We start from the raw sequence: 114,734 nt of genomic DNA, 5'->3' as shown, positions 1-114,734 counted from the left end.
CACCGTCCGTATGCGGCGGACGAGAACCGCTACCAGCAGTTCGCCTACCGCCAGGTCGGCACGTCCGGCCTCTACCTGCCCCCGATCTCGCTCGGGCTGTGGTGGAACTTCGGCGACAACATCCCGCTCGACAACCAGCGCGCACTGCTGCGCCACGCGTTCGACCGCGGCATCACGCACTTCGATCTGGCGAACAACTACGGCCCGCCCTACGGCTCGGCCGAGAAGAACTTCGGGCGCATCTTCGCCGAAGACCTCCGCCCGTACCGCGACGAGCTGATCATCTCGTCGAAGGCCGGGTGGGACATGTGGCCCGGCCCCTACGGCGACTTCGCGAGCCGCAAGTACATCCTCGCCAGTGCAGAGCAGTCCTTGACCCGCATGGGTCTCGACTACGTCGACATCTTCTACTCGCACCGCGTCGACCCGGTCACCCCGATCGCCGAGACGGTCGGCGCGCTCGACACCCTGGTGCGGCAGGGCAAGGCCCTGTACGTCGGGATCTCGTCCTACAGCGCCGAGCGCACGGCCGAGGCCGTCGCGGTCGCGAAGGACCTCGGCACGCCGCTGGTCATCCATCAGCCCGCATACTCGATCCTCAACCGCTGGGTCGAGGACGGCCTGACCGACACCCTCGAGCAGTCGGGCCTGGGGGCGATCGCCTTCACGCCGCTGGCGCAGGGGCTGCTCACCGACAAGTACCTCGGCGACGGTACGGCCGAGCGCGCGCAGAAGCGCGGCTCGCTGCCGGAGGGGCGGCTCACCGACGACGCGGTGCAGACGCTGCGTTCACTCAACGAGGTCGCGCAGGGACGCGGCCAGTCGCTCGCGCAGCTCGCCCTGCAGTGGACGCTGCGCACCCCCGTCGTGGCCTCCGCACTGATCGGCGCTTCCCGTCCCGAACAGCTGGACGAGAACATCGCGGCGGTGAACGGACCCGCCTTCACGACGGAGGAGCTCGCCCGCATCGACGAGCTCGCCGGCGCCATCGACGTCAACCTGTGGGCGAAGTCCTCGGAGCTGTGACCCGATCATGAGCCATGCCGCGTTCACCGATTCCGTGCACGTGCGCGCCCCGGGGAAGATCAACGTCTTCCTCGGGGTCGGCGGGCGGCATGACGACGGCTACCACGCGCTGGCGACGGTGTTCCAGGCGGTCTCCCTCTACGAAGACGTGATCGCGCGCCCGGCCGACGACTTCTCGGTCACGGTCTCGGGTGTGGAAGACATCGGCTCGGTTCCTCTCGACGACCGCAACCTCGCGATGCGTGCGGCCAAGCTGCTCGCCGCGGCCGTGGATCATCGCGGCGGAGTCGCCCTGGAGATCCGCAAGAGTGTGCCCGTCGCGGGGGGCATGGGGGGAGGGTCTGCGGATGCTGCGGCCGCCCTGGTCGCCTGCGATGCGCTGTGGGGCACCGGGCTGTCGCAGACGCGCCTGCACGACCTCGCCGCGCGTCTCGGCGCGGATGTGCCCTTCGCGCTGCACGGCGGCACGGCGGTCGGCACCGGTCGCGGCGATCAGCTCAACCCGGCACTCGCGCGCGGACGCTTCGACTGGATCCTGGTGCCCAGCGAGCAGGGGCTCTCGACGCCCGTGGTCTACGAGCGCCTCGACCTGCTGCGCGAGGAGGAGGGGGCTCTCGCCGACGATCCGCCGCTGTCGCTCGACGTGCCGATCCCGGTGCTGCAGGCGCTCCGGTCGGGCGACCCGGTGAGGCTCGCCGAGACGCTGTTCAACGATCTGCAGGCTGCGGCCCTCTACGAGCGACCCGACCTCGCCGACACGATCCGTCAGGGGGTCGCTGCCGGCGCGTTGCAGGGCATCGTCTCCGGTTCCGGACCCACCGTGGCCCTGCTGTGCCCCGATCCCGAGACCGCACAGGACGTGCAGTCCTCGCTGCGGGAGGGAGGGCTCGACCCCCTGCATGTGCACGGTCCCGTTCCGGGCGCGCGCATCATCGGCTGACGGGCGAGACGCTCACTCCGCCTGCAGCAGTGCGCTCACCCGGTAGGGGATGACCTCGCGCAGGAACAGGCTCGTCGAGGTGCGGAGGATGCCGGGGCACAGCCGCACCACCTCGGCGACGCGGTAGAGGTCGTCCGGGTCCCGGGCGACGACGCGCAGCAGCAGGTCGGTGTCACCGGCCGGCGCGAAGCACTCCAGCACCTCGGGAACACGGCTGAGCGCCTCGATCGCGGCGGTGATCTTGTGCTGGTCGAGCTCGACGAGGATCGAGGCGGCGACGCCGCGGCCCAGTGCCTGCGGGAGGATGCGCGAGCTGTGCGCACGCAGATAGCCACCCGACTCGAGACGGTCGAGACGTGCGTGCACGGTGCCGCGTGCGAGGCCGAGGTCCTGGGCGATCAGGGCCACCGGGCGCCGTGGGTCGGTGTCGAGCACCGTGAGGATCCGTCGGTCGGTCTCGTCGAGGTTGGCCATTTCGATCACCGTCACGTTCTTCGGGTCGCGTGGATTGATCGGATCGATCAATCGAAACTCACTCTATGGTCTGAATGCCCTATACGTGTTGAAATGAGTGTCAGATACGCAGGATGTCGGCCACGAGCGGGCATCACGCGCACTCGACGGAGAGGCCACGAGCCGCCCCTGCCGGGTGTCGACGGCGACGGGCCACGAGCCTCTGCCGGCCCCGTCCCCGGGAGGGGCGGGGCAGGCGCTGTCCCTGAGGTGGCGCTGTCCGCTGATGCGGCCCTGTCCCTGAGGTGGCGCTGTCCCCTGATGGTGCGAGGGGTGCGTCAGTCGCGGGGAACGAGCAGACGCAGCTGCACCATGGCCGAGAACCGGGCTTCCGGATCGGTCAGATCGAGTCCGCTGATCTCCGACAGTCGGCGCAGCCGATACCGGAAGGTGTTCGGGTGCGTGTAGACCCGGGCCGCGGCCACCGCGACATCGCCGAAGGCATCGAGCCAGGCCCGCAGCGTCTCGACCAGGTGCGTGCCCTTCTCCCGATCCTGGGCGAGGAGCTGGGCGACGGGGCCGGTGGGCTGGTCACCCCGTGCACGCACGAGGTCGCCGAGCTCGACCAGCAGTGCCTCCATCTGCACAGCGGTGAAGCGTGCCACCGGTTCATGCGACGGGGCCTGTCGGACCACGCGGAGGGCGCGGTCGGCGTTCGCGCGGGATGAGGGGATGCCGGTGGTCTCGTCCGCCACCGTGCCGACGCCGATGCGGATCTCGCTGGTCGCTCCGAGCCGACCGAGGAAGTCGGTGGCCACACGCGCAGCGCGGTTGTCCGCGTCGCTGCGCTCGGCTCCGGATTCGGCATCGCCCTGCTCCGGGCGGGTGCCGACCACGGCGTACACGACATCGCCGATCACGGCGACGGCGGAACGGAGGTAGACCGCGCCCAGGTGCACGGCGAAGGCGTCGGCGATGTGCTGTCTCTCCGCGACACCCCGGGCGCCGGCCGATGGTTCGTCGTCGGCCTCTTCCGCCGCGGACAGCGCGAGGACCACGCATCGGTGGTCGTTCAGCCGCAGCCGCGCCGTGGCATCCGCCGCACCCGGACCCCCTTCGAGGATGGTGGCGAGCAGGTCGGCGCGCAGCCGGCGCTCGACATCGGCACCGGCCCGCAGGCGCAGCATATGCAGGGCCACCAAGCCGGCGGAGTCCTTCAGCGCACGCACACGGTCGGGGGAGAGCGGCTCCTGCACCGCGGCCCAGATCGATCCGAGGATCTCGTCGCCCGCGCGCACGGCCAGGGCCACGCGGGGGAAGGACGGAAGGCCCTCGGTGTTGAGCACCGGACCGACGTCGATCGGATCCTCGCTGCGATACAGCTCCTGGAAGACCCCGCGCTCTTCGAGCTGGCGTGCGAACCGCTCGGGGACCTGTCGTCCGAGAACCGTCTCGATGCGTGCCGGATCGGCTTCGTGCTGGCGCCCCGAGAACGCGACGACCCGGGAGTTGCGGTCCTCGATCGTGACCGGTGCGTTCAACAGGGTGGCGATCGCGTTGGCGAGGGCGAAGAGATCGCCGGAAGGCATCCCGCCGAGCGTGGTGGCTCCCTGATCGCCGACGTCGCCCTCGGCGATGAGCGAGCGCAGCATCGCGGCCAACTGTGCCCACGACGCCCCGCGGGTGAGGGCGAGGACAGGGATGCCGGTGGCCTCGGACGCATCGCGCACCGGCTGCTCGGCGCGCACCGGGGCGCGTAGCACGAGGGCGGAGGCGTGCTGGGCGGCGAGGGTCTGCAGCAGTGCGGCGATCTCCTCGGGGTCGCTCAGCCCGACGCCGAGGACGAGGGCACCGCGCATCGGCATGGCGTCGTCGAGGACGTCGTGGATGACGACCGTCTCGATCTCGGCGTCGTCGTCGGCCGCACCGCTCACGACCTCGAGCAGGGTGTTGCCGAGGTCTTCGATGACCCGGCCGAGGCTGGCGCGGGGCCTGGTCGTCACGGACATGAGCACAGGGCCCAGGGTAGGGGGAGACCGCCGGTCGCGGAGCTGTGGGGCACGACGAAATCGTATCGACTCTTGGTCGATCTCGACAGGATCGTCGTGCCCCGCTCGGGCGGTCATCCTGTGCTCAGACGGCGATCCACTCGGTGCGGACCGTCACGGCGTCCAGCGCAGCCTGGTCCGGGGTGACACCGATCCCCGGGCCCGTCGGAACCGTGAGCGTGCCGTCTTCGACGACGAACGGCTCGGTGATGTCGCGGGAGTAGTAGCGGCCCGAACCCGAGGTGTCGCCGGGGAGCGTGAAGCCCGGCAGCGCCGCGAGAGCGACGTTCGCCGCACGGCCGATCCCGGTCTCGAGCATCCCGCCGCACCACACCGGGATGTCGTTGGCCACGCACACGTCGTGGATGCGACGCGCTTCGAGGTATCCGCCGACGCGGCCGGGCTTGATGTTCACGATCGAGCACGCGCCGAGGGCGATCGCATCCGCCGCCGCGCGGGCCGACACGATCGACTCGTCGAGGCACACCGGAGTCGTGATGGCCCGGGCGAGCTGCGCGTGGCCGAGCAGATCCTCCTCGTCGAGGGGCTGTTCGATCAGGAGCAGGTCGAACGGGTCGAGCTTGGCAAGATGCCGGGCGTCGCCGCGGTGGTACGCGGTGTTCGCGTCGACCTGCAGCAGCACGTCGTCGCCGAAGCGCTCCCGCACCGCGCGCACGGGGTCGATGTCCCATCCCGGTTCGATCTTCAGCTTGATGCGCACGTACCCCTCGTCGAGGTATCCGCCGACGGCGTCGAGCAACTCGGGAATGGAGTCCATGATGCCGACCGAGACACCGCAGTCGACCCGGTCGCGCACGGCACCGAGCTCGCGGGAGAGCGGCACTCCGGCCGCGCGCAGCTGCGCATCGAGGATCGCCAGCTCGACCGCGGCCTTCGACATGCGGTGCCCCTTGAACTTCGCCAGCGCCGGCGCGACGCCACCCGCGTCCAGATCCTTCACCTGCGCGAGCGCCGGTAGCAGGAATCGCGTGATCACATCCACGCTCGCCTCCACGTACTCGGAGGAGTACAACGGGTCGTTCATCGCGACCCCCTCGCCCCAGCCCTCCGCCTCGTCGGTGACCGCGCGGACCAGCAGCGCCTCGCGCACGGTCTGCACCCCGAACGACGTCCGGAACGGCGATACCAGGGGCATCTCGATCACGCGCAGCTCGAATCCGGTGAGCTTCATCCCTGTTCTCCTCTGTCGATGGTGTAGGCGCCGGAGCGGTCGAACGCGAGCACGCGACCTCCACCCTCCAGCGATGATCCGAGCGTCTCCCGCAGCGCCAGACGCCACGCGGTCGCGCGGGCGGGTTCGGTCAGACGCAGGGTCTCGATGTCGCGCGGCAACGCCACGCGCACCAGGCGCGCGTCGGTGCGATGACGGAGCGGCCCGAGATCCTCGCCCACGCTGAGCAGGGGCTCGACGTGCGCGGATCCGTCGGCGGATCCGTCGGTCAATCCCTCGTCGGGTCGGTCGGCGGAGACGGCGGGATCGCCGTGGCAGGCGGCCACGACCCGGGGGTCGCGCACATACCAGGTCACCAGCATCCGATCGGTGTCGTCCGCGCCGTTGAGGGCGTCGGCCATGTGTCCGTAGAAGTTGCGGTGATACGACGTCGGGCTCGCCGCGAGCTTCACGAGGTTGAAATGCGCGTTCCGGCTGATGAGCGGATCGAACGTCCAGGAGATCTCGTCCAGCCCCTCGTCGAGCGCCCATGCCCGCTGATGCACCTTGAGGGCGAAGCCGACGCTGCGGCCCCGCATGCGCGAGGAGACACCGGCGATGTGGCTGTGCAGGGCGCGCTGGCCGGGGGCGGCGAAGAACCCGAAGCACGCTCCCACCAGCTCGTCGTGCTCGAAGGCGCCGCCCACGTAGCTGCCGGCCTTCGACAGCGCCCGCAGGGTCTCGACGTTGACGGGAGAGGCCTCGCCCTGCTTCGTCCAGATGCTCTGGAACAGCTCGGCGACCCGGGCGAAGTCGTCCACCTCCGAAAGCAGGCGGATATCCACTCCCGCTCTCCTGGCTGCGGCGCTCGCGGCATCGGCCGCCTCCTCCGGCGAAGCGCGGAACGCGGCGGCATCCGTCATGCTCATGCCCTTCCTCCGGCCCGTGCATCCCGATCGAGCGGTGTCTCCCGCGCGGCCAGGACGGTGGCGATCAGCTCCTGCAGCAGCAGGGTGCGTTCGGGGATCATCGCGATCACCACGTGCTCGTCATCGGCGTGCGCGCCACCGCCGACGGCACCGAGGCCGTCGAGCGTCGGCACGCCGAGCGCTGCGGTGAAGTTGCCGTCGGAGGCCCCGCCGACCGCGACGCCCTGGAACGGAGTGAGTCCGGTGCGCGCGGCGATCGCGACCGCCTGCGCGAACAGGTGCGCCGACGACTCCGGCTCCAACGGACGTCGGTTCGCACCGCCCTCGATACGGACGGACGCACCCGGAATCGTCGGAGGGAGGCCGCGGAGCGACGCATCCACCCTGTCCTGCTCCGCCACTGTGCGCACCCGTACGTCGACCGCGAACTCCGCCGCGGCCGGCACCGTGTTCGTGGTGCTGCCGGCGCGCACGAGCGTAGGGGTCACACTGGTCCCCGCCGCGCGGTCGCCCAGGTCGGCGATCGCGAGCAGCAGATGCGCGGCCTCGACGGCGGCGTTCACCCCGCGCTCCGGTTCCAGCCCGGCGTGAGCCGCCCGGCCGGTGACGTGCACCCGGTAGAGCGAGACGCCCTTGCGCGCGATCTTCACGGCGCCGCCCTCGGCCGCGGCCTCCAGCACGAGGGCCGCGGCACAGCCGAGCGCCTCCTGCTCGATCAGTGCGCGTGAGCTCGGCGAACCGAGTTCCTCGTCACCCGTGATCAGGATGCTGACGCCGGTGCGGTCGGGCAGCGCCGCCACGGCATGCAATGCCATCGCCACGCCGGTCTTCATGTCGAAGCATCCCGGCCCCCGCAGCACGCCGTCGTCGAGGCGGAACGGAAGTCTCCGCAGCGAGCCGAGCGGCCAGACCGTGTCGTGATGACCGAGGACCAGCACCACCGGTTCGCCGAACCGCCATCGCAGATGCGTGCGCCCTTCGATCACGATGCGCTCGGGGGCCACGCCCAGCAGCCGCTCGCCGAGGGATGCGACGACATCGGCGCTGCGGGAGACGGCGTCGAGGTCGTCGGAGGGGGACTCGCAGGAGACGAGGGTCTCGATGTCGGCCAGGACCCGGTCGAGGTCCACGTCCGCCTGCACGCTCATCACGACACCTTCGGCGCCGCGCGGACGCCGTGGTGCAGGTAGCGCTCGCCGGTGGGCAGGGAGTAGAAGACCACGGCATGCCACCCCTGCTCGCCCTCCGGCCGCATCACGAACTCGCCGTGACGCACCGGGACCAGCGGGTGCTCCTGCACCGGGTCGGGGAGCAGCGCGGCGAGGGGGCCGTTGAGCGTGGTGCGCATGCGGAGACCTTCGTCACCGCGGAAGATCTCGGTGCGGACCCCGGAGCGGTCGTAGATGCCCTCGAACTCGGAGAAGTCGTCGGCGAACGGCTCCTCCGGAGGGGTGAGGCCCGCCGGCACGTGCACATCCGCGAGCTCGGAGAAGATCTCGTCGAACAGCTCGGCATACAGGTCATGCGTGTTGCCGCCGTTGGTGAGCATCGTCACCGCGAGCTGCTCGTCCGGCAGGATGCGCAGGAACGCGGCTTGGCCGATGGTGTTCCCGTCGTGACCGTAGAGTCGGCGCCCGTCCCAGTCGAACAGGATCCACCCCACGCCCCAGGCGTCTCCGAGCGAGTACGGATCGGGCATGTCGACCTCCCGCTGCTGCATCCGTCGCACGCTCTCCTCCGACAGCACCCGCGTGCCGTCGGCGGCGAGTCCCCCCGTGAGGTGCATGCGGGCGAAGGCGAGCACGTCGGCGGTCGTGGAGTTCACCAGTCCCGCCGGACCCATCGCGCGCGGGAGCATCCAGGCGGGGGCGAGCACGGGACCGTCGTCGCCGGTCTCGGTGTGGCCGCTGGCCGCCCGGAACATGATGGCCTCCTCCGGGAGCGTGGAGGAATGGGAGAGGCCGAGCGGCGAGATGAGCAGGTCGCGCATGGCCTGGTCCCAGCTGGTGCCGGTGATCTTCTCGATCACGCGGCCCGCGAGCACGAACCCCGAATTGCAGTACGACATGGTCGCCCCCAGCGGGTGGTTCTGGGCGACCCCGTCCAGGAGCGAGACGTACTTCTCGAGCGTGTCGTCACCCCGCCCGGTGTCGGTGAAGACGTCGCCGTCGATCCCGCTGGTGTGGCTGAGCAGGTGGCGCATCGTGACACGACCGGTGATCTCGGGATCCGAGGAGGAGAACTCTGGCAGGTAGTCGACGATCGGGGCATCGAGGTCGAGCCTGCCCTCGTCGACGAGCCGCATCACGACGGAGGCGGTCCACACCTTCGTCATCGAGCCGATCTGGAAGACGGAGTCGTCGGTGGTCTCGATGCCGGTGCGCACATTGAGTATGCCGTGATGCGCATATACCGGCTCTTCGCCGACGCGGAGGATGCCGAGGGTCGCCCCAGGAACCTTGTGCGCTACGGCCAGGGCGCTCAGCCGCTGCTGCCAGTGCCGGGCGTCGAGCCGTGCGCGCACGGGCTTCCCCGCGGCAGGGGCGTACTGCTCGACCCAGTCGATCACGCGCTGTGAGAAGTCCGCCCGGTGCGAGGGTGCGCCGGAGAGGACGAACAGGTGAGAACCGCCGGGGTAGAGCACGAGACGCGTGGGGACACCGCGTTCGCGCAGGGCGGTGAACCACTGCTCCGCCTGACCGACGGGGCAGCGGTCGTCGGCCGCTCCGTGCAGGATGAGGGTGGGCGTGGTGACCCGATCGACCTGCGTGAACGGGGACTGCGCCGAGATGCGCTCCTCGTCGCGCCAGGGCAGTCCGCCGTTCTCCTTCGACGACAGGTAGTGGCCGAAGTCGGACGTGCCTCCCATCGAGAACAGGTCGGTGACCACACCTCCGGCGACGGCAGCGGCGAAGCGGTCGTCGCGCGAGGTGAGGAAGCAGGTCATGAAGCCGCCGTAGCTGTAGCCGGTGACGGCGAGGCGAGCCGGATCCGCGATGCCCTCGGCCACGAGCTGGTCGATCGGCTCGAGGAAGTCGTTCGCGTCGCTGACGCCCCACCCTCCGGAGACTGCGGAGAAGAAGGCGTCGCCGTAGCCGTCGCTGCCGCGCGGATTGAGGGTGAGGACGGCCCAGCCGCGTCGTGCGAGCACCTGGTGATACGGGTGGATGACGTCGGCCGCGCCGTTCCACGCGTTGTGCGGGCCGCCGTGGATGTCGAGCAGCAGCGGGAGAGGCCCTGCGGCGTCGGGGTCTCGACGCAGCCATCCGGTGACGACCGTGCCGTCCGAGATCGTGAAGCGGCGCTCCTCGGCGCGGACGAGGTCGAAGTCGGGGGTGCCGTATCCGGTGAGCACGCTCGTCGTCCCGTCGGCGAGGTCCAGGAGTGCGACGTCGCCGAACGACTCCGGTGTGGCGAGCACGATCGCCGCGGATGCTCCGGCGACCGACAGCCCGGACACGTTCGCGGTGCCGCCGACGAGCGTCACAGCGCCCGACCCGTCGGGGGCCACGCGGTACACGTGCGAGTAGCCGTTGTCACGCAGGCAGAACACGATGTCCCCGCCGTCGGTGAACCGCGGCATCCCACCGGGGTAGCCGGGGCCACCCGGCATCACGTTGCGGTCGAGGCTTCCCGTGATGTTCTGCGGCTCTCCGCCGTCGACCGGGAACAGCAGCAGATCCGCGTTGCCGACCTCGGTGTCGAGACGTCCGGCCGCCAGCACGTGGCGACCGTCCGGAGTCCAGCCGACCGCTGTGGCCTGCACGTCGGCGGCACTGATCTGCACGGCCTCGCTGTTCGGGTCGGTGGAGGAGCGCACGAACACGGGGATCCGCATCGTCAGGTCCGCATCGTCCTCGACACTCGACGAGTAGGCGATCCGCGTGCCGTCGGGCGACCAGAACGGCTCGGAGGCGTGGGAGGATCCGCGGGTGAGGACCGTGACGGCGCCCGAGTCGACGTCGAGCACGTGCACCTGCTGCACGAGGGTGCCGAGGTTCCCCGCGCCGTCCGCCTTGTAGCCGAGACGGTCGGTGGCCGTCGGTGCCGAACGCCGGGCGAGGATGGTCTCCGCGCCCTCGCCGGGGAGCGCGGCGCCGTCGACCGGCGCCGTGAAGGCGATGCGCTGTCCGTCGGGGCTCCAGGCGGGGGCGCCGGCGCCGAGGGGGAGAGTCGTGAGGTTGCGCGCCTCGCCACCGGCAGCCGGGAGGAGCCAGATCTGCGCGGGGCCGTCCTGCGCGCGCAGGAACGCCAGCTGCGAGCCGTCCGGGCTCCATACCGGCGTCGAGTCCGCCGTCGCGTAGGTCAGCGCGGAGGGGGTTCCGCCCGCGGCCGGAACCTGCCACAGCGCCCGTGCGTCGCGGTCGCCGTCGCGGTCGGTGGTCCGCAGCACGAAGGCGATGCGGGTGCCGTCCGGAGACAGCGCGGGCTGCTCGGGCGTGCGGACGGAGAGCAGGTCGTCGACGGTGACGCGGTTCATGAGAGCTCCAATCGATGGTCAGTCCACTGTGTCCGCTGAGAGCGGGGACCGTGTTGTGGTCGCGGCCGAAACCAGGGGGATGCTTTGGGAGGTGGGCACAGTCCCGAGCGCGGCGTCGGCAGGCGTCCCCGCGAAATGACAGGCAGCGCCCGCCGTGCCCGCGGGCAGCGGAGGCTCCGCGATGACGCAGATCTGACGGTCGGGTCGTGCGGCCGGGCCGATCGGACACCGCGGGTGGAAGCGGCATCCGCTGGGCGGCGCGTGCGGATCGGCCGGCTCGACATCGATCGGTGCGAGCGGATCGACCGCGAGCAGGTTCCCGTGCCGGGTGGGCGCCGCCTGCAGCAGATCCCGCGTGTACGGGTGCTGCGGGTCGGCGAGCACCTGCTCGGTGGGCCCGAACTCGACGATGCGCCCGAGGTACATCACCGCGATGTGGTCGCTCAGGTAGCGCACGACAGACAGATTGTGCGAGATGAACAGCATCGTGAGGTCGAGCTCGCCACGCAGCTCCCGCACGAGGTTGAGCACGGAGCCCTGCACCGACACGTCGAGTGCTGAGGTGATCTCGTCGGCGATCACGACCTCGGGCCGGGCGGCGAGCGCCCTGGCCAGGGCGATGCGCTGACGCTGTCCGCCCGAGAGCGCGGCCGGGAGCGACTGCGCGCGGTCGGCGTCGAGGCTCACGAGGTCGAGCAGACGGGCGACCTCGGTGCGCCGGGCGTTCGCACCGCGGATGTCACGCGGCAGCGCCTCGGCGATCGACTCGCCGATCGTCATGCGCGGATCGAGTGAGGAGAACGGATCCTGGAACACCATCTGGATCGGGCGACGACGACGGAAGGTCCGCACGTCCACGCCGTCGAGCGTGATGGTCCCCTCGCTGATCGGGGCCAGCCCGATCGCCGCGCGGGCCAGGGTCGACTTTCCGGATCCCGACTCGCCGACGAGTCCGACGACGGATCCGGATGGGACCACGAGCGAGACGTCGTCGACGGCGGTGAGGCCGGAACGATGCGTGCCGTAGCGCACGCTGACCTGATCGAAACGCAGCTCGCTCATCGCAGGACCGTCTCTTCCTCTTCTGCGGTCGTCTCGTCGGCGACCGTGGCGATCGCCACCGGGACCGGGGCCTCGCCCTCCACCGGGTGCCAGCACGCGACGCGGTGTCCATCGGCATCCGCCACCAGCTCGGGATCGCTCTCGCGGCAGAGATCGGTCGCGAGAGGACAGCGGGCGGCGAACGCGCAGCCGACCGGGAACGCCCCGGGAGCCGGGGGACGGCCGGGGATCATCTTGAGCGGCTCGCTGCGGTCGGCGTCGAGCTCGGGAACGACCTCGAGCAGGGCTCGCGTGTACGGGTGCCGGGCGTCTGTGTGCAGCGTGGCCGCAGGCAGGTCCTCGACGATGCGGCCCGCGTACATGACCAGCACGCGGTCGCAGGTCTGGGCGACCACGGCGATGTCGTGGCTGATCAGCAGGATGGCCGCATCGGTGTCGCGGCGCACGCCCGCCAACAGCTGGAGCACCTGCCGCTGCACGGTCACGTCGAGCGCCGTCGTCGGCTCATCCGCGATGATCAGACGCGGGTGGTTCATGAGTCCCATGGCGATCATGGCGCGCTGTCGCATGCCGCCGGAGAACTCGTGGGGGTACTGGTGGGCGCGTCGGGTGGCCGCGGGCACCCGGACCGACTGCAGGCGTTCGATCGCCCGATCCATGGCCTGCTTCCGGGTGATGTCCTGGTGCTCGGAGGCGGCCTCGGCGAGCTGCGATCCGATGCGCCTGGTCGGATTGAACGAGGTCATCGGGTCCTGGAACACCATCGAGAGCGAGGTGCCGAGCAGGCTCCGCACCGCGCGGTCCGATGTGGTCATCAACGGCGTGCCGCAGAAGTCGAGGCGGGCGGCGGCGACATGACCCGGGCGTTCGATGAGGCGGGCGGCCGCGAGCGCGGTGAGGCTCTTGCCCGAGCCGGATTCGCCGACGACACCGATCGCCTCACCGCGCGAGATCGTGAACGAGACGCCGCGCACCGGGGTGACCCAGCCGGCCGGCGTCGGGAAGGAGACGCGCAGGTCGTCGACGAGGAGCACCACTTCTTCACCGTCGACCTGCGCGGGCTGGGCGGCGCCGGGTGTGCTCGCGCCGGGGAGCGCGACGGCGGGGAGACGGTGCCGGCGCCTGGCGGATCGTCCGCCGAGGGCTGCGGCCGCGGTCTCGCCGAGGAGGTTGAACGCGAGTCCCGCGATGACGACCGCCACGGCGGGGCCGAGGGCGGCCGCCGGGTTCAAGTAGATGCGGTTCAGACCCTCGCCGAGCAGTCGGCCCCAGTCGTACTCGGGCACCTGCACGCCGAGGCCGAGGAACGACAGCCCGGCGAAGGCGAGCAGCGCCGAGCCGGCCGCCACTGTCGCGTTCACGATGAGCGGTTCGCCGATGTTCGGCAGGACGTGGCGGATCAGGATGCGGAAGCGCGAGACGCCGGCGACCTGGGCGGCGGAGATGAAGTCGCGGCCCGCGATCGCGGCCGACAGGGTCTGCGTGAGTCGGGCGAACTGCGGAGCCATCGCGAATCCGATCGCAAGCACGGCGCCCGTGGAGCCGACGCCGAAGATGACCGCGAAGAACAGGGCGAGCAGGAGCCCGGGAAAGGCGACCGCGATGTTGACGAACCCGACGATCGGGCGTCCGAGCCACCGGGGGAGCACCGACGGCGCCGTGCCGAGGAGGGTGCCCGCGACCACCCCGATGATCACGGCGATCACCGCGAGCACCACGGAGAGCCGGGTCGCGACCAGGACACGGGCGAGCACGTCGCGTCCGAGGGTGTCGGTGCCCAGCAGATGCTCGGCGCTGGGGCCCTGGGTGATGGCGGCCGGATTCACCTGCTCGGCCTGCGCACCCCAGATGATCGGGGCGAAGATCGCGCCGAGGGTGACGAGGAGCATCAGGCTGAGAGCCGTGATCCCGAGGGGTGAACGGACGATGCCCGACCAGGCGGTGCGTGCCGACATCATGCCTCCCTGATGGTGGAGCGAGGATCGAGGAGCGCGAGGATCACGTCGATCACGAGGTTCACGACGAGCACCCCGACCCCGTAGACGAGCACGATGCCCTGCACGACGGAGTAATCCTTGCTGAGGATCGACTGCACGATCATGGTGCCAAGGCCCGGCCAGGCGAAGACGTTCTCCACCAGCACGGTGCCGGCGACCATGCCGGTCAGGAGCAGGCCGGTGAGGGTGAGGGTCGCGGTCATGGAGTTCGGCAGCGCGTGGCGCGAGTAGATGCGGTGCGGGGCCAGACGTTTCGCCCGTGCGGTGCGGATGAAGTCTTGACCGAGCACCGAGAGCACCTCGACCCGGATGATGCGGGAGAACACGGCGATCGGTCCGACCGCGAGCGCCACCACGGGCAGCACGAGCGAGAACGGCGCGGTGTTGCCCGCCACCGGGAACCAGCCCAGCGACACCGCGAAGACGTAGACGAGACCGACGGCGAGCAGGAACTCGGGAATCGCGGCCAGGATGACCGATCCGGTCGCGAAGGCGAGTTCGAGGCCACGTCGCCGCCCGCCGCGGGTGGCGACGGCCATCGTCACCCCGAGGGGGACCGAGACCAGGAGCACGAGCACGACAGCGAGCACGGCGAGCTGCAGCGTGGCGGGGAGTCGGGTGGCGATGATCTCGGAGACCGGCTGACTGGTGATCATCGAGGAGCCCATGTCGCCCGTGAACAGGCCCCCGATGTAGCGGAAGTACTGCACGATGAGCGGCTGGTCGAGGCCGAGCGCCGCGCGTCGGGCCTCGACCAGCTCGGCCGGGGCGTTCAGCCCGAGGGCAGCGCGCACCGGGTCGCCCGGCACGAGGTGGATCATGAGGAAGGCAGCCGTGACCAGCACCCACACCGAGAGCACGAACTGCCCTCCGCGCCGGACCAGGAAGGACACCCACGGGTTGTCCGACCGTGCGGATCTGATCAGTATCGCCTGCGTGGCGGTGGTGCTGGCCATCGGCTGTCTCCGGTCTTCGGTCTACTCGTACATGCGGATCGACGTGGGGTCGATGCCGTCGCCCTCGGTGAACGTCGATTTGGTCGCGAAGGTCGAGCGGTTGATGTTCGCGTACGGCACGACGCTGGTCGTCGCGTACAGGGCCTGTTCCGCGGCGCCCCAGTCGTCGCATCCTTCGCTGCCGGCCTTGGCGGATGCCGCGGTGACGGCGTCGGTGTACTCCGGGTTGTCGATGGAGGCGAAGTTGGTGCCGTTGGGCGGTGTCGGACCGGAGTAGAACGGCACGAGCATGCTGGGCAGCGAGACCGTGAGCGGTGCGGCCGAGATGTCCCAGTCGCCGGTGGAGAACAGGGTCTCGCTCAGCGTCGGGGAGTCCACGGCGGCGACGGTGATGTCGACTCCGAGATCCTTCCACGCGGCCTGGGCGAGCTCCGCCGACGCGTTGCCGGCGTCGCCGAGCTGCGAGGAGTAGATCATGCGCAGCGTCAGCGTCTCGCCGTCCTTGGTGCGCACCCCGTCGCTGCCGGCCTTCCAGCCGGCGCTGTCGAGGGCGGCGGCGGCGGCCTTCGCATCGAACTCCGGCATGAAGCCCGTGAGCACGTCGGCGCGGCAGGGATTCGGCGACACGGTCACGAGACCCGTCGGAACGGTGCCGGCGCCGCTGCCGAGCACCTGGCGCATCTGGTCGAGGTCGAGGGCTTCGATCAGCGCTTCGCGCACGGCCTGATCAGCCGTGGGGCGTCCCTCCGCCTGATTGAAGATGAACTGCCCCGCCGGGGTCGGGATCTCGGTGTGGAACAGGCCCGCGTCCTTCAGGCGCTGGTTGTCGGGGCCGATCACGAGAGCGGCGTTGACCTCACCGGAGAGCAGCAAGTTGGTGGCGGTCGTCTCGTTCGGGACCACCCGGAACACCACCGCGTCGGGGAGACCCTTCTGCTTCGGGTCCCAGTCGTCGGGTCCCCAGGTGAAGTCGTCGCGGCGGGTCAGCGTGTACTGGCTGTTCGGCACGACCTCGGTCATGGTGAACATCCCGGTCGCGCCGGCGCCCTTCGCGAGCGCATCCGGGTCGTCGATCACCGAGCCGCAGACGATGGAGATGCTCCCGATGTTCTCGATCAGGAACGAGTCCGGTCGTCCGCTGGTGACCGTCACGGTGCCGGTGGCGTCGTCACCCACGGCACTGGTGCCCGGCTGCACCTGCAGCCCGACCAGAGGAGAGCCGTTGGCGGGGTCGCCGATGTGGGTGATGTTCGCCGCCACATCGGTCGCCGTCAGCGGGGTGCCGTCTTCACAGGTGATGCCGTCGCGCAGCGTGAAGGTCGCCGTGATCGTGTCCGCCTCCCAGGAGTCGGCGAGGCCTGAGGCGATGCTGCCGTCCTCCAGCACTTCCACGAGCCGTGCGTAGAGGAAACGGTCGATGGATCGCGCCACCGACATCACGGTGACGAACGGATCGAGACTGCCCGGATCGGTGGAGATCACCGAGGTGAAGGTCTTGCCGTCGGCGAGCACGCCGTCGGCGCCGTCGCCTCCGCTCGGTGGGGCGCCCGCGGCGCAGGATGTCAGGGCGAGCGCCGCAGCGCCGAGCAGCGCGATCAGCGGGGTACGAGAACGCATCAGAAGCCTCCAGCAGTGTTCGGGATGGTGCAGGTGGGTCGTGCAGGGGGAGTGCGGTGGTGCAGGGGGGAGTGCGGATCAGACGGTCTGTGTGCGCAGGGCCTCGACGGCGGCGAAGGCGGCACGGCCGATCGAGGCGTCGACGAGCGGCTGCCGGTCGGCGAGCGAGGCGGCCCGGGTGAACACGGCCACCGCGTACCGACGGCCGTCGGGATAGGTCACGACGCCGGCCTCGTTGCGCCAGGTGGGCAGCGTGCCGGTCTTCGCGGCGATGCGCACCTCGCCGGGGAATCCGGCGGTCAGCCGATGCGGCCAGATCTGCAGCGCCATGATGTCGCGCGCCTGACGGCAGGCCTCGGCCGGGGCTGCGGTGTCGGTCCACAGGGCGTTCAGCAGTGTGGTGACATCCCGCGGCGTGGAGTGCGAGGTCCGCAGCGGCTGCACGGCGTCGAGCGCGAGGATCTGCTCTGCGGTCGCGCCGGTGAACAGCTCGTCCAGGTGGCTGTCCGGGGTACCGCCGAGGTCGGCGATCACCGAGGCGAACAGGTCCTCGCAGCATCCGATGAGTCGGGTGTCCGCCAACCCCAGGTCGGCGATGACCCGGTCCACCGCCTCGGTTCCGAGGCGGTGGTAGATCACGTCGGTCGCCGCGTTGTCGCTCATCGACATCATGTTCAGCGCCAGGTCGCGCCAACTGGCCTCGACGTCGTCCGCGAAGCCGGCGGTGCCCACGCCGCCGATCCGGTAGCGCGCCGTCACGGTCGTGCGGGCCGTCGGGTCGAGCTCGCCCGCGGCGACCGCCCGCACGTAGGCGGTGAGCACCAGGATCTTGAAGACCGAGGCGAGCACCACCGGTTCGTCGGCGCCGACGGTCACCTCGGGACCGTCGGCCACGCCGATCTCCCGCGCGTGCAGGAAGCCCGTGGCTCCCGCGCCGGCGAAGATCTCGGCGATCTGCGCGGACGTCTCGGATGCCGGGGTCGTCGTGATGGTCACGCGTCCACCCGGCGATCGGCGCGTCCGGTGTGCAGGTACAGCGCGCGGCCGCTGCCGTCGTCGCCGACGAACGCATGCGGCATGTGCATGCCGTTCTGCGGTTCGCGCGGGAGCAGGGTGTCGCCGGCCCAGCCGACGAGCTCCACCGGTTCGGGAGCCGGACCCAGCTCGGCGAAGATGCCCTTCATGGTGCGCTCCAGCCAGATGCGACCCTGGTCGTCGACACGCACCGTCGAGTCGGAGACCGACGACGAGTAGGTGCCCAGCACCCGTTCGAGGTCGATCGGCACCGGTGACTCCGGAACCGAGGGGAGCGTGGGTACGGTGACCCCGGCGAGAGGCGCCAGCACCTTCGATGTGATCGCGTGATAGGCGTCGACCGTGCGCCCGCCGTTCGTGAGCACGGCCACCGCGACCCCCGCGCCAGGGACCATCCGCAGGAACGCGTTCTGTCCGATCGTGCCGCCGTCGTGCCCGATCACGGGTCCGCCGTCCCAGTCGAAGATCTCCCAGCCGAGGCCCCAGGCATCGCCCATCAGGCCGAGCTCCGGCAGATCGACCTGCCGCTCCTGCATCGCTCGCACGCTCTGCTCCGAGAGCACCCGCGTGCCGTCGGCGGAGACCCCGCCGTCGAGGTGCATGCGGGCGTAGGTCACGAGGTCGCGTGCCGTCATGGCGAGCATCGATCCGGCCGGGGCGTTCGAGCGCACCAGGCTCCACACCGGCGCGGGGACCGGCTCATCGCCGCTCTCGGCGGGGATGAGCCCGAGCGCTGCACGGAACATGATCGCCTCGGCGGCCGTCGTGGCCACGTGCGTGAGGCCCAGCGGGGCGGCGAGGTGCGTGCGCAGTGCCTGGTCGTACGACGTGCCGCGCAGCACCTCGACGATGCGGCCGAGCACCACGAATGCGGCGTTGTTGTACGAGAAGCGCTCGCCGGGGGCGAAGAGCTGCGGAGCGTCGGCGATCGTCGCGAGATACTTCTCGACCGCGTCATCGCCGACACCCGTGTCGTTGAAGAGGTCGCCCTCGAACCCGCTCACGTGGCTCAGCAGCTGGCGGGGGGTGATCGCGCTCGCCGCCGCGTCATCGCCGATCGCGAACGCGGGCACGGTGTCGCGCACCGGGGCATCGAGGTCGAGCAGACCCTCGTCGACGAGCTGCATGATGAGCGTCGCGGTCCACGTCTTCGTGATCGAGCCGATCTGGAAGACCGAGTCCTCGTCGGCTTCGACGCCGGTGTTGCGGTTGAGGATCCCGGAAGCGGTGGTGAAGATCTCGCCACCGGCCAGGATCGCGACGGATGCCGCGGGGATGTGCGCGTCGGCCAGCATCGTGGGAAGGTTCTCCCGCACCCAGCTGCCGATTTCGTTCAGGTCGGACACGTGCGCTCCTCTTCGTCGAGTGGGGCCGTCGTCTTCGGGCGACGGCGATGGGGCCGAGACTATTCGCGTGCTCCATCGCCTCGTTGGTGCCCGGCGACGAGACTTCTCCAGACCTTGGTGCGCCCGGACGAAGGATCGGCGGTCAGCGGCGTCGCACGGCGCGCATGCCCACGTGGAGCAGCTCGGGACCACCCTCAGCCGCGTCGAGCACGCGCCCGACGGGCTGATCGGCGTCGGTGATGAGGGCGCCGTCGGCGCGCACGCGTAGCCGCAGCGGCGGGCGGGCCGGGATACCGAGGGCGGCGATGTCCTCACGCAGCACCATCGCGAACTCGAGCGCATCGCCGACACGGGTGACGTCGTAGCGCCACTGCCCGGCGTCGTAGGTGCCGACCATCTCCTCGAGCAGCTCCACCGCGTGCAGCTCCGCCGTCTCGGGGGGCTTCTCGATGCCGCGAAGCCGTGCGAAGCACCAGTCGACGAGCTGCGCCCCGAGTGCCTTGCCGCTGCCGCTGTTGGTCAGCACGGTGACGGCCAGGTCTTCCTCCGGAGCCATCACGAACTCGCTCAGCTGCGTGTCGGAGATGTTCCCCCCATGCATCACGACGCGAGCCGAACCGTGTCGGCTGAGCAGCCAGGGCAGACCGATCGCGTCGATGGGCGGACCGGCGGCGAGGTGGGGCTGCTGCATCAGGAGCCGGGTCGCGTCGCCCACGGGTGGCGTGCCCTCGGACTCGCCGCGCATCTGGAAACGGGCGTAGGCGAGCTGATCGCGCACCGACGACACGATGCCGCCCTCGGCCGCGATGTCGCGAGTCAGGGGCCAGTGCGGGAAGGTCGCCATCGCTCCGTTCTCGCCGGGGACGTGCCCCACCGCATGGGGGCGAGCGATCACGTCCCACGGGAAGAAGAACGTCTCCGTCATGCCCAGCGGATCGAGGACGACGCGCTGCACCGCCTGCTCGAACGTCTCATCCGTGATCGTCTCGATCACGCGACCCAGCAGCCGGATGCCGGCGTTGCTGTACGAGGCGATGGTACCGGGCGCGAAGAACTGCGGAAGATCGGAGAAGGTGGCCACGTTGCGGGCGAGGGCGTCGTCATCCCACCCTGGCCGATCATCCGCGTCACCCAGGAACCCTCCGGAATGCGTGAGGAGGTGCCGGATGCGCAGCGCCGCGAGGGCCTCCCCGTCGGCGAGACGAAAGTCGGGGAGCACGTCGACCACGCGTGTGTCCAGGTCGAGCGCGCCGTTCTCGACCAGGTGCATCGCGACGGTTCCCGTGAAGGTCTTCGAGGTCGAGCCGACCTGGAACAGGGTGCTCTCCGTCACCGCGGCGCCGGTATCGACCGCGGCGACGCCGGTCGTCGCGATGAGCTCCCGATCCCCGTCGATCACACCGACCACCGCGCCGGGGACGCCCAGGTCTGCGGCGGTGGCGTCCAAGAACTCCTGCAGGTCGTCGTTCATGCGGCATCCCCTCGTACGGCGCGGCCCGGTAGGGCTGCGGTCACGATCTCTCCTTCGTGCACGACGCGAGTGCCGTGGACGTAGAGCTCCCGAACGCCCCGCGACGGTCGGATCGGGTCGGCGTAGCTCGCCCTGTCGGTCAACGTCGTCGGGTCGATCACCACGATGTCGGCATCCGCGCCGACCGCCAGATGTCCCTTGCCCCGCACGCCGGACGAGACCTCGTCCAGGACCCGCGCGGGGAGGAACGAGCAGCGGCGGAAGGCCTCGAGCCAGCTCCACGTGCCGCTCTCGAGAACCATGAGCCGCAACGACTTCGCGAAGGTGCCCGCGGTGCGCGGATGAGTGTGGCCGCCCGCGGGGAGCGGCCAGTCGCGCTGTTCGTACACGGTGCGTCCGCCGCTCGCGTTCCACGAGATCGGCATCGCATCGCTCGCCACGATCGAATCCGGGTAGGCCAGGGCGCGGTGCAGGTGTGCGCGGTCGAACGGGTCGCCCTCGTCGAGGAACGCGACGATGCAGGTGGCGCCGGGGTCCGTCGCGCGTACCTCGCGCAGGCGGGCCTCATCGGCGATGCGCTCGCCGGTGTCGACGAGCACGAGAGACCGTGGAGTGATGCCGAGGCCTGGGAGCTTCTCCGGCGCCAGGAAGAAGGCGCCGATCGCCGTGCTGCCGGCCCCGTAGGGGTACGCCTCGACGGTGACGCGGGATCCGGCGGCGCGGCTGCGGTCGAGCAGGCCCAGCACGCGGTCGACGTGGCGCAGCGAGGTGCTGTTCACATGGCAGTGGTGCATCGCGGCCCCGGTCTCGGCAGCGGCGCGCACGAGCTCTTCCGAGCCGTCGATCGGCGTGCGGGGGTCGGCTTCGATCAGCTCCCGCACGTGCGTGAAGGTCGGGGCGTGCGCTGCGGCGGCCAGACGTGCGAGGTCGAGATATTCGTCGGGATCGGACCGTGGTGCGTATCCCATGAGAACGCCGATGCCGAGAGCCCCCGCCCCCAGCTCGTCTTCGAGCAGACCGAGCCAGCGGCGGCGTTCCGCGGGGGAGGAGGAGCGCTGCCACTCGGGCGTGCCGAGCAGATCCATCGACGCGGTGAAGTCGGCGACGGGCACCCGGTCGAGGTGCGCGTATGCCCGTGCCTGCGACCAGGAGGCCGAGAACCCGTAGTTCAGGGGGCGCCCGTCGGCCGCGGCGCGCGCGAGAGCCTCGGCGATCGGCATGAGCCCTGCTTCGAGGTCGAGGGCGGTGGTGACACCGTCCATCGCCTGCAGCCGGTGCCCCGCGATCGAGTGCACGTGGCTGTGCAGGTCGACGAAACCCGGCCCGATGATGAGGCCGGCGGCATCGACGACCTCGCCATCGGGTGGCGCCGTGAGCCCGTCGCCGACCGCCGCCACCCGCCCGCCCGCGATCAGCAGATCGGTGATCCGGTCGGTCTCCGTCTTCGGGTCGATCACGCGCCCGCCGCGCAGCAGAGTGTCCACGTCGTCACCATGCCATGCGGGCCGGAGCGGATCCGGTGCCGCCCGACGAAACCGGGGGGTCGTTCCGGTGCCCGGGCACAAGCCGTTCGGCGACGGTCCCGCCGTCGAGAGGTGCACGCACCGGCGTCGACCGACATAATGTAGTGGGGATGTGACCGTGCACACGCAAGGAGGCAAGTGATGTCCACCGCCTCCGAGCGCGCCCGCCTGCCGAGCATCCGCGACGTCGCCCGCCTCGCCGGTGTCTCGCATCAGACCGTGTCCCGCGTGCTCAACGATCATCCGAGCATCCGGCCCGAGACGAAGGCCAAGGTGCTCGATGCCATCTCGGTCCTCGACTACCGGCCGAACCTCGCCGCGCGCGCCCTGGTCACCAGCAAGTCGAACATGCTGGGGATCCTGTCCGCGACGATCGGCGAGTTCGGACCCACCTCGTCCATCGCCGGCATCGAGGATGCGGCGCGGGAGGAGGGCTATTCGGTCTCGACCCTGAACCTCGCCGACACGACGCCGGAGGCCATCGGCCATGCGGTGCGGCAGCTGTCGCGTGAGCAGGCCGACGGCATCGTGGTGCTCGCCCCGCAGGTGCGGGTGTTCCATGTGCTGCGCGGCATGTCGGTCGACATGCCGTTCGTGACCCTGCAGACGGCTTCGGGTTCCGATGGCGTGAGCCTGTCCGCCGATCAGGTCGCGGGTGCCAAAGCGGCGACCGAGCACCTGATCTCGCTCGGTCACAGCGACATCCTGCACCTGGCCGGTCCCCAGGACTGGATCGAGGCGGAGTCGCGGATGCGCGGCTATCTCGACGGTCTGCGCGAGGCCGATCTGCCGACGTTCCCGCCGATCCGCGGCGACTGGACGGCCGACTTCGGTTACTTCGCCGGCAAGGAGCTGTCGCTCCGGCGTGACTTCACTGCGGTGTTCGCCGCGAACGATCTGATGGCGATCGGGCTGATGCACGGTTTCCGTGATTCCGGTGTGCGGGTGCCGCACGATGTGAGCGTCATCGGCTTCGACGACATCCCGGTCGCGGCGCACGTTGCTCCCACGCTCAGCACCGTGCACCAGGACTTCCCCGAGCTCGGTCGTCGAGCAGTGCGCATCCTGCTCGCGCAGATCCGGGGGGAGCAGCCGCCGACGTTCGGGCCGCTGCAGACGATCCTGCGCGCGCGCGAGTCCGCCGCGATCCGCTGACGCGTTCCGTGCAGCGCTGGCGCGCCGCTCGAATTCATCGAATCCTTTCGATCCGTGCCGTCGCGTGGTGGATCGAGATGGCGCCGGCAGCAACAGTGTCACGGTCCGGATTCGAATTGCCGGTGCCGACTTGACACCGGTCCCACGGAAGACGACGATATACCGATGTGAACGGTCACATCGAAGGTGACCGCACGTCGCGAGGAAGATCCGTGAGCACCACAGCAACGTTGCCTACCGTGTCGGGCCCCATCTTGGAGATGCGCAGCATCACCAAGGAGTTCCCGGGGGTCAAGGCGTTGGCCGACGTCTCCATCACCGTCCGCGCCGGCGAGATCCACGCGATCTGCGGGGAGAACGGCGCCGGGAAGTCGACCCTGATGAAGGTTCTGTCCGGGGTCTACCCCTACGGAACCTACGACGGCGAGATCCTGCTCTACGGTGAGGAGCAGCGGTTCAGGGACATCGCGGCCAGCGAGCAGGCGGGTATCGCGATCATCCACCAGGAGCTCGCGCTCATCCCCGAACTCTCGGTCACCGAGAACATCTTCCTCGGCAACGAGATCCAGCGCGGCGGACGCATCGACTGGACGGCTCAGAAGGAGCGGGCCATCGAGCTCCTCGCCCGCGTCGGGCTGAGCGAAGACCCCGACGTGCCGATCAAGACCCTCGGCGTCGGCAAGCAGCAGCTCATCGAGATCGCCAAGGCGCTGAACAAGGACGTCAAGCTGCTCATCCTCGACGAGCCGACCGCTGCCCTCAACGAGAACGACTCGCAGCACCTGCTCGACCTGATCCTGGGGCTGAAGGCCAAGGGCATCGCGTCGATCATGATCAGCCACAAGCTCAACGAGATCGAGCAGATCGCCGACGAGATCACGATCATCCGAGACGGCCGCACGGTCGAGACGCTCGACATCTCCCGCGGCGAGATCAACGAGGACCGCATCATCCGCGGCATGGTCGGCCGCTCGCTCGAGAGCCGGTACCCGGATCGCACGCCCGAGATCGGCGAGGTGTTCTTCGAGGTCAAGGACTGGTGGGTGCAGCACCCGACCGTGCCGGAGCGCATGGTCGTGAAGGGCTCGAACATCAACGTGCGCCGCGGCGAGGTCGTCGGCATCGCCGGTCTCATGGGTGCGGGGCGCACCGAGTTCGCGATGAGCATCTTCGGGCGCTCCTACGGCACCTTCCTCTCCGGCACCCTGATCAAGGACGGCCAGGAGGTCGCCCTGCACGACGTCGCCTCGGCGATCAAGCACGGGCTCGCGTACGTCAGCGAGGACCGCAAGGTGCTCGGACTCAACCTGCTCGACACGATCAAGCGGTCCATCGTCGCGGCGAAGCTCTCGAAGATCGCGCACAACGGCGTCGTCGACTCCCGTGAGGAGTTCTCGGTGGCTGAGCGCTATCGCAAGGCGCTTCGCATCAAGACGCCCTCCGTCGAAGAGGGTGTCGGCAAGCTGTCCGGTGGGAACCAGCAGAAGGTCGTGCTGGCGAAGTGGATGTTCACCGACCCCGACCTGCTCATCCTCGACGAGCCCACGCGTGGCATCGACGTCGGTGCGAAGTACGAGATCTACGCGATCATCAACGAACTCGCGGCTCAGGGCAAGGGCGTCATCGTCATCTCCAGCGAGCTCCCCGAACTCCTCGGCATCTCCGACCGCATCTACACCGTCTTCGAAGGTCGGGTCACCGACTGCATCCCGGCCGACCAGGCGACACCTGAGGACCTCATGCGCAGCATGACCTCCGCGACCCAGAAAGCATCCGCATGACCACCGACACCACCGCAACGAAGCGCGGCTTCCACTTCAAGGACATCACGAAGATGTTCGGGGGAGGGCAGTCGACCCTCCGTCAGTTCGGCATCCTCGGCAGCCTGGTCGTGATCCTGGTCGTCTTCCAGGTGCTGACGTGGATCTTCAAGGGCACCGGACTGACGCTGTCCTCCGGCAACCTGATCAACGTCGTCAACCAGTACTCGTACATCCTGATCCTGGCCATCGGCATGGTGATGGTCATCATCATGGGTCACATCGACCTCTCCGTCGGATCCGTCGCCGCGTTCACGGGCATCGTCGTGGCCAAGGCCATGCAGGACTGGAACCTCCCCTGGCCGTTGGGCATCCTCCTCGGTCTCGGTGTCGGCGTGCTGGTCGGTGCCTGGCAGGGATTCTGGGTCGCCTACGTCGGGGTGCCGGCGTTCATCGTGACGCTGGCCGGCATGCTGTTCTTCCGAGGGGCGAACCAGGCGGTGGGCGACTCGCTGTCGATTCCGGTGCCGCAGGGCTTCAAGGTCATCGGCGCGGGATACCTTCCCGAGCTGTCGTTCATCCCGGTGCCCTTCAACGTCTTCACCATGCTCCTCGCTCTCGCCGGCGTCGCGTGGATCGTGTTCTGGGAGATCCGCACCCGTCGCATCCAGCACAAGATGGGCGCCGACATGGCGCCGCTCTGGGTGAGCGTCACCAAGGTCGTGCTCATCTCGGTCGTGATCCTCGTCGCCGGTTGGCTGTTCGCCACCGGGCGCGAGGGCACCAGCTTCCCGATCTCGGGCATCATCCTGCTGGCCCTCGTCATCCTCTACTCGTTCATCACGAACAACACCGTCTTCGGTCGCCACATCTACGCGGTCGGCGGCAACCGGCAGGCCGCGCGACTGTCGGGTGTGAAGGACCGCTGGGTCGACTTCTTCGTGATGATGAACATGTCCGTGCTCGCCTCGTTGGCCGGCATGATCTACGTCGCCAGGGCGACGGCCTCCGGCCCGCAGGACGGCAACGGCTGGGAGCTGGATGCCATCGCCGCTGTCTTCATCGGTGGCGCAGCCGTCTCCGGTGGAATCGGAACCGTGATCGGGTCGATCATCGGTGGTCTCGTGATGGCGTTCCTCAACAACGGCCTCGCCCTCCTGGGCGCCGGAGCCGACGTCGTCTCCATGATCAAGGGCCTCGTGCTCCTGTTCGCCGTCGGGGTCGACGTCTGGAACAAGCAGCAGGGCCGCCCGTCGATCATCGGATTCCTCACGCGTCGCTTCGGCCGCAAGCAGGACCCGGCGACCGACACGTTCGATCCGACCAAGACGAACTACCCCACGAGCCAGAAGTACGAAGCCCCCGCCGTCGAAGAGACGCGCGGATAGTAGGGGCCCAGGCGCGTACCGCACGCGCACCTGGACCTTCACACACCAGAGAAAGAGATCACATGAAGAAGATTCTTCTGTCGGCGACAGCGCTTGTCGTCGCGGGCGCCTTCGCCCTCACCGGCTGCTCCTCGGAGCGCGGCGGTGACACCGGTTCCGGATCGGGAGACGAGGCCAAGGGCTTCGCCGCCGATGCCACGATCGGCGTCGCCCTTCCGGACAAGACCTCGGAGAACTGGGTCCTCGCCGGTCAGCTGTTCACGGACGGCCTGGAGAAGGCCGGGTTCAAGGCTGACGTGCAGTACGCGCCGGCCAGCAACACGGTCGCCGAGCAGCAGAACCAGATCCAGGCGATGGTCACCGGTGGCGCCAAGGTCATCATCATCGGTGCGAAGGACGGCAAGCAGCTCGCCACCCAGGTCGAGGCCGCCCGTGACGCCGGCGTCACCGTCATCGCCTACGACCGTCTGATCGAGAACACCGAAGCCGTCGACTACTACGTCGCGTTCGACAACTTCAAGGTCGGTCAGCTGCAGGGTCAGGCTCTGCTCGACGGGCTCGCCGAGCGCGCGGGTCATGAAGCTCCGTACAACATCGAGCTGTTCTCGGGCTCGCCCGATGACGCGAACTCGGCCGTGTTCTTCAACGGTGCGATGGACGTGCTCCAGCCGAAGATCGACGACGGCACGCTGAAGGTCGTGTCCGGTCAGACCGAGATCGCCCAGACGGCGACCGAGGGCTGGAAGGCGGAGAACGCTCAGCGCCGCATGGACTCGATCCTGACGTCGACGTACAGCTCCGAGACGCTGGACGGCGTCCTGTCCCCGAACGACACCCTCGCTCGCGCCATCATCACCTCGGTGCAGGGTGCGGGCAAGCCGGTCCCGGTGGTCACGGGTCAGGACTCCGAGGTCGAGTCGGTCAAGTCGATCATGGAGGGTGTGCAGTACTCCACGATCAACAAGGACACCACGCTCCTCGTCGAGCAGTCGATCAAGATGGTCGGCCAGCTGCAGAAGGGTGAGAAGGTCGACGTCAACGACACCGAGCAGTACGACAACGGCGTGAAGGTCGTTCCGGCCTACCTGCTCGACCCGATCATCGTCACGAAGGAGAACGCGGCAGAGGCCTACGCCAACGTCCCGAGCCTCCTCGAGATCGTGAAGTCGTACCAGTAAGACGCACCCTCTTCACGACGCTCACCGTCGTGGAACGGCGAGCCGTCCTGACCTTCGGGTCGGGGCGGCTCGCTCGCGTTCGGCACCGGCGTGGTCCGTCCGCCGCTTTCCTCAGCCGCGGAGGGCGCGGGTGGCCTGGCCCGTGCGCTGCAGAGCATCGACGGTCTCGGTGTATCGACGCTTCGCGACGCCGATGAACAGGCAGTCCACGAGCGTGAGCTGGGCGATGCGGCTCACCATGGCGCCGGCGCGGAAGGTCGATTCGCGCACCTCGGTGAAGAGCGGGTGATCGGCCGCACGCGCGAGGGCAGAATCCTTGGCCGAGGTGACAGCAATCGTGGCGGCACCGCTGGCGCGTGCGGTCTCCAGGAAGCGCACCGTCTCGAGCGTGGACCCCGAATGGGAGAAGCCGATCGCGACGGTCAGAGCGGTGGGCAGCACCGAGACGGCCACGGCTTCGTGCGGGTCTGCCGGCATGTGCGCGTTCCGACCGACGCGCAGGAGTTTGTGGGTGAGGTCTTCGGCCACGAACCGACTGGCGCCGAGCCCGTAGAGGAGGATGCGGTCGGCGCGGTCGAGCGCATCGACCGCGGCTTCGAGCACGGCGAAGTCGAGACGGGCGACGGTCTCCTCGATCGCCAGCAGTTCGAGAGCCGCGACCTTCGACACCGCCTCCTGCAGGGTGTCGTCGTCGGAGATCTCCGAGCCGTAGGCTCCGCGTGCCGAGAACTGCGCCGCCTCCTTGCCGAGCTCGGCGGCCAGGGCCATGCGCAGCGGCGCGTAGCCGCTGAAGCCGATGGCGCGGCAGAAGCGCACGACCGACGCGACCGAGGTCTCGCATTCCGCGGCCAGCTCGTTGATCGTGTTGTCGATCACGACCGAGGGGTTCTCCCGGACGACCAGCGCGATGCGGGCGAGCGACGGCGTGAGCGTGGAAGCCGCGGCTTCGATCGTCGACTGGATGCTCATCGGTCCTCCATCGTGCGGTGCCGCCGGTGCGGTGAAAATTCTTTTTGCAGAGTCTACTTCGCATGTAGTCTCTTTTCATAGCCTTTTTCCGCCGATCCGAGGAGAGCCGATGAGCGTGCAGAAGAGCGCCTCCGTCGATCTCGGCAAGTCGCGGTGTCGTGTCCTGGTCTCCGACGCCGAGGGCCGGATCGAACGTGACGGTGTCGGCGCTCCCGGCCTGGCCGCAGCAGGCGGGGTGGCCAGCGCGTTCGACGCCATCCTCCCGCTCCTGGCGGGGGAGCGACTCGACCGGATCGGCGTCGGTGCCGCGGGAGCCTGGATGGCACCGGATGCGGCGCAGGGGCTGTCCTCTCGGCTCGCCGCCGCGACCGGTGCCGCAGTCGCTGTCGCCTCCGACGTGGTCACCGCCCACGCAGGTGCGCTCGACGGGGCCGGGGGAGTGCTCCTCATCGCGGGCACCGGAGCGGTGGCGCTCGGCATCGACGCCGATGACGCACGGCTCGTCGACGGCTGGGGGCCGGAACTCGGCGACTTCGGCAGCGGTTCGTGGCTCGGGCGCGAAGCGCTGCGTGCGGTGCTGCGCGCCGATGACGGGTTGGTGCCGGACACAGTGCTCACCGAGGCCATCGCCGAGCCCGTCGGCGCGGTCACCGACATCCAGTCCTGGCTCGCGGTCGGCGGTCCGCTCCCTCGGCGCCTCGCGACGCTCGCCCCGCTCGTCCTCGACGCCGCGCAGTCGGGCGACGTCGTCGCCGGCGCGATCGTCACCGAGGGGATCCGACTGCTCACGGCGACGGCGTCCGCCGCGTCCGCGCTCACGGCCGACGTCGTGCTCCATGGCGGACTCACCGCGCATTCGTGGTTCCGCGAGCGCCTCACCTCCTCCCTGCAGGCTGCCGGGCGTCGGGTCGTCCCCGCGCGCGGTGACGCCCTCGACGGTGCGCTGCTGCTCGCACGCCGCACCGACCTCCCCCACGAAAGGTTCGTCCACCGTGCCGAATGACGATTCCCGCCTCGCCGCCCTCCTCTCCGTGCTCGACCGCCTCGACACCGAGGCCTCGACGACCGAGCGCGGCGACCTCGACCTGCTCGGCACCGCTGAGCTCGTCCGGCGCATGAACGCCGAGGACCGGCGGGTGCCCGAGGCCGTCGCCGAGCACGCCGAGGAGATCGCGGCCGCCGTCGACGGCATCACCGCGCGGTTCCGGCGCGGGGGGCGCCTCATCTACATCGGCGCCGGCACGGCAGGCCGTATCGGCGTGCTCGACGCGAGCGAGTGCCCGCCGACCTTCGGCACCGATCCCTCGATGGTGGTCGGTCTGATCGCCGGCGGAGAGACCGCGATCCGCTCGGCCGTGGAGAACGCCGAAGACGACGACACCGCCGCGGAGGCTTCGCTGCGGAGGCTCGCACTCTCGGAGAGCGACACGGTGGTCGGCATCTCGGCATCCGGCCGCACCCCCTATGTCGTGGGAGGGCTGACCTACGCGCGCAGCGTCGGCGCCTTCACTGTCGCGATCGCCTCGAACGCCGACTCCGAGATCGGTGCGGCCGCCGAGATCGCGATCGAGGTCGTCACCGGTCCCGAGTTCATCTCCGGATCCACCCGGCTCAAGTCGGGCACCGCGCAGAAGCTCGTCGTCAACATGCTCACCACGCTGTCGATGATCAACCTCGGCAAGACATATCGAGGGGTGATGGTCGACCTGCTGGCCACGAACGAGAAGCTCCACGCCCGCTCCATCCGCACGGTGTCGCAGCTCGCCGGCGTCGACACCGATCAGGCGGCCGGGGCGCTGCAGGCGGCGGACGGCTCGGTCAAGCTCGCACTCCTCATGCTCGCCGCCGACGCGACGCCCGAGGATGCGGCATCCGCCCTCGACGAGGCCGACGGCATCCTTCGCGACGCGATCGCGGCACTCGCCTGAACGTGGCGCGCCCCTGAGGTCGGTGCGCACCTGGTTCTCGGACGCCGGGCGCGGTGCTGATTCCGGACGTCGGACGTGGCCCTGGGGCGCTCCTGCGTCAATAGGATTCGGGTGTGAATGATCTCGTTCCGGCGGCGCCCTGGTTGCTCGTCGGTGCGGCCGTCGTCGCGGCGGTGGCCTCGCTGATCGCGGGGCGCGCCGTGCCGTGGCAGGGTCGACAGGCCGTGCTGGTCATGGCGGCCGCGATGCTCGTGGCCGCGCTCGCCGGAGATGCCCCGATGGTCGGTCTGGGGCTGGGGGCCGTGCTTCTGCTCTCCGCCATGCTCGGCACGGTGGGGGTGCGCGGAACCTCGGCTGCCGGCGAGTGCTTCCGCCGTGCGCTCATCGCCCTGCTCCTCGCCGTCTGCTCGTTCGAGAGTGCGGTGACAGGCGAGGCTCCAGAGGCCTGTGCGGGGGCGCACGGAGGTCATGGAGGTCTGTCGGGGCTGCTGTCGGTCCTGATCGTCGCCGGCGTGATCGGCGTGGTGCTGTGGACCGTCGTGGCGGACTGGTTCGTCGAGCCCGTCCATCACGGGCGCACCGTGCGACTGGTCGCGACCGAATCGTGGGCGCTGGCCGCCGGGGTCGCCCTGATGTGCCTGGCGACGTGAGGGGAGTTCCGGGTTCCGATAGCGTGGCGACATGCCCCTCGCTCTGATCACCGGTGCCGCCCGTGCCGACAGCATCGCCGCCGGCATCGTCCCTCGACTGCGCGCCGCCGGATGGACCGTCGTCACCAGCGACCTGCACGATGCCGACCACCCGGCCGACCTCTCGACGCACGAGGGACCGGAGGCGCTGATCGCCGAGGTCACCGCCGCGCACGGACCGATCACCGCCCTCATCCTGAGCCACGCGCACGACGTGGAGTCGGGCATCCTCGACACGACCGCCGAGAGCTTCGACCTGCACGTCGCCGTGAACGCGCGGGCGACTCTGCTGCTGATCGCCGCGTTCGCGCGGCAGATCGGCGACGATGGGGGAGTGATCCTCGCGCTCACCAGCGACCACGTCACCGGCAACCTCCCATACGGCGCATCCAAGGGCGCCCTCGACCGCCTCGTGATCTCTGCGGCGCGCGAGCTCGGTCCGCGCGGGATCTCGGCGAACGTGCTGAACCCCGGGCCCATCGACACCGGCTGGATGGACGACGAGACGCGCACGGGTCTGGCCGGGATGACGCCCCTCGGGCGCCTCGGGCAGCCGGCGGACGTGGCTGCGGTGGTGGAGTTCCTCGTGTCGGACGAGGGGCGCTGGATCTCCGGGCAACTGCTGAAGTCCGACGGCGCGTTCTCGGCGCAGTACTGAGGGGTGCGGGGCGCTCGTGAAAGCCGTGGACGATCGTGCGGATGGGAATCCGCCGGGTGGGAGGGATCGCCAGGCTTCGGGGCGGCGTCCCGTCGCCGGGAACGTCGCGAAGGAGTGGACATGACGGACGAGAACGTCGAACTGCGGCTGACATCCGCCGAGGCGCTGGTGCTCTTCGAATGGCTCACGGCCGCCGCTGACGACGCACGGCTCATCGCGGACGAGGCGGAGCAGCGCGTGCTGTGGGACCTGGAATCGCAGCTCGAGACGAAGCTGGTCGAGCCGTTGATGCCGAACTACACAGAACTCGTGAATGCGGCGAAAGCGGCGGTTCTCAGTGCGTGAGGAACACCCGCACGCGGGTCTGCGCTCGCTCAGCGCGTGATCCCCATCGCCGTCGAGAGTCGATGAGCCAGGCCCCGCACCTCATCGTCCTGCCACGTCAACGACCGCTCGCCGTCGTCGGAGACCGGCACGATCGGCAGGTCGACGTAGCCGGCTCCTGTCCGGAGAGTGAGAACGATCGCGAGTCCGACCTGGGGGTGCGGCGGGGAAGTGCTGGTCTCCGCGCACGATACGGCGACGACATCCGCAGTGGGAAAGTCCCAAAGGGAGTCTGATCGACGCCAGCCGATGAGTCGCACCTGACCGGAATCGACGAGGACCACGAACTCCGCCGTCAGACGCGTGCCGCCCAGCGACCGCAAGACCGCCGTGGTTGTCGGAAACCGTACGGCGCGCACGGCGGAGCCGATCGGGAATCGAGCGGCGAGGTCGGACACACTCGGATCCTAGGCGATGACCTCGTGGAGCCCATCGCGCGGGCGGGCACTGATCACCGCGGCGATCAGTGCCCGCCGCCGAACTCGATCATCCCCACACCGACGGCGATGAGTGCGACGCCGACGGCCATCATCGCCGAGAAGTGGTCCTTGAAGATGACCCGTCCCAGCACGGCGGTCAACGCGACGCCGGCGGCGGCCCAGATTCCGTAGGCGACGCCCACCGGCATCCCCAGTGCCAGGATCGTGCCGAGCAGCGTGAACGCCGCGACGTAGCCGACGACGATCACGGGGATCCAACGGCGACGGCGCAGACCCTCGGATGCGCGCAGGCTCAACGTCGCGGTGACCTCGCTGACGATCGCGAGGGAGAGGAGCAGCCAGGTCACGGCGCCACCTCCCGGGTCTCGCGCGTGTGGGAGCCGAGCTCGACGAGCAGCACGCCGACCACGATCACGCCGACGCCGACGATCTGCACCGGTCCCAGCAGCTCGCCGAACAGCACGGTGCCGAGCACAGCGGTCAGCACGACTCCGATCGCCGACCAGATGCCGTACGCGACCCCGACGGCCATGCCGCGATCGAGCACCACCGACAGCAGCCACAGTGAGCCGGAGTAGCCCAGAACCACGACGATCAGCCAGAGCGGATGCGTGAATCCCTCTGCCGCACGCAGCGAGAGGGTCGCGGTGACCTCCAGCCCGATCGCGAGCAGCAGGGGCGGCCATGCCGAACGGCGAGGACGATCTGTCATCGGGGGCCTTTCGTGGAGGGTCCGAGGGGGAGAACGCGAGGGCGGCGTGCAGGATTCCCGGCGCGTGTGGAATCGACGGCGGTCGAGAGCGGGACGGGAGCGAGCTGTCGACGTCGGACAGGAGAGGGATCGTGTCACCGCTGATATGCCGGCATGGATTCGAATATAGCTTCGAATGTCGGTGGTGGTCGCGGTAAAATCGAGTATGTCGAATTTGACCGCGTTGCATGAGGCGATGTCTCGCTTGGATGAGGTGTGGGCGGGTGTGGGGGATTCGGGGGAGTTGTCGCGGGAGCAGTTGATCGTGGTGAGCGCGTCGATCGGGGTGTTGCGGCGTCGGTTGGATGCGGTGCATGTGTCGGTGGCGGCGTGTATTGCTCGGGAGTCGCGTGCGGAGTTGGGTGCGGGGAGTCTGGCGAAGCAGCAGGGTTTCCGTAGTCCGGCGACGTTGATCGCGGTGGCGACGGGGGTGTCGAGGGGTGAGGCGTCGCGTCTTGTCAGGGTGGGTGAGGCGACGGCGCCGCGGAGTGATCTTCTGGGGGCGCGTCTGCCGGCGAGGTATCCGTTGGTGAGTGCGGCGTTGGATGTGGGGGTGCTGGGGGCTCCGGCGGCGGCGGTGATCATCGCGGCGCTGGATCGGTGCCGGGTTGTGGCGGGGGTGGAGCGGATTGCTGAGGGGGAGCGGCTGCTGGTGGAGAAGGCGGCAGGGCTCGCGCTCGATGGTGTGCGCATGCTCGTGGTGCGGGTGGAGGCGTGGCTTGACCCGGATGGGGTGGAGCCGCGTGAGGACGAGCGCCGTGGCAGGCGGGCGTTGTCGCTGTTCGAGCGGGACGGGATGGTGCATCTGAACGCGGTTCTCGATGTGGAGACCGCGGCGCCGGTGGTGACGGCGATCCGGGGGTTCGTGACGGCGGTGTTCGCGGCGCGGAAGGATGCTCCCGATGCGGGCGCTCCTGATGGGGATCGGCGGACGGTTCCGATGATCCAGGCGGATGCTCTTTCGGTGTTCTGCGCGCATGTGCTCGGGTGTGAGCGGCGGGTTCCGGTGGCGGGTGCGAGGGTGATCGTGCGGGTGGGTCTGGATGATCTGGAGGCCGGGACCGGGTCGGCGACCGTGGATGGTGTGGATCAGCCGGTCAGTGTCGGGGCGGCGCGGCGGATGGCGGCCGGGGGCGGCGTGATCCCGTGTGTTCTCGGTGGGGACAGTGAGGTGCTCGATTGGGGGCGGGAGAAACGGTTGTTCACCCGGGCGCAACGGCTGGCGTTGGTGGAGCGTGACGGGGGATGCGCGATGTGCGGATTGCCGCCGGAGATGACGAGGGCGCATCACATCCGCTGGTGGACACGCGACCGCGGGCCGACCGATCTCTCCAACGGGGTGCTGCTGTGTGAGACGTGTCACCATCGCATCCACGACAACGGGTGGGAGATCCGCATCGACGCTCCCGGGACCGGAACCAGAACCGGGAGTGGGACCGGGACCGGAACCGGGAGTGGGACCGGGACCGGAGCCGGGAGTGGGACCGGGACCGGAGCCGGGAGTGGGAGTGGAGCGCGGGTGTGGTTCATTCCGCCGCGATACGTCGACCCGCAACAGGCCCCGAGGCTCGGCGGGCGCGCACGCTTCGACATCGCCGCCTGACGGTGTCGCTGCACCATCACGGCGGCTCGGCATCAGGCCGGCGGCTCGGCGTCAGCCCGATCGTGTCATCCTTCGCACTCGGACATCTGCGGCGCGCTCCGCGACAAGCGTCGTGAGGAACGCCCGTCGACAATGAGAAGACGACCAGCTTCTCGACTGTCGCTGGCCCGCGCCACGCTCGAAGGAGAGTCCCCGATGTCCGATTCCGCCGCTTCCGCAGCCGCTGCGCTGCTCGACCGCATCCAGGCGCCGGAAGGCGCAGGCCGGGACATCCCGGATGCCGCGACCCGTGAGGTCATCGGGCGCGCCCCCGTGGCGTCAGTCGACGACCTCGACGATGCGATCGCTCGCGCGAAGGCCGCCCAACCGGCCTGGGAGGCGCTCGGCCACGAGAAGCGGAGCGCACTTCTCCTCGCAGCTGCCGATGCCATCGACGCCAACGCCGAAGGCCTCGCCCACCTGCTCTCCCGGGAGCAGGGGAAGCCGCTCAACGGTCCCAACGCCCGCTTCGAGCTCGGCGCGTGTTCCGCCTGGCTGCGCACCAACGCCACCACGGCGATCGAGCCGCAGGTCCTCGTAGACGACGAGACCCTGCACGCCGAGCTCGTCTACAAGGCGGCCGGAGTCGTCGGTGCCATCGGCCCGTGGAACTGGCCGCTCATGATCAGCATCTGGCAGATCGGCCCCTCCCTGCGGATGGGCAACACCGTCGTCGCGAAGCCGAGCGAGTACACGCCCCTGAGCGTGCTCGCGATGATCGCCGTGATGAACGAGGTACTCCCGGCCGACGTCTTGATCGGAGTCTCCGGCGACCGCGAGGTCGGCGCGCGGCTCGCCTCTCACCCGGACATCGCGAAGATCATGTTCACCGGTTCGACCGCCACCGGACGCCGCATCATCGAGAGTTCGGCCGGCAACCTCGCGCGCCTGACGCTCGAGCTCGGCGGCAACGACGCCGGCATCGTGCTGCCCGGCACCGACGTCGCGGCGATCGCCGAAGACCTCTTCTGGGGAGCCTTCATCAACACCGGGCAGACCTGCGCCGCGATGAAGCGCCTGTACGTGCACGACTCGGTGTACGACGAGGTCGTCGACGCACTGGCATCGATCGCCGGCTCCATGCCGATGGGCAACGGACTCGACGAGAACAACGTGCTGGGCCCGCTGCAGAACCGCGCACAGTTCGACATCGTCAGCCGCCTGGTCGACGATGCCAGGCGTCGCGGTGCGCGCATCGTCACCGGCGGAGAGTCGGCCCCCGAACTCGGGGAGCTCTTCTACCGCCCCACCATCGTCGCCGACATCGACAACGACGCGGCGCTCGTGCAGGAAGAGCAGTTCGGTCCCGCACTGCCGGTGATCCGATACAGCGACATCGACGAGGCCTTCGCGCTGGCGAACTCCCTCGACGTGGGACTGGGCGCCTCGGTCTGGTCGAGCGACCCGGAGGCGGCGCGTGATGCGGCCTCCCGGATGCAGTCCGGCACCGTGTGGATCAACTCGCACGGCGGACTGCATCCGATGGTGCCGTTCGGCGGCGTGAAGAGTTCGGGCTACGGGCTGGAGTTCGGCGTCGAGGGACTCAAGTCCGTCGCCGTCACCCAGGTCGTCTCGGGCCCCGGCCGGAAGGCCTGACCCGTGCGCTCTGCCATCGTCGTCGGAGCCGGAACCTCGGGAGCCATCGTCGCGCGTCGTCTCACGGACGCGGGCGTCGCAGTGACCCTCATCGAAGCCGGCGGGTACGACACCAACCCGGCCATCCACGACCCCTCCCGCGCGGGCGAACTCTGGCACTCCGCAGAGGACTGGGATTACTTCACCGTCCCCCAGACGCACGCGGGCGGCCGTCGGCTGCATCTGCCGCGCGGCAAGGTCACCGGGGGATCGCACGCCCTCAACGCCATGATCTGGGTGCGCGGAGCCGCTTCCGACTACGACGCGTGGGAGCGCGCCGGCGCACACGGCTGGGGCTGGGCCGAGGTCGAGCCCGTCTACGAGGCCATCGAGAACGACCTGCTGCCGGTCACCGACGACTACCCGCTCTCGCCGATCCAGGCCTCGATCATCGACGCCGCGGTGCAGGAAGGACTGACGCACAACCCGGACTACAACGCGGGCACACTCGACGGAGTCTCGCAGGAGCAGGTCACCATGCGCGACGGCCGCCGGGTCAACACCTGGACGGCGTACGCGCAGCCCGTCGCGGAGAAGCTGACGATCGTCACCGGACGCGAAGTCCATTCGGTCATCGTGCGCGACGGCCGCGCCGTCGGTGTGCGACTGGGGGAGGGGGAGGAGTCCGAAGAGGTCCTCGCGGACGAGGTCATCCTCGCGGCCGGTGCCATCGGGTCGCCCGTGATCCTGCTGCGCTCCGGCATCGGTCCGGCAGCCGACCTCACCGCGCTCGGCATCCCGGTCGTGCAGGACTCGCCCGGTGTCGGGCAGAACCTCCACGACCACCTCCTGTCGCCGGTGATCTTCACCACGCGGCGCCCGGTCGGGCCTCCGCAACCGGGAGTCTCCGTGACGCAGACGCACCTCTTCTGGCGCAGCCGCGACGACCTCGCCGAGCCCGACACGCAGCCGATCAACTTCTCGGTGCCCATGTGGGGCGAGCTCGAGCCCCGTGGCGACGACGGATTCACCCTCATGGCCGGCCTCGTGACGCCGCACAGCCGCGGCACTCTCCGACTCACCGGCGCGACGCTCGCTGACCTGCCGGCCATCGACCTGGCGGCGCTGGAGGACGACCGCGACGTCGCCTCACTGGCCGCATCCGTGCGGCAGTGCCGTCGGATCGGAGCACGCCCCGCCCTCGGTGAGGAGTGGGGCGCCGTCGAGGTGTACCCGGGCCCCGAGGTCTCAGACTCCGGAGTGGAGGACTGGGTGCGCCGCACCGCGATCACCTACCACCACCAGGTCGGCACCTGCCGCATGGGCACGGATGCGCAGGCCGTGGTCGATCCGCAACTGCGCGTGCGCGGCATCGCAGGGCTGCGAGTGATCGATGCTTCGGTCATGCCGACCGTGCCCACCGGCAACACCAACGCCCCCGCCGCGATGATCGGCGAACGTGGAGCCCGCTTCGTGCTCGAGGGCTGAGGTAAAAGGGCTGAGGTAAGAGGGCTGAGGGACGAGCGCTGGCGCCGGACAGATCCGGTGTCGACGCCTCTTCCTTTCAGTCGCCGTGCACCCGACGTCCGGCGAACCACGTCGAGATGACCTCGGTGCGCACGATGTCCTCGGCGGGGCCGGCGATCGCGTCACGGGCCAGCACGACGAAGTCCGCCGACTTGCCGGGGGTCAGCGAGCCGGTCTCGTCGCCGAGTCCCATCGCGGTCGCGGCGTTGATCGTGAAGACCTCCAGCGCCTCCTCGGCGGTGATGGCCTGCTCGGGCCACAGGGTGCCGGGTGCGCGGCCGAGCGGATCGGCTCTCGTCACGAGACCCTGCAGACCTTCGAGGGTGTTCGGAGAATCGCTCACGGGCCAGTCCGAGCCGCCGGCGACGCGGGCTCCCGCGTCGATCAGTGCCCGGTTCGGCTGGGAATGCTCCGCGCGCTCGCCGAGAACCTCGGACAGCGCCTGCGGGATCACACCCGGATACCAGATGAACGGCGAGATGTCGGCCGAGACATCCAGAGCCTGCAGTCGCGGGATGTCCGACTCGGCCAGGAACTGCCCGTGCGCGATCTGGATGGGGGTGGTGAAGCCCTCGTCGCGCAGCTGCGCGGCCGCGTCGAGCACGAGACGTGCCGAGCCGTCGCCCGTGCAGTGCACCTTCGCGCCGAGACCGCGCCGCGCCACGGAGCGGAGCCACCCGATGAGCTCGTCCAGGGTCATGGTGGTCTCGCCGTGGAAGTGCGCGCCGTGCGCGGCGTCCGCGAGATACGGCTCGAGGAACGACGCCGTGCGGGCGGGCGGGACACCGTCGAGGAAGATCTTCACGAAGTCCGGGCGGTGGTGCGCGGTGCGGAACTCCTCGCCGCGGTCGAGCAGCGGCTCGCCGATCGGGTCGAAACCGAAGATCTCGTCGTTGATCAGCAACGACGACACGACCCAGGCATTGAGCTCGTCGGCACGGTCGAGCGCAGCCAAGGCTTCGAGGATCTCGACGGACACGCCCGCATCCTGGAACGTCGTGATCCCGAACGAGTTGAGGATCTCGACGCCGCGGCGCGACGCGGCCGCGTGCTGTGCGGCAGTGAGGCCGCCGCTGCGGTCGTATGCCTCCTGCACCGGGATGCCCGCAGCCTCCAGCAGCACTCCTGTGGGGGTGCCGTCGTCGGGATCGAGCAGCGTGACGCCCGCCTCGGGGATGCTGTCCGCAGTGATTCCCGCGAGCTCCAGCGCCCGGCTGTTCGCCCACCGGTTGTGTCGTGAGTCCTCCATGAGGACCACCGGACGGCCCCCGGCCGCGTCATCGAGCAGCCGTCGGCTCGCGGTGTTCGCGAGCGACGGCAGCAACGTCGTGGCGACCGCTCCGCCCACGATCCACGCATCCGTCGGCAGGGTGGCCGCTTTCTCGCGCACCCGGTCGAGGATCTCGTCGAGCGTGAGCGAGGGTGCCAGCGACAGCTCGAACAGTTCGGTGCGCCCGGCGAGGGCATGGTGATTGTGCACATCGACGAAACCGGGGTACACCGCGGCGTCGCCGACGTCGAGCAGCTGCGTCCGGCGTCCGCGGAACGACTCGAGGTCAGCGCGCGACCCGACCGCGAGGATCCTGCCGTCGCGGACCGCGAAGGCCTCGACGATCGGGTTCGCCCGGTCGGCGGTGCGGATCACCGATCCGGTGACGATGAGGTCGGCGACGTCGCTCATGTCAGCGGTCTCCGAAGGTCGCGGGTTCGAGCTCCGGCGTGTGCAGCGTGGTGGAGAGCAGTCGACCGTGTGCACCGAAGGTGAAGTGCGTGGGCACCTCACCGCTCTCGTCGAGGCCGAACAGCACGCCGTGCGAGCGGATCGCGTTGACGTCGCGATGATCGGCGATCGTCACCGAGGCGCACGGGATCACCTTCTCGCGCCAGGCGAACACGTAGATACCCGGCCGCACCTCCCAGACGCTGTTCTCGTCGGTGTCGGCGAGGCCGCGCTCGGGGCCGGCGAGGCACTGCCACGAGTACCAGCGCGGCGAGAGGTACACGTGCTCGTAGGCGTGCTCGGTGCTGTAGACCCATTCGACGCGGCGCCCGATGAGCGTCGTCGTCGGTGCAGCCTCGGCACCCGAGACCTCGGCGCCCTCGATCACGCCGGGGGCGAAGTGGTGCTGCACCCGGGTGCGCCCCTTCTCGGGCGCGGCGAGGATCTCGGAGATCACCGCGAGGGCACGACCGTGACGGAGGTCGAGGATCAGCGAGACGGCCTCGTTCGGCAGGTACCGGTGGTGGAACTGCACGAAATACAGGTCCGCATCGACTTCGAAGGCCTCGTAGTCGTCGGTGTCGGATGCCGCCTCGGTCGCGTCCTCTGCACCCGGCTGGTACTCCCAGGTCACGGCGGCGTCGGCGAACCGGTGGACGATACGGGTGCCGCGGGCGTCGACGACCGTGATCTCGCGGCCGCTGAGGGCGGTGCTGTGCGGAGCCTTGTTGGCGTCGAAACCGGGGGCGAGGCCCTCCAGCGGCAGCCAGGTGGAGGTGTCGGCGGGGTTCAGCGTCGTCATGGTCTTCGTGGTTCCTTCTGTCGGTGGGGGCGGGGAGGTCAGCGGTCGCTGAACTTCTCGAGGTCGGTGGCGAGGCCCTCGTACACGGCGGGCCTGGAGCGGCGGAGATAGGCGCCGTAGACGATGCCGCCGATGAGGGCGAGCACCAGCAGCAGCGGCATCAGCCGGATCGCGAGCTCTTCGGACCCCGCCACGATGTTGAAGTTCACGATCGCGAGGACCGAGATCGCGGCGATACCGAGGAACCCGATGCCGGGGGCGATGAAGGTGCTCCACCACCGCGGATCCTGGCGGCGGCGGAAGTACACGACGATCGAGATGGCCGCGAGCCCCTGCAGGATCAGCACGCTCAGGGTGCCGAAGCCGAGCATCGCCGGCACGAGGGTGAGGATCGGATCGGCGCCGGCGATCGCGAAGATGATCGCGACGATGCCCGCGAACCCGGCCTGCACGATGCCGGCGAGCTGCGGGGCGCCGTTCGCGCGGGTGCGAGCGAGTGCCTGCGGGAGGATCTTCGCGCGCCCCAGCGAGTAGAGGTAGCGGGTCGCCGAGTTGTGGAACGCCAGCATCGCCGCGAACAGGCTCACCAGGAGCAGGATCATCATCAGGGTCGTCAGCGGACCACCCAGGTACTGCTGCGAGATCGAGAAGATCAGGTCACCGGTCGGCAGATGTTCGAGGGCGGTGGCCTGCGCCTGGGAGACACCCGTCGCGCTGACGACCGCCCACGTGGTGACACCGAGGATCACGCCGATCGCGATGATCGAGGTGTAGGTGGCGCGCGGGATCGTGCGCAGCGGCTGCTTCGCCTCCTCGCTGAACAGCGCGGTCGCCTCGAAGCCGAGGAAGCCGGTCGCCGCCAGCAGCAGGCCGATGGGCAGCGACCCGGAGAACACGGCCTCGGGGCTGAAGGCCGCCAGGTCGTAGCCGGTCTGCACGAGCACGGAGATGTCGAAGACGACCAGCATGAGCACCTCGAGCACCAGGCAGACGCCCAGAACCTTCGAGCTGAAGTCGACGCCGATCCGAGCGAGGACGAAGCACACCACGATCGACAGCAGTCCCCACACCAGCCAGTTCACGTCGAGACCGGTGAGGTCGCGGATGATCGTCTGCATGAAGAAACCGCTCGTGCCGATCGTGCCGACCACGAAGAAGTTGTAGCCCAGCGTGGCGATCAGACCCGCGATCAGGCCACCGGTGCGCCCGAGGCCCTTCACCACGAAGGCGTAGAAGCCGCCGGCATTGACCAGCTGCTTCGACATCTGCGCGTAGCCGATCGCGAAGAGCAGCAGGATCCCTGCCACCAGGAAGAACGACATGGGTGTGCCGCCGCCGTTGCCGAGGGCGATGGCCAGCGAGGCCACGACCACGATGCCGGTCAACGGTGCGACCGCGGCGAGGACGAGGAAGACGATTCCGGCGACGCCGAGGGCGCCAGGACGGAGGGAGGTGTGGTTCTGCGTCGTGGACGCAGATGTCGGGTCTGCCACGTCGGCTCCTTTGCTGGTGACGGCCGTGCGGACACGGCATCGACGACGAGGGGAATCGTCGATAGAGCGAGTCTGCTCGTGCCGCCGCAGCGGCGCTTGACCCTGAGCGAAGGACGGTGGTGTCACCGTGCACAGCCGCTCGGCGAGCGTTCGCGGTGCCGATGAGGGGGTGGAGGATGACCGGGACGACACCGCCGTCCTCAGATCGCACCGCCCGGTGCCAGACGGCGTGCGGAGGACGAGATGGATCTGCAGCTGCAGGGGACGACGGCCCTCATCACGGGAGCGGCCGGCGGCATCGGCCGCGCCACCGCCCACGGGCTCGCTGCGGAGGGCGTCCGTGTCGCGCTGCTCGACAGGGACGGTGCGGCGCTGCACGACGTGGCCCGCGACTGCCCGGATGCGGTGGTCCTGGTGGCGGATGTCACGGACGAGGGCCAGGTGCACGCCGCCGTGCACGCCGGGGTGGCGGCGCTGGGGAGGCTCGACGCGGTCGTCTGCTGCGCCGGTGTGTCCGGCCCGGTGGGGACGCCGATCGAGGAGACCAGTCTCGACATCTGGAATCGGGTGCTCGCCGTCAACGTGACGGGGTCGTTCCTGGTCCTGAAGCACGCCCTGGCGGCGCTGCGCGAAGCGGAGGCCGCCTCCGTGGTGCTGCTCGCCAGTGACTCGGCCCTCGTCGCGTCGCCCGGTATGGTGCCGTACTGCACGTCGAAGGCGGCTCTGGTCCAGTTCGCTCGCGCGCTGTCCGTCGACCTCGCCGACACCCGTATCCGGGTGAACACGGTGGCCCCGTCGATCGTCGACACTCCGATGAGTCGGAGCGACCTCGGCGCTGCGGCCTTCGACGATCCGCCGTTCCCGGTGCAGAGCGCAGCGGAGGTCGCTGCCCACGTCGCGTACCTCGTGTCGCCTCGCACCAGGGCCGTCAACGGCACCAGCATCCTCAGCGACTTCGGGTACACCGCCCGTTCGGGATTCCCCGCCTGACGCGACCGCGTCGGGCAGCAACAGCGCACGCGCGCCAGAACACACAGGAGCACACATGGGAGCTGTGGTCGGATCGACCGTCTCGGGACGCGTCGTCGTCATCACCGGAGGAGGAACGGGCATCGGAGCCGCCATCGCCGAACGATACGCGGCCGAAGGTGCGCATGTCGTGGTCGTCGGGCGTCGCCCGGAGCCCCTGCATGAGGTCGAACGCGCGGTCGGGGCCCTGCCGATCATCGCGGATGCGGCCGATACCGCCTCCGCGAAGGCTGCCGTCGCCGACGTGCTCGCGCGGTTCGGGCGCATCGACGTGCTGGTCGCGAACGCGGGCGGCCACGGATTCTCGCCGGTGGGGGAGACCGACGACGAGAGCTGGGATGCGGCGATCCGCGCGAATCTCACCACGGCTTTCACGATGGCGAGGGAGGCCCTGCCCGCGCTGATCGAGGCGAAGGGGCAGATCGTGATCGTGTCGTCGCTCGCGGGGCTCTTCGCCGGACCCTCCGTCGCCGGGTACACGGTCGGCAAGCACGCCCTGGTCGGGCTCACGCGCACTCTCGCGCGGGACTACGGCCGGCACGGTGTGCGCGTGAACGCCATCTGCCCCGGGTGGGTGCAGACGCCGATGGCCGACGAGGAGATGGACGAGTTCGCCACGCACGCCGGTCTCGGCTCCCGCGAGGAGGCCTACGAGAAGGTCACCGCTGACGTGCCGCTGCGCCGTCCCGCCCGACCGGCCGAGATCGCCTCGGTCGTGCGGTTCCTCGGCTCCGGGGAGTCGTCGTACATCACGGGGGCGGTGATCGTCGCCGACGGCGGCTCGCACGTGGTCGACGTGCCGACCATCGCCTTCGATCACGCCGGGATGTGATCCGGCGCGCGGTCCGCGCTCATCCGCCGAGATAGGCGCGGTGCAGGAGGCCGGGGTCGGCTCGCAGGGCATCGGATGCCCCTTGGAACGACACCCGGCCTCCCGCCACGACCACGGCTTCCTGGGCGAGATCGAGGGCGAGCTGCGTGAACTGCTCGACGAGCAGCACGCCCACCCCGGAATCGGCGATCGACTTCACGATCGGCATCAGGCGCAGGAAAACGACGGGGGCGAGGCCCAGCGACATCTCGTCGATGAGCAGGATGCGCGGCTTCGCGGCGAACGCGCGCGCGAGCACCACCATCTGCTGCTCGCCGCCCGACAGCAGGGCTGTCGGCGCATCGATGCGCTTCTCGAGCTCGGGGAACTGCGCGAGGGCGGCGTCCAGCTCTCCGGGGGTGCGTGCGGTGAGGGAGATGTTCTCGCGCACGGTCAGCGAGGGGAAGACGGCGCGTCCCTGCTCGATGTGCACGATCCCGCGGCGGGCTCTCGCGACGCGGGACAGCCGGTCGATCGGCTCGCCGTCGAGGGTCATGCCGCCGGCGGAATGCGGGGTGACGCCGGAGACCGATTCGATCAGGCTCGTCTTGCCCGCGCCGTTCGGGCCCACCAGCGCCAGCACCTCGCCTCCGGTGACCCGCAGCGAGACGTCGGAGATCACGGGACCGGCGCCGCGACTGACGGTGACACCGTCCAGGACGAGTTCGCTCACTTCAACAGCTCCGTCTCTCCCATGTACGCCTTGACGACGTCGGGGTTCGCCAGGACCTCGGCCTGTGGTCCGCTGGCCAGCACGCGGCCGAAGTCCAGCACCGTGAGGGTCGGGCACACGGAGCGGACGAGATCGAGGTCGTGCTCGATGATGATGAGGGCGACGCCGTAGCGCGCAGGCAGCTCCCGCAGCCTCGCAGCGAGGGCGAGATGCTCGTCATGCGAGAGCCCGGCGGCGGGTTCGTCGAGGATCAGCAGACGGGGACGGGAGACGACGTTCGCGGCGACCTCCACGAGCCGGCGTGTGCCGACGTCGACGCTCGACAGGCGTGCACGCGCGGGCGGGCAGCCGAAGAACTCGAGCACCTCGTCGATGTCGGATGCGGCGAGCCGGCGCCGGGCCACGAACCGCACGTATGCGCCAACGGTGAGCGACGGCGGCACCCGGTCCTGCTGGAAGGTCCGGCGCAGACCGAGACGCGCGCGCCGCGTGGGGGAGAGGCCGACGAGGTCGCGGTCTCCCAGGAGCACGCGCCCCGTGTGCTTCGGGAGGAACCCGCTGATCGCATCGACGAACGTCGACTTCCCGGCTCCGTTCGGACCGATGAGCCCCATGATCGACGCGGCGGGAACCTGGAACGAGACGTCGTCGAGGGCCTTCAGGGTGCCGAACTGCACCGTCAGGCCGTCAACGGTGAGCACCGGCGTCCCGGCGAGCGCCGCCTCGTCGACCGTGGCCGTGGTCGTGGTGGTGATCACCGCGGCATCCGCTCCGGCGTCAGGGGGAAGCGCCGTCAGCGCGACGGTGGCGGCCTGGCGATCCGCGCGGCGCCAGATCAGGTTGCGGATGCCCTGGCCGAGGTTCGTGCCGCTGGTGAGCGCCTGCACACCGAGCACGCCGAAGACGACGAAGCCCCAGTCCTGCGGGATGCCCCAGCGTTTGAGGAGCTCGGGGACCAGCACCCACAGCAGGCCCCCGAAGATCGCCATGTCGATCAGGTGCGCGCCCGACATGATCGCGAGCACGTAGAGGGCCAGCGACTGCAGGGGTGTGAAGCTCGAGGCGAACGGGAGTTGCACCTGACCGGCGAGCAGCCCGCCGGAGATGCCGCCGAGGGCGGCCGAGACCGCGAATGCGGTGAGCTTCGCGGTCTGCACGCTCTGTCCGGCGGCGGCCGTGCCGCGCTCGGAGAACGCGACGGCCTTCCAGCTCGATCCCCACCGGCCGCGCTGCAGGAAGAACGCGCCGAGTGCGCAGACGGCGAGCACGACGATGGAGAGGAAGAAGAACTGCCGGTCGTTCGAGAACATCTCGGGACGCTCGATCGCCGTGCCCTGAGCCGAACCGGGGAACTGGATCTGCACGAGCGTCACGTCGGCGGCTGCCGCGAAGCCCAGGGTCACGACGGCGAGGTTCACACCGCGCAGCCGCAGAGCGGGGAGGCCGACGAGAATGCCGACGAGGCCCGCCGCCACCCCGCCGAGGACCAGCCAGACGATGAATCCGCCCGGCGCCTGCATCACGTTCAGCAGGGAGACGATCCAGGCCCCCACGGCGGCGAAGGTGAGTTGGCAGAGCGCGATCATCCCTGCGGAGCCGGTGACGATGCCGAGACCGAGGATGGCGATCGCGGCCGTGACCGCGCTGATCGCGAGGAAGACGAAGTACCCCGGCAGGGAGGCGCTGAGGATCGCACCCGCTCCGATACCGGCGAGAGCGACGGCGAACGGCCAGGTGATCCGGAACCAGGGACGGTCAGCGAGCGGCATCCCACACCTCCTTGCGCTGCGTCCAGAGCAACAGGACGACGATGAACAGGAACGGGAGGAAGTTGCGCACCAGCGCCACTTCGTCGATCTGGGCGACGAGACCACCGAGCACACCCAGGACGATCCCGCCGACGACGGCGAGGTCGAGTCGTCGGAAGCCGCCGAGCAGGGCTGCCGCCGCGGCCGGGACGATGAGCATCGCGAGGCTGGTCGCGTCGTTCGACTGCGAGGGGGCCACGATGATGATCGCCATCGCGCTGATCACACCCGTGACGAACCAGACGGCGATCGACAGCGGGCGCGAGCGGATGCCGAGGAGTTCCGCCGTGGTCGGGCGCTCCGAGAGCGCGCGCAGCTGCGTGCCGACCCTGGTGCGGCGCAGCACGAGGCGGACCACGATGGCGGTGATGATCGCCATCGCGACGGTCGCGACCGTGACCTGGCTGATCACCACGCCGCCGAACGAGAACGCCGGTCCGGCGATGATCGGCGTGAACGGCTGCGGCTTGTTGCCGAAGAGGATGAACGACAGGGAGATGAGCAGCAGGAGGGGGCCGACGGTCATCGCCGAACGGGTGGTGGTGGAGGCCTCGGACAGCCAGGTCGCGGCGATGAACCCGATCGCTGCCGAGAGCAGCCCGGCCACCAGGACGCCGAGCACCGAGCCGAGCCAGATCGGCAGGTCGATCTCGCGCACGAGCCACACCGCGGTGAAGGCCCCGAACATCCCGGTCGCGGCCTGGGCGAAGTTCACCACGCGCACGAGTCGGGACATCAGCGTCAGGCACACGCCGAGGACGGCATAGAGGCCGCCGGCGGCGAGACCGGCGATGGCGCCTTGCAGCATGAGGCGTCCTTTCTGTTCCGAGGGGTGGGGACCTGCCGCCGGTAATGCGCCCGGCGGCAGGCGAGGGGTGACTACTCGCCGATGCGGAGCCAGTCGTCGGCGACCTTCTCCCAGGCGTTCGTGCCGGACTCGAGGATGATCGGCCAGCCCGCGGTGTTCTGGGTGCCGAACGCGTAGGGCGTTCCGACCATCGGGTTCTCGATCGGCTCCATGCCCTTCAGCGCTTCCGAGACGGTCTCGCGGGTGATGTCGCCGTCCATCCCTTCGAGCACCTCGATGAAGTACGTCGCGGCGAGGTACCCGCCCTGGCTGAACGAGGTGAGCGGGATGTCGTTGGCCTCCATCAGCTCTCGCCAGTCGGCGTTGATCTCGCTGTCGTCGGTGAACGGGTAGAACTCCGCCGGCACGTAGATGCCCGCACCCGCGTCGTCGATCGCCTCGGCGAAGTTCTCGCTGTAGACGCTCGTCAGGTAGAGCCAGGTCACGTCGTCCCAGCCCTGGGCGTTCGCGGCCTTGACCTGTCCGATCGCGTCGGGCTCCACGGGATTGATCGCCAGGGCCTTGCAGCCCTGGTCGCGTGCCTTGACGATGTAGGGGGTGTAGTCGGAGGCGCCGTACGGGACGGTGTCGTCGACGTACTTCGGCTTCTTGCCGGTGATCTCGGTCCACTCGTCGATCGCGGCCTGGTAGGTGGGACGCGTGGAACCGGCGATCTCGAGCAGGATGCAGATGTCGTCGAGGCCGAGCACCTCGGATCCGTACTGCAGCGTGAGCGTCATGTCGTTGAACGGTCCGACGTTCGCGGGGGAGATGTTCTCGCTGTCGAAGCAGCCGGTGTCGACTCCGATGCCCGGCATCGAGAGGATGCCCTCCTGCTCGTAGTACTTGGCGTTGATCTCGCACTCGATGAGGCTGGCGGAGCCGACGAGCGCGACCGCGCCGTCGCTGCCGACAAGCTCGCGTGCGGAGGCGGTGGCCGTGGCCGGGTCGCCCTTGTCGTCCAGCATCTTGTAGTCGATCGTGCGGCCGTCGAGCCCGCCCGCCTCGTTGAAGGCCTCGAACACGGCGGCGGCGGCCTGCGAGGCCTCGGGGAAGGTCGCGGGACCGCTGATGGTGTTGACGGAGCCGACGACGATCGGGTCGCCGCTCCCACCGCCGGTTCCGCCGTCTCCACCGGCGCAGCCGGCGAGGGTGAGGGCTGCCACGGCGAGGAGCGCCGCGGTGCCGGATGCTCGTGTGTTCATGTGCTTCCTGCCTCTCGTGTTCGGGTGGTGCTGTGGTCGGGTGGTGCTGTGTTCGGGTGGTGCTGTGCGGGGTGTGCGGTGTTCAGGCGCGCATGGCGCGGTTGACGAGCTCCGTGTCGGTGATCTGCTCGAAGGCGACGACCTCGCCGCCGACGACCCGCCACACATGGGCGACGCGGGCGGCGAAGAAGCGCCCGGTCTGCGTGTAGGTGCCCGAGTAGGTGCCGATGGCCACCACGACGTCGCCGCCGTCGACGATCTCGTCGATCGCGACGGTGTAGTCGTCCCATTCCTCCTGGATACGGCGGAACACGTTCCGGGCGACGGCATCCGGGCCGATGTACGTTCCGGCGTACGGGAAGCCGGCAGCCTCGGTCCAGCGGATGTCGGTGGCGAACGGCGCGAGCATCCCGTCGAGGTCGCCGCGGTCGTTGGCGGCGTAGTGCTGGCGGATCAGATCGGCGTTGCTCATGGGCTCTCCTCGGAGTGGGGGTGCGGCGAACGGTCAGACGGGCTGGGCGTCGGGGTAGGAGACGGCGCCCAGCGGGTAGATGTGGCCGCCGGCCCGCGAGTGCTCGGCGTCGCCGTCTCCGGTGAGTCCGAGGAAGATCCCCGTGGTCATCAACTGGTAGCCGAGGTCGTGCAGCCAGACGCTGGCCACCGCGATACGGAACTCGCGGAAGCAGAACAGGTACAGGCCGTCGGCGAACTTCCACACGGTCGACAGGTCCATGTCGCCGTGGCCGCGCTGCACGCCCTCGAGGCACTGCCAGGCATAGCGCCGGCTGGAGATGTACACGTGCTCGTAGAGGTGGTGCGGGCTGTACCGGTAGAGGTTGCGTTTGCCGATGAGGTCGCGGCTCGGGCCGGGGGCGTCGCCGCTGACGGGCCCCGCATCGGTCGTCGCCGCCCAGAAGTCCTGGCCGACCTGAGGGGTGCCGTCGACGGCTTCGGGGGCGATGCGCGAACGGATGACGGTCGCCCGGTTCGTCGTCGTGGAGAACACCACGGTGACGGCCTCGCGCGGACGGCTCCGCATCGGGATGTTGACGAACACGACGTCGTCCCGCACCCGCACCGCGTCGTACGGGTCGGTGCCGGAGGCTCCGAGTCCGCTCCAGACGACGGCGTCCTCGGAGAACTCCAGGGTCAGGGTCGAGTCGTCGTCGAGGGTGAGGGTGAGGGCGGTGCCGGCGAGGGGGGTGTTCGGCAGGCGGAAGGTGTCGATGCCCGCGGCGAACTCGTCGTACGTGCGCCATTCGTCCAGCGCCGGGTCGGTGGAGGTGTCGGTCATGAGGGTCCTGACGTCGCACGCGGCGGGGCCGCATCGCCCCGGGCACCGCGTCGTCGCGGTGCGCTTGCCTCATGCTGGTGGGGTGTTCCTCATCCCCTCAAGGGGGCGGCGGTCATCGCGCGCCGAGAGTCAACCGGCGTGCCCTCCCGGGCAAGCAACGTGCCGGTGCGCGGCAGACGGAGCGTCAGTTTTCCTGGCAGACGGAGCGTCAGTGCGCGGCAGACGGAACGTCAGTGCGCGGCGCGATACTCACTGGGTGAGACGCCGAAGGTCGACTTGAACGCGCGGCTGAAATGCGCGGCGTCGACGAAGCCCCAGCGTGCCGCGATGGCCGCGACCGGGCGGTCGGCGAGCATCGGGTCGAGCAGGTCGCGACGGCACTTCTCGAGGCGCCGTGTGCGGATCCAGGTCGACACGGTCACGCCCTGCTCCTGGAAGAGCCCGTGCAGGTGCCTGGTCGAGATGAAGTGCGCGGCGGCGATCGACGCGGGTCCGAGATCGGTCGACGCGAGGTTGCGGTCGATGTACGAGCGGATGCGTTGCACCAGCGCACGGTGCGGGTCGGCGGACACCTGATCGAGTCCGAGCTCGCGTGTGAAGACCGTCGTCACGAGGTCGAGCGCGCTGTGCGCGAGCCGGGCACCCGTCGTGCCGGCCAGCTGATCGAGATTACCGGCGAGCTGCGTCAGATACGGCACGACCATGCTGCCGAGGCCTTCGTGACCGGAGATGCGCACGGCGGTGAGCTGCCCGACCATCTCGGCCGGGAGGCTGATGAGGTGCTTCGGGAACATCACGACCATCGTGCGGAAGTCGTCGTCGAACACGAGGGAGTACGGGCGGTCGGTGTCGTAGACCGCGAGATCGCCCGCCTGGAGCACGGCCTCGCGATCGTCCTGGATCAGCAGGCCGGTGCCGGCGATCATCAGGCTGACCTTGAAATACGAACGGTCGCCGCGGGCGATGAGCTCGGGGGTGCGCTCGACGACATGCGACGTGGCGCGCACGTCGTTCACATGCACCTCGTCGACGGAGGCTCCGCGGATGATCCCTCGGAAGTGGTCGGGTCCGGCGGTCGTGACCTGCAGGGGCACGAAGGACTCCGAGACGGCGGCACGGAAGTCGCTGATGTTGCGCGCGACGAGCGTGGAAACCAATTCGGCGGGGGCGGCGGGTGCACCGTTCATGACTGATCACCTCGGGTGGTGGAACGACGACGTTGTATACGATCCGTTCCGTGATGCTATCACCGGGATCGGCCGTGCGGGACGACGTCTCGCAGATCAGTGCTCGCAGGTGCACGCGCCTGCGCCGCAGCAGCCGGTGGACGCGACCGCGTGCGCCTGCGTCGACTCGGGCACATCCATCGCGGGGTTCTGGTCGAGGAAGCCGTAGGGCTTGAACCAGAAGCCGGCGTAGTCGACGGGCATGATGGGCCAGTCCTCCGGGCGCGGGAAATGCGTCAGCCCGAACGTGTGCCACAGCACGATGTCCTCTCCGTCGATCGATCGATCGCCCGCGGTGTACTCCGGCAGGCCGGCGCCGCCCTGGTGGGCGTTGGGATAGCGACCGGCCGGCCAGATCTGCCCCTGTTCGTGCCGGGTGGCCCAGAGGTGCTTCGTGGCGAATGCGGCGCGCGCGGCGACGGAGGATGCGGGATCGGCCATGAGCAGAGCGGTCGGCTCCGGCACCAGGTGGTAGGCGGTCGGGCGCCCGACGCGGTTCGTGCGGGAGGCGCTCTGCACCTCCCAGACGCGGGCGACCGAGCTGTCCGCCTCGCGCTGCGCCTCCGCTTCGGTCGCGAGGGTCGTCTCGGTCCAGCTGAACGCGTTGCCGAAGGGGTTCTCCTGGCCCATCGGCACCCGTTGAGCGTCGACCTCGACCAGGCGGTTGTCCTCGCCGTCGATCGCCACGTCGAGGCGTGCGCAGAAGAGGTGCTGGTGCACCGGGGCGAAGACGCCGGGGGCGAGCTCGGTCGCGTGCTTCTGGCGGACGCCCGGCTCGCCGGCCGCGGCGAACACGATGCCGGTCGCCTTCGCGACCACCTCGATCGATCCGTCCAGGGAGAAGTTCCAGTAGAAGCCGTAGTCGTAGTTGCCGATCGTGGAGAAGTACGACACCACGAAGCGGCGCGAGCGACGCACGTCGGCGCGGCCGGCGAGATCGGTGTGCTTCCAGAGGATGCCGTAGTCCTCCTCATGCATGCAGATCACATTCGGGATGCGCACAGGGTGACCGTGGTCGTCGGCGACGTAGCCGTCGAGGTAGCGGATGACGCCGAGGCAGTCGCAGCCGAGCTCGAGGTGGTTGGCGTTCTTTCCGAGCAGGTACTCACCGGCATCGAAGTAGCTGATCCAGAAGCGGCCGGGGGCGGTGTCGCCGTAGGGCACGACCATCTCCGGAACGCTGGCCCGACTGAGCACCGAGCGACCCTGGAAGCAGACGTCGTGCAGCACGAGTCCTTCGCGGGCGTTGAAGTCGACGCGCATCGACCAGCCTTCCCACTCGACGAGCGAGCCGGAGACCGTGAAGCTCGGACCCTCCGGCTGGCTGATCTCGATGGGCTTGAGCGAGGTGCGAGCGTCGCCCTGCGCCTCGGGGTAGTAGTTTCCATGGCCGGCGGGGACGGGCACGTCGCCATGGTCTTCGACGCGGATGACGCTGTTCGCCGTGAGGTCGATGTGCACGATGAGTCCCTCGACCGGGTGTGCCCACGGCGAGTCGTGTTCGTCGTAGCGGAGGAACGTGAGGGAGCGGATCACCCGACGCCCGACCTCATCGGCGCGTCCGGTGTAACCAGGGGCGAGCGGCCCGCAGAACGCGAGGTCCATGTGCGCGGCGAGGCCGCGGCGCGTCATCGCCGCCTGCCATTCGGGGGAGGCCTTCGCGATCGCTTCGGCGCGCTCGTACTCCTCGAACAGGTACTGCGGCTGGCCGTAGGGCGGGGCGTCGTTCGGCACGCGCGCGGTGCGCAGGACCTCGCCCCGTGTGATCGACACGATGGCCTCGGTCGCGACGCCGGTCGCCGTGTCGAGCAGGGTCACATCGACGCGGCGATCGATCGGGGCGCCGGGCTGCCAGGCGGCGAGCTCCTCCTTCGTGATCTCGTCGGGAAGCAGCATCGGCACGCGGGTGCTCTCCGTCAGGAGTCCTGCCGCGTCGAGGACCGCGCGAGCGGCGGCGATCTCGTCGCCCGTCAGCGGATCATGCGGGTGCGCTGCGGCGATCTTCTCGATCGAGACGGGCTGCGGTGCGTGGTGGGACATCATCGACCTCACTATTTTCGAGCAACTGCTCAATAAACGGGTTGCGATGATGATACGACGGGTCGTCGGCGGTCCACAACCACCGATTCCCGGGGCGTCGAGAGGGGCTGGCGCGGCTCAGGCGCGCCAGGGCGCGAGGATGCTGTCGAGCACCGCGAGGTGCGCGGCCGCGGGCTGGGGCTCGGTGACCTCGACGATCTGCTGCCCGTAGGTGATCGAGCGCAGCAGCGACAGTACGGCCTCGGTGGGGGTGTCGGTGCGCAGCTCGCGGTCGTGGACGGCCTCGGCGAGAGCGAGTCGGATGCTGCTCTGCCAGGTCGCGAGTGTGGGGGCTCCGGCGTCAGGGGTGGGGGCGAGGGTCGCCAGTCGTCCCCAGAAGCCGACGACCACGTGCGCCTCGGTGCGGGTGGTTTCATCGATCGGCAGCACTTCACGCATCAGCGCCTGGAGTCTCGCCAGTCCCCGCAGCCCCTCGGTGGCTGCGGCGATGCGGGCGTCGGTGCGGCGGGTGACCTCGGCGGCCGCGGCGCGCACGACCTCGTCGAAGCCCTCGAAGTAGTGCCAGAGCGATCCGGTGGCGACGCCGAGCTCCTTGGCGACGGCGCGTGAGGAGACGCTCTCGTGCCCGTCGCGGGCGGCCACGGCGAGCAGCGCCTCGGCGATCTGCCGGCGGCGCTCATCGTGGTCGACGATGCGGGGCACGTGCCCATCCTCTCGCATCATGACGGGGTCTAGCTAGATTGAGCGATTGCTCAATATACTTCCCGGGTGGAACACCTCCTTCCCGCAGCACCGTGGCTGATGGCCGCAGCGGCGATCGTCTCGGCGGTCGCCTGCATCGCGGCGTGGCGCGTCGTACCGTGGCAGGGACGGCAGGCGGCCCTCGTGATGGCCGCGGTGATGCTGTTCCTCGCCGTCACGGACGGCGACACCCTCACGGGGCTGATCCTCGGCGCCGTCCTCCTGCTTTCGGCGATGCTCGGCACCATGGGGGTGCGGGGCACGCCGTCGGCGGCCACGTGCTGCCACCGCGCCCTCGTGTCGCTCGTGATGGCCGCGTGCGCCTTCGAGAGCGCGTCGACGAACGCCACGGGAGCGACGGGCGCGTCGATGCAGGCGGCGGACGCGGGGCACGGCGGTCATGCACTGGACGGCGTCCTGTCGGTTCTGGTGCTGGTCGGGGTGGTGGGGGTCGTGGTGTGGACCGTCGTCGCCGAGTGGTTCGTGGCGCCGGTGCATCACGGCAGGACCGCACGACTGCTCACGACCGAGTCGTGGGCCATGGCCGTCGGTGTCGCTGCGATGTGCCTCGGGTTCTGATCGGCGAGGCCCGTCTCCGCTGGCCGGTGGCCGACGGGCTGCTACCGAGGCTCTGCGGCGGGGCGCACGAACACCCAGGCCGCGACGGCTGCCACGGCGGCGGCGATCGTCATGGTGACGGCCATGGTGAGGGCGTTCGTGCCGCCGAGGCCCGCGGCGAGGGGCGCGAGCACCGGACCGAACAGGAACGTCGCCATGCCGAGCAGGGCCGAGGCCGTGCCGGCGCGTGCGCCGTGGTGGGCGAGTGCGAGCGTCTGGCCGTTGGGGCCACCCAGCCCGGAGCACAGCATGAATCCGATGAGCGCCCCGATGACTCCGGAGACTCCGGCGTCGGTCGAGGTCAGCACGAGCAGCAGGACGGTGGCGAGCAGCGTCGCCGTGATACCGCCGAGATACACGCGCAGGGGTCCCCAGCGGCGAACCACGAGCCGGCTGGTCTGGCTGCCGACGATGCTGGCCAGCGCCCCCGCCGCGAACGCGAGGCTGAAGGCCTGCGGGCTGAGGCCGAACTGATCCTGCAGCACGAACGACGACATCGACAGGTAGGTGAAGAACGCGACACCGCCTCCCGCCGCGGCGCACAGCACCGCCACGAAGAGGCGATCGCGCACGACGGCTGCGGCGTGCGACCGGAGCGCCACGGGTCCGGCGCCGTGCCGCCTCGACGGAGGCAGCGTCTCGGGCAGGGCGAACACCACGACGAGGAGCAGGACGACCCCGACCGCGCTGAGCACGCCGAAGATGCCGCGCCAGTCCATGATCAGGGCCAGCTGGCCGCCGACGACCGGCGCGATGATCGGCGCCGTGCCGGACACGAGGAACAGCAGTGACAGCATCCGCGACAGCTCGGCACCCTCGAACTGGTCGCGGGCGATGGCCAGGCAGATCACGATGCCGGCCGAGCCCGCGAGCCCCTGCAGGAAACGGGAGATCAGCAGGAGCTCGATGTTCGGAGCGACGGCGCACACGAGGGAGAGCACCGCGAAAGCCGCTACTCCGACCATCAACGGCAGTCGTCGGCCGAGTCGATCGCTCAGCGGCCCTGCCACGAGCTGGCCGAGTCCGAGGCCGATCATGCACGCCGACATCGTCACCTGCGCGAGAGCCTCCGTCGTGCCGAGCGACGTGGCGAGCTGCGGCAGCTGCGGAAGGTACAGGTCCATCGACAGGGGCCCGAAGGCCTCCAGCATCCCCAGCACCAGCATCGCCCGCAGGGTGCTCATGCGCGGACGGACGGGCTCCTCAGGGGCGGGGAGGCTCATCCGCCGAGGCGCAGGATGCGGCGCAGCCAGCTCTCGCGGGCGGCGACGGCGGCCTTCGAGACCTCGGCATCGGGGGAGAACCCGGAGAACCCGTGATATCCGCCGGCCCATACGTGCAGTTCGGCTCGTCCCCCGGTCGCCCAGATGCGGAGAGCGTAGTCGACGGCCTCGTCGCGGAACGTCTCCGCGGCGCCCACCTCGATGAACGCGGGGGCGAGTCCTGAGAGGTCAGCGGCGCGCGCGGGCGCGGTGTACGGCGAGACGCGGTCGGTGAAGCGGTCCTCTCCGGCGATGGCGTCCCACGCGGTGTCGTTGTTGTTCCGATCCCACGCGCCGAAACCGTCGTACTGACGGCTGGATGCGGTCTCGTTGCGATCGTCGAGCATCGGACACCCGAGCAGCTGACCGGCCAGGCGTGGCCCGCCCCGATCCCGAGTGATCAGAGCGACCGCGGCCGAGAGGCCGCCACCGGCGGACATCCCCGAGGCGATGATGCGGTCGGCGTCGATGCCGAGTTCCTCGGCGTGCGCGGCCATCCACTCGAGCGCGGCGTAGCAGTCCTCCGCCTGGGCGGGGCCGGGGTGCTCGGGCGCCAGGCGATACTCGACGGCCACCCCGACGACGCCGTGCCGCTCGGCGAGGTCGATGAGCTCCGCCGTGCCGAAGAACCGGGTGCCCAGCACCATGCCACCACCGTGGATCGACAGCACGGCGGGGGCGGGGGCGGGCGCCGGCCGGGCGGGCCGTACGATCGTGATCTCGATGGCGGGAGCCCCGATGGGCCCGGGGATGGTCCGGTCCTCCCACGTGATCGCGCGGCCATCGGACTGTATGGCCATGGACGGGATGATCGTCGCGAAGTGGTCGCGATTCGCGTGGATCGTGTCGGCACGCAGCGGGATGATCTCGACCATCTCGACGAACGCATCGAGTCCGGCGACGAGCTCCGGGTCGTAGGGGACAGGCAGCGGCGCGGTCATCGCGCGGCCCGCCAGATGCGACGCAGCCACGACGCGCGGGCCGCGAGAGCGGCGCGCGAGATCTCGGCGTCGGGCATGTACATGTCGAAGCCGTGCGCGCCACCTCCCCACACATGCAGCTCGGCCTGCCCGCCGGTCGCCCAGATGCGCAGCGCGTACTCGGTGTCCTCATCGCGGAACGCTTCGGCTTCGCCGACCTCGATGAAGGCGGGTGGGAGTCCCGCCACGTCGACGGCGCGGCTGGGGGCGGCGTAGGCGGGAGCATCCGGATGGAAGGCGAGGTCGTCGCCCAGCACGCACGACCACGCGAGCAGATTCATCTCGCGCTGCCAGGTTCCGATGCCGTCGTACTGAAGACTGGCGACCGTGGTGTTGGTGTTGTCGATCATCGGGCACAGCAGCAGCTGTCCGGCCATGGCCGGACCCTGCCGGTCGCGGGCCAGGAGAGCCACGGCCGCCGTGAGACCTCCGCCCGCGCTGCCGCCGCCGACGACGATGCGCTCCGGATCGATGCCGAGCCCGGCAGCGTTCGCGTGCACCCAGACGAAGGCGGCATAGCAGTCCTCGACTCCGGCGGGGTAGGGGTTCTCGGGGGCGAGGCGGTACTCGACGTTGACCGCGACCACGCGGTGTTCGTCGACGATGTCGACCACGCGCCCCGTCTCCCACGAGCGGTGACCGACGATCATGCCCCCGCCGTGGATGTTCACGAAGGCGGGAAGCACCTCGTCGCGGGTGTCGGCCGGACGGAACACCGTGATCTCGATCTCGGGCGCTCCGGGAGGACCGGGGATGACGCGGTCCTCCCAGTCGATGTCGCGCCCGGCGATGACCGCGTCGTTGTCCGGGAACATCCGGTCGACACCGTCGCGCGGAAGGGTGTCGCGGGTGAGGGGCGGCTGCGGATTCTTCGCGAGCTCATCGAGCACGGCCTGCACCTCGGGGTCGAAGGGCACGGGGGCGACGGTCGGGTGTCCGGCGGCGGTGGCGGTCATGGTTCTCCTGGAAGCGATGGGGGCGGCGGGTCAGGGGCCTTCGGGGTCGACGACCCCGCGGTCAGCCCAGAACGGCTCGACGAGGCGGCGCAGCTCCTCGATGCCGATGCGGTCGACCAGGGCTGCGGCGTCGAGATTCGCGCGCAGCTGGTCGATGCTCGATGCGCCGAACAGCGTGGTCGCGAGTGCCGGATGGGTGAGCGTGAACGCGATCCCGAGCTGCGCGGGTGAGACGTCGAGCGACGAGGCCAGGTCGGAGAAGGCGGGTACATCCGCGATGATCCGCTCCCGGATATCGCCGGGGTCGCGGCCGATCTGCCTGTCCCCGTTGATCTTGCCTGCGAGCACACCGCCCTCCAGGCAGTCGGAGGCCTGGAGCGTCAGCCCCTGATCCCACAGGCGTGCGAAGGGCGCGCCGTCGGGGATCGAGCGCCGGGAGACGCTGTATTTGAGCTGCGCGATCTGCGGCCCGGAGACGCCCTCCGCGGCGGCGATGTCGATCAGGGTCTGGATGCTCGACGCCGACCAGTTGTTCACACCCCAGGCGCGGATGAGTCCGGCCCCCTCGAGACGGGCGAGGTCGAGGACGAGGTCGCGCAGGGCGAGGTCGTCGCGGCGCAGGTCGCCGAGGATCACCAGGTCGGCGTGCTCGACGCCGACCCGCATCAGCGCGTTCTCGAGCTGCGGGCGGAACCCGTCATCGCCGAACGCCTCGAGCCACAGCTTCGACGAGAGCAGCCATTCGTCGCGCTGGATCCCTGCGGCGCGCACCATCGCCGAGAAGATCACGTCGGTGAAGACGGGCGGCGCTCCCGGTGCGGAGTACACGCCGACGTCGAACAGGTTCACGCCGCGGTCGACGGCCTCCCGGAGCATCGTGACCGCGTCGCCGAAGTCCATCCGGTCGTAGGTGTGCCAGGAGCCGAGGGAGAACAGCGAGGCGTCGATGCCGCTGCGGCCGATCTCGCGGCGGGGCAGGAGGGGAGTGGTCACGGGGTCCTCACCGTCTCGGGTCGATGACGGCCTTGACCTCATCGAGTTGGTGCATGTGGGCGATCTTCGCGGAGGCGTCGGCCAGGCCGACCGGGGCGCTGAACAGGTCGTCCCAGGGGAAGCGGTCGGCGAACGCGGTGAAGAAGTCGATCGCGCGGGAGTAGTCCGAGATGTCGCCGTTGAGCGAGCCGACCACGGTGAGCTCCTTGCCCATGATCGTGCTGAGCGGGAAGCCGTCGCCTGCGGGACCGGTGGACCCGACGATGGCGACCGTGCCGCGCTGTGCCGCCATCGCGATCGCGTCGGGTCCGACGCTCGGCGCGCCGGCGAAATCGAACACGTGGTCGGCTCCGCGGCCTCCGGTGAGCGCCATGACCTGTTCGACGACCGGGCCGTCGCGGAAGTCGACGACCGCGTCGGCGCCGAAGCGTCCGGCGAGTTCCAGGCGCGACGCGGGGGCGCCGATCGTGATGACCTGGCCGGCTCCCGAGATCTTCGCGACGGCCGTGGCGAAGATGCCGAGCGCGCCGGCGCCCTGCACGACCACGCGTGAGCCGGGCCGGATGCGCCCGGCCCGTTCGAAGGCCCGCAGCACGGTCTTGGCCGCGCACCCGGCCATCGATGCCCAGTTGTCCTTCACCGACGCCGGGAGCAGCAGTTTCGCCGCTCCCGGGGTCACGTAGGCATACTCCGAGAGTCCAGCGGTGGCGAAGGGATGCACGTCGGCCCGCTGCAGGAACCCGTAGCCGCGGCGGGAGCACGCGACGGGTTCGCGCAGCACCACGCATCCGTGGCACTCGCCGCAGGTCGACTCGGACCAGCCGATGCGGTCGCCGGGGGAGAGCGGGCGTCCCAGGGCGTCCTTCGTGTCGGGCCCCGTAGCGACGATCTCGCCGACCATCTCGTGTCCGAGCACCATCGGGAGCATGCCGGGGAAGCTCATCCGGCCTTCCCAGATCTCGATGTCGGTGCCGCACAGCGTGGTGCACGAGATGCGCACGAGGGCGGCGCCGGGCTCGATCTCGGCGGGGAGGGGAAGGTTCTGCAGGGTGAGCGGTTCGCCGTGCGCGGTGAGCACGGCGGCGCGGGTCGAAGTCGGAAGCCCGGGGGCGGGCGGCAGGTCGAGCGTGGGGAGGGACATGGTTCTCCAGACGGCGGTGTCGGTCAGACCAGGAGCTGTCCGCCGTCGACGGCGACGGAGACTCCGGTGATGTGGCTGGCGGCGTCGCTCGCGAGGAACAGCACGAGCGGCGTGATCTGGGAGACCTCGGCGATCGAGCCGAGGGGGATGCGCGACTCCCAGGCCGCGCGCGCCTGCGGGTTGGACGCGAAGTCGGCGGTCAGGGGCGTGAGCACAGGCCCGGGGGCGACCGCGTTCACGCGCACGCCCGCCGCGGCGAGCTCGATCGCGGCCGTGCGGGTGAGGGCGTCGACCGCGGCCTTGGTCGCCTCGTAGTGGCCGAGGCCGGGGGTGGGCTGTCGGGCGCCGATCGAGGAGATGTTGACGATCGACCCGCGTCCCGCCTCGGCGAGCAGACCGCCGAAGACGCGGAGCATGAGGAAGGTGCCGCGCACGTTGACCCGCAGGGCCGCATCGACGACGTCGACCGGGACCTCCTGGAGGGTGCCGCCGCCGGCGACGATGCCCGCGTTGTTGACCAGGACGTCGAGTCCGCCGTCGGCGACGACCCGCTCGGCCGCGGCGCGCACGGAGGTCTCGTCGCTGATATCGAGCGTGAGGGCCGTCGCGCCGATCTCAGCAGCGCCGGCGGCCGCGGCATCCGCGTTCACATCGCCGATGAAGACCTCGTCTCCGGCGTCGCGGAAGGCGGCGGCGATGCCGCGGCCGAGCCCGGATGCGCCTCCGGTGACCAGGATCCGGCGGGGAGATGCGGTCATGTTCGTCCTCACTGACGGCTGTTCTGACGGGATGTCTCCGTTATATTCTACAAACATAGAAAAACACAACCCCGTGTCTCGAGAAGGCGAAGGAGCCTCCATGCCCGAAACGACATATCCCCGGAAACGCCTGGACCCCGTAGGCGTGCCCGTGCCTCCGCTGGCGCTCGGATCGTGGAACACCTGGGACCGGATGGGGCCCGACGAGGCGGTCGCCATGATCCGCCGGGCGGTGGAGCTGGACGCCGGGTTCTTCGACGTCGCGTACTACAACATGGGCCCGCACGCCGAGAACTCGAAGACCGACGTCCTGTTCGGGCAGGCGCTGCGAGCCAGTGGCGTCGATCGTGCCGACATCGTGCTGTGCGGCAAGCTCTGGCTGTGGGACTGGCCGAACCAGGGATTCCGCGCGCAGCTCGAGGAGTCGCTGGAGCGAGCGGGACTCGACCGCTTGGACACCCTCGTGGTGGGCGACTACCTCGACGCCCCCGATATGCCGCGCCTCGTCGCCGACGTGAACGAGCTCATCGCCGAAGGGCTCGTCGACTCCTGGGGCATCAACAACTGGCGGATCGAGCACACGGGGGACGCGCTCGCCGAGGCCGCGGAGCAGAGCGTGGCAGGTCCGGTGTTCGCGCAGTTGAAGTACGGCATCGCTCGGAGGGCGATGGCGGAGGGCGATGCCTACGGCCCGCTGTTTGCCGACGGCACGCTCGCCCTGCAGGCGTCCGATGTGTTCGAGGGCGGCATCCTGGCCACGGGGCGTGTGCCCGAGCGGAAGATCGGCGCCGACGTCGGAGGCGTCCGTGAGCAGATCGTCGCCGTGTATCCCGAGGTCGCGCGCGTCGCCGCCGGGTTCGGGGTCACACCGGCCGCACTCGGCATCGCCTTCTGCCTGTCGAACCCCGCCACCGCGAATGTGCTGTTCGGCGCCTCTCGTCTCGCGCAGCTGGAGGAGAACCACGCGGCGCTCGCGCTCGCCCGCGATCACGGAGCCGAGGTGCGTGCCGCGCTCGCCGGATGCCGGGTCGACCGCGAGGTGCGGGCCGACGGCGCGTGGTGAAGGGGGGCGCCTACGCCTCGCGCTCGCGGGCGACGGTCAGAGCGCGCTCGAACGTCGAGACGATGACCTGCCGCCGGTCGACGCGGTAGTCCTCATCGGGTTCGAGCTCATCGATGTACTCGTCCCACACGCGGACGTAGCGATCCCGCCAGGCTTCGAGCGTGCTGCTCGGCGGGAACGTCGCCCCCACGCGGCCGGCGGCACCCTCTTCCTCTCGGCCGTTGCGATCGGATCCAGTGAACCACGGAGTGGGTGCGGTCTGCGTGCTCGCGTCAGTGCGCGCCGCCGAACTCGATCATCGCCGCACCGGCCGCGATGAGCACGACGCCGATCGCCATCCCGCGATCGAGCGCGACCGACAGCAGCCGCAGTGAGCCGGTGTGGCCGATCATGACAACGATGAGCCAGAGCGGATGCGTGAAACCCTCGGCTGCACGGGGCGAGCGGGTCGCGCTGACCTCCAGGGCGATCGCGATCAGAAGAGGTGGCCAGGCCGACGGGCGCGGGCGGTCTGTCATCGCGTGCCTTTCGTGGAGCGCACGAGGGAGGGAAGGGGTTTTCGCGCGCAGCGCTCGACCGGGAACGACCGTCAGAATACCGGCATCCATTCGAAGATCTGTTCGAAACTCGCGACCTGCTTCGGTAGAATCGAGTCATGTCGAAGTTGGCCGTACTGCACGAGGCGATGTCCCGCCTCGACGCGGCGTGGGCTGGCGCGGACGAGTCGGGCGAGTTGTCGCGCGAGCAGCTGATCGCGGTGAGTGCATCCCTCGGGGAGCTGCAGAGACGGTTGGATGCGGTGCACGTCGAGGTGGCCGCGTGCATCTCCCGCGAGTCCCGTCCGGAGTTGGGCGCGGAGAGCCTCGCGAAGCAGCAGGGCTTCCGGAACCCGGCGACGTTGATCGCGGCGACGGTGGGTGTGTCGCGGGGTGACGCGACGCGGCTCGTGAGGGTCGGGGAAGCCGTGGTGCCCCGCGAAGACCTCTTGGGCGCGCCCCTGCCGGCGAAACATCCGGTGGTGCGCGAGGCGCTCGGTGCGGGGGTGTTGAGTGCCCAGGCGGCGGCGGTGATCATCGCGCTGTTGGATCGGTGCCGACTGCCGGCGGGGGCGGTGCGTGTCGCCGAGGCGGAGCGGGTGCTCGTGGAGAAGGCGGCGGGGCTCGCTCTCGACGACGTGCGCAAGCTGGTGGTTCGCGCAGAAGCGTGGCTCGATCCGGATGGCGTGGAGCCGCGGCTCGAGGAGCAGCGTTCCCGCCGATCGCTCACCATTCATGAGCGCAACGGGATGCTGCATCTGAACGCGATCCTCGACGCCGAGACCGCAGCCCCCGTCGTCACGGCGATCCGCGGGTACGTGACCGCCGCATTCGCCGCTCGGAAGGATGCGACGGACGCCGATGCGCCGGACGCCGACCGCCGCACGGTGCCGATGATTCAGGCTGATGCGCTCGCCGTGTTCGCCGCGCACGTGCTCGGTTGTGCGACCAGGGTGCCGCTGGCGGGTGCCACGATCGTCGTGAGGGTGGGCCTCGACGACCTCGAGGCCGGCACCGGCTCCGCCGAGATCGACGGGATCGAGCAGCCGGTGAGCATCGGAGCTGCGAGGCGCATGGCCGCCGGCGGGGGAGTGATCCCGTGCGTGCTCGGAGCCGCGAGTGAAGTGCTCGACTGGGGGCGCGAGAAGCGCCTGTTCACACGGGCGCAGCGGTTGGCGTTGGCGGAACGGGATGGCGGCTGCGCCATGTGCGGGCTGCCGCCCGAGATGACGAAGGCGCATCACATCCGGTGGTGGAGACGCGACCACGGACCGACGGATCTCTCGAACGGCGTGCTGCTGTGCGAGACCTGTCACCACCGCATCCATGACAACGGATGGGATGTCCGCATCGACGGTGGCGGCGGGTGCGCGAGGGTGTGGTTCCTCCCGCCGGCCTCGGTCGACCCCGCCCGCACACCTCGTCCGGGTGGCAGAGCGCGCTTCGACATCGCCGCCTGAGCGCTGCGATCCGAGGGCAGGATGCGCCACGCCCGGCCATGCCTGCGCGCACGGACAAGGCCGGTGCGCCCCGAGGCATGAGTCGGCGCTCTCCGCGGAGGAAACGCTCTTGCGCTCTTTTTCCACGCATGTAGACTAACCAGCACGACACATCGAAGTGACGTCGGATCCGGCCTCCGGTCAGCGGCACCTCACCCCTTCTTCACCACCCCTGCACCCGAGAGAAGGAACCATGAAACGAATGCCCCTCGCGCTCGTCGCGGCCGTCGCCGCGACTCTCGCGCTCACCAGCTGCAGCGGCTCGACACCCTCGCCGTCCGGCGGCAGCGATGTCGAGAGTCCCGATGCTCTCAACATCGGGAACTTCCTCGACATCACCTCCTGGGATCCCTCGCTCGCCGACATCGGCTTCGACGGCCCGTACCTCTCCGCGGTCTACGACGCCCTGATCGCCCTCGACGCCGACGGCAACCCGATCCCGTCGCTCGCCACCGAGTGGAAGGTCGCCGACGACGACCTCAGCATCGACCTCGACATACGCACCGACGCCGTGTTCAGCGACGGCACCCCGGTCGATGCCGACGCCGTGATCACGAGCCTCGAATACCTCAAGGTCGGCGCTCGTTCGGGGGAGGCCTACGTCAATGCCGCCTCCTTCGAGAAGGTCGACGACGACACCGTCCGTATCGCCCTCACCCAGCGCGACGACACGATCCTGTACCTCATGGGTCTCGGCCGCAGCTACATCGCCTCCCCGGCGTCGATCGAAGCGGGCACCCTCGGCAGTGAGCCGATCGGCTCCGGGCCCTACGTCCTCGACAGCGCGACGAGCGTGGCCGGCGCCGAATATCACTTCACCAAGACCGCCGATCACTGGGATGCCGAGACCTATCCGTTCTCCGAGCTGGCGATCTTCCCGATCACCGACGCCACCGCACGCCACAACGCCATGCTCAGCGGTCAGATCAACGTGCAGTACGGCGACGTCGCCAACCTCGAGCAGGCGAAGCAGCAGGGCTGGAACACCGCCGAGCGCGTCTCCGGCTGGGCGGGGCTCGTCATCACCGACCACACCGGTGCCAAGAGCGAGCCTCTCGGCAAGCTCGAGGTGCGGCAGGCGCTCAACTACGCCTTCGACGGAGCCGCCGTCCTCGCTGCCGTCGGCAGCGGAGCCGGGGTCGCCACGAACCAGGTGTTCCCCGACGGCGGGCCGATCAACGACCCGTCGCTGAACGAGACGTACGCCTACAGCATGACCAAGGCCAAGGAGCTGCTGGCCGACGCCGGCTACCCGGACGGGTTCGCGATCTCGATGCCGATGTCGCCCATCTTCGAGATGTGGAAGCCGTCGGCCGAGCAGGCGCTCAACGAGCTCGGCGTGAAGGTCACGTGGGACAACATGCAGATGCCGGACTACCAGTTGAACGCGCCGAACTACCCGATGTTCATCTCGTTCCTCGCGATGGACGGCAACGACGTGGCCACCGTCTCCCGTCAGGTGACCAGCGTGCAGTGGTTCAACCCCGAGCCCGACTACGCGCAGAACGAGGTCATCGCTCCGCTCGTCGAGAAGGTGCAGACAGAGCGCGGCGACGCGCAGACCGACGCCGTCAAGGAGCTCAACAAGGCCCTCGTCGACCAGGCGTGGTGGTCGGTCTGGTACCAGGCGAACAACATCTACTACACGGCGCCCGGCATCCAGCTGCAGCCGGTGGTGGGGATGATGTTCCCGACGCTGCGCTACATCACTCAGGGCTGACGCCCGTCGGGGCGGCCGCGACGCCGGCCGCCCCGACACCCTTCCCCCTCCGACCCCCACCTTCCGAGAGGTCCCCATGCTCCTGTTCACGGCGAAGCGGTTGCTGTCCGGCATCCTTCTGCTCGTCGCGGTCTCGATCGGCACCTTCTTCCTGGCGCACCTCGCCATCAGCGACCCGACCGCTTCGCTCCTGGGGACCACGGCGAGTCCCGCCCAGCAAGCGGCCCTGGCCGAGAAGATCGGTCTGGACCGTCCGCTCCTGGTGCAGTTCTGGGACTGGCTCTCGCATGCCGCGCTGCTCGACTTCGGCGTCTCCTGGCGCAACTTCCAGCCTGTCAGCGCACAGCTCGCGATCAAGGTGCCCGTGACGCTGTCGGTCGTGACGTTCGCGACGCTGATCACCGCTGTCATCGGCATCGCCTTCGGGATGATCACGGGGTTGCGGCCGGGAACCTGGTTCGACCGGATCATCAAGGGCATCTCCGTCGTCCTGTTCGCGCTCCCCGGCTTCTGGGTGAGCCTCGTGCTCGTCATGTGGCTCGCGGTGCAGCTGAAGTGGTTCCCCGCCGTCGGCTACGTGCCGCCCACGCAGTCGGTGGACGGATGGCTGCGTTCCATCACCCTCCCGGCGATCTCGCTCGCCCTCGGCGGCATCGTCGCCGTCTCCGAGCAGTTGCGCAATGCCGTCATCACCCAGAGCCGCCAGGACTGGGTGCGCACTCTCCGCAGCCGCGGTCTCTCGGCGACCAGGGTCAACCTGCACATCCTCCGCAACGCCTCACCGGCCGCCCTCACCGTCATCGCCCTGATGTTCGTGGGGTTGCTCTCCGGAGCCATCGTGGTCGAGCAGATCTTCAGCCTCCCCGGCCTCGGACAGCTCACCAACCAGTCCTCGCAGAACGGCGACATCCCGATGCTCCTCGGCATCACGGTCGTCTCCATCGTCTTCGTCGTCCTCATCAACCTCCTGCTCGATCTCGTGCTCGGCTGGATCAACCCGAAGGTGCGCGTCGCATGACCACCACAGACATCCGGGTCGCCTTCGACCGGGCGGCGCAGAAGCGACGTTCCAGCCTGTTCCGTCGCTTCCTCCGGCACCCCGGCGGGTACATCCCGCTGGCGATCTTCGTCCTCATCGTGCTCGTGGGGGTTTTCGCGCCGCTGCTCGCGCCGATGGACCCCAACTTCGTCGACCTCGCCGCAGCCAAGGCGCCTCCGGGGCCCGAACACCTCCTCGGCGGCGACTCGACCGGCCGTGACATCCTGAGTCGTCTCATCTACGGCACCCGCACGACCCTGTGGGGCGCGCTCATCACGATCGTCACCGCGCTCGTGATCGGCGTGCCGTCCGGCGTCGCGGCCGGCTACTTCGGGGGCACGTTCGACCGGGTCGCCACCTGGATCAGCGACGCACTCCAGTCGATCCCCGGCATGATCATCCTGCTCGTGGTGGCCGCGGGCAGCCGCAACAACTTCGAGCTGCTGATGGCGACGGTCGGCGTGTTCATGGTGCCCGGCTACTTCCGCATCGCGCGGTCGCAGACGCTCGCCGTCCGCAACGAGCCCTACATCGACGCGGCCCGTGTCTCCGGGCTGTCGGACGGGCGCATCATCTTCCGGCACGTCATCAGGGCCGTCTACCCGCCGGTCATCATCCAGACGGCGCTCACTGCGGGCATCGCGATGGGCATGCAGGCCGGACTCCAGTTCCTCGGCATCGGCGACTCCAACGTTCCCAGCTGGGGGGCGATGATGCTCGAGGGCTTCCGTCTCATGCTCACCTATCCGCTCATGCTGCTGTGGCCTTCGGCGGCCCTCGGGCTCACGATCGCGGTGCTCGCGATCATGGGATCCACGCTCGCCGAACTCGTGCAGGTGCGCACGCCGCGGGTCTCCCGACGGCGTGCCGACGCCGAGGCCACCCCGACGGCACCGCGGCACGCCGCCACCGGTCACGCACAGCACGCGCCAGAGGATTCGGCGCTGCGGGTCGAGAACCTCCGGGTCGTGCACGCCACGCCGACCGGTGAGACCGAGGTCGTGCACGGTGTCACCCTCGACGTGGCCCCCGGCGAGGTCGTCGGCATCGTGGGAGAGTCGGGCTCCGGCAAATCGCAGACCGTGTTCTCGGTGCTCGACCTGCTGCCCGCCACCGGGCGGGCGGTCGCCGATGCCATCTGGGTGCGCGGAACCGACGTGACGAAGGCGACGCCGAAGCAGCGACAGGCGCTGCTCGGCCGCGAGATCGGCTACGTGCCGCAGGAGCCGATGAGCAATCTCGACCCCTCGTACACGATCGGCAGCCAGCTCGTCGAGCCGCTGCGGCGCACCCACGGTCTCCGCAGGTCGGAGGCCGAGGCGCAGGCACGGGCGATGCTCGTGCGTGTCGGCCTCACCGACCCCGATCGGGTGATGCGCAGCTACCCGCACCAGGTGTCGGGCGGCATGGCGCAGCGGGTGCTGATCGCCGGCGCGATCGCGGGCAAGCCGTCGCTGCTCGTGGCCGACGAGCCCACCACGGCGCTCGACGTGACCGTGCAGGCCGAGGTGCTCGAGCTCCTGCGCGAACTCCAGGCCGAGTACGGCATGGCGATGCTCATCGTCACCCACAACTTCGGCGTCGTCGCCGACATCTGCGACCGCGTGATAGTGATGCGCGGCGGCGACATCGTGGAATCGGGACCGGTCGATTCGCTGTTCGCCGCGCCGACCGAGGAGTACACGCGTCAACTGATCGCCGCCTCGCTCGACGACGCCGAAGGTCGCGCCGCGCTCGACCGCACCAGGATCGAGGCGAACGCATGAGTGCGCTGCTCGAAGTGAACGATCTGGTCGTGGAATACGGCCGAGGGCGGACCTCCTTCCGTGCCCTGCACGGTGTCTCCCTCGACATCGCGCCGGGCGAATGTCTCGGCCTGGTCGGCGAATCCGGCTCGGGCAAGTCGACGCTCGGCAAGGCGATCCTCGGCCTCGCGCCCGTGACCGACGGGAGCATCCGCTTCGACGGGAAGGAGATCAGCAGACTCGGCGGCCGTGCCCGACGCGCTCTCGCGGATGACGTCCAGGTCGTCTTCCAGGACCCGTACGGCTCGCTGAACCCGGCCATGACGATCGGCGACATCCTCGCCGAACCGCTGCTCACCAGCGGCATCGGGACGAGGTCTGCCGAGACGAAGGTGCGCGAGATGCTCGACCGCGTCCGTCTGCCCGAATCGGCCATGGACCGCTACCCGAGCGAGTTCTCCGGAGGGCAGCGTCAGCGCATCGCGATCGCCCGTGCCCTCGTGCGCGGACCGCGGCTCATCGTGTGCGACGAGCCCGTCAGCGCCCTCGACCTGACCACGCAGGCGACGATCCTCGATCTGTTCATCGAGCTGCAGCGAGACACCGGGGTGGCGTACCTCTTCGTCTCGCACGACCTGGGCGTCGTCCGCCGCGTCTGCCACCGCGTCGCCGTCATGTACCGCGGCGAACTCGTGGAGGTCGGCGAGGGTGAGCAGGTCACCCGAGCCCCGGAGCATCCGTACTCCGAGCGGCTGCGCCTGGCCTCGCCCGTCGCCGACCCCGTCGCGCAGCGGGAGCGGCGTGCACAGTGGCTCGCTCTGCGGGAGGTGCGCGATGCGGCGGTACGGTAGCTCCAGGCCCGATCACTCCACGCACCGGAATCGGCCGGAAGGACCTCATGCCGAAGATCATCGATCACGACCAGCGTCGACGGGACATCGTCGAGGTGGCCAAGAGCATCATCCTGAAGGGGGGCTTCGAGGCGGCGACGATGCGCAGCATCGCGGCGGAGGCCGGCTTCGCGAACGGCGCACTGAAGCACTACTTCCCCGGCAAGGAGAGCATCGTCGCGGCGACGTTCGAGACGATCCTGCAGCAGATGTCCGAAGGGGTGCAGGCCGCGGGCGAGGAGCCGGCGTCGGCGGACGCCGCGTTGCGGGGGTTCCTGCGGGCGACGATTCCTCGCGACCAGGAGCAGATCGCGGCGGGGCGGGTGCTGCTCGCGCTGTGGGAGTACGCGATGGCCAACGAGGCCCTCGCCGAGCTGTATCGCGGACACCTGGCGTCCTGGCGCACCTCGCTCATCGAGCGGATGGAGGCGGCGCGCGACGAGGGGTCGATCCGCGACCAGGACTACGGGCCCCTCGCGAACGAGTACATCTCGGCGGCGGTCGGCGCGACGGTGATCAACCTCATGTATCCCGATGGCGAGCGGATCGCCGACTACGAGACCTATATCGACCAGTTCCTGGCGCGGCTCCGCTGACGGCGACGCGCCTGATCCGAGAGGACCGCGCGTCATGACCTCACCCCTTTTCGTCGAGCGGCACCCGGGTACCGGGCGTCCGGTGGTGTTCCTGCACGGCCTCGCCTCGCAGGGCGCGCAGGACTGGCCGGAAGCCGAGTGGGGCGGATCCTTCGGCGACCGTCCCCGCGTCGTGGTCGATCTCCCGGCACACGGAGCGAGTCCGACGCTCGGCACGGCCCCGACCTCGGTGGTGCTCGACGCGCTCGCGGACGCCGTCGGTGCGGATGAGATCGACCTGGTGGGGTACTCGCTGGGGGCCCGGCTCGCCTGGGACCTGGTGCGGCATCCCGCGGTCGCGGTGCGCCGGGCAGTGCTCGGCGGACTCAGCGCGGGGGAGCCCTTCACCCTGGTCGACCTCCCGGTCGCGCGCGCGGCCGTCTCCGGCGGCGCCGCCCCGGCGGATCCACTCACGGGAATGATCGTGCACATGGCCTCACTGCCCGGCAACAGACCGGGCGACGTGATCGACCTCATCGAGGGCCTGGCCGCGGAGCCGTTCGCCCCGCGGCCCGATGGGCTCACGCTGCCCGTACTGCTGATCGGCGGCACGGACGATGCGATGGCTGCCGGGATCGACGAGCTCGCACAGCTGCTCCCGGCGGCGCGCGCCCACCGCGTCCCCGGTGATCACCTCTCCGCGCTGCACACGGCGGAGTTCCGCACCGCTGTGCAGGACTTCCTGGCGGACTGACCCGGTTGGCCGCCCATCGGTCTCCTCATGCCCTTTAATTCCAACATTCGTAGATAAACATCGAAAGGCCACTCATGACCGACACTCCCACCGCGGACGCGGCCCGGATCCTCGACATCGCCACCGGATACATGGCATCGAAGCAGCTCTTCCACGCCCGTCGCATCGGCCTCTTCGCTGCCGTCGACGGCGGAGCCGACACGGTGCCGGCGATCGCCGAGAGATGCGGGGTGAGTGAGCGCATCGCGCACCTGCTCGCCGACGCGATGGCGGCCCAGGGGCTGCTGGTCCGCACGGACGGCAACTACGTCGTGGCCCCGGATGCGGCCGCCTACCTCACCGGTGCCGATGCGGCGATCGACCTCGGCCCGTTCCTCACGTTCCTCGACGAGATCAGCTACCCGCACTGGCTGCAGTTCGCCCATACGGTCGACACCACCGAACCGGGTGACCTGCAGATGGACGACGCCCGCTGGGCGACCTTCATGGCCGGCGTCATGACGTACAACCGCCTGCACGCCCAGGAGTTCGGCCGACACATCGACCTCGCCGGTGCCACGAAAGCCCTCGATTTCGGCGGGCTCTCGGCGGATTTCGCGCTGTCGGTCATGGCGCAGAACCCGGCGTTGCACACCACGTTCGTATACGCTCCCGGCTTCGAGGACGGCATCGCCGAAGCCGTGGCGGCGGCGGGCGTCGCCGACCGTGTCGTCGTCGAGATCGCCGACACCGCGACTGCCGCACCCGAGGGGGCATACGACGCCGTCTTCGCCAATCACGTCATCCATCGCTTCACCGCCGAGGAGAACGCCCGGATCTTCCGAAACCTGCGGGCGGCAGCGACTCCGGGAGCGACCCTGACCGTGCTCGACTTCTTCCTCGACGACGACGCGGAGCAGCGCGGGATCGACGCCCGGCACGCCGGGGAGTACCTCGTCATCGACGGGACCCTCGTGTATCCGGAATCTCAGGTGCGCGGCTGGCTGAACGATGCGGGCTGGGAGGTGCGGGATAAGGTCGCCCTGCCCGGAAGCCCGCGGGTGCTGGTCGCGACGGCGGTGTGAGACTTCCCCGGCGTCGGGTGCCCGACGACGGGGGCGCGGACTGGTCCGAGGGGGATCAGAGGCGGGCGGCATGCGTGAACATGCCGCCCGCCGTTTTCGTGCGCGGGCGGGCTCAGTCGCGGGAGAAGACCGTACGGCCGTCGACGATCGTGCGCACCACCTCGAGCGAGGAGAACGGGCGGATGGGCGTCAGCGGGTCCTCGTCGAGGATCGTCAGGTCGGCGACGTGCCCGACCTCGAGCGACCCCTTCCAGTCCGATGCGCCGTCCTGTCGCGCGGCCTCCACGGTCATCGATCGCAGGAGCAGGTGGCGGGTCGCTGCGTCGTCGATGAAGCCCGCGTCGGTGAGCAGGGCGAGCGCGGCGTCGAGCCCGAGCCGCCAATCCGGACTCGCGATCGGCGCGTCGCTGGTCACGGTCGTGAGGGCGCCGGAGGCGAGCATCGCGGCCAGCGGCCAGGCCGTGGCGATGCGCGCCTCGCCGAGCTGCGCCGCCGCCCAGGAATGGGTGTGCGCAGCGATCAGGGGCTGCACGGCGAATCCGGCATCGACCCGTCGCATGCGCGCGATCTGCTCGGGCGTGGCCAGGTCTCCGTGGACGACGTAGTGCGGAGCGGCCGGTGCGGGCGCATCGGAGAGGCGCTCCAGGACCGCGAGGAACTCGGCGATCGACCGGTCGCCGGTCGCATGCACGGCGATCTGCATCCCGCGGGATGCGGCCAGTTCGACCATCTGCTGGAATGCGGAGAGCGGGTCGCTCCCTCCTCGGGTGAGCAGTGCTCCGGTGGTGCCGTCCGCATACGGCTCCTCGACCCAGGCGGTCGCCATCGGGGGGATGCCGTCGGCGAAGATCTTCACTCCGGGGATCGCAAGCCATCGCGGGTCGTGGGTGGGTGGCGGGGTGCGGATGCCGTGCGCGAAGTCCTCGAGCGTGCTCTCGCCGTCGATCGTGCCGAAGAGCCGCAGCAGAGTCACCCGCGATGTCTGGGCGCCTTCGCGGTGCAGTTCGCCGTAGGTGTCGAGCATGTCGGCGCCGAAGCATCCGGTCTCCCCGGCGTCCTCTCCCGGACCGATGCCCGGTTCGGTGTAGCTCGTGATGCCGTGTTCGGCGAGGAGGCGCCACGCGCGGCGCAGGGCGGATCGTCGCTCGCTCGCGGTCGACACGAGTCTTCCGGGCGGCTGCTCCTCCGGGGGAGTGTCCGAGAAGAACAGGTGCGGCCAGCGCGCACCGAGCCATGCGGCATGCAGGTGTGCATCGTTGATGCCGGGGACCGCGGTGCGTCCGTCGAGTTCGAGGACGTTCCGTGCGTGGAGTCGGGTGGCGGCGGCATCGGTGGCGACGATCACGCCGTCGCGCACGGCGAGGGCGTGAGCGATATCGCCCGTCCCGTCGAAGGTGTGGATACGGCCGCCGCGGATGATCAGGTCGGCGTCGTCGCCGGGAAATGTCTGGCTCATTATTCCACCAGTGTAGACGTAAAACCCGGCCGAATGCGGGGCGGGGACGCACCGATTCGGCGCGCGGTTCTGCGGCTTGTACGCTGGAGACATCCCCCGATTCACCCGGCAACTCGCGCGCCGGCGACCTCGGCGCGCGCTCACACATGCAAGGACGCAGATGAACGATTCCGCGGCACACCGCGACGACTGGACTGAGAGCGAAGAGCTGGCGGAGCGGATGATCCCGCTCATCGGGGCGCTCCGACGCGAACACGACGTCGTCACCTCGCTCCACGGGCACCGCCTGCTCGGTCTGTCGGCAACCGGCCTCGTCGAGGTGCACGAGCGCGTCGCGCAGCTCGGGCACGAGAGGCTCCCCATCGAGGACAGCCTGGCCGTGCTGGAGGCGATCCATGCGCTCGCCCCCGGTGCATCCTCCCTCGATGTCGCCCGCCTCGTCGCCGGCCATGCCGAGAGCGGTCAGCCGCTGGAGACGTACCTCGCAGACGTGCTCGCCCCTGCGATGGGAGCCGTCGCCGCCGAACCCACCGACGTCGTGCTCTACGGCTTCGGGCGCATCGGCCGCCTGCTCGCCCGCATCCTCATCGCCCACACCGGGGGAGGAAGCGGACTGCGCCTGCGCGCCATCGTCGTCCGCCGCGGCGCCGAGAACGACCTCGTCAAGCGCGCATCCCTGCTCCTGCGCGACTCCGTGCACGGCCGCTTCGCCGGCTCGGTCACCGTCGACGAAGACGCCGAGCAGATCATCGCCAACGGCACCCGCATCCAGGTGATCTACTCCGACGACCCGGCGACCATCGACTACACCGCCTACGGCATCCACGACGCGATCGTCGTCGACAACACCGGGCGCTGGCGCGACGAGGCCGGTCTGTCGCAGCACCTGCGCTCGACCGGCGTCGCCCGCGTGCTGCTGACCGCGCCGGGGAAGAGTCCGCTCAAGAACATCGTCCACGGCATCAACGACGACACGATCGTCGAGACCGACCGCATCCTCTCGGCCGCCTCCTGCACGACCAACGCCATCACGCCCGTGCTCGCGGCGATCGACGAGGCCTACGGCGTCGTCAAGGGGCACGTCGAGACCGTGCACTCGTTCACGAACGACCAGAACCTGATCGACAACTTCCACAAGGGCGATCGGCGCGGACGCTCGGCGGTGCTCAACATGGTCATCACCGAGACCGGTGCCGCCAAGGCCGTCGCCAAGGCGCTGCCGCAGTTGGAGGGCAAGCTCACGGGCAGCTCGATCCGCGTGCCCACCCCCGACGTCTCGCTCGCGGTGCTGCACCTGACGATCGAGCGGCCCGCGACGAAGGATCAGGTCAACGACTACCTGCGTCGGGTCTCGCTGCACTCGAAGCTGCGCCAGCAGATCGACTACGTGGAGAGCCCGGACGTCGTCTCCACCGACTTCGTCGGGTCGCACCGTGCCGGCATCGTCGACGGTCTCGCCACGATCGCCGATGAGGACACCCTCATCCTGTACGTCTGGTACGACAACGAGTTCGGCTACTCGTGCCAGGTGATCCGCGTGCTCGAGGTCATGGCGGGCTCGCACCCGATCGTGCTCCCCGAGCGCCGAGAGGTGACGCTGCAGAGCTGAGGTTCCTCGTGCGCCGCGTCGGCGGCACCCGGCATGATGAGGTCATGAAGACCGCGACCCTGCGTGCCGAGCGCCTCCGATCGCACCGCCTCATCTCGCCGGCTCCCACGGTGACGGATGCGGCGCGCCACATGCTCGCGGTACAGAGCCAGGACTTCACCGCGGGTCGCTGGGCTCTGGCCGTCCGCACCCGAGGGGAGACCACGGTGCGCGACGTCGACCGCGCCTTCGACCGCGGTGACATCGTGCGCGGGTGGACCATGCGCGGCACCCTGCACACCGTCCCGGCGCGCGACCTCGGCTGGATGCTGCAGGTCACCGCGGGGCGGCAGCGACAGCAGGCGGCCTCGCGCCACCGCGATCTCGGCATCGATGACGACATGGTCGCCGCGAGCGTCCGGGCGCTGACGCCGGCGCTCCGCGACGGCGGGTGCACCCGCGCCGAGGTGTTCGACATCCTCCAGGTCGTCGGCATCGATCCCTCGGGCCAGCGCGGCATCCATCTGCTGTTCACCCTCACGATCGACGGTCTGATCTGCCAGGGGCCGGTCGTCGCCAGGGCCGGCTTCGCCCGCGAGCAGCGCTTCGTGCTCGTGGAAGATCACATCCGCGAGCACGTCACGCCCGATGACCCGCTCGCCGAGCTGTTCGTCCGCTACATCGACGGACACGGCCCCGCCGGTATCGCCGATTTCGCCTGGTGGGCGGGCCTCACCCTCGGTCAGGCGCGCGAGGCGGCCGAGCGGGCGGGAGCGGGAACGGACGGTGGCAGGCTCGACGAGATCGACGAGGGTCTCTTCGCCGCGCGCCGACGTCCGCGAAGAGCATCGGGTGCGGCCTCCGTCCACGCCCTCGGCGCGTTCGACGAGTACTACATCTCCTACGCCGATCGCACGACCGTCTGCGCCCCGGAGCATCTCGCGGCCGTCGGCCCCGGAAAGAACGGCATGGTGCGTCCGACCCTCGTCGAGCAGGGGCGCGTGATCGGGACCTGGTCCCACGCGACCGCGACCAGGGGTACGCCGCCTGAGCTGTTCGAGGAGCCGGAGGATCCCGCCGCCGTGGCTGCGGCCCTCGCCCGGTTCGCCCGGTTCGCCGACGACTGAGCCGCAGGGATCACCGACCCCGCCGCGACTACTCGCTCGCGTGACGCGCGAGGAAGTTGTAGACCTCGTTGTCGTCGACGCCGGGGAAAGCGCCGCGGGGGAGCGGCGAGAACATGTGCGTGTGCACCCGCGCGCTCGGCCACGCCCGTCCGCTCCAGCGATCGCTCAGTTCGGCGGAGGGGCGACGGCAGCACGACTCGTCGGGGCAGGTCGACACCGCTCTGTCGTTGGTCTCGCGTCCGCGCCACCAGCGGGCGTCGTCGAACGGCACGCCGACCGTCACCGAGAACTCGCCGTCGCTCGACGATCCGGTCTGGGTCGAGCACCAGAACGTGCCAGAGGGGGTGTCGGTGTACTGGTGGTGCTCCACCGTGCGGTTCTGCTGCGTGAACGCCGCGCGTGCCTGGAACTTGCGGCACACCCGCTGTCCCTCGACCGCGCCGGTCACGTCCATCGGCAGCGGCAGGTCGTCGTTCTCGTACACGCGGGTGATCGCGCCGGTGGAATCCACGCGCAGGAAGTGCAGCGCCATGCCGAGGTGCTGCGTCAACAGGTTCGTCATGCGCATGCCGGCGGCTTCGTGCGTCACGCCGAAGCCGTCGCGGAAGTCCTCGACCGCGAGGTTGCGGTCTTTCTTCGCCTGCTGCAGGAACGCGACCGATGCGGTCTCCGGCATCAGGCAGCACGCGGCGAAGTAGTTGATCTCCAGGCGCTGCTGCAGGAAGTCGGCGTAATCGGTCGGCGGTGTGTGCCCGAGCAGTCGGTGCGCCATCGCCTGCAGCGCCATCGAGCGCAGACCGTGGCCACCCGGGATCGACGCCGGCGGCAGGTAGATGCGTCCGTTCTCGAGGTCGGTGACCGAGCGGGTCGAGTGGGGAAGGTCGTTGACGTAGATCAGCTCGAAGCCGAGCTTCTCCGCCATGATGCTCACCGTGCGGTGGGTGAGCGCCCCCTGTACGTGCCCCGCGGCCTTGAGGTGCTTCTCGGCGAGCTTCTCGATCTCGGGGAGGTAGTTGTTCTGCGCGCGCATCCGCAGCCGCAGCTCGGTGTTCGCGCGCCGCGCCTCCTCCGGCGTCGCGATGGCCTCGCGTTCACGACGCTCGAGCTCGCGGTGCAGCCCCAGGACCGATTCGATCGTCTCGTCGCTCATGCCCTTGGTCACGCGCACGGGCGCGACGCCGAGCTGCCGGAAGACCGGGCTCTCCTGCGCGCGCTCCAGGGCGATCTCGAGGGCGGCCCGACGGTTCGGCGGTTCACCGGAGATCAGGTCGGTCACCTCGGTCTTGGTCGCCTGTGCGATCGCCTGCAGCAGCGAGAGCTTGGGCTCGCGCTTGCCGTTCTCGATCAGGCTCAGTTGAGAGCCGGCGACGCCCACCAGAGCACCGAGCTCGTCGAGCGTGAACCCGTTCTCCAATCGGTGGTGACGGATGCGGTGGCCGAGAGTCGTGAGGTGGATGCCGGAGGACGCCATTCCTTGAGTCTAGCGAAAGAATTGAAGTTCTTATCGCTCGAATTGTCCGAAAGTCGCGCTCAAACCGGAAGAAGATAGGTGCAACGCCCCACACTTCAAAGGAGCACACGTCATGGCTATCGCCGAAGTCTTCACCCCCCGCACGTCTCCCGTCGCACCGACGCGTACGTTCGGCGCGGCTCCGACGTATGACACCCCCGCCATGGCGGAGCTGGCCGCGTGGGTCGAGGAGATCCGCGCTCTCACCCAGCCCGACGCCGTGCACTGGGTCGACGGCTCGCGCGCCGAGAACGACTGGCTGCTGCGCGGACTCGTCGATGAGGGCAAGCTCATCAAGCTCAACCCCGAATGGCGTCCCGGTTCGTACCTCGCACGCTCGCACCCCAGCGACGTCGCCCGCACCGAGGGGCGCACGTTCATCGCCTCCGAGCGCGAGGAGGACGCCGGCCCCACGAACAACTGGGCGGCACCTGCCGACATGCACGCCAAGATGGACGAGATCTTCGAGGGCTCGATGCGCGGCCGCACGATGTACGTCGTGCCGTTCTCGATGGGCCGCGTCGGCGGCCCGCTCTCGCACATCGGCGTGCAGATCACCGACAGCGCCTACGCGGTCGCCTCGATCGGCATCATGACCCGTGTCGGCGATGCCGTCACGCGGCAGATCGCCGAGGGTGCGCCGTGGGTCAAGACCGTGCACACGGTCGGCGCCCCGCTCGCCCCGGGGGAGCAGGACGTCGAGTGGCCCTGCAACGACGACAAGTACATCGTGCACTTCCCCGAGACGCTCGAGGTCTACTCGTACGGTTCGGGCTACGGCGGCAACGCGATCCTCGCCAAGAAGTGCTTCGCGCTGCGCATCGCCTCGGTGATCGCCCGCGATGAGGGGTGGCTCGCCGAGCACATGCTGCTCATCCGCGTGATCGACCCGCAGGGCAAGGCGTACCACGTGGCCGCGGCGTTCCCCTCTGCCTGCGGCAAGACGAACCTCGCGATGCTGCGTCCGACCATCCCCGGATGGCGGGTGGAGACCCTCGGCGACGACATCGCCTGGATCCGTCCCGGCGAAGACGGCCGCATGTGGGCGATCAACCCGGAGGCGGGCTTCTTCGGCGTCGCACCCGGAACCGGCGAATCGACCAACGTCACGGCGGTCGAGACGCTGTGGGGCAACACCATCTTCACGAACGTCGCTCTCCGTCCGGACGGCGACGTGTGGTGGGAGGGGCTGACCGATGAGGCGCCCGCGAACCTGATCGACTGGGAGGGCAACGACTGGACTCCCGAGTCGGGACGGCCGGCAGCGCACCCCAACTCCCGCTTCACGGTGTCGGCGGCGCAGTGCCCGCAGATCTCCGAGGACTGGGAAGAGGCCGTTCCGCTCGACGTCATCCTGTTCGGTGGACGCCGCGCCAGCAACGTCCCGCTCGTGGTCGAGGCCACCGACTGGACGCACGGCGTCTTCCTGGGCTCGAACATCTCGTCAGAGCGCACGGCTGCCGCCGAGGGCACGGTCGGGGAGTTGCGCCGCGACCCGTTCGCGATGCTGCCGTTCTGCGGCTACAACATGGCCGACTACTTCGGGCACTGGCTCAAGGTCGGGCGCGGTCTGCGCTTCGACAGGGCGCCGCGCATCTTCCAGGTGAACTGGTTCCGACGTGGCGACGACGGCCGGTTCCTGTGGCCGGGCTTCGGCGACAACTCGCGTGTGGTCGACTGGATCATCCGCCGCATCGCGGGTGACGTTCCTGCGGTCGACAGCCCGATCGGTCGCCTGCCGCGCGTGGAGGACCTGAACCTCGACGGGCTCGACATGCCCGCCGCCGACCTCGACGAGCTGTTCTCGGTCGATGCCGAGGCATGGAAGACCGAGGCCGACCTGACCGAGGAGTTCTACGACACCTTCGGCGACAAGGTCCCCGCAGCGCTGCGCGCCGAGCTGGCGTCGCTGCGCTACCGCCTCGACAAGGCGTAGTTCCCCCAGACCGGTGCCGGTTCGGGGGAGCCGGCACCCTCGGGGCTTCGTGCCCCGCAAACCCGCGAAGGCGGGACATCAGAGACGAACCCATGGCTGAGTGGTCTCCGACGTCCCGCCTTCGTGTTGTCGTGCGTCAGGTGAGCAGCTGGTGTCGCGCGAGGTCGCGGTACAGCGGCGTCGACTCCACGAGCTCGGCGTGCGTGCCCTGGCCGACGACGACGCCGTCCTGCAGCACCACGATGAGATCGCTGTCGACGACCGTCGAGAGGCGGTGCGCGATCACGATGAGCGTGCGGTCGGTCGACACGGCATCGATGGCTTCCCGCATGCGCTGCTCGTTCACGCCGTCGAGCGATGACGTCGACTCGTCGAGCAGCAGGATCGGGGCGTCCGTGAGCAGGGCGCGCGCGATCGCGAGACGCTGACGCTCACCGCCCGACAGCATCACGCCGTCTTCGCCGACGGGGGCTTCGATGCCGAGCGGATCGCGCTCGAGCACGTCGCCGAGGTTCACGGCGCGCAGCACCCGTTCGCAGTCGGTGTCCGTCGCTTCGGGAGAGGCGAGCCGCAGGTTCTCGGCGAGCGTGCCGGCCAGCGTCGGCGCATCCTGCTCGACGTAACCGAAGTGGGCGCGCAGCTCGTCGCGCGGGTAGGTGCGCGCGTCGTGGCCGTGCAGGCGGATCGAGCCGCCGGTCGGGTCGTAGAAGCGCTCGATCAGCGAGAGGATCGTGCTCTTCCCCGCGCCGCTGGGGCCGACCAGGGCGACGCGGGAGCCCTGCGGCACGGCGAACGACACGCCGCGGAGCACCTCGTGGTCCTGCACGGCGGGGGCGGCGTCCTCCGCGGTTTCCAGGTGCGCATCGGCGAGCAGCGTGCGCGCCTCCTTGGCCGCGGCCTGACGGGCGGCGACGACGTTCGCAGGGTAGTGGAAGCGCACGTCGCGGAACTCGATGGCCGGTGCGTCCGCCGCAGCGGTCTCGCGCGGCAGCGAGGCCGCGATCTTCTCGTCGTCCTGCGACTCGGTGGGCAGGTCGAGAACCTCCTGGATGCGGCCGAGCGCACCGAGAGCCTGGTTGACCGAGGTGATCGCGCCGAATGTCGTGGCCAGCGGCATCACGAGCAGGAACAGGAACATGATGAACGAGATCAGCGAGGCGATCGTGATCGCTCCCGCGGCCACCCGGAATCCGCCCACCCCGAGCACCACGAGCAGCGACAGCTGCAGGGCGATGCCGGAGACGGGAACGACCATCGAGGAGATCTTGGCGATGCGCACGCCGATGCCGTAGGCGTCGGAGGCGAGGCCCGACACGGCGGTGGTCTCCCGTTCGGTGGCTCCCGAGGCACGGATGGTGCGGATCGAGCCGACCGCGCGCTCCACGCCGGAAGCCAGCTCGCCGACCTTCTCCTGCTGCGCGGTCGACGCGGCGCGGATGCGTCCGCTCAGCAGCACGACGACGGCGACCGAGATGCCGATCACCACGACGATGAGCAGCAGCAGGATCGGGTCGATCACGAGCATCGCGATGAGCGCGCCGAGGAAGAGCACGGCGCTGCCGACGGCATCGGCGAGGCCCTGGGTGAGCACGGCGTAGAGCAGCGTCGTGTCGGTGCCGACGCGGGAGACGAGGTCGCCGGTGCGGCGGGCATCGAACTCCGAGGTCGGCAGGTGCAGGATGCGGGCGATCAGCTTGCGGCGGCTCGAGTACACGACCGCGGTGCCGGTGCGCTGGAGCAGGTAGTGCTGGAAGCCGGAGATGACCGATGACACGATCACGAAGCCGACGAGCAGCCACACCAGGATCCCGATACCGGTGTCGGACTGCACGGCCTCGATGACCTGGCCCACGAGCAACGGCTGCACGAGCGAGGTCGCGGCGCCGATGACGCTGAGCACCGCGACCACGATGAGGGTGCGCTTGTGTTCGAAGAGGAAGGGGAGGAGCTGACGGAAGGTGGCGCGGGGGCCTTCGGGCTGTGCGCCACGTCCGCGGCGGCGTGCTGTCGCCGAACCGGACATGCGGGACCTCTATCTGGAGATGGTACTTCGACCGTACTTCGTTCGCGGTCGAATCCTATGGAGCGGCTGTATGCGGCATATCGCGGGTTCAGGACCGGCCGAATCGCCGATGAGCCGCCTGCTTGCTCACGCCGAGGGCGCTGGCTATCGCCTGCCAGGAGTACCCGAGGTTCCGCGCGCGACGCACGTTCGCCTCCTCGGCACGGGCCACCTCCTTGCGCACCTCGGCGAGCCGGTGCAGCGCGGCCAGGGGCTCGCTGCCGTCGTCCTGTGCGATCGCGGTCGGCATTGTCATGATGGACCTCCTGCGTCAATCATCGTTGACGTGTCCGCGAATGTCAATACATGTTGACGTGGCAGTCTGGGGGGATGCCGACGAAGAAGTGGATCCTGTTCGACATCGGGGGAGTGCTGGAGGTCGTCGACGACGATGCCTGGCAGCAGCAGTGGTGGGAGCGCTGGCGTGCGGTGGTCGGTCTCGAACCCTCCGCTTTCGAGGTGCGCATCGCAGAGGCCGATCTTCCGCCGATCGATGTCACCGTCGGCACAGAACCCGCTTTCTGGACGGCGGTGGGCACGGCGCTCGGTCTCGACGAGGTCCAGCGCCGCGCGATGCGCGCAGACTTCTGGGATGCCTACTGCAGCACCGGCAACCACGACCTGATCGCGTACGCGCGCACGCTCTCGGCGCGGGCGGGAACAGCGATCCTCTCCAACTCCGCCGATGGCGCGCGCGAGGAGGAGGAGCGCCGCTTCGGCTTCTCCGAGGTGTTCGACCCGATCTGCTACAGCCACGAGCAGGGCGTGAACAAGCCGGATCCCGAGGCCTACCGACGAGCACTCCAGCGCATGGGCGCCGACCCGGGCGACGTGCTGTTCATCGACGACCATCAGGTATCGGTCGACGGTGCCGAGGCGGTGGGGATCCGCGCCGTGCGACACCTCGACAACGCGACCACCATCGCCGCGATCGAGGAGTTCCTGCGGCCGTGACGTGAATCGTCACGGCCGCAGGATCACAGCTCGACGGCCGCCGCGACGCCGAGGTCGTCGTCGTAGTCGTGGTCCTTGGTCTCGGGGGAGAGGATCAGCGCGATGAACGTGAGCACACCCATCGCGGACAGGTACAGACCCACCAGCCACGGAGCGCCGCCGGCCACCTCCCACAGCTTCAGCGCGATGAGCGGGGCCACCGCGGCGCCGAGGATCGACGAGACGTTGTAGGCGATCGCCGACCCCGTGTAGCGCACGTTGGTCGGGAACAGCTCGGGAAGCAGAGCGCCCATCGGGCCGAACGTCGCGCCCATCAGCATGAACCCGAACACGAGGAACGCCTGGGTGAGCGCACCCGTGAACTTCGGGTCGACCGCGGGCAGGAGGAAGGCGTTGAACGTGAGACCGAACACGATGATGGTCCCGGTGACCCACAGCAGCAGCTTCCGTCGGCCGACCGCATCGGCGATCGGACCGGAGAGCAGCGTGAAGATGCCGAAGAACACCACGCCGATGATCTGCATCAGCACGAAGTCGGTGTAGCCGAAGCCGAGACCGGGATAGAACTGGGCCGCGAACTTGATCGGGTCGAACGGGGCGCCGGTCGCCTCGGCAGCGGCCTTCGCGGCGGCGGTGGCGGTCTCGAGCGAGGCGGCCTTGGTTCCGTAGGCGAGGGTGAAGTTCGTCATCAGGTAGAACAGCACGTACGTCGCCAGCATGATGAACGTGCCGAGGATGAGCTGCTTCCAGTGGTGACGGAACACGGTCGCGAGCGGGAGCTTGCGGATCACGCCCTTCGTCTCCGCCTTCTTGAAGGTGTCGGACTCGACGAGCTTGAGCCGCACCCACAGGCCGATGATGACCATCACTGCGGAGAACAGGAACGGGATGCGCCAGCCCCAGGAGAGAAACGCCTCGGACTTCAGGACCGGGTTCTCGGCGTGCGGCAGCAGCCAGTTGATCGCGAGGAAGAGGAAGTTGGCGATGATGAAGCCCAGCGGCGCGCCCAGCTGCGGGAAGGTGCCGTACCAGGCGCGCTTGCCCTTCGGCGCATTCTCGGTGGCGACCAGTGCCGCGCCCGACCACTCGCCGCCGAGCGCGAAGCCCTGAGCGAGTCGCAGGATCAGCAGCAGCAGGGCGGCCCACCACCCGATGTCCTGGTAGGTCGGCAACAGGCCGATCACGAAGGTCGCGATGCCCATCGTCAGCAGTGATGCCACGAGCGTGGCCTTGCGCCCGAACTTGTCGCCGAAGTGGCCGAAGACCACCGCGCCGATCGGACGGGCGACCATCGCCGCACCGAACACCGCGAACGAGGAGAGGAGCGAGGTGGTGTCGTCGCCGGTGGGGAAGAACAGCACCGGGAACACGAGCACGGCCGCCGTCGCGTACGCGTAGAAGTCGTAGAACTCGATCGTGGTGCCGACCAGGCTCGCGGTGATGACGCGCGAGCGAGGATTCGCGGGCGCAGTGGCAGTACTCATGAAGCTCCTCCGATCGAGTCCCCGGTATACCGGGGGACCCGGGCGAGTTTACGCCTTCCTGAGTGTTTGCTGTGCGCGTGTTTCGCGTGTCATCTCGCAGCGGGACCCGGCCCCGGGTCTCCCACGGATCGGCGACGGCAGCCCGTCTGCACGATGATGCGGGTCGGGATCGAGGGGACGATGGTGGACGCGACACCGGTGCCGCTGACGTGAGCGGTCCGCCCGCCTCCCGCGCGGGGACTATTCCTCCGTGTCGCCGAGCGCGGGGGCTCCGACGAAGACGGCGCGCGGCTGCAGCACGTCTTCGAGCTCCAGCACGACGAGGTGATTGGCGCCCGCTCGGGTGACGGGTGCGGGCACGGCGAGCGTGCGCTGCGGGCCGTTGCGCCAATATCGACCGAGGAAGAATCCGTTCACGAACGCGTAGCCCTTGCTCCACGATGCGGTGTCGACGAAGAGATCCGCAGGGGCATCCAGGGAGAACTCGGCCGTCCACGCGGCGGGACCGACCTCCCGGCCGCGCTCGCGGCCGCCGTCCGCATCGATCTCCGCGGCGATCTCCGCGACATCCAGGGTCGTCGCTCGCCAGCCCGTCACGGGCGCACCGTCGAGGGTGATCTCGCCGATCAGCCCCTTCTCCTCGCCCAGACGACGGTCGTAGTTCACGCGCCCCTGATCCTCGACGAGAATGCGGAGGCTGCGGCCATCCGGGATCCGGATCGCGCGGTCGTGCCGAGTGCGGGCGAGTGTGCCGACCGGGTGACCGTCGACGCTCACCCAAGCCAGGTCGCGCACGTCGTCGACGACGAGGAGCCCGCCCGCTCCTGCCGGCAGCTCGGTGTCGTAACGTACGAGGGCGCTCAGATGTCCGAGCTCGTCGAAGGTCTGCGGCAGGGCGGTGGTCGGCGCAGCCCCCGCGACATCGGTCCACGGTCCCGCCGCTCGAAGCGGAACCTCGAACGCGGGGGACGCCTCGGCCGCCGCGGGCACCTCGTCGGGCACCGGCGCGTAGCGGGCGATCACCTCGCGGAAGGCGAAGAACTTCTCCGTCGGGTTCCCCGTCTCATCGAGCGGGGCGTCGTAGTCGTAGGAGGTCACCAGGGGCAGGTAGCGCCCCTTGTCGTTCGCGCCGTTGGTCAGCCCGAAGTTGGTGCCGCCGTGGAACATGTAGATGTTGACCGAGGCGCCGGCCGCCAGCAGCTCGTCGAGGTCGGCGGCGGCCGCGGCGACATCGGTCGTGTGATGCACGCCGCCCCACCAGTCGAACCATCCGTCCCAGAACTCCGCGCACATCAGCGGACCCGTGGGCTGATGGCGGCGCAGGGTGGCGAGCCGTTCGGTGCTCCGGGAGCCGAAGGATCCGGTCTTGTGCAGCCCGGGGAGGCTTCCGTCGCTCAGCATCCGATCGACGGGCTGATCCACGGTCGTCAGCGGAACGGTGATCCCGGCATCGCGAGTCGTGGTCACCAGCGACTCGAGATAGGCGCGGTCGGCGCCGTAGGCGCCGTACTCGTTCTCGATCTGCACCAGGATCACCGGCCCACCGTGGTCGATCTGCCGCGGTGCGACGATGTCGTACACGCGGCGCAGGTAGGCGGTTACCTCGGCGAGGAAGGCCGGAGCGGAGGAGCGCAGTCCTTCGACGCTGCCCGTGAGCCACACCGGCAGTCCGCCGTTGTGCCACTCGGCGCAGATGTAGGGGCCGGGGCGCACGATCGCGTCGAGGCCCTCGGCGTGCACCAGGTCGAGGAAGCGCCCCAGATCGTTCCATCCACTAGCGTCCCACTCTCCGCGCCGAGGTTCGTGCGCGTTCCAGGCGACGTAGGTCTCGATCGTGTTCAGTCCCATCAGTCGGGCTTTGCGGATGCGGTCGCGCCACTGGTCGGGGTGCACGCGGAAGTAGTGGATGGCGCCGGAGATCACCTGGTGCGGCTGTCCGTCGCGGAGGAAGTCGGTGTCGCCGAGGGAGAAGGAGGTCACGTGTCGTGGTGCTTTCGATGAGGCGGGCGGAGCCGGCCCGGCGGGGACCGGGCCGGCTCAGCCGCGGGGTCACTTGTTGACGCTGAAGCCCTGGGAGTTGCCGTACTCGACCAGCGCGTCCTGCCAGGCGGTGAGGCCCTCGTTCAGGTCGGTGCCGTTCTGGTACGACTGGCCGACGGTGTCGCCGAAGATGCTGTTCCCGTACACCTGGTAGGGCAGGTAGCTCCAGCCCTCGACCACGTCATCGGCCGCGGCCGCGAGGACCTCGTTGATCTTCTGGCCGCCGAAGTACTCCGGCGCCTCGGCGAGGAACTCCGTGCTGGACAGCTCCGCGGTCGTCGACGGGAATCCGCCGGACTCGAGGGCGATTGAGATGCTCTCCTCGGAGTTGTTCAGCCACCACAGGAAGCCCGCCGCCAGCTCCGGGTTCTTGCTCTGCTTCGTGACGGCCTGCCCGCCCCCGCCGTTCTCCGCGCTCGCCGGGGAACCGTCGTACGTCGGCATCGGCGCGACGCGCCAGTCTCCGGCGCCGTCAGGGGCACCGGAGATGAGGTTCGCGGGCATCCACGCGCCGATCACGAGGCTCGCCAGGCTGCCGTCGCCGAGGGCGCGGAACCATTCGTCGCTCCAGCTGCCGTACGGGGCCAGCAGGTCCTCCTCGACGAGGCGGTTCCAGTTCTCGGTCCACTTCTTCGAGCCGGTGTCCTGCAGGTCGATCGTGACGTCGGTGCCGGAGGTCTCGAACGGCTTTCCCCCGGCCTGCCAGATCATCGAGGTCGCGAAGCCCGCATCTCCCGTGTCGTTGGTGATGTACGCGTCGGGGTTCGCCGCGTGGATCGCCTTGGCGGCCTCGTAGTACTCGTCCCAGGTGGTGGGGACGGCGACACCGGCCGCATCGAACACGGTCTTGTTGTAGAACAGGGCCATGGGGCCGGAATCCTGCGGCAGACCGTAGATCGCGTCGCCGTCGGTGACGGAGTTCCAGGTGGAGGCGGTGTAGTCGTCCTCGAAGTCGGCGAACCCGTACTGCGACAAGTCGGTGAAGGCGTCCGTCAGCGCGAACTGCGGGAACGCGTAGTACTCGATCTGCACGACGTCCGGAGCGCCGGAGCCCGCCTTGATGGCGTTCTGCAGCTTGGTGTACTCCTCGTTGTTGGTGCCGGCGTTCACCAGCTTGACCTTGACGTTCGGGTACTCCTTCTGGAAGGCCTCGACCTGGGCCTCGGCCGACGGTGTCCACGACCAGTACGTGATCTCGCCGCCCTTCTCGAGCGCCGCTTCGACGGAGTCGAACGAGCCGGAACCCGTGTTGCCGGCGCCGGCGTCGCCGCCGGTGCTGCATCCGGCCAGCGCCAGCGCTGCCACGGTTCCTGCGGCGAGCACCGCGAGGGTGCGCCGCGTCGGGGAGGGAAGGTGCTTCATTGCTGTGTCCTTTCGGGAGGTGCGGTCCAGCGTCGGATCGCAGAGGTGATGCAGGGGGTACGGGGAGCTACTGCTTGACGCTTCCCGCGGTGAGACCTGACTGCCAGAAGCGCTGCAGCAGCAGGAAGGCGATGACGATCGGCACGATCGTGAGCAGCGAGCCCATGATCACGAGGTTGTAGATGGGCTGGGACCCCGCGCCGGTGGCCTGGGCGCTCCACTGGTTCAAGCCGACCGTGAGCGGATACCAGGCGGGGTCCGAGAGCATGATCAGGGGCAGGAAGTAGTTGTTCCAGGTGGCGACCACCGTGAACAGCGCGACCGTCACGATGCCGGGCGCGAGCAGCCGCATCGAGATCGTGAAGAACGTGCGGAACTCTCCTGCGCCGTCGATGCGGGCCGCCTCGAGCAGCTCGGTCGGCACCGACTCCGACGCGAACACCCAGATCAGGTACAGACCGAAGGGACTGATGAGGGACGGGATGATCACCGCCCACGGCGTGTTCGTCAGTCCGAGCTCGCTGAACAGCAGGAAGGTCGGGACCGCGAGGGCGGTGCCGGGCACCGCCACGGCGCCCAGGACCACGGCGAACACCGCACGGCGTCCGGGGAAGCGGAACTTCGCGAGTCCGTAGCCGGCCATGGTGGCGAGCAGCGTCGCGCCCCCGGCGCCGACCACGACGTACAGGAGGGTGTTCCCGAGCCAGCGCAGGAAGATGCCGTCGCGATACGAGAACGTGGCGACCAGGTTGTCGAAGAATGCGAAGTCGTCGGCGAGCCACAGTCCGAACGAGCTGAAGAGTCCCGCCTGCGTCTTGGTCGAACTGAACAGCAGCCACACCAGGGGCACGAGCGTATACAGCGCGTAGAGGATCATGACGATCAGCAGGGTGTTCGACGTGCGCGGCTTCAGCGGATCGTGGCGGCGGTGCGCGGGGCGGGCGAGGGGGAGTGCCATGTCAGCGCACCTCCGACTTCGAGCCGCGCAGCTGCACGACGTAGGCGATGACCGCGGTGATGACGCCCATGATGATGGCGATCGTCGCGGCGTAGTTGAACTGCTGCCCCGCGAACGACAGGTTGTACGCGTACATGTTCGGCGTGAAGAACGTCGTGATCACGTTCGGGGCCAGGGGGCGCAGGATGTTGGGCTCGTTGAAGAGCTGGAAGCTGCCGATGATCGAGAAGATCGTGGCGATCACGAGCGCTCCGCGCACGGACGGGATCTTGATCGAGAAGATCGTGCGCCACGCCCCGGCGCCGTCGAGGGAGGCCGCCTCGTACATGTCGGTCGGGATGGTCTTGAGCGACGAGTAGAAGATCAGCATGTTGTAGCCGACGAACTCCCAGGTGACGATGTTGCCGATCGAGACCAGCATCCACTCCTTGGCGAACGGCGTGATCGCATCGACGCCGAGGATGTCGTTGATGTTGCTCGTGAGGCCGAACTGGTCGCCGTAGATGTAGCCCCACATCAGCACCGCCACCACGGCCGGCACCGCGTAGGGCAGGAAGATCAGGATGCGGAAGAACGACGCTCCGCGCAGGCGGGCGCTGTCGAGGGCGAGGGCGGCGCCGAGGGCCAGGATCAGCATGATCGGCACCTGCACGACGAGGAAGACCAGTACGCGGCCGAACGCCTCCCAGAACTGCGGGTCGCTCAGGGCGCGGACGTAGTTGTCGAGCCCCACGAACGCGGTGCCGCCGATGAGCTTCTCCTGGAAGAAGCTCAGGTACAGCGCATAGGCGAGCGGCGTCAGGAACACCAGGGCGAACACGACCATGAACGGGCCGACGAAGGCCCATCCCCTCCAGTCGCGCTTGTCGCGGCGCCGGATGCCGGGGGCACCCGGGGCTGCGGGGATTTCAGTCGTCATCGACGAGTCCTTCTTACGTTTCGGGCGCACCGTGCGCCGTGTGTCAACGTCAACATATTGGACCGACTGGTAGTCTGTCAACGTCAACATATGAGGGGATGGGTGATCGTGACCCCGGAGCATCCGACAGAGACGTCGACGCGTCGACGTGAGCCCTCGATGGAAGACGTGGCCCGCGAGGCCGGCGTCTCCGGCCAGACCGTGTCGCGTGTCGTCAATGCCAGGGGCTACGTCGGCGCCGCCACGCGCGAGCGCGTCGAGGCTGCCATGCACAATCTGGGGTACCGGCCGAACAGCGCCGCCCGCGCACTCCGGTCAGGGCGATTCCGCACGATCGGCGTCGTGATGTTCTCGTTCAGCTCTTACGGGAACCAGCGCACGCTCGATGCGATCGCCGTGCGCGCCGCCCAGCTCGGCTACGCGCTCACTCTCATCCCCGTCGAGTCGAGCGCGGGCGAGACCGTGGCCGGTGCGTTCCGTCGGCTGGAGGAGCACGCGGTCGACGGCATCATCATCGTGATCGAGGCGCATCAGCTCGACGAGGCCGACATCGAGATCCCCGAGGCGCTTCCCGTCGTATTCGTCGACTCGAACCGCACGGCGACGCATCCGTTCGTCGATACCGATCAGGCGCAGGGCGCTCGGCTCGCGACCGAGCACCTGCTCGAACTCGGTCACGACACCGTGTGGCACGTCACCGGCCCCGCGCGCTCCTACTCCGCCGAGCGCCGCCGTGAAGCGTGGCGGGAGACGCTCGAGACGCACGGGCGTACGGTCCCGGAGCCGCTGGCGGGGGACTGGACCGCGTCGTCCGGCTACGCAGCCGGTCTCGAACTGCGTGCGATCGACGGTGTCACCGCGGTGTTCGTGGCGAACGACCAGATGGCGATCGGCGTGCTGCGTGCGTTCCGAGAGATCGGGCTCGACGTGCCGCGAGACGTGAGCATCGTCGGGTTCGACGGACTGCCCGATGCGGCACAGCTCTGGCCGCCGCTGACGACCGTGCAGCAGCACCCGGAGCGCGTGGGCGCGCTCGCGGTGGACGCGCTGCTCGCCGAGCTCGACGGTGTCGAGCGTCAGCAGACCCCGCTCGTCGGTACCGAACTCATCGTGCGGGCGAGCACGGCGGCGCCGCGGACGCGCTGACGGCTCAGCGCCAGATCGCGGCGATCGCGGCGTTGACGGCGGTGAGGATGCCGACGAGCCAGAACACCGCCGGCGGGATGGCCGCACCGCGGCGCTGACGACCCAGGCCGATTCCGAGCAGGGCACCGATGATGAGCAGGATCACGAGCTTGACGCCGATCTTGACGTAGTTGAGCTCATAGGAGATGCCCCACGGCGCCGCGAGCGCGAGGCCCGCGACCGCGGCGATCGCCATGCCGATGTTCATCAGGCGCGTGAACTCACGCTTTCCGCCGAACGCCTGCGCGGCCCAGGAGCCGAAGAGCACGGCGAATCCGATGAGGTGGACGAACAGCACGATATGACGGAGAGTCTCCATGCCCTCACCGTACGAGTGCAGAGCCCTTTCACGCTAGCAAGGGCAGGCTGACCTCAGCCGCGCAGCTCCCGTGTCACGAGCGCCGTGCGCAGGGCAGCATCCGCTGCTTCGGCGCCCTTGTCCTCCTTGGAGCCCTCCAGGCCCGCACGGTCGAGACCCTGCTGCTCGTCGTCGAGGGTGAGCACGCCGAAGCCGACGGGCTTGCCGGCGTCGAGGGCGACGCGGGTGAGGCCATCGGTGGTCGCCGCCGACACGTACTCGAAGTGCGGTGTGCCCCCGCGGATGATCACGCCGAGTGCGACGACGGCATCCGCCCCGCCGGCGAAGGCCGCCTGGGCGGCGATCGCGAGTTCGAACGAGCCGGGCACGCGCACCAGTCGGTGCGTGGCCCGGGCCGCGTCCAGCACGCGCTCCGCACCGGCGATCAAGCCGTTCGAGATCGTCTCGTGCCAGGTTCCGGCCACGATGACGACGTTCAGACCGCGTCCGTCGATGGTGCCGATCTCGGGTGCTCCTGCGCCGCTCATTTGTCGTCCTCTCCGTGGGCGAGCGCCTCTGCGAGTTCCGCTTCGCCGATGATGTGACCCATCCGGTCACGCTTGGTCTCCAAGTACTGGTGGTTGTTGGGTCCCACACCGACGATCAGCGGCACCTGCTCGACGACGTCGAGGCCGAGCTCGCGCAGCTGCACGACCTTGTCGGTGTTGTTCGTCAGCAGGCGCACCTTCGACACGCCCAGGTCGGAGAGGATGCCGGCCGCCGCTGCGTAGTCGCGGGCATCGGCTGGCAGCCCCAGCGCGAGGTTGGCGTCGACCGTGTCGAGCCCCTCCTCCTGCAGGCTGTAGGCGCGCAGCTTGTTGATGAGGCCGATCCCTCGACCCTCGTGGCCGCGCATGTAGATGACGATCCCGCCTTCCTTCTCGATCGCGTCGAGGGCGGAGTCGAGCTGCGGGCCGCACTCGCATTTGAGCGAGCCGAACGCCTCGCCGGTCAGGCACTCCGAGTGCACCCGCACGAGCGCGGTCTCGCCGAGTTCGCCCGAGACGACGGCGATGTGGTCGGTGCCGGTGATGCGGTCCTTGTAGGCGAGGAAGCGGAAGGTGCCGTGCGTGGTGGGCACGGTGGCGTCGGCGCGCAGGCTCACGCGACGGCCGCGATGCGCACTCGGGGTGGCGCCCTCGGGATCGATCTCGTTGAGGTGGGCGATCAGCTGCTCGATCGTGATGACCGGCACGCCGTCGCGCGCACCGAGCTCGATCAGGCCGGGAAGGCGCATCATGCTGCCGTCCTCCGCCACGACCTCCGCGATCGCGCCGACGGGGCGGAGACCGGCGAGCTTCATGAGTTCGACCGCGGCCTCGGTGTGGCCACTGCGCTCGCGCACCCCGCCGTCGACCGCCCGCAGCGGCAGCACATGGCCGGGCCGGATGATGCTGGTCGACGTGGACTCCGGGTTCGACAGCACGTTCAGCGTGTGGGCGCGGTCGTGGGCACTGATGCCGGTCGTGACCCCCTGCGCGGCGTCGACACTCACCGTGTATGCGGTCGAGCGGGCGTCTTCGCTGGCGGCGACCATCGGCGGCAGGTTCAGGTGATCGGCGAGATCGGCGGGCATCGGGGCGCAGATGAAGCCCGAAGACCAGCGCACGGTCCACGCCACCCACTCGGGCGTCGCGAGCTCTGCCGACAGGATGACATCGCCTTCGTTCTCGCGGTTCTCGTCGTCGGCGACGAGGACGGGGCGCCCGGCGCGAAGCGCCTCCAGGGCCTCGGCGATGGTGGAAAGGCTCATCGCGAGCCTCCTTCCGGTGCGGCGCGGAACGCGAGCAGGCGCTCGACGTGCCGGGCGAGGATGTCGGTCTCCAGGTTCACGCGGTCGCCGACGGCGCGGACGCCGAGCGTGGTCGCGGCGAGGGTCTCGGGGATCAGCGAGACCTCGAACCAGGGGGAGGGGTCTGCAGGGGCGCTGACGGCGCTCACGGTCAACGAGGTGCCGTCGACCGAGATCGACCCCTTGTCGACCACGAGCGGGGCGAGGTCGAGGGGCAGGCTGATCCGCAGCACGCTCCACTGCGCGCCGGGGCGCACCTCGAGCACGTCGCCGGTGCCGTCGACGTGGCCCTGCACGATGTGACCGCCGAGACGGGCGCCGACCGGCATCGCCTTCTCGATGTTCACGCGGGTTCCGACCGTCGCCGACCCGATCGCGGCGACGTCGAGAGTCTGCTTCATCACGTCGGTGTCGAAGGTGTCGGCGGTCGACCCCACCACGGTGAGGCACACACCCGAGACGGCGATGGACTCGCCGTGCACGGCGTCCGCTGCGGCCCGGGGCGCGCGGACGGTCAGGCGCCAGCCGTCACCCGCGGAGGCGATCGCGGTGATCTCGCCCATCTCCTCGATGATTCCGGTGAACATCAGGCGGCTCCTTCGTTCTGCGGGTCTTCCGCGGGATCGGTGGCGTGCGCGGGGTGCGCGATCGCGAGCAGGTCGTCTCCGAGGGGAAGCCACTCGTCGACGGTCAGGCGTCGGGCCTCGTCGATGGAACCGACGCCGATGTCGGTCAGGGCGAGCCTTCGGCCGCCGAGCAGCACCGGGGCGATGTAGGCGAGCACGCGGTCGGCGAGTCCTGCCTCGATGAAGGCGCTGGCGAGCGTCGGGCCGCCCTCCACGAACAGGCTCTGCACGCCGCGGGCGTGCAGGTCGGCGACGATCGCGTGCAGATCGTGGGTCTCGAAGAACAGCGGAGTGTGCGGATGCCGGTGCACCGCGGCGTCGGCCGGAGTGGGACGGGATCCGATGACCACCGGGATCGGCTGGTCGGGGAGCATGGTGTCGCCGTCACGGGCGGTGAGGGCAGGGTCGTCGGCGATCACTGTTCCGGTGCCGACCGCGATGGCATCGGCTGCTGCCCGGCGGCGGTGCACGTCGGCGCGTGCGGTCGGCCCCGTGATCCACTGGCTCGACCCGTCGTCGGCGGCGGCGCGACCATCGAGGCTCTGCGCCCACTTGACAGTGACATGGGGGCGTCCGAGTCGCTGGGCGGTCAGCCATCCGGCGATGAGCGCGTGTGCAGCGTCCGCCTGCTCACCCGACTCGACGTCGACGCCTGCGGACCGCAGGCGTTCCGCCCCGCCGCCTGAGGCGACACCGGGGTCGTCGAGCGCGTACACCACGCGTGCGACGCCCGCGTCGATGAGAGCGACGGCGCAGGGGCCTGTGCGGCCGGTGTGGTTGCAGGGTTCAAGGGTCACGACGGCCGTCGCTCCTCGCGCCTCGCCGGGTGCGAGCTTCGAGAGCGCGTCGACCTCTGCGTGGGGGGTGCCGGCGCCGTGGTGCCAGCCCTCGGCGATGACCCTGCCGTCGGGGGAGAGGAGGACCGCACCGACCTGCGGGTTCGCCCCGCGCGGTCCACGGGCGGCGAGGTGGAGCGCGCGATCCATCGCGTGGCGCTCTGCCGCGTTCACTGCCATCCGTCGTCCTCCTCTGAGGCTCCGGGTTCAGACAGGGGTGGCGGAACGGACGCACGGATGCGTCTCGTGCTGCCTCCCTTCCGGACTAGCGAGGTCGCCCTCGCATCACCGTCGGTCCCGGAATTCCACCGGATCGGCATCCCGATCTCTCGAGACGCTCGCGGACTGTCACCGCCGGTTCGGATTCCCACCGACCCCGGAGCACGTTGTTGTTCTGAGTGTACTCAACGCGTTCGGGCGCATTTCATTCCGCGACAGATCATTCCGCGACAGACGACTTCACCGTGCGGCGCGTCCGCCGTCACTTCAGCAGTCGGGAGAGGCGGCGGTCGGCCAGTACCTTGCCACCGGTCTGGCAGGTGGGGCAGTACTCGAGCGAGCGGTCGGCGAAGAACACGCTGCGGACCGTGTCTCCGCACACCGGGCAGGCCTCTCCTCGGCGCGCGTGCACCTGCATGCCGCGGCGCTTGGCATCCTTCAGGTCCGCCGGCGGTTTGCCGGAGGCTTGGGCGACCGCCTCTGTCAGCGTCTCGCGCATGGCTCCGAACAGGCGGTCGATCTCGGCGTCGTCGAGCTTTCCGGCGATCGCATACGGTGACATGCGCGCGGCATGCAGGATCTCGTCCGAGTACGCGTTGCCGATGCCCGCGATCACCGCCTGATCGCGCAGCAGCCCCTTGATCTGCATACGCCGATCCTCGAGCAGGGCGGCGAACGCCTCGCGCGTGAACGCGGGGTCGAGAGGGTCGGGGCCGAGCCGGGCGATGCCGGGCACCTCCTGCGGATCGCGCACCACGTACACGGCGAGCGACTTCTTGGTCCCCGCTTCCGTGAGGTCGAAACCGCTGCCGTCGTCGAGGGCGATGCGCAGGGCGATGGGGGACTTGCCCGGTTTGATGAGCGTGGTCGGGAGCGTCTCGTACCAGCGCAGCCACCCGGCCTTCGCGAGGTGGAACACCAGGTGCAGCTCGTCGCCGCAGGAGAGCACGACGAACTTGCCCAGACGCGCGGACGCGGTGATCGTGGCTCCCTGGAGGGCGTGGATCGGAGGATCGTAGGTCTTCAACGCGGCGATCGCCGAGACGGTCGCGCGCGTGATGGTGCGCCCGACGGCGCGTTCGGCGAGAAACGTGGTCAGGCCCTGGACTTCCGGCATCTCCGGCATGGGTTCATCCTGTCATCGGGCGCCGACACTGTCACCCGGGGGCGCGCCCCTCAGAGGATCGGCCAGTCGACCGGCGTGCGGTCGTCCCCGGGGAGGAGGCCGGCCATCCAGCCGTCGTCGCGCCCGCGCGGGCTCGTCAGCGCCTGCCGCTGCAGGCCCTCGTAGCGGAAGCCGAGGGCCCGGGCGGCGCGGGCCGAGGGGATGTTCCCCGCGACGGCCTGCCAGCGGATGCGGACGAGCCGGAGTCCGACGAAACCCCAATCGATCACGGCCGCTGCTGCTTCGGTGAGATATCCGCGGCCCCGTGCGCCGGCCGTCACCCAGTAGCCCAGCTCGGCGGTCGCGCCCGTGAAGTGATCGGTCATGTTGTGAAGACCGATCATGCCCACGAGCTCGCCGTCCGCATACATGCCCCAGACGACCTCGGAACCGGCGTCCCACTGCGCGGCTGACAGACGCACGAACTGCGCGGCGTCCTCGCGGGTGTACGGACTCGGCACGGTGGTCCAGCGCGGGATCTCCGGATCCTGGCACGCTTCGGTGATCGCGTCGATGTCCGCCTCCGTCGGGGCGTGCAGGACGAGTCGGGGCGTGGTGAGGGCGACGGATTCCATCCCGACAGCCTAGGCAGGCTGGCGTTCCTCGACGGGCGCGGCGGCCGGAGTGTCCGTGGGCGCGACTAGTCTTGTCCGGTGACTGTTCCGGGGATTCTGCGCGCCTTGGAAGAGGCGTCTCTGTACCGTGACGCCCTCAGCTGGGCGCGCACCGACGCCGACCTCGGCCTGGTCGACGGGCTCGACGCCCCGGCGCTCGCCGGCCTGCTCGAGAAGAGGGCGGCGGCGGGACACCCGGCCGCCCTCCTCGCCGTCGTCCCGACCGGGAGGCGGGCGGAGAGCCTCGCGCTGGCGATGCACGCCTACCTGCCCGACGCCGACATCCTCACGTTCCCCGCCTGGGAGACGCTGCCGCACGAGCGGCTCAGCCCGAGCCCGGACACGGTCGGTCAGCGTCTGCAGACGCTGCGCCGGATCGCGGAGTGGTCGGGCGACCACCCGCTCGTCGTCGTCGCGTCCGTGCGGGCCGCGCTCCAGCCGATCGCCGGCAACCTGGGCGAGATCGCCCCGCTCGAACTCGGCGTCGGCAGCCGGGGGCACGAACTCGACCGCGTGGTCGAGCAGCTGGTCGAACGGGCGTACTCCCGCGTCGACATGGTGTCGCGGCGCGGCGAGTTCGCGGTGCGCGGCGGCATCCTCGACGTCTTCCCTCCCACGTCGGAGCACCCCTATCGCGTCGAGTTCTTCGGCGACGAGATCGACCAGATCCGTGCGTTCTCCGTCGCGGACCAGCGCTCGCTTCCGGGTGATGTCACCGGCGTCGACCTGCCGCCCACCCGCGAACTGCTGCTCACGGCCGAGGTCCGCGATCGGGCCCGCGCACTCGTCGGCGGCTTCCCGGCGATCTCGGGCATGCTCGAGAAGATGGCCGAGGGCATCCCGGTCGAAGGCATGGAGTCGCTGCTCCCCGCGGTCGCCGGACCCTTGAAGTCGCTGGCCGAGTACCTGCCGGCGGGAAGCGCCACGGCGGTCATCGATCCCGAGCGATCGAGTGCGCGCGCCATCACCCTGGGCGACACCAACCGCGAGTTCCTCGACGCCGCCTGGAGCGCCGCCACCTCCGGCGCCTCCGCGCCCATAGATCTGGGGGCCGGTGACTTCCTGACCATCGCCGAGCTGCGCGAGGTCGTGCGCGACCGGGGCGGGGTGTGGTGGCGGCTCAGCCCGTTCGGTGCCGGGCTCGGTGAGGGCGATGCGGAGGCCACGAACCTCGGCGCCGCCGTCATCCCCTCCTTCCACGGCAACGTCGACGGCGCGATCTCGTTCGTCGAGGCGAAGGTGACCGACGGCTGGCGGGTGGTCGTGATCGCCGCCGGTCACGGTCTGGTCGATCGCGCACGCGACGTGCTCGCCGACCGCGGCCTGGCCGCGCGGGTGGTCGAGACGCTCACCGACGCACCGGAGGGCGGTGTCGCGACCCTCGTCACCGGATCCGTCGAGGCCGGCTTCCAGGTGGCCGAGGCGAAGCTCGCCGTCCTCACCGACAACGAGTTCTACGGCCGGACCATCGGCGGCGATCAGCGTGTCGTCAAGAAGCTCGCCTCGCGGCGCAAGAACGTGGTCGACCCGCTGCAGCTCAAGCAGGGCGACTTCGTGGTGCACGCCACCCACGGCATCGGCCGCTTCGTCGAGATGACCCAGCGCGAGGTGTCCACCGGCGGGCGCAACGCCACCAAGTCGATCCGCGACTACCTCGTTCTCGAGTACGCGCCGTCCAAGCGCGGCTACCCGGGCGACAAGCTGTTCGTGCCGACGGATCAGCTCGATCTGCTCTCGAAGTACGTCGGCGGCGAGGCCCCGACGCTCTCGAAGATGGGCGGCAGCGACTGGTCGCAGGCCAAGGGCAAGGCGCGCAAGGCCGTGCGCGACATCGCGGTCGAGCTCGTGAAGCTCTACTCCGCGCGCATGAGCGCGAAGGGCCACGCGTTCGGCCCGGACACCCCGTGGCAGCGCGAGTTGGAAGAGGCGTTCCCGTTCGCGGAGACACAGGACCAGCTGCAGACGATCGACGAGATCAAGGCCGACATGGAACGGCCCATCCCGATGGACCGGCTGCTCTCTGGCGACGTCGGCTTCGGCAAGACCGAGGTCGCGGTCCGTGCGGCGTTCAAGGCGATCCAGGACGGCAAGCAGGTCGCGATGCTCGTGCCGACGACGCTGCTGGTGAAGCAGCACCTCGAGACGTTCACCGAGCGCTTCGCCGGCTTCCCTGTCAAGGTGCGGCCCTTGTCGCGCTTCCAGACCGACAAGGAGGCGCGTCTCACTCTGCAAGGCCTGCTCGAGGGTTCGGTCGACATGGTGATCGGCACCCACCGCATCCTCACCGACCAGGTGATGTTCAAGGACCTCGGCCTGATGATCATCGACGAGGAGCAGCGGTTCGGCGTCGAGCACAAGGACGCGCTCAAGAAGATGAAGACCAACGTCGACATCCTCGCCATGAGTGCCACGCCGATTCCGCGCACGCTCGAGATGGCGGTCACCGGCATCCGGGAGATGTCCACGCTGGCGACCCCGCCGGAGGACCGGCACCCGATCCTCTCGTTCGTCGGCCCGCGCAGCGACAAGCAGATGGCCGCGGCGATCCGTCGCGAGATCCTGCGCGAAGGGCAGATCTTCTTCGTGCACAACCGGGTGCAGTCGATCCAGCGCGTCGCGAGCGAGCTCGCCGAACTCGTTCCCGAGGCCCGGATCGCGGTCGCGCACGGACAGATGGGCGAGCACCAGCTCGAGCAGGTCGTCGACGACTTCTGGGAGCGCAAGTTCGACGTGCTCGTCTCGACGACCATCATCGAGACGGGTCTCGACATCGCGAACGCGAACACGATCATCATCGACCGCGCCGACAAGTACGGACTCAGTCAGCTGCACCAGCTGCGTGGCCGCGTCGGACGAGGGCGCGAGCGGGCCTACGCGTACTTCCTGTACGACGAGATGAAGCCGCTGAGCGAGACCGCGGCCGACCGTCTGCAGACCATCGCGGTCAACAACGACCTGGGCTCCGGCATGCAGGTCGCGCTGAAGGACCTCGAACTGCGCGGGGCGGGCAACCTGCTCGGCGCCGAACAGGCCGGACACATCGCGGGCGTCGGATTCGACCTGTACCTGCGCATGATCGGCGAGGCCGTGGCGACGTTCCGCGGGGACGAGGTCGAGACCGGGCAGGAGCTGCGCCTGGAACTGCCCCTGGATGCGCGCATCCCCGAGTACTACATCGACAGCGAGCGGCTGCGGCTCGAGGCCTACCAGAAGCTCTCCGCCGCCTCGGCGGCGACCGCCAAGGATGAGGCGATCGATCTGGTCGTCGAAGAGCTCGTCGACCGCTACGGCACGCCGCCCGAAGAGGTCGAAGGCCTGTTGGCGATCTCGCGTCTGCGCCGTCGCGCTGCCCGGGTCGGGCTGACCGACGTCGTCGTGATGGGCTCGAACCTGCGCATCGCGCCCGCGCGGCTCGAAGACTCGATCAAGGTGCGGCTGCAGCGGCTCTACCCGAAGGCGAAGCTCGTGGCCGGGGGAGAGGCGCTGGTCGTGCCGATGCCCACCGTCCCCGCGGCGGTCGGGGTGGGTCTCGAGCCGCTCCCCGACGCACAGCTGCTCGAGTGGGTCGGGCAGCTGTTCACCGCGATCTTCCCCGAGCCGGCCAAGACCGAGTAGCGCGCGACGGGGGGCCGCGGTACTAGTCTGGCCGCATGTTGTACGAGCACCTCGGGGCTCGGCCCCGCGTCCATGACACCGCCGTCATCGCCCCCACCGCCGTCGTCTCCGGAGATGTGGAGATCGGGCCGGGCTGCCAGGTTCTGCACGGTGCCGTCATCACCGCCGAGGGTGGGGCGATCACGCTCGGCGAGCACGTCATCGTGATGGAGAATGCGCTCATCCGGGCGACGGCGGCGAATGCGGTGCACATCGGGTCGCACACCCTGATCGGCACGCTGTCGAGCATCGCCGGTGCGACGGTGGGAGACGAGACGTTCCTCGCCTCGGGGTCGCGGCTGTTCAACGGCTCGCTGATCGGGCCGCGCTGTGAGGTGCGCGTGAACGCCATCGTGCTCCGTCGCGCCGTGCTGCCGGAGGGCACGGTCGTGCCGATCGGCTGGGTGGCGGTGGGCGACCCCGCACAGCTGTTCTCGCCGGACCGTGAGGAGGAGATCGCGGCGGCACAGCCCGATCTCGACTTCCCGGGGCACGTCTTCGGCGTCGATCGGGACACCCCCGACCTGATGGTGCAGCTGACCGAGCGCTACGGCAGCTCGCTCGCGCGGCATGCCCACGACGTGAGCCTCGGCGACGCGCACCGCGGGCAGCACCGCGCATGACAGCGGGCGTGGGCCTGGTCCGTCCCGACGTCGATACGGCCGATGCCGCGCGCATCGCGCTCGAGTGCTGGGGGATCACGGCGACAGCGGAAGAGCTCGGCAGCAACCAGGACCGGAACTTCCTGCTCACGGCAGAAGACGGCACGAGGAGCGTGCTGCGGATCGACAACCCGGTGTTCGGCGACGACGAACGCGACGCCCAGCATGTCGCTCTCGAGGCCTACCGCGCTGCCGGCGTTCGCGTACCGGCAGTGCGCCCCGGCCTCGACGGTGCGCTGACCCAGCGCTGGAACGGCTTCGCCGCGCGGCGCAGTGAGTTCGCGCCGGGCGAGCCGATGGTGGGTTCCGGATATCTCGCACCCGTCGTGCTCGCGGAGTTCGGCGCGCTCGCCGCCGCCTCCGTGCGCGCGCTGGAACCGCTCCGACACCCCGGGCTGGATCGTCGGCAGATGTGGGACATGCGCGTCGCATACGAACAGATCGATGCGCTCGCGCCGTCGATCGCCGATGCCGCACTTCGGGGACGGGTGCTGCGCGCCGCGACCAAGGCGCACGCCGCCGTCGAACCTCTCGCCGACCGGCTCCCCGTGCAGACGATCCACGGCGACCTCACGGACGACAACGTGATGGGCGAGCGGGGCGACGACGCACGGCTGCACCCGCGCACGGTGCTCGACCTCGGCGACCTCGGGCTCGGTTGGCGCGTCGCCGAACTGGCGGTGTGCGCGGCATCGATGCTGCACCACGACCCGGAGCGGCCGCTGCGGGTGATCGAGACGATCGCGGCATTCCATCGCCAGGTGCCGCTGGGCGATGCGGAGGCGAGGGCGGTCTGGCCGCTCGTGGTGCTGCGCGCTGCCCTGCTGGTGGCGAGCGGGTGGCGTCAGCTCGAGATCGACGGGGACAACGACTACGCGCGTGAGAGGGTCGCGGGCGAGCAGGCGATCTTCGACGCCGCGACGCTGCTGCCGCTCGTGGAGATGACCGAGCACGTGCTCGCCGCGGTCGGGATCGACGCCCCGGGATTCTCCGCGCCCGAACTCGCAGGGGACGACGACGAGGCTCCGCTGCGCGCACTGCTGCCGGATCTCACCGGTCGCGTGGCCGTGATCGATCCGGGTGTCGAGTCTGCCGCCCTCGACAACGGGCGCTGGCTCGAGGAATCGGTCGAGCACGCTCTGGTCGCCGATGCATTCGACCTCGGCGCCGCTGTGGCGGTCATGCCGTACGGGGCGTTCCGCCTGACCCGCGCGACCGTCGACGAGGCGGACCCGGGGCATACCTGGGCGACCGCGACCGAACTGCATCTGCCTCCCGGCCCTCGGGTGCGGGTGGTGGCACCGACGGAGGCACGGGTGACGCAGCGGGGCGCGATCGCCCGCTTCGCGCTCGACCTCACCGGTCCGGACGACGGCCAAGAATGGGTGCTGGAGGTCTCGGGTCTCGATGCGGAGGAGCGGCGCGAGCGCCCCGTCGATGCGGGGGAGACCGTGGGCTGGCTTGCCGCGTCGTTCGAGCCGCGGCGCCTGACCGTCGGAATCCACCGCGACGACGCTCCGGAGCGCCAGGCGGACGGAGCGGCACTGATCGCCCCCGATCGGGTCGCGGCCTGGCGCCGCCTCACCGCAGATCCTGCGCCGCTGCTCGGGCTGCCCTCCTTCGCCCAGCGGGATGATTCGGCGGCGGAGCAGGCGCGCCGTGAGCGCATCTTCGCGGCGGCGCAGGAGCGCTACTACGCGCACCCGCCGCAGATCGAGCGCGGCTGGCGGCACCACCTGGTCGACACCACCGCGCGCACCTACATCGACATGGTGAACAACGTCGCCGGTCTCGGCCACGCGCATCCGAAGGTCGCGGATGCGGCGGACCGCCAGCTGCGCACCCTCGCCACGAACTCCCGGTTCCTGTTCCGCGATCTCGCGGAGTACAGCGAGCGGCTGCTCGAACTGATGCCGGAGGGCAGCGACCTCGACACCGTCCTGTTGGTCAACAGCGGCTCGGAGGCGGTCGACCTCGCGATCCGTCTGGCCCAGGCCGCGACCGGACGGCGGACGGTCGTCGCACTGCGCGAGGCGTACCACGGCTGGACCATGGCGAGCGATGCGGTCACGACCAGCGCCTACGACAATCCCTCCGCCCTCGCGACGCGCCCGGACTGGGTGCACGTGGCCGATGTCCCCAATCGCTTCCGCGGCACCTATCGAGGCTCCGACGTGGCGGGCGACTACCTCGCCGATCTCGCTGCCGATCTCGACCGGCTGCAGGACGAGGGACGAGAGGTCGCCGCGTTCCTGTGCGAGTCGATCCTCGGCAACGCGGGAGGCGTGGTGCTCCCCGACGGCTACCTGGCCGGGGCCTACGCACAGATCAGGGCGGCGGGTGGACTGTGCATCGCCGACGAGGTGCAGGTCGGATTCGGGCGGATGGGATCGACCTTCTGGGGATTCGAGCTCGCGGACGTCGTGCCCGACATCGTCACGATCGCGAAGCCGATGGGCAACGGGTATCCGATCGGCGGGGTGATCACGACGAAGCGCATCGCGGACGCGCTGTCGACGCAGGGACAGTTCTTCTCGTCTGCGGGGGGAAGCACGCTCAGCTGCCGGGTCGGCATCGCGGTGCTAGACGCGATGGCCGAGGACGACCTGCAGCACAACGCCGCAGTGATCGGTGCCCGCCTCGCCGAGGGCCTGCGCGGCCTCGCGGACCGGCATCCGCTCGACGCCGTCGTCCACGGCGAGGGGTTGTACCTGGGCGTCGAACTCGTGCGCGATCGCGAGACCATGGAGCCTGCCGCCGCCGAGGCTGCGGCGATCTGCGAGCGGATGCGCGAACTGGGGGTCATCGTGCTGACGACCTCGGAACGCTCGAACGTGCTGAAGATCAAACCGCCCCTGTGCCTCAGCGCCGAGAGCGCCGACCACGTCGTCGCGATGCTGGATCGCGTGCTCACCGAGGGATGGTGAGGTCGGGCGTCTCCTTCGAATCCCGCCGTCGTTCGGAATGTTAAAAGCGCATTTCGAACCGAATTCACCGTAGCGCTGACGATTCCCTCCGGTCCATACTGTTGCTCAGCGTCGGACGACCCGAAGTCCGACCCATGCGCTGTCCCCCGAGGAGTACCCATGGCCACGAAGACGAAGCCGCTCGCGCACGGCGGAGGAACGCTCAAACGAAATCTCGGACTGTGGGCGATCGTCGGGCTCGGGCTCGGATACATGACGCCGACGGTCGTGTTCGACACGTTCGGCATGGTCGCCCGTGACACCGACGACGTCGTACCGGCCGCCTACCTGGTCGCCTTGGTCGTGATGGTCTTCACGGCGATCAGCTACGGCAAGATCTCGAGCGCGATCCCGAGTGCCGGTTCGGCGTACACGTACGTGCGCGAGTCGATCCACCCGAATCTGGGGTTCATGGTCGGGTGGACCTCGCTGATCGACTACGTGCTGCTGCCGATGGTCAACTGCCTCATCATCCGCAGCTACCTCGAAGCGCTGTTCCCCGAGATCCCGGGCTGGATCTGGGTCGTGCTGTACTGCATCCTCGTCACCACCATCATCTACCTCACGATGCGCGGCACCTCGAACATGAACATGATCCTCCTGGTGTTCTCGATCGTCGTCATGGCCGTGTTCGTGGTGATGGTGATCGCCCAGCTGATGCGCGGCGAGGGGGCGGGAACGGTCGCGTCGATGACCCCGTTCTTCCACGACGGCGCCACGATGGGCGCGGTGCTGATGGGCGCCACGATCGTCTGCTTCTCGTTCATCGGCTTCGACGCCGTCACGATGTACGCGGAGGAGGCGAAGGATCCGAAGATCATGCCGAAGGCCATCCTGTTGACGGTGCTGCTGGGCGGGGCGATCTTCCTGATCTCGGGTTACCTCACGCAGTTGCGCTTCCCCGACTGGAACGAGTTCGCGCCCGGCGGCGACATGCAGTTCGTCGAGGACTCCACCCTCCCGATCATCGGCAACCTGGTCGGCGGACCCGTGCTCATGGCGGTGCTCACCGCGGCCGGTTTCTGCGCGACCCTCGCCTCGGGCCTCGCCTCGCACGCCTCGGTGTCGCGCATGCTGTTGGTGATGGGGCGCAACAACGTGCTGCCGCAGAAGGCGTTCGGCTACATCAACCCGCGCACCCACACGCCGACGTTCAACATCGTGCTGGTCGGCGCCATCTCCCTGCTGGCGATCCCGTTCACCCTGGAGCTGATCGCGGCGTGGATCAACTTCGGGGCGCTGATCGCCTTCACGTTCGTCAACATCTCGGTGATCGCCTGGTTCGCGATCCGCAAGGGCCGTCGCAAGACGCCCGGCGACATCTTCAACTTCATCGTGATGCCCGGCATCGGCATGGTCCTCACCGGCCTGCTCTGGGCGAACCTGCATGAAGACGCTCTGCGCGGGGGCCTCGTGTGGACCGCGATCGGAGTCGTCTACCTCGCGATCATCACCAAGGGCTTCCGCAAGAAGGTCGTCGCGTTCGACGAGAACCAGGCGGTGACCGGGTACAACAAGGTCGTCAAGGTGCCGGTCGACGAGAGCTGACGACGGCTCCGTGACGCAGAAGAGCCGCCTTCCGAAGAGGAAGGCGGCTCTTTCGCCGCGGGAAGGGACGGATCAGATGACGCCCTGGGCGAGCATCGCCGCGGCGACGCGCTCGAAGCCCGCGATGTTGGCACCGGCGACGTAGTCGCCCGCGACGCCGTGACGCTCCGCGGCGTCGAAGGCGGCATCGTGGATGTCACCCATGATCTCGCGCAGCTTGTTCTCGCTGTCGCCGAAGCTCCAGCGCTGACGGGAGGCGTTCTGGCTCATCTCGAGCGCCGAGGTCGCGACACCACCGGCGTTCGCGGCCTTGCCGGGGGCGAACAGCACACCGGCCTTCTGGAAGGCGTCGACGGCATCCGGCACGCAGGGCATGTTCGCGCCCTCCGACACGGCGCGCACGCCGTTGGCGATCAGTGCCTCCGCGTCGGCGAGGGAGACCTCGTTCTGCGTGGCGGACGGCACGGCGATGTCGACCGGCACCTCCCACACGCTGCCGCCCTCGACGAAGCGGGCGCTCGGGCGGCGGTGGGCGTACTCGACGATGCGGGCGCGCTCGACCTCCTTGATCTGGCGCAGCAGGTCGACGTCGATGCCGGCATCGTCGACGACGTAGCCGGAGGAATCGGAAGCCGTCACCGCGGTGGCGCCGAGCTGGGTGGCCTTCTGGATCGCGTAGATCGCGACGTTGCCGGATCCCGAGATGCCCACACGCTTGCCGCTCAGGGAGTCGTCGTGCACGGCGAGCATCTCCTGCGCGAAGAAGACCGCGCCGTAGCCGGTGGCCTCGGTGCGCACTTCGGCACCACCCCACCCCGTGCCCTTGCCGGTGAACATGCCGGACTCGTGGCGGTTGGTGACCTTGCGGTACTGGCCGAACAGGTAGCCGATCTCGCGGCCGCCGACGCCGATGTCGCCCGCGGGAACATCGGTGTGCTCGCCGAGGTGGCGGTACAGCTCGTTCATGAACGACTGGCAGAAGCGCATGACCTCGGCGTCGGACTTGCCGTGCGGGTCGAAGTCGGAGCCGCCCTTGCCGCCGCCGATGCCCTGACCGGTGAGCGCGTTCTTGAAGATCTGCTCGAAGCCGAGGAACTTGATGATCGACAGGTTCACCGAGGGGTGGAAGCGCAGTCCGCCCTTGTACGGGCCGAGCACCGAGGAGAACTGGATGCGGTAGCCGCGGTTGACCTGCAGCTTTCCGGAGTCGTCGATCCACGGCACGCGGAAGAGGATCTGACGCTCGGGCTCGACGAGCCGTTCGAGGATGCCGCCGTCGACGTACTCCGGGTGGCGTTCCAGGACCGGGGCGATCGAGTGCAGCACCTCGTGGACGGCCTGGTGGAACTCCGGCTCGTGCGGGCTGCGGGAGAGCACCGTGTCGAACACGGGCTGCACCGATGCGGCGAGCGGATGGAAGTCGGCGGGAGACGAAGCGGTCACGCGGAAGAGCTTTCTGGTGGGGGATGGTGGTGCAGGCGATCGTGTCGCGTGAGGCTGTGCCGGATCCGGCAGAGACTTCACTCTAGTCGCCACCGAAGCGGGGGTTCCCGCCGGTTCGGTGGCGACGTCGGTCACCCGGTGTTCTGCAGGCCGGCGGCCACACCGCTGACGGAGAGCAGCAGCAGTCGCTGCTGTTCCGCGTCGGCGCCGGAGCCCGTGGGATCCTCCGCGGCCGAGCGCAGCGCCCGGAGCGCGCGCAGCTGCAGGAGCGAGAGCGCGTCGACGTACGGACTGCGCAGCTGTACGGCGCGCTGGAGCACGGGCTTGTTCTCGAGCAGACTCTCGCCGCCGGTGAGGCGGATCACCCAGCGCCGCGTCGTCGCGAGCTCGTCGAGCACGAGCTGCGCCAGGTCGTCGCGGTCGCCGAGGGCGAGGTACTGGCGCGCGATGCGCTCGTCGGTCTTCGCGAGGCTCATCGCGACGTTGTCGATCATGGTGCGCAGCAGCGGCCACTCCCGGTACGCCTCGACGAGCAGCGCCTCATCGCCGACGGCGTCCAGAGCGGTGCCGAGGCCGAACCATCCGGCCAGGTTGATGCGAGCCTGCGTCCACGCGAAGACCCACGGGATCGCCCGCAGGTCTTCCAGCGACTCCACCGACAGTCCGCGGCGGGCGGGGCGGGAGCCGAGCGCGAGCAGACCGATCTCCTCCATCGGGGTCACGGTGGCGAACCAGGGAGCGAAACCCTCCGCCTTCACGAGGGAGAAGAAGCGCTCGCGGGAGGCAGCGTCCATGATCGACGCGACCTCGGCGTACCGCGCGGCCGCCCGGCTCGTGCGCTGCTCCTCGGTGGGGGAGGAGGCGAGCAGCGTCGCCGCGGCGACCTGGTCGATGTGACGCATCGCGATCGCGGGCTCACCGTAGCGCGCGAAGATCACCTCGCCCTGCTCGGTGAGCTTGAAGCGGCCGTCGACCGAGTGCGGCGGCTGCGCGAGGATCGCGGAGTTGGCGGGGCCGCCGCCGCGTCCGAGGGCACCCCCACGACCGTGGAAGAGGGTCAGCTCGATGCCGGACTCCCGGGCCCACCGCGCGATCTTCTCCTGCGCCTCGTACAGGGCGAGGTTCGCGGCCACCGGGCCGACGTCCTTCGACGAGTCGGAGTAGCCGAGCATGACTTCGAGCCGGTTGCCGGTGGCCGCCATGCGCTCGCGGAACTCCGGGAACGTCACGGCTTCCTCGAGGATGCCGGGAGCCGCCTGCAGGTCGGCGAACGTCTCGAACAGCGGCACCACGTCGAGCACCGGAGCGTCGTCGCCGAGGGCGTAGTGGGCGAGGCGGTGCACATTGGCGAGGTCAGAGGCGGCCTGGGTGAACGAGACGACGTAGCGCCCGGCGGCGCGCAGCCCGCGGTCGCGCTGGATATCCGCGATCGCGCGGAACACCTCCAGCACCTCCTCGGTCTGCGCGCTGACGGCCTCTCCCGCCTCGAGTTCTGCCAGTGCCTTCGCGTGCACCTGGGAGTGCTGACGCACCTCCAGCTCGGTGAGGTGGAAGCCGTAGGTCTCGACCTGCCAGATCAGGTGCTGCACGCCGCCGAACGCATGGCGCTTCGCGCCGGCATCGGCGAGCGACGCCTGCACGGCGCGCAGATCTTCCAGCAGCTCCTCGGGACGTGCGTACGCCTGGGCACTGTCGTCACCCCGGCGCGTGGCGGCGACGCGACGCGCCAGGATCAGCAGCACGCGTCGGTGCAGCTCGTCGGGAGAGCGGGTGGCGAGCTCGGCTGCCAGCGCGGGCTCTGCAGCGGCGAAGCTCTCCCAGAGTGCGGTGACCTCGGCGCTGGGCGGCGTGTCGTCTGAGGCGAGGGTGAGCGTCCGGCCGATGCGCTCCAGCGCACGCTCGAGCCCGCGCAAAACGTGGTCCGCCGCGATCTGCGAGGCCTCGCGCGTGACGGACGCCGTGACGAAGGGATTGCCGTCGCGGTCGCCGCCGACCCACGAGCCGATCCGCACGAAGGCGGGGACGACGGGGGCGCTGGCACCCGAGTCCTCTCCCCGGAGCGCGTCGTCGATGCGACGGTACACATGAGGCACCGTCGTGAAGAGCGTCTCGTCGAAAACGCCCATCACGGTGCGGACCTCGTCGGTCGGAGACGGCTTCTGGGAACGCAGCGGAGCGGTGCGCCAGAGCGTGTCGATCTCCTCCAGCATCCGTCGGCGGGCACGGTGCTCTTCCGATCCGCCCTCGCTCGCGGCGTCGTGCTGCGTGAGCAGCTCCGACAGGCGGCGGATGCTCGACGAGACCGCACGGCGGCGGGCCTCGGTCGGGTGCGCGGTGAAGACCGGGTGGAAGCGGAGGCCCTCCAGGCGGCGGCGCGCCTCGTCGTCGCCGACCTCGGTGCGCAGTCGGGCGTACGCGGTCGCGACGGTGTCGGCGGCGTCCTCACGTCCCGGCTGTCCGGCACGCTCGCGCAGCACGCGCACACGCTGGTGCTCCTCGGCGAGGTTGACCAGGTGGAAGTAGCAGGTGAAGGCGCGGGCGACCTCGTCGGCCCGCTCGACCGTGAACGACTCGGCGATCGCCGCCGCGCGCTCGAACGCGTCGGGGGTCTCCTCGTCGTAGGCCTGGATCGTCGCGAGTCGCAGCCGTTCGACGTCTTCGAAGAGGCCGTCGCCGCCGGCTTCGCGCAGCACCTGCCCGAGCAGCTGCCCGAGCATCCTGACGTCTGTGCGCATCGCATCCGGGATGCCGCGGCCGGCTTCGAAGCGGCCGATCACGCGGATGGCCTCGGTGTTCGTGGGCTCGGAGAAGGAGTGTGCGGGGGTCACCCTTCGAGAGTATCCCTCGGGGAAGGGGTGTCCTGCACGCATGACGGACTGCGTCCGGGCACGGGATCGAGAGAAGCACCGGGGCTTCCCGGCGACCTACGATGGGGGGAATGCGCATCTCAGCGAATCCCCTCCGCGGACAGCAGTTTCCTGCCGTCCTCCTCCTCGTCGCGGCCGGGCTCGGGCTGCTCCTCGCGAACCTCCCGACGCACGACGCGCTCGCCGCCTTCCTCGACTTCCACATCGCGATCCCCGGCACCGCTCTCGACCTGTCCATCGCGCACTGGGTGTCCGACGGTCTTCTCGCCGTCTTCTTCCTCGTCGTGGCCATCGAGCTGCGTCACGAACTGACCCACGGCGAGCTCGACTCCCCACGCAAGGCCGTGCAGCCCGCGATCGCGGCAACCGGAGGCGTGCTCGTCCCGATCGCGGTCTACCTCCTGATCGCCGGCGGCGACGGCACCACGGCGCCGGGCTGGCCCATCCCCACGGCGACCGACATTGCCTTCGCCCTCGGGGTGCTGGCGATGTTCGGCAAGGGGCTGCCGTCGCGGGTGCGCGTCTTCCTGCTCGCGCTGGCCATCCTCGACGACATCATCGGCATCATCTTCATCGCGGTGCTGTTCGCCGACGACGTGCAGTGGCTGCTGTTCGGCCTCGCGATCGTCGGCGTCGCGGTGTTCTGGGCGCTGAGCCGGCTCCTGCACGCCAAGGGGCACCCGCTGATCGCGGTGGCGATGGTCCTGGTCGGCGTGCTCACCTGGGGCCTGGTCGCTTCCTCCGGCATCCATGCCACGATCGCCGGTGTGCTGCTGGGCCTCGTGATGTCGCCCGTTCCCGCCGGTCGCACCCGGCATGCGCTCGAACCGACCGTGAACGGTGCGATCCTGCCGCTGTTCGCGTTCGTCGCGGCGTTCGTCGTGATCCCCGCCGTGTCGATCACGCAGCTGTCGCCGGCGTTCTGGGCCATCGTCGTGGCCCTGCCCGTGGGCAAGATCATCGGCATCTCGCTGTTCGGCTGGCTGGCGATGCGCATCCGCCCGAAGGGCGCCGATCCGGCGCTGCCGTTCGCCGACATCCTCGCCGCGGGAGCCCTCGGCGGCATCGGCTTCACGGTCTCTCTGCTGCTGGCGAATCTCGCCTTCGCCGACGACGGCGGCATCAGGGACCAGGCGATCCTCGGCGTGCTCGTGGGGTCGCTGATCGCTCTCGTGCTCTCCGGGATCATCGTGTCGCTGCGGGCCCGCTGGTACCGTCGGGTCGCATCCGCAGCATCCTGAGAGGCATCATGACGGGAAGTCCGACTCGGGGCCTCTCCGCGCCCGACCGATTCGAGGAGGAAGCGTGAGCGCTCAGCCCGAGACCGATGCCGGCGTCGACGACGCACAGGATCCGCTCCGTCAGGCCGCCGACACCATGCACGCGGTCAGGGACCGCTGCGTGTGGTCGCAGCAGATCACGCACCGCGACCTCGTGCCGTACCTCATCGAGGAGTCGCACGAGGTGATCGACGCGGTCGAGGCCGGCAGTCGCGACGACCTTCGCGAGGAGCTGGGCGATCTGCTGTGGCAGGTGCTGTTCCACTCCGCCATCGCGGCTCAGGACCCGGATGATCCGTTCGACATCGACGATGTGGCGCGCACGCTCACCGAGAAGATGGTGCGTCGCCATCCTCACGTGTTCGCCGGGGAGGTCGCCGACACCCCCGAACAGGTGCTGGTGCACTGGAACGCGGCGAAGGCGGCCGAGAAGCGCACGCGACGCAGCGTGCTCGACGGTGTGCCGCGGGGGATGCCGGCGCTCGCGCTCGCACAGAAGCTCGCGGGCCGCGCCGCCGGTGCGGGCGTGACGATCGACCCGACACCGGCCGCCGTCTCGCCGGACTCGGAAGCGGAGCTCGGCGAAGCGCTCCTCGCCCTCGTCGCGACGGCGCGCGCCGAGGGCTGGGATGCCGAGCGGGCGCTGCGCGAGCGGCTGCGGGTGCTCGAAGACGACGTGCGCGCGGCCGAAGCCGCCTCCTGACGCCCGGCGCGACGACGCCGACAGACCTGGGAAGATGGAACCGTGGCTACCGTGAATCCGCCGCGCGGCATGCGCGACATCCTCCCCGCCGACAAGGCCCGCCGTGAGCGTGTGCTCTCCGTCATCCGCGAGCGCTACCTCGCACACGGATTCGACGAGATCGAGACGCCCGTCGTCGAGGACTACGAGCGACTGCATGCCGGTATCGGTGGCGACAACGAGAAGCTCTCGTACAACATCCTGCGCCGTGGTCTCGATGCCGATGCGATCCGCGCCGCCGCCGACGACCCGGCCGCGCTCTCCGATCTCGGCCTCCGGTACGACCTGACCGTGCCGCTCGCGCGCTTCTACGCGAGCAACCGTGGTCAGCTCCCCACCGTGTTCCGCTCGATCCAGATCGGTCCGGTCTGGCGCGCCGAGCGTCCGCAGAAGGGCCGCTACCGTCAGTTCGTGCAGTGCGACATCGACATCATGGGCGATGACTCCTCGCGCGCCGAGGCCGAGCTGATGGTCGCCTCGCTCGACGCCGTCGACGCGCTGGGCCTCGAGGGCGCGACCGTGCGCATCAACGACCGCCGGGTGCTGGATTGGATGCTCGACAGCTTCGGGTTCACGGCGGAGGAGCGCCCAGGGGTGCTCATCACGATCGACAAGCTCGACAAGATCGGCCCCGAGGGGGTGGCGACCGAGCTGCGGGAGCGCAGTGCCTCGACTGCGGCCGCCGACGCGTTCGACGCCTTCCTGCGACGTCCGCAGACCATGGAGTACCACCCGTTCGGCGAGCGGCAGATCCGCAAGGCGCTGCCCGAGGGGGCACCGGCCGAGCTGATCGAGCACCTGGTCGGCATCGGCGAGGCCGTGGCCGCGGGGCGCGGTCAGTCCGACATCCCGCTCGTCTTCGATCCGTTCCTCGTGCGTGGCATGGGGTACTACACGGGCACGATCTTCGAGCTCGCGCACCCCTCCGTCGGGTACTCGCTCGGAGGTGGCGGCCGGTACGACGGCATGATCGGGCGCTTCCTCGGGCAGCAGGTACCGGCGGTGGGCTTCTCGCTCGGATTCGAACGCCTGGTCGACTTGATCGCCGATGAGGCCGATGCCGGGGCGCGGGCGGTCGTGCTCATCCACGATGCCGAAGTTCCGGTGCACGAGCTGGTCCGGCACAAGGCGGCACTGATCGCCGGCGGGGCCAGGGTGCGGCTCGAGCGACGCACCAAGAACGTCAAGGCGCTGCTGGAGCGATCGGCTGCCGACGGCTACACCGCCTTCGCGACCGTCTCCACCGGTGCCGACGAGCTGGAGCTCAAGCCGCTCTCCTGACGAGCCGGGGTCGTCGCCGGATCCCGTTCACGCCGCGTTCACGGTGTCGGGATGGAATCAGGGCGTGAGCCGCTTCCGCATCCCCGTTCTGGCCGGGGCGACACTCGTTGCGCTCCTCATCGGCTTCCGGCTCGTGCTCGGCCGACAGGCGGCGCTCGCGCGACGGCGGATCGGGAAGCCGCTGGGGGAGGAAGCACTCGATGCGGATCGCCTCTGGCGTCGAGGTCTCGACGGAGCGCCCCTCGACCTGCTGGTGCTCGGCGACTCGATCGCCGCGGGTCTCGGAGCCGAGCACCGCAAGGAGACGCTCGGCGGGCGTCTGGCGAAGTCGACAGGACGCCGGATGCACCGCCCCGTGAGGCTGCGCACGGCGGCAGCGGTCGGTGCGGAGTCGCCCGATCTCCCCGCTCAGCTCGACGCCCTGCCCGCCGAGTACCGCCCACACGTGGCCGTGATCGTCGTCGGAGGGAACGACGTGACCCACCGGCTGCCGGTGGGGCTGTCCGCGCAGCATCTGCACGAGACGATCCGCCGGCTGCGCGAGATGGGTGCCGAGGTCGTCGTGGGCACCTGCCCCGACCTCGGTGCGTTGCGCGCCGTGCCGCAGCCCCTCCGGCGGATCGCGTCGAGCCTGTCGCGCCGTCTCGCTGAGATCCAGGACGAGACGGCCCGACAGGCGGGCGCCGAGCCGGTGGATCTGCGCCACGCGGTGGGATCGATGTTCTTCGACGAGCCCGAAGCGATGTTCAGCCTCGACCGCTTCCATCCGAGCGCGCTCGGGTATCGCCGCACAGCCGAGGCGCTGCTGCCGGCGGTGTATCGCGCGGCGGAGAGGTCGCTCAGCTCGCGCCGTCCGTCGGCTCCGCGCTGAACGACGCTGCCCATTCGGCCACCCGGCGGCTGCTCTCCTCGTCGGAGATGTCCTCGACACGGGTCATGACCGACCAGCGCACACCGAACGGATCGCGGATGCTGGCGAACCGGTCGCCCGAGACGAAGGGCGCGGGCGCTTCACGCACGGCCGCTCCCGCGGCGACGGCCTTCTCGACGACCGCATCGACGTCCGAGACGTACAGACCCATGGAGTAGCAGTCGTCGTCGCCGTCGGGGGAGCGCACGAGGTGGTAGTCGGGGTTCGGCTCTCCGAGCTGGAGCAGGCCGAGACCGAAGTCGAGGTCGGCGTGCGCGACCACCCCGCCGAACTCCGTGACGTCGATGACGCGGGCGCCGAAGACGTCGCGGTAGAACTCGATCGCCTGCTTCGCGTCGGGGATCGCCAGGAAGGGCGTGAGGGAGGTGGCGCTGTTCGGGCGCCCGTTCGTCGTGTATGTCCCGTTCGTCCCGGTCGTCGGGGCGTTCGCGGTGGTCTTCGCGGTGGTCTTCGCGGTGGTCTTCGCGGTGGTGTCGTTCGTGGTGTCGTCAGTGCTCATGCCGCCACGTTAGGCGGGTCGGGATGGCGGTGGCTTGAAGATCTGCGACAGCATCCGGATGTCGGGTCCGGAGCCTACGCTGGGGCTATGGTGAACCCGAGCCGCGGTGTGCTGTATCCCGCACGTCTGCCGCAGTTCCATCGGTTGCCGGCACCGTCGTCGGTGGCGGATCTGGTCGCGTGGTTCTGGATTCCGGAGTGGGACATCGAGCCCGGGCGCTCGTCGCGGCAGGAGGTGGTCGCCTATCCGGCGCTCAACCTCGTCGTCGATGCGGATGCCGTGACGCTGTCGGGCGCGACCACCCGCCTGTCCCACCGCGATCTGCAGGGGAGCGGATGGGCTGTCGGTGCCCTTCTGCGACCGGCAGCAGTCGTCGCGCTGATCGACGATCCGTCATCCCTGGTCGACGCGGAGCGGGTGCTCGACGCGGGAGAGGTCGTCGCCGACCTCCGCCGTGCCGTGGCCGACGCGATGGAGGCGGGTGAAGGGCGCCGGGAACGGGCGGTCGAGGCTGTCTCCCGGTGGCTCGAGAAGCGTGTGGGACCGGTTGGCGAACCTGCACGCCAGGCCAATGCCGCCATGGAGGTGCTGATGGGAGACGGGGCCGCCCTCACCACGGAGGAGGCCGCCACACGCCTGGCGGTCTCGGTGCGGACCCTGCAGCGCATGACGCACCGCCACGTCGGGCTCTCGCCGGCCGCGATGATCCGGCGTCGGCGCCTGCAGGAGGCGGCGCAGCGGGTACGCGACGAGCCGGGAGTCGACCTGGCTTCGATCGCCGCAGAACTCGGGTACGCCGATCATGCGCATCTCACGCGGGACTTCCAGGCTGTGCTCGGCATCGCGCCGCGGGTGTACCGTTCCGAGACGCGCGGCTGAGATCGGACAGGCGGAGCCCCGGAGTCGTGAGAGCTCAACCCCGAGGGCTCAACCCCGAGGAGCTCAGCGCCCGAGGAGTTCAGGCCCGTGTGAGCCGCAGACGCAGCAGGCGGTATCCGATGCCGAGCAGCACGACGGCGGTGCCGATGATCGACGCGAACACGGGCAGGGTGTTCACCAGGACCAGACATCCGAGGGCACCGAGAACCTGCAGCGCTCGCGGGTAGCGTCGCGCACGCCCGCGCTGCCGGAAGGCCGCGGCGTTCGCGATGAGGTAGTAGAGGAGGACACCGAAGGAGGAGAAGCCGATGGCACCGCGCAGGTCGGCGACGAGCACGATGGCGATCACGA

General features: G+C 69.6%; 98 protein-coding genes (2 of these 98 only partly in view). 40 read left to right on the top strand and 58 right to left on the bottom strand.

The features are described 5' to 3' along the window. On the top strand, positions 1-1,026 hold the 3' portion of the coding sequence (gene mgrA / locus ABDC25_RS12620; RefSeq protein WP_021199899.1) for an L-glyceraldehyde 3-phosphate reductase. The gene continues 42 nt to the left of window position 1, outside the view; only the last 1,026 of its 1,068 coding nucleotides appear in the window; its start codon lies off the left edge, out of view; the stop codon is at positions 1,024-1,026. Between the two features lie 7 nt (positions 1,027-1,033). Then, complete coding sequence (locus ABDC25_RS12615; RefSeq protein ID WP_021199898.1) at positions 1,034-1,966, top strand: 4-(cytidine 5'-diphospho)-2-C-methyl-D-erythritol kinase; 933 nt, start codon at positions 1,034-1,036, stop codon at positions 1,964-1,966. A gap of 12 nt (positions 1,967-1,978) precedes the next feature. Here ABDC25_RS12615 and ABDC25_RS12610 read toward each other — a convergent pair whose 3' ends face one another. The 14 genes from ABDC25_RS12610 to ABDC25_RS12545 all read right to left on the bottom strand — a co-directional run bounded on the left by ABDC25_RS12610 (position 1,979) and on the right by ABDC25_RS12545 (position 22,015). After that, the gene (locus ABDC25_RS12610; RefSeq protein ID WP_029267058.1) at positions 1,979-2,440 is read right to left on the bottom strand and encodes an Lrp/AsnC family transcriptional regulator; all 462 of its coding nucleotides are present in this window, start codon (positions 2,438-2,440) and stop codon (positions 1,979-1,981) included. A gap of 317 nt (positions 2,441-2,757) precedes the next feature. Next, a complete protein-coding gene (locus ABDC25_RS12605) occupies positions 2,758-4,428 on the bottom strand; it encodes a helix-turn-helix domain-containing protein (RefSeq protein WP_029259618.1) in 1,671 nt (556 codons plus the stop codon). Positions 4,429-4,552: 124 nt separating this feature from the next. Next, positions 4,553-5,659 (bottom strand): o-succinylbenzoate synthase, encoded by a 1,107-nt coding sequence (menC, locus tag ABDC25_RS12600; RefSeq protein ID WP_021199895.1) that lies wholly within the window; start codon positions 5,657-5,659, stop codon positions 4,553-4,555. Continuing rightward, positions 5,656-6,567, bottom strand: coding sequence for a GNAT family N-acetyltransferase (locus ABDC25_RS12595; protein ID WP_205810386.1), 912 nt, complete (start codon positions 6,565-6,567; stop codon positions 5,656-5,658). The genes menC and ABDC25_RS12595 overlap by 4 nt, the downstream gene beginning before the upstream one ends. Continuing rightward, the gene (locus ABDC25_RS12590; RefSeq protein ID WP_347123109.1) at positions 6,564-7,715 is read right to left on the bottom strand and encodes a M20 family metallopeptidase; all 1,152 of its coding nucleotides are present in this window, start codon (positions 7,713-7,715) and stop codon (positions 6,564-6,566) included. The genes ABDC25_RS12595 and ABDC25_RS12590 overlap by 4 nt, the downstream gene beginning before the upstream one ends. After that, complete coding sequence (locus ABDC25_RS12585; protein WP_347123108.1) at positions 7,715-11,047, bottom strand: serine hydrolase; 3,333 nt, start codon at positions 11,045-11,047, stop codon at positions 7,715-7,717. The genes ABDC25_RS12590 and ABDC25_RS12585 overlap by 1 nt, the downstream gene beginning before the upstream one ends. 18 nt (positions 11,048-11,065) lie before the next feature. Further along, positions 11,066-12,109 carry an ABC transporter ATP-binding protein gene (locus tag ABDC25_RS12580; protein WP_021199891.1) on the bottom strand — a complete coding sequence of 348 codons (1,044 nt, stop codon included), beginning with the start codon at positions 12,107-12,109 and terminating at the stop codon, positions 11,066-11,068. Next, positions 12,106-14,064 carry a dipeptide/oligopeptide/nickel ABC transporter permease/ATP-binding protein gene (locus tag ABDC25_RS12575; RefSeq protein WP_347123105.1) on the bottom strand — a complete coding sequence of 653 codons (1,959 nt, stop codon included), beginning with the start codon at positions 14,062-14,064 and terminating at the stop codon, positions 12,106-12,108. The genes ABDC25_RS12580 and ABDC25_RS12575 overlap by 4 nt, the downstream gene beginning before the upstream one ends. After that, on the bottom strand, positions 14,064-15,062 hold the full coding sequence (locus ABDC25_RS12570; protein ID WP_347123104.1) for an ABC transporter permease: 999 nt from the start codon (positions 15,060-15,062) through the stop codon (positions 14,064-14,066). Before ABDC25_RS12570 ends, ABDC25_RS12575 begins: the two co-directional genes overlap by 1 nt. 21 nt (positions 15,063-15,083) lie before the next feature. Further along, positions 15,084-16,679 (bottom strand): ABC transporter substrate-binding protein, encoded by a 1,596-nt coding sequence (locus ABDC25_RS12565; RefSeq protein WP_347123102.1) that lies wholly within the window; start codon positions 16,677-16,679, stop codon positions 15,084-15,086. 78 nt (positions 16,680-16,757) lie between these two features. Then, positions 16,758-17,675, bottom strand: coding sequence for a serine hydrolase (locus ABDC25_RS12560; RefSeq protein WP_021199887.1), 918 nt, complete (start codon positions 17,673-17,675; stop codon positions 16,758-16,760). After that, complete coding sequence (locus tag ABDC25_RS12555; protein ID WP_347123101.1) at positions 17,672-19,060, bottom strand: serine hydrolase domain-containing protein; 1,389 nt, start codon at positions 19,058-19,060, stop codon at positions 17,672-17,674. Before ABDC25_RS12555 ends, ABDC25_RS12560 begins: the two co-directional genes overlap by 4 nt. A gap of 142 nt (positions 19,061-19,202) precedes the next feature. Next, positions 19,203-20,531 carry a serine hydrolase domain-containing protein gene (locus tag ABDC25_RS12550; protein WP_322954288.1) on the bottom strand — a complete coding sequence of 443 codons (1,329 nt, stop codon included), beginning with the start codon at positions 20,529-20,531 and terminating at the stop codon, positions 19,203-19,205. After that, a complete protein-coding gene (locus ABDC25_RS12545; protein WP_347123100.1) occupies positions 20,528-22,015 on the bottom strand; it encodes an amidohydrolase family protein in 1,488 nt (495 codons plus the stop codon). The genes ABDC25_RS12550 and ABDC25_RS12545 overlap by 4 nt, the downstream gene beginning before the upstream one ends. 180 nt (positions 22,016-22,195) lie before the next feature. On the opposite strand from ABDC25_RS12545, the gene ABDC25_RS12540 reads away from it, so the two are divergent. From ABDC25_RS12540 to ABDC25_RS12525, 4 genes are all read left to right on the top strand, one after another. After that, positions 22,196-23,209, top strand: a complete 1,014-nt coding sequence (locus ABDC25_RS12540) for a LacI family DNA-binding transcriptional regulator (RefSeq protein ID WP_021199883.1) — start codon at positions 22,196-22,198, stop codon at positions 23,207-23,209. Positions 23,210-23,469: 260 nt separating this feature from the next. Next, entirely contained in the window at positions 23,470-24,990 is a 1,521-nt protein-coding gene (mmsA, locus tag ABDC25_RS12535) for a multiple monosaccharide ABC transporter ATP-binding protein (RefSeq protein ID WP_046398953.1), read from the top strand. Then, entirely contained in the window at positions 24,987-26,357 is a 1,371-nt protein-coding gene (mmsB, locus tag ABDC25_RS12530) for a multiple monosaccharide ABC transporter permease (protein WP_021199881.1), read from the top strand. The genes mmsA and mmsB overlap by 4 nt, the downstream gene beginning before the upstream one ends. A gap of 62 nt (positions 26,358-26,419) precedes the next feature. Then, positions 26,420-27,535, top strand: coding sequence for a sugar-binding protein (locus ABDC25_RS12525; RefSeq protein WP_021199880.1), 1,116 nt, complete (start codon positions 26,420-26,422; stop codon positions 27,533-27,535). A gap of 111 nt (positions 27,536-27,646) precedes the next feature. Here ABDC25_RS12525 and ABDC25_RS12520 read toward each other — a convergent pair whose 3' ends face one another. Then, a complete protein-coding gene (locus ABDC25_RS12520) occupies positions 27,647-28,504 on the bottom strand; it encodes a MurR/RpiR family transcriptional regulator (protein ID WP_021199879.1) in 858 nt (285 codons plus the stop codon). A 109-nt stretch (positions 28,505-28,613) separates the two neighbouring features. On the opposite strand from ABDC25_RS12520, the gene ABDC25_RS12515 reads away from it, so the two are divergent. From ABDC25_RS12515 to ABDC25_RS12495, 5 genes are all read left to right on the top strand, one after another. Beyond that, on the top strand, positions 28,614-29,507 hold the full coding sequence (locus tag ABDC25_RS12515) for a BadF/BadG/BcrA/BcrD ATPase family protein (RefSeq protein WP_347123099.1): 894 nt from the start codon (positions 28,614-28,616) through the stop codon (positions 29,505-29,507). Continuing rightward, on the top strand, positions 29,497-30,432 hold the full coding sequence (gene murQ / locus ABDC25_RS12510; RefSeq protein WP_029259632.1) for an N-acetylmuramic acid 6-phosphate etherase: 936 nt from the start codon (positions 29,497-29,499) through the stop codon (positions 30,430-30,432). The genes ABDC25_RS12515 and murQ overlap by 11 nt, the downstream gene beginning before the upstream one ends. Before the next feature lie 113 nt (positions 30,433-30,545). Continuing rightward, positions 30,546-31,082: a hypothetical protein gene (locus ABDC25_RS12505; RefSeq protein ID WP_347123098.1), complete on the top strand. Its 537-nt coding sequence runs from the start codon at positions 30,546-30,548 to the stop codon at positions 31,080-31,082. A gap of 31 nt (positions 31,083-31,113) precedes the next feature. Further along, a complete protein-coding gene (locus ABDC25_RS12500) occupies positions 31,114-31,779 on the top strand; it encodes an SDR family oxidoreductase (protein WP_021199875.1) in 666 nt (221 codons plus the stop codon). Between the two features lie 120 nt (positions 31,780-31,899). Continuing rightward, positions 31,900-32,124: a hypothetical protein gene (locus tag ABDC25_RS12495; RefSeq protein WP_347123097.1), complete on the top strand. Its 225-nt coding sequence runs from the start codon at positions 31,900-31,902 to the stop codon at positions 32,122-32,124. A gap of 29 nt (positions 32,125-32,153) precedes the next feature. On the opposite strand, the gene ABDC25_RS12490 is transcribed toward ABDC25_RS12495, so the two are convergent. From ABDC25_RS12490 to ABDC25_RS12480, 3 genes are all read right to left on the bottom strand, one after another. Further along, complete coding sequence (locus ABDC25_RS12490) at positions 32,154-32,561, bottom strand: hypothetical protein (RefSeq protein ID WP_347123095.1); 408 nt, start codon at positions 32,559-32,561, stop codon at positions 32,154-32,156. Between the two features lie 65 nt (positions 32,562-32,626). Beyond that, the gene (locus ABDC25_RS12485; protein WP_021199874.1) at positions 32,627-32,950 is read right to left on the bottom strand and encodes an SMR family transporter; all 324 of its coding nucleotides are present in this window, start codon (positions 32,948-32,950) and stop codon (positions 32,627-32,629) included. Next, positions 32,947-33,315 carry a multidrug efflux SMR transporter gene (locus ABDC25_RS12480; protein ID WP_347123094.1) on the bottom strand — a complete coding sequence of 123 codons (369 nt, stop codon included), beginning with the start codon at positions 33,313-33,315 and terminating at the stop codon, positions 32,947-32,949. Before ABDC25_RS12480 ends, ABDC25_RS12485 begins: the two co-directional genes overlap by 4 nt. A 205-nt stretch (positions 33,316-33,520) precedes the next feature. Between ABDC25_RS12480 and ABDC25_RS12475 the strand changes: the two genes are divergently transcribed. The 3 genes from ABDC25_RS12475 (at position 33,521) to ABDC25_RS12465 (ending at position 38,059) form a co-directional block, all read left to right on the top strand. Continuing rightward, entirely contained in the window at positions 33,521-34,957 is a 1,437-nt protein-coding gene (locus ABDC25_RS12475) for a DUF222 domain-containing protein (protein ID WP_347123093.1), read from the top strand. A 195-nt stretch (positions 34,958-35,152) separates the two neighbouring features. Beyond that, positions 35,153-36,592 carry an aldehyde dehydrogenase family protein gene (locus ABDC25_RS12470; protein WP_347123092.1) on the top strand — a complete coding sequence of 480 codons (1,440 nt, stop codon included), beginning with the start codon at positions 35,153-35,155 and terminating at the stop codon, positions 36,590-36,592. Between the two features lie 3 nt (positions 36,593-36,595). Then, entirely contained in the window at positions 36,596-38,059 is a 1,464-nt protein-coding gene (locus ABDC25_RS12465) for an FAD-dependent oxidoreductase (protein ID WP_292762263.1), read from the top strand. Positions 38,060-38,135: 76 nt separating this feature from the next. On the opposite strand, the gene ABDC25_RS12460 is transcribed toward ABDC25_RS12465, so the two are convergent. Genes ABDC25_RS12460 through ABDC25_RS12450 form a run of 3 tightly spaced genes read right to left on the bottom strand, consistent with a single transcriptional unit; the run spans position 38,136 to position 42,113 of the window. Next, the gene (locus ABDC25_RS12460) at positions 38,136-39,779 is read right to left on the bottom strand and encodes an amidohydrolase (RefSeq protein WP_347123091.1); all 1,644 of its coding nucleotides are present in this window, start codon (positions 39,777-39,779) and stop codon (positions 38,136-38,138) included. A 1-nt stretch (position 39,780) separates the two neighbouring features. Continuing rightward, positions 39,781-40,620, bottom strand: a complete 840-nt coding sequence (locus ABDC25_RS12455) for a molybdenum cofactor biosynthesis F family protein (RefSeq protein WP_136025073.1) — start codon at positions 40,618-40,620, stop codon at positions 39,781-39,783. 38 nt (positions 40,621-40,658) lie between these two features. Next, positions 40,659-42,113, bottom strand: a complete 1,455-nt coding sequence (locus tag ABDC25_RS12450; RefSeq protein WP_029266538.1) for an APC family permease — start codon at positions 42,111-42,113, stop codon at positions 40,659-40,661. Between the two features lie 243 nt (positions 42,114-42,356). On the opposite strand from ABDC25_RS12450, the gene ABDC25_RS12445 reads away from it, so the two are divergent. Beyond that, positions 42,357-43,103, top strand: coding sequence for an SDR family oxidoreductase (locus ABDC25_RS12445; protein ID WP_347123090.1), 747 nt, complete (start codon positions 42,357-42,359; stop codon positions 43,101-43,103). Between the two features lie 55 nt (positions 43,104-43,158). Then, positions 43,159-43,974 carry an SDR family oxidoreductase gene (locus ABDC25_RS12440; RefSeq protein ID WP_029260460.1) on the top strand — a complete coding sequence of 272 codons (816 nt, stop codon included), beginning with the start codon at positions 43,159-43,161 and terminating at the stop codon, positions 43,972-43,974. Between the two features lie 19 nt (positions 43,975-43,993). On the opposite strand, the gene ABDC25_RS12435 is transcribed toward ABDC25_RS12440, so the two are convergent. The 9 genes from ABDC25_RS12435 to ABDC25_RS12395 form a co-directional block, all read right to left on the bottom strand. Further along, positions 43,994-44,686 (bottom strand): ATP-binding cassette domain-containing protein, encoded by a 693-nt coding sequence (locus tag ABDC25_RS12435; RefSeq protein WP_167253207.1) that lies wholly within the window; start codon positions 44,684-44,686, stop codon positions 43,994-43,996. Then, a complete protein-coding gene (locus ABDC25_RS12430; RefSeq protein WP_021200353.1) occupies positions 44,683-46,455 on the bottom strand; it encodes an ATP-binding cassette domain-containing protein in 1,773 nt (590 codons plus the stop codon). Before ABDC25_RS12430 ends, ABDC25_RS12435 begins: the two co-directional genes overlap by 4 nt. Next, entirely contained in the window at positions 46,442-47,302 is an 861-nt protein-coding gene (locus tag ABDC25_RS12425; protein WP_297555118.1) for a branched-chain amino acid ABC transporter permease, read from the bottom strand. The genes ABDC25_RS12430 and ABDC25_RS12425 overlap by 14 nt, the downstream gene beginning before the upstream one ends. A gap of 71 nt (positions 47,303-47,373) precedes the next feature. Further along, complete coding sequence (locus ABDC25_RS12420; RefSeq protein ID WP_029260456.1) at positions 47,374-48,546, bottom strand: ABC transporter substrate-binding protein; 1,173 nt, start codon at positions 48,544-48,546, stop codon at positions 47,374-47,376. 82 nt (positions 48,547-48,628) lie between these two features. Then, on the bottom strand, positions 48,629-49,018 hold the full coding sequence (locus tag ABDC25_RS12415; protein WP_029260455.1) for a nuclear transport factor 2 family protein: 390 nt from the start codon (positions 49,016-49,018) through the stop codon (positions 48,629-48,631). Positions 49,019-49,051: 33 nt separating this feature from the next. Beyond that, positions 49,052-49,840, bottom strand: coding sequence for a MoaF C-terminal domain-containing protein (locus ABDC25_RS12410; RefSeq protein ID WP_347123089.1), 789 nt, complete (start codon positions 49,838-49,840; stop codon positions 49,052-49,054). Positions 49,841-50,070: 230 nt separating this feature from the next. Beyond that, a complete protein-coding gene (locus ABDC25_RS12405) occupies positions 50,071-51,027 on the bottom strand; it encodes a helix-turn-helix domain-containing protein (RefSeq protein WP_029260453.1) in 957 nt (318 codons plus the stop codon). A 96-nt stretch (positions 51,028-51,123) separates the two neighbouring features. Beyond that, entirely contained in the window at positions 51,124-53,109 is a 1,986-nt protein-coding gene (locus ABDC25_RS12400; RefSeq protein WP_347123087.1) for a primary-amine oxidase, read from the bottom strand. A gap of 114 nt (positions 53,110-53,223) precedes the next feature. Continuing rightward, positions 53,224-53,808, bottom strand: a complete 585-nt coding sequence (locus tag ABDC25_RS12395; protein WP_347123086.1) for a TetR/AcrR family transcriptional regulator — start codon at positions 53,806-53,808, stop codon at positions 53,224-53,226. Between the two features lie 66 nt (positions 53,809-53,874). On the opposite strand from ABDC25_RS12395, the gene ABDC25_RS12390 reads away from it, so the two are divergent. Then, positions 53,875-54,426 (top strand): hypothetical protein, encoded by a 552-nt coding sequence (locus ABDC25_RS12390; protein WP_136025401.1) that lies wholly within the window; start codon positions 53,875-53,877, stop codon positions 54,424-54,426. 41 nt (positions 54,427-54,467) lie between these two features. Here ABDC25_RS12390 and ABDC25_RS12385 read toward each other — a convergent pair whose 3' ends face one another. From ABDC25_RS12385 to ABDC25_RS12360, 6 genes are read right to left on the bottom strand one after another with little or no spacing between them, the layout of a single operon-like run. Continuing rightward, positions 54,468-55,688, bottom strand: a complete 1,221-nt coding sequence (locus tag ABDC25_RS12385) for a multidrug effflux MFS transporter (protein WP_347123085.1) — start codon at positions 55,686-55,688, stop codon at positions 54,468-54,470. Continuing rightward, complete coding sequence (locus ABDC25_RS12380; protein ID WP_347123083.1) at positions 55,685-56,668, bottom strand: alpha/beta hydrolase; 984 nt, start codon at positions 56,666-56,668, stop codon at positions 55,685-55,687. The genes ABDC25_RS12385 and ABDC25_RS12380 overlap by 4 nt, the downstream gene beginning before the upstream one ends. After that, positions 56,665-57,663, bottom strand: a complete 999-nt coding sequence (locus ABDC25_RS12375; protein ID WP_347123082.1) for an alpha/beta hydrolase — start codon at positions 57,661-57,663, stop codon at positions 56,665-56,667. The genes ABDC25_RS12380 and ABDC25_RS12375 overlap by 4 nt, the downstream gene beginning before the upstream one ends. A gap of 30 nt (positions 57,664-57,693) precedes the next feature. Further along, positions 57,694-58,656 carry an aldo/keto reductase gene (locus tag ABDC25_RS12370; RefSeq protein WP_347123081.1) on the bottom strand — a complete coding sequence of 321 codons (963 nt, stop codon included), beginning with the start codon at positions 58,654-58,656 and terminating at the stop codon, positions 57,694-57,696. A gap of 7 nt (positions 58,657-58,663) precedes the next feature. Next, positions 58,664-59,797, bottom strand: coding sequence for a zinc-binding dehydrogenase (locus tag ABDC25_RS12365; RefSeq protein WP_347123080.1), 1,134 nt, complete (start codon positions 59,795-59,797; stop codon positions 58,664-58,666). A gap of 23 nt (positions 59,798-59,820) precedes the next feature. Continuing rightward, positions 59,821-60,555 carry an SDR family NAD(P)-dependent oxidoreductase gene (locus ABDC25_RS12360; protein WP_021201007.1) on the bottom strand — a complete coding sequence of 245 codons (735 nt, stop codon included), beginning with the start codon at positions 60,553-60,555 and terminating at the stop codon, positions 59,821-59,823. Between the two features lie 100 nt (positions 60,556-60,655). Here ABDC25_RS12360 and ABDC25_RS12355 point away from each other — a divergent pair, with 100 nt between their 5' ends. Then, complete coding sequence (locus ABDC25_RS12355; RefSeq protein ID WP_031207907.1) at positions 60,656-61,618, top strand: aldo/keto reductase; 963 nt, start codon at positions 60,656-60,658, stop codon at positions 61,616-61,618. A gap of 10 nt (positions 61,619-61,628) precedes the next feature. Here the strand turns inward: ABDC25_RS12355 and ABDC25_RS12350 are convergent, their stop codons facing one another. Both ABDC25_RS12350 and ABDC25_RS12345 read right to left on the bottom strand, forming a co-directional pair. Continuing rightward, on the bottom strand, positions 61,629-61,808 hold the full coding sequence (locus ABDC25_RS12350) for a hypothetical protein (RefSeq protein ID WP_021201009.1): 180 nt from the start codon (positions 61,806-61,808) through the stop codon (positions 61,629-61,631). Positions 61,809-61,890: 82 nt separating this feature from the next. After that, positions 61,891-62,136: an SMR family transporter gene (locus ABDC25_RS12345; RefSeq protein WP_347123079.1), complete on the bottom strand. Its 246-nt coding sequence runs from the start codon at positions 62,134-62,136 to the stop codon at positions 61,891-61,893. Positions 62,137-62,273: 137 nt separating this feature from the next. Here ABDC25_RS12345 and ABDC25_RS12340 point away from each other — a divergent pair, with 137 nt between their 5' ends. The 8 genes from ABDC25_RS12340 to ABDC25_RS12305 all read left to right on the top strand — a co-directional run bounded on the left by ABDC25_RS12340 (position 62,274) and on the right by ABDC25_RS12305 (position 71,440). After that, entirely contained in the window at positions 62,274-63,614 is a 1,341-nt protein-coding gene (locus tag ABDC25_RS12340; RefSeq protein ID WP_347123078.1) for a DUF222 domain-containing protein, read from the top strand. A gap of 232 nt (positions 63,615-63,846) precedes the next feature. Next, positions 63,847-65,373, top strand: a complete 1,527-nt coding sequence (locus ABDC25_RS12335; protein ID WP_235045253.1) for an ABC transporter substrate-binding protein — start codon at positions 63,847-63,849, stop codon at positions 65,371-65,373. Positions 65,374-65,449: 76 nt separating this feature from the next. Next, the gene (locus ABDC25_RS12330) at positions 65,450-66,391 is read left to right on the top strand and encodes an ABC transporter permease (protein ID WP_021201014.1); all 942 of its coding nucleotides are present in this window, start codon (positions 65,450-65,452) and stop codon (positions 66,389-66,391) included. After that, complete coding sequence (locus ABDC25_RS12325) at positions 66,388-68,178, top strand: dipeptide/oligopeptide/nickel ABC transporter permease/ATP-binding protein (RefSeq protein ID WP_021201015.1); 1,791 nt, start codon at positions 66,388-66,390, stop codon at positions 68,176-68,178. The genes ABDC25_RS12330 and ABDC25_RS12325 overlap by 4 nt, the downstream gene beginning before the upstream one ends. Then, entirely contained in the window at positions 68,175-69,008 is an 834-nt protein-coding gene (locus tag ABDC25_RS12320) for a dipeptide/oligopeptide/nickel ABC transporter ATP-binding protein (RefSeq protein WP_021201016.1), read from the top strand. The genes ABDC25_RS12325 and ABDC25_RS12320 overlap by 4 nt, the downstream gene beginning before the upstream one ends. 47 nt (positions 69,009-69,055) lie before the next feature. Next, positions 69,056-69,643 (top strand): TetR/AcrR family transcriptional regulator, encoded by a 588-nt coding sequence (locus tag ABDC25_RS12315; RefSeq protein ID WP_021201017.1) that lies wholly within the window; start codon positions 69,056-69,058, stop codon positions 69,641-69,643. A gap of 34 nt (positions 69,644-69,677) precedes the next feature. Beyond that, on the top strand, positions 69,678-70,376 hold the full coding sequence (locus ABDC25_RS12310) for an alpha/beta hydrolase (RefSeq protein WP_021201018.1): 699 nt from the start codon (positions 69,678-69,680) through the stop codon (positions 70,374-70,376). A gap of 74 nt (positions 70,377-70,450) precedes the next feature. Continuing rightward, positions 70,451-71,440, top strand: coding sequence for a methyltransferase dimerization domain-containing protein (locus tag ABDC25_RS12305; protein ID WP_347123076.1), 990 nt, complete (start codon positions 70,451-70,453; stop codon positions 71,438-71,440). Positions 71,441-71,552: 112 nt separating this feature from the next. Here ABDC25_RS12305 and ABDC25_RS12300 read toward each other — a convergent pair whose 3' ends face one another. Next, positions 71,553-72,896 carry an amidohydrolase family protein gene (locus ABDC25_RS12300; protein ID WP_347123075.1) on the bottom strand — a complete coding sequence of 448 codons (1,344 nt, stop codon included), beginning with the start codon at positions 72,894-72,896 and terminating at the stop codon, positions 71,553-71,555. 160 nt (positions 72,897-73,056) lie between these two features. On the opposite strand from ABDC25_RS12300, the gene ABDC25_RS12295 reads away from it, so the two are divergent. Continuing rightward, complete coding sequence (locus ABDC25_RS12295; RefSeq protein WP_021201029.1) at positions 73,057-74,505, top strand: glyceraldehyde-3-phosphate dehydrogenase; 1,449 nt, start codon at positions 73,057-73,059, stop codon at positions 74,503-74,505. A gap of 44 nt (positions 74,506-74,549) precedes the next feature. After that, complete coding sequence (locus tag ABDC25_RS12290) at positions 74,550-75,611, top strand: winged helix DNA-binding domain-containing protein (RefSeq protein WP_347123074.1); 1,062 nt, start codon at positions 74,550-74,552, stop codon at positions 75,609-75,611. A 28-nt stretch (positions 75,612-75,639) separates the two neighbouring features. Here the strand turns inward: ABDC25_RS12290 and ABDC25_RS12285 are convergent, their stop codons facing one another. After that, complete coding sequence (locus ABDC25_RS12285; RefSeq protein WP_021201031.1) at positions 75,640-77,082, bottom strand: helix-turn-helix transcriptional regulator; 1,443 nt, start codon at positions 77,080-77,082, stop codon at positions 75,640-75,642. Between the two features lie 112 nt (positions 77,083-77,194). On the opposite strand from ABDC25_RS12285, the gene ABDC25_RS12280 reads away from it, so the two are divergent. Continuing rightward, entirely contained in the window at positions 77,195-79,057 is a 1,863-nt protein-coding gene (locus ABDC25_RS12280; RefSeq protein WP_167253177.1) for a phosphoenolpyruvate carboxykinase (GTP), read from the top strand. 136 nt (positions 79,058-79,193) lie between these two features. On the opposite strand, the gene ABDC25_RS12275 is transcribed toward ABDC25_RS12280, so the two are convergent. Next, positions 79,194-81,080 carry an ABC transporter ATP-binding protein gene (locus tag ABDC25_RS12275; RefSeq protein ID WP_347123073.1) on the bottom strand — a complete coding sequence of 629 codons (1,887 nt, stop codon included), beginning with the start codon at positions 81,078-81,080 and terminating at the stop codon, positions 79,194-79,196. Between the two features lie 88 nt (positions 81,081-81,168). After that, positions 81,169-81,375 carry a hypothetical protein gene (locus ABDC25_RS12270; protein ID WP_046399014.1) on the bottom strand — a complete coding sequence of 69 codons (207 nt, stop codon included), beginning with the start codon at positions 81,373-81,375 and terminating at the stop codon, positions 81,169-81,171. 74 nt (positions 81,376-81,449) lie between these two features. Here ABDC25_RS12270 and ABDC25_RS12265 point away from each other — a divergent pair, with 74 nt between their 5' ends. Then, positions 81,450-82,073: an HAD-IA family hydrolase gene (locus ABDC25_RS12265; protein WP_347123072.1), complete on the top strand. Its 624-nt coding sequence runs from the start codon at positions 81,450-81,452 to the stop codon at positions 82,071-82,073. Positions 82,074-82,096: 23 nt separating this feature from the next. Here the strand turns inward: ABDC25_RS12265 and ABDC25_RS12260 are convergent, their stop codons facing one another. The 5 genes from ABDC25_RS12260 to ABDC25_RS12240 all read right to left on the bottom strand — a co-directional run bounded on the left by ABDC25_RS12260 (position 82,097) and on the right by ABDC25_RS12240 (position 88,836). Then, positions 82,097-83,557: an MFS transporter gene (locus ABDC25_RS12260; RefSeq protein WP_021201036.1), complete on the bottom strand. Its 1,461-nt coding sequence runs from the start codon at positions 83,555-83,557 to the stop codon at positions 82,097-82,099. A 240-nt stretch (positions 83,558-83,797) separates the two neighbouring features. Continuing rightward, positions 83,798-85,537 (bottom strand): beta-galactosidase family protein, encoded by a 1,740-nt coding sequence (locus ABDC25_RS12255; protein ID WP_347123070.1) that lies wholly within the window; start codon positions 85,535-85,537, stop codon positions 83,798-83,800. Between the two features lie 69 nt (positions 85,538-85,606). Further along, positions 85,607-86,959 (bottom strand): sugar ABC transporter substrate-binding protein, encoded by a 1,353-nt coding sequence (locus tag ABDC25_RS12250; protein ID WP_347123069.1) that lies wholly within the window; start codon positions 86,957-86,959, stop codon positions 85,607-85,609. 67 nt (positions 86,960-87,026) lie between these two features. Next, the gene (locus ABDC25_RS12245; RefSeq protein WP_347125996.1) at positions 87,027-87,836 is read right to left on the bottom strand and encodes a carbohydrate ABC transporter permease; all 810 of its coding nucleotides are present in this window, start codon (positions 87,834-87,836) and stop codon (positions 87,027-87,029) included. A gap of 82 nt (positions 87,837-87,918) precedes the next feature. After that, positions 87,919-88,836: a sugar ABC transporter permease gene (locus ABDC25_RS12240; protein WP_021201040.1), complete on the bottom strand. Its 918-nt coding sequence runs from the start codon at positions 88,834-88,836 to the stop codon at positions 87,919-87,921. A 159-nt stretch (positions 88,837-88,995) separates the two neighbouring features. Between ABDC25_RS12240 and ABDC25_RS12235 the strand changes: the two genes are divergently transcribed. Continuing rightward, on the top strand, positions 88,996-89,982 hold the full coding sequence (locus ABDC25_RS12235) for a LacI family DNA-binding transcriptional regulator (protein WP_347125994.1): 987 nt from the start codon (positions 88,996-88,998) through the stop codon (positions 89,980-89,982). A gap of 4 nt (positions 89,983-89,986) precedes the next feature. Here the strand turns inward: ABDC25_RS12235 and ABDC25_RS12230 are convergent, their stop codons facing one another. The 7 genes from ABDC25_RS12230 to ABDC25_RS12200 form a co-directional block, all read right to left on the bottom strand. Next, positions 89,987-90,340 carry a hypothetical protein gene (locus tag ABDC25_RS12230; RefSeq protein ID WP_029260425.1) on the bottom strand — a complete coding sequence of 118 codons (354 nt, stop codon included), beginning with the start codon at positions 90,338-90,340 and terminating at the stop codon, positions 89,987-89,989. Between the two features lie 53 nt (positions 90,341-90,393). After that, positions 90,394-90,867: a 6,7-dimethyl-8-ribityllumazine synthase gene (ribH, locus tag ABDC25_RS12225; protein ID WP_021201043.1), complete on the bottom strand. Its 474-nt coding sequence runs from the start codon at positions 90,865-90,867 to the stop codon at positions 90,394-90,396. After that, on the bottom strand, positions 90,864-92,132 hold the full coding sequence (ribA, locus tag ABDC25_RS12220) for a GTP cyclohydrolase II (protein ID WP_347123068.1): 1,269 nt from the start codon (positions 92,130-92,132) through the stop codon (positions 90,864-90,866). The genes ribH and ribA overlap by 4 nt, the downstream gene beginning before the upstream one ends. Continuing rightward, positions 92,129-92,758: a riboflavin synthase gene (locus tag ABDC25_RS12215; RefSeq protein ID WP_167253165.1), complete on the bottom strand. Its 630-nt coding sequence runs from the start codon at positions 92,756-92,758 to the stop codon at positions 92,129-92,131. The genes ribA and ABDC25_RS12215 overlap by 4 nt, the downstream gene beginning before the upstream one ends. Beyond that, positions 92,758-93,813, bottom strand: a complete 1,056-nt coding sequence (gene ribD / locus ABDC25_RS12210) for a bifunctional diaminohydroxyphosphoribosylaminopyrimidine deaminase/5-amino-6-(5-phosphoribosylamino)uracil reductase RibD (protein ID WP_347123067.1) — start codon at positions 93,811-93,813, stop codon at positions 92,758-92,760. Before ribD ends, ABDC25_RS12215 begins: the two co-directional genes overlap by 1 nt. A 301-nt stretch (positions 93,814-94,114) precedes the next feature. After that, on the bottom strand, positions 94,115-94,978 hold the full coding sequence (locus tag ABDC25_RS12205) for a DNA-formamidopyrimidine glycosylase family protein (protein ID WP_021199502.1): 864 nt from the start codon (positions 94,976-94,978) through the stop codon (positions 94,115-94,117). 50 nt (positions 94,979-95,028) lie between these two features. Then, a complete protein-coding gene (locus ABDC25_RS12200) occupies positions 95,029-95,592 on the bottom strand; it encodes a GNAT family N-acetyltransferase (protein WP_021199503.1) in 564 nt (187 codons plus the stop codon). A gap of 78 nt (positions 95,593-95,670) precedes the next feature. Between ABDC25_RS12200 and mfd the strand changes: the two genes are divergently transcribed. From mfd to ABDC25_RS12180, 4 genes are all read left to right on the top strand, one after another. Next, positions 95,671-99,246 (top strand): transcription-repair coupling factor, encoded by a 3,576-nt coding sequence (mfd, locus tag ABDC25_RS12195; protein ID WP_031207203.1) that lies wholly within the window; start codon positions 95,671-95,673, stop codon positions 99,244-99,246. 35 nt (positions 99,247-99,281) lie between these two features. Next, positions 99,282-99,908, top strand: coding sequence for a gamma carbonic anhydrase family protein (locus ABDC25_RS12190; RefSeq protein WP_021199505.1), 627 nt, complete (start codon positions 99,282-99,284; stop codon positions 99,906-99,908). Then, positions 99,905-102,874 (top strand): aminotransferase, encoded by a 2,970-nt coding sequence (locus ABDC25_RS12185; protein ID WP_347123066.1) that lies wholly within the window; start codon positions 99,905-99,907, stop codon positions 102,872-102,874. The genes ABDC25_RS12190 and ABDC25_RS12185 overlap by 4 nt, the downstream gene beginning before the upstream one ends. Before the next feature lie 159 nt (positions 102,875-103,033). Then, the gene (locus ABDC25_RS12180; protein WP_021199507.1) at positions 103,034-104,461 is read left to right on the top strand and encodes an APC family permease; all 1,428 of its coding nucleotides are present in this window, start codon (positions 103,034-103,036) and stop codon (positions 104,459-104,461) included. 72 nt (positions 104,462-104,533) lie between these two features. On the opposite strand, the gene gdhA is transcribed toward ABDC25_RS12180, so the two are convergent. Together gdhA and ABDC25_RS12170 are read right to left on the bottom strand one after the other, a co-directional pair. After that, positions 104,534-105,904 carry an NADP-specific glutamate dehydrogenase gene (gene gdhA, locus ABDC25_RS12175; protein WP_021199508.1) on the bottom strand — a complete coding sequence of 457 codons (1,371 nt, stop codon included), beginning with the start codon at positions 105,902-105,904 and terminating at the stop codon, positions 104,534-104,536. Between the two features lie 131 nt (positions 105,905-106,035). After that, positions 106,036-108,732 carry a phosphoenolpyruvate carboxylase gene (locus ABDC25_RS12170; protein ID WP_347123064.1) on the bottom strand — a complete coding sequence of 899 codons (2,697 nt, stop codon included), beginning with the start codon at positions 108,730-108,732 and terminating at the stop codon, positions 106,036-106,038. Positions 108,733-108,842: 110 nt separating this feature from the next. Between ABDC25_RS12170 and nhaA the strand changes: the two genes are divergently transcribed. The 4 genes from nhaA to ABDC25_RS12150 all read left to right on the top strand — a co-directional run bounded on the left by nhaA (position 108,843) and on the right by ABDC25_RS12150 (position 112,945). Continuing rightward, positions 108,843-110,012, top strand: coding sequence for a Na+/H+ antiporter NhaA (nhaA, locus tag ABDC25_RS12165; RefSeq protein WP_029260412.1), 1,170 nt, complete (start codon positions 108,843-108,845; stop codon positions 110,010-110,012). Positions 110,013-110,148: 136 nt separating this feature from the next. Next, the gene (locus tag ABDC25_RS12160; protein WP_208323757.1) at positions 110,149-110,754 is read left to right on the top strand and encodes a MazG family protein; all 606 of its coding nucleotides are present in this window, start codon (positions 110,149-110,151) and stop codon (positions 110,752-110,754) included. A gap of 69 nt (positions 110,755-110,823) precedes the next feature. After that, a complete protein-coding gene (gene hisS / locus ABDC25_RS12155) occupies positions 110,824-112,074 on the top strand; it encodes a histidine--tRNA ligase (RefSeq protein WP_240750696.1) in 1,251 nt (416 codons plus the stop codon). A gap of 64 nt (positions 112,075-112,138) precedes the next feature. Then, positions 112,139-112,945 (top strand): SGNH/GDSL hydrolase family protein, encoded by an 807-nt coding sequence (locus tag ABDC25_RS12150; protein ID WP_029266607.1) that lies wholly within the window; start codon positions 112,139-112,141, stop codon positions 112,943-112,945. Here ABDC25_RS12150 and ABDC25_RS12145 read toward each other — a convergent pair. Beyond that, complete coding sequence (locus ABDC25_RS12145; protein ID WP_347123063.1) at positions 112,914-113,504, bottom strand: VOC family protein; 591 nt, start codon at positions 113,502-113,504, stop codon at positions 112,914-112,916. The genes ABDC25_RS12150 and ABDC25_RS12145 overlap by 32 nt on opposite strands. An 87-nt stretch (positions 113,505-113,591) precedes the next feature. On the opposite strand from ABDC25_RS12145, the gene ABDC25_RS12140 reads away from it, so the two are divergent. Beyond that, on the top strand, positions 113,592-114,383 hold the full coding sequence (locus ABDC25_RS12140; protein WP_029266611.1) for a helix-turn-helix domain-containing protein: 792 nt from the start codon (positions 113,592-113,594) through the stop codon (positions 114,381-114,383). A gap of 79 nt (positions 114,384-114,462) precedes the next feature. Here the strand turns inward: ABDC25_RS12140 and ABDC25_RS12135 are convergent, their stop codons facing one another. Beyond that, positions 114,463-114,734: the end of an APC family permease gene (locus tag ABDC25_RS12135; RefSeq protein ID WP_021199516.1), read on the bottom strand. It continues 958 nt past the right edge of the window; only the last 272 of its 1,230 coding nucleotides appear in the window; its start codon lies off the right edge, out of view; it ends in the stop codon at positions 114,463-114,465.

This window comes from Microbacterium sp. SY138 (genome assembly GCF_039729145.1).
GTDB classification, from domain to species: Bacteria; Actinomycetota; Actinomycetes; order Actinomycetales; family Microbacteriaceae; genus Microbacterium; species Microbacterium maritypicum_A.
The sequence above is the reverse complement of the archived record's forward strand: the minus strand, read 5'-3'. Positions and strand labels throughout refer to the sequence as shown.

Coding starts and splice junctions, on each gene's coding strand:
- ABDC25_RS12615 (WP_021199898.1), top strand. CDS start 1,034: ATGAGCCATGCCGCGTTCACCGATTCCGTGCACGTGCGCGCCCCGGGG.
- ABDC25_RS12610 (WP_029267058.1), bottom strand. CDS start 2,440: ATGGCCAACCTCGACGAGACCGACCGACGGATCCTCACGGTGCTCGAC.
- ABDC25_RS12605 (WP_029259618.1), bottom strand. CDS start 4,428: ATGTCCGTGACGACCAGGCCCCGCGCCAGCCTCGGCCGGGTCATCGAA.
- menC (WP_021199895.1), bottom strand. CDS start 5,659: ATGAAGCTCACCGGATTCGAGCTGCGCGTGATCGAGATGCCCCTGGTA.
- ABDC25_RS12595 (WP_205810386.1), bottom strand. CDS start 6,567: ATGAGCATGACGGATGCCGCCGCGTTCCGCGCTTCGCCGGAGGAGGCG.
- ABDC25_RS12590 (WP_347123109.1), bottom strand. CDS start 7,715: ATGAGCGTGCAGGCGGACGTGGACCTCGACCGGGTCCTGGCCGACATC.
- ABDC25_RS12585 (WP_347123108.1), bottom strand. CDS start 11,047: ATGAACCGCGTCACCGTCGACGACCTGCTCTCCGTCCGCACGCCCGAG.
- ABDC25_RS12580 (WP_021199891.1), bottom strand. CDS start 12,109: ATGAGCGAGCTGCGTTTCGATCAGGTCAGCGTGCGCTACGGCACGCAT.
- ABDC25_RS12575 (WP_347123105.1), bottom strand. CDS start 14,064: ATGTCGGCACGCACCGCCTGGTCGGGCATCGTCCGTTCACCCCTCGGG.
- ABDC25_RS12570 (WP_347123104.1), bottom strand. CDS start 15,062: ATGGCCAGCACCACCGCCACGCAGGCGATACTGATCAGATCCGCACGG.
- ABDC25_RS12565 (WP_347123102.1), bottom strand. CDS start 16,679: ATGCGTTCTCGTACCCCGCTGATCGCGCTGCTCGGCGCTGCGGCGCTC.
- ABDC25_RS12550 (WP_322954288.1), bottom strand. CDS start 20,531: ATGAACGACGACCTGCAGGAGTTCTTGGACGCCACCGCCGCAGACCTG.
- ABDC25_RS12540 (WP_021199883.1), top strand. CDS start 22,196: ATGTCCACCGCCTCCGAGCGCGCCCGCCTGCCGAGCATCCGCGACGTC.
- mmsA (WP_046398953.1), top strand. CDS start 23,470: ATGCGCAGCATCACCAAGGAGTTCCCGGGGGTCAAGGCGTTGGCCGAC.
- mmsB (WP_021199881.1), top strand. CDS start 24,987: ATGACCACCGACACCACCGCAACGAAGCGCGGCTTCCACTTCAAGGAC.
- ABDC25_RS12525 (WP_021199880.1), top strand. CDS start 26,420: ATGAAGAAGATTCTTCTGTCGGCGACAGCGCTTGTCGTCGCGGGCGCC.
- ABDC25_RS12520 (WP_021199879.1), bottom strand. CDS start 28,504: ATGAGCATCCAGTCGACGATCGAAGCCGCGGCTTCCACGCTCACGCCG.
- ABDC25_RS12515 (WP_347123099.1), top strand. CDS start 28,614: ATGAGCGTGCAGAAGAGCGCCTCCGTCGATCTCGGCAAGTCGCGGTGT.
- ABDC25_RS12500 (WP_021199875.1), top strand. CDS start 31,114: ATGCCCCTCGCTCTGATCACCGGTGCCGCCCGTGCCGACAGCATCGCC.
- ABDC25_RS12495 (WP_347123097.1), top strand. CDS start 31,900: ATGACGGACGAGAACGTCGAACTGCGGCTGACATCCGCCGAGGCGCTG.
- ABDC25_RS12480 (WP_347123094.1), bottom strand. CDS start 33,315: ATGACAGATCGTCCTCGCCGTTCGGCATGGCCGCCCCTGCTGCTCGCG.
- ABDC25_RS12475 (WP_347123093.1), top strand. CDS start 33,521: ATGTCGAATTTGACCGCGTTGCATGAGGCGATGTCTCGCTTGGATGAG.
- ABDC25_RS12470 (WP_347123092.1), top strand. CDS start 35,153: ATGTCCGATTCCGCCGCTTCCGCAGCCGCTGCGCTGCTCGACCGCATC.
- ABDC25_RS12460 (WP_347123091.1), bottom strand. CDS start 39,779: ATGAGCGACGTCGCCGACCTCATCGTCACCGGATCGGTGATCCGCACC.
- ABDC25_RS12455 (WP_136025073.1), bottom strand. CDS start 40,620: ATGACGACGCTGAACCCCGCCGACACCTCCACCTGGCTGCCGCTGGAG.
- ABDC25_RS12445 (WP_347123090.1), top strand. CDS start 42,357: ATGGATCTGCAGCTGCAGGGGACGACGGCCCTCATCACGGGAGCGGCC.
- ABDC25_RS12440 (WP_029260460.1), top strand. CDS start 43,159: ATGGGAGCTGTGGTCGGATCGACCGTCTCGGGACGCGTCGTCGTCATC.
- ABDC25_RS12430 (WP_021200353.1), bottom strand. CDS start 46,455: ATGCCGCTCGCTGACCGTCCCTGGTTCCGGATCACCTGGCCGTTCGCC.
- ABDC25_RS12425 (WP_297555118.1), bottom strand. CDS start 47,302: ATGCTGCAAGGCGCCATCGCCGGTCTCGCCGCCGGCGGCCTCTATGCC.
- ABDC25_RS12420 (WP_029260456.1), bottom strand. CDS start 48,546: ATGAACACACGAGCATCCGGCACCGCGGCGCTCCTCGCCGTGGCAGCC.
- ABDC25_RS12415 (WP_029260455.1), bottom strand. CDS start 49,018: ATGAGCAACGCCGATCTGATCCGCCAGCACTACGCCGCCAACGACCGC.
- ABDC25_RS12410 (WP_347123089.1), bottom strand. CDS start 49,840: ATGACCGACACCTCCACCGACCCGGCGCTGGACGAATGGCGCACGTAC.
- ABDC25_RS12405 (WP_029260453.1), bottom strand. CDS start 51,027: ATGAACGGTGCACCCGCCGCCCCCGCCGAATTGGTTTCCACGCTCGTC.
- ABDC25_RS12400 (WP_347123087.1), bottom strand. CDS start 53,109: ATGATGTCCCACCACGCACCGCAGCCCGTCTCGATCGAGAAGATCGCC.
- ABDC25_RS12385 (WP_347123085.1), bottom strand. CDS start 55,688: ATGAGCCTCCCCGCCCCTGAGGAGCCCGTCCGTCCGCGCATGAGCACC.
- ABDC25_RS12380 (WP_347123083.1), bottom strand. CDS start 56,668: ATGACCGCGCCGCTGCCTGTCCCCTACGACCCGGAGCTCGTCGCCGGA.
- ABDC25_RS12375 (WP_347123082.1), bottom strand. CDS start 57,663: ATGACCGCCACCGCCGCCGGACACCCGACCGTCGCCCCCGTGCCCTTC.
- ABDC25_RS12365 (WP_347123080.1), bottom strand. CDS start 59,797: ATGTCCCTCCCCACGCTCGACCTGCCGCCCGCCCCCGGGCTTCCGACT.
- ABDC25_RS12360 (WP_021201007.1), bottom strand. CDS start 60,555: ATGACCGCATCTCCCCGCCGGATCCTGGTCACCGGAGGCGCATCCGGG.
- ABDC25_RS12355 (WP_031207907.1), top strand. CDS start 60,656: ATGCCCGAAACGACATATCCCCGGAAACGCCTGGACCCCGTAGGCGTG.
- ABDC25_RS12345 (WP_347123079.1), bottom strand. CDS start 62,136: ATGACAGACCGCCCGCGCCCGTCGGCCTGGCCACCTCTTCTGATCGCG.
- ABDC25_RS12340 (WP_347123078.1), top strand. CDS start 62,274: ATGTCGAAGTTGGCCGTACTGCACGAGGCGATGTCCCGCCTCGACGCG.
- ABDC25_RS12335 (WP_235045253.1), top strand. CDS start 63,847: ATGAAACGAATGCCCCTCGCGCTCGTCGCGGCCGTCGCCGCGACTCTC.
- ABDC25_RS12330 (WP_021201014.1), top strand. CDS start 65,450: ATGCTCCTGTTCACGGCGAAGCGGTTGCTGTCCGGCATCCTTCTGCTC.
- ABDC25_RS12325 (WP_021201015.1), top strand. CDS start 66,388: ATGACCACCACAGACATCCGGGTCGCCTTCGACCGGGCGGCGCAGAAG.
- ABDC25_RS12320 (WP_021201016.1), top strand. CDS start 68,175: ATGAGTGCGCTGCTCGAAGTGAACGATCTGGTCGTGGAATACGGCCGA.
- ABDC25_RS12315 (WP_021201017.1), top strand. CDS start 69,056: ATGCCGAAGATCATCGATCACGACCAGCGTCGACGGGACATCGTCGAG.
- ABDC25_RS12310 (WP_021201018.1), top strand. CDS start 69,678: ATGACCTCACCCCTTTTCGTCGAGCGGCACCCGGGTACCGGGCGTCCG.
- ABDC25_RS12305 (WP_347123076.1), top strand. CDS start 70,451: ATGACCGACACTCCCACCGCGGACGCGGCCCGGATCCTCGACATCGCC.
- ABDC25_RS12300 (WP_347123075.1), bottom strand. CDS start 72,896: ATGAGCCAGACATTTCCCGGCGACGACGCCGACCTGATCATCCGCGGC.
- ABDC25_RS12295 (WP_021201029.1), top strand. CDS start 73,057: ATGAACGATTCCGCGGCACACCGCGACGACTGGACTGAGAGCGAAGAG.
- ABDC25_RS12290 (WP_347123074.1), top strand. CDS start 74,550: ATGAAGACCGCGACCCTGCGTGCCGAGCGCCTCCGATCGCACCGCCTC.
- ABDC25_RS12285 (WP_021201031.1), bottom strand. CDS start 77,082: ATGGCGTCCTCCGGCATCCACCTCACGACTCTCGGCCACCGCATCCGT.
- ABDC25_RS12280 (WP_167253177.1), top strand. CDS start 77,195: ATGGCTATCGCCGAAGTCTTCACCCCCCGCACGTCTCCCGTCGCACCG.
- ABDC25_RS12275 (WP_347123073.1), bottom strand. CDS start 81,080: ATGTCCGGTTCGGCGACAGCACGCCGCCGCGGACGTGGCGCACAGCCC.
- ABDC25_RS12270 (WP_046399014.1), bottom strand. CDS start 81,375: ATGACAATGCCGACCGCGATCGCACAGGACGACGGCAGCGAGCCCCTG.
- ABDC25_RS12265 (WP_347123072.1), top strand. CDS start 81,450: ATGCCGACGAAGAAGTGGATCCTGTTCGACATCGGGGGAGTGCTGGAG.
- ABDC25_RS12260 (WP_021201036.1), bottom strand. CDS start 83,557: ATGAGTACTGCCACTGCGCCCGCGAATCCTCGCTCGCGCGTCATCACC.
- ABDC25_RS12250 (WP_347123069.1), bottom strand. CDS start 86,959: ATGAAGCACCTTCCCTCCCCGACGCGGCGCACCCTCGCGGTGCTCGCC.
- ABDC25_RS12245 (WP_347125996.1), bottom strand. CDS start 87,836: ATGATCCTCTACGCGCTGTATACGCTCGTGCCCCTGGTGTGGCTGCTG.
- ABDC25_RS12240 (WP_021201040.1), bottom strand. CDS start 88,836: ATGACGACTGAAATCCCCGCAGCCCCGGGTGCCCCCGGCATCCGGCGC.
- ABDC25_RS12235 (WP_347125994.1), top strand. CDS start 88,996: ATGGAAGACGTGGCCCGCGAGGCCGGCGTCTCCGGCCAGACCGTGTCG.
- ABDC25_RS12230 (WP_029260425.1), bottom strand. CDS start 90,340: ATGGAGACTCTCCGTCATATCGTGCTGTTCGTCCACCTCATCGGATTC.
- ribH (WP_021201043.1), bottom strand. CDS start 90,867: ATGAGCGGCGCAGGAGCACCCGAGATCGGCACCATCGACGGACGCGGT.
- ribA (WP_347123068.1), bottom strand. CDS start 92,132: ATGAGCCTTTCCACCATCGCCGAGGCCCTGGAGGCGCTTCGCGCCGGG.
- ABDC25_RS12215 (WP_167253165.1), bottom strand. CDS start 92,758: ATGTTCACCGGAATCATCGAGGAGATGGGCGAGATCACCGCGATCGCC.
- ribD (WP_347123067.1), bottom strand. CDS start 93,813: ATGGCAGTGAACGCGGCAGAGCGCCACGCGATGGATCGCGCGCTCCAC.
- ABDC25_RS12205 (WP_021199502.1), bottom strand. CDS start 94,978: ATGCCGGAGATGCCGGAAGTCCAGGGCCTGACCACGTTTCTCGCCGAA.
- ABDC25_RS12200 (WP_021199503.1), bottom strand. CDS start 95,592: ATGGAATCCGTCGCCCTCACCACGCCCCGACTCGTCCTGCACGCCCCG.
- ABDC25_RS12190 (WP_021199505.1), top strand. CDS start 99,282: ATGTTGTACGAGCACCTCGGGGCTCGGCCCCGCGTCCATGACACCGCC.
- ABDC25_RS12185 (WP_347123066.1), top strand. CDS start 99,905: ATGACAGCGGGCGTGGGCCTGGTCCGTCCCGACGTCGATACGGCCGAT.
- ABDC25_RS12180 (WP_021199507.1), top strand. CDS start 103,034: ATGGCCACGAAGACGAAGCCGCTCGCGCACGGCGGAGGAACGCTCAAA.
- nhaA (WP_029260412.1), top strand. CDS start 108,843: ATGCGCATCTCAGCGAATCCCCTCCGCGGACAGCAGTTTCCTGCCGTC.
- ABDC25_RS12160 (WP_208323757.1), top strand. CDS start 110,149: ATGCACGCGGTCAGGGACCGCTGCGTGTGGTCGCAGCAGATCACGCAC.
- hisS (WP_240750696.1), top strand. CDS start 110,824: ATGCGCGACATCCTCCCCGCCGACAAGGCCCGCCGTGAGCGTGTGCTC.
- ABDC25_RS12145 (WP_347123063.1), bottom strand. CDS start 113,504: ATGAGCACTGACGACACCACGAACGACACCACCGCGAAGACCACCGCG.
- ABDC25_RS12140 (WP_029266611.1), top strand. CDS start 113,592: ATGGTGAACCCGAGCCGCGGTGTGCTGTATCCCGCACGTCTGCCGCAG.